We start from the raw sequence: 108,585 nt of genomic DNA on the forward strand, positions 1-108,585 counted from the left end.
GCTTTGACCGATGTGGAGGTCTTGCAGGCCTCTTTGGCGACCTGCAGTTTGAAACGTGCGTCATATCTGTTCATGTATCCCTCGGGGTTGGATCTGACGTCCAACTCCCGGGGGTCACTTCATGGACGGGTTTACGGCGTCTCCCGCCACCGGACCCACCCCGCCTCCCCACAGGAAACCAGCTTCTGCTTCGGCTGTTGCTGTTGCTTTGACCTCGGCAGGTGCAGGGCTGCAAGCCCTGCAATCCCAAACCACTCAGTACAGCGTGCGCTCCGGCGCACCGGCCGGCGGCGGGGTGTACTGGTACAGCCAGGTCTCGGTCAGGGTCTTGCCGCCACTGCGCAGGAACAGGCGGATGTCGATCTGCTCGGTACTGCCCTCCGGCGGCACCAGGTCGAACATCGCGCGGTAGCCGTTGATCTCGCGCAGCGGACGCGCCGACACGATCTCGACCCGGCCGCGGCTGGCTTCCACCACCGCCTCGACCTCGCCCTTGTCGATCAGCCTGGCCAGTTCGCCACCTTCGAAGTCCACCGCGAAGCGCCAGCTGAAGTACTCGCGCTTCTTGCCGACCACGCCACCCAGGCCGGTGCGGCTGGCCACGCAGTGCGCCAGCGGCGGCCGTGCCGGCGGTTCGGCACCCCAGTACAGGCGGTAGCCGACCAGCAGTTCCTGGCCCGGCTGCGGTTTTTCCTTCGGGTTCCAGAACGCCACGATGTTGTCGAAGGTCTCGTCCACGGTGGGGATCTCCACCAGCTGCACCGAGCCCTCGCCCCATTCGCCCTTCGGCTCCACCCACAGGCACGGGCGCTTCTCGTAGAACACGCCGTCGTCCTGGTAATGGTCGAAGTTGCGGTCGCGCTGCAGCAGGCCGAAGCCGCGCGGGTTGCGGTCCACGAACATGTTGAAGCGCAGGTTGCGCGGGTTCAGCAGCGGCCTCCAGATCCATTCGCCGGCACCGGTCCACAGCGACAGGCCGTCGGTGTCGTGGATCTCCGGGCGCCAGTCCCAGGCCATGCGGCGGTCGTTCTCACCCACCTGGTACATGCTGGTGCACGGGGCGATGCCCAACCGCTCGATCGCCTTGCGCGGGTACAGCGCGCTGTCGATGTCCATCAGCAGCACGTCGCCATTGGTGATCGCGAAGCGATAGGCGCCCGCCACGCTGGGCGAATCCAGCAGGCCGTAGACCACAATCGTGTCCGAATCAGCCGAGGGTTGTTCCAGGTAATAGGCGATGAAGTCCGGGAATTCCTCCGGCTTGCCCATGCCGGTATCGATTGCCAGGCCACGCGCGGACTGGCCGTACTGGCCTTCCTTGCCGACGGCGCGGAAGTAGCTGGCGCCGAGGAAGGCGGCGAAATCGCGATCGGTGTCCTTGCGGGTGTTCAGGCGGAAACCGGCGAAGCCGAGATCGGCCGGCAGCTCGCCGTCCTTGATGCCGCTCTTGCCGTAGTTGAACGCCGCGCCGTCATAGGCCAGCTCCTGCGCCTTGCCGTCGACCACGTCGAACATGCGTACCGGCGAGTGGAAGTACAGGCCCAGGTGGAAGAACTTGGCCTGGAACTTGCCCGGCTGGTCAGCCCACAGCGCATGGTCCTGGCGGTAACCGATCGACTGGTACTGGTCCCAGTCCAGGCCTTCCAGGCGGCCCGGCAGCACCCGCTTGTGGCTCTTGTAGGGCGCCTGTGCCAGCGCGCGCGCCTGGCCCTTCAGGGTGGCGAAGTCGAACGGCTGCGGTTGGCCGAGGCGGCGCAGGCCCATCTGGCCACTCCTGCTGGCCGCGCACGCGGGCAGGGACGGCAGGCCGAATGCAGCCAGGGCGAGGGAGGCATTGCGGATGAAGTCGCGTCGTTGCATGCAGGCGCGTCAGGCACAGAGGGGAAGGTCGGCCATCATAGGCAGACAAACGTTAACGGGCAGCGGAGACGTGCCCTGCCCGTTCAGCTGCCGCTGGCCGCCTGCCTCAGCGCTGGCAGTGGCTGCACCAGACGCTGGCGCGCTGGCCGATGGTGGCGTGCTTCAGCGCGCGGCCACAGTTCGGGCAGGGCAGCCCGTCACGGCCGTACACCAGCAGTTCCTGCTCGAAGTAACCCGGCGCGCCATCGGGGCTGATGAAGTCACGCAGGGTGGTGCCACCACGGGTGATGGCGTAGCCGAGGATCTCCTTCACCGCATCGGCCAGCCGCTGGTAGCGCTCGCGCGAGATTTTCCCGGCCTCGCGCAGCGGACTGATGCCGGCCTTGAACAGGCTCTCGGCGGCGTAGATGTTGCCCACGCCCACCACCACCGCCTGGTCCATCAGGAAGGTCTTCACCGGCGCGCTGCGGCCACGGCTGCGGGCGAACAGGTAGTCCCCGTCGAAGGCATCGTCCAGCGGCTCCGGGCCCAGCCCCTGCAGCAGCGGGTGGACTTCGCCGGCCGGCTGCCACAGCAGGCTGCCGAAGCGGCGCGGGTCGTTGAAGCGCAACAGGCGGCCGTTGTCCAGGCTGATATCCACATGGTCGTGCGCGCGCAGCGGGGTGTCGCCGGGCAGCACGCGCAGGCTGCCGGACATGCCCAGGTGCAGCACGGCGCTGCCGATGGCGGTGTCCAGCAGCAGGTACTTGGCGCGACGGCGGATGTCCTCGATGCGCTGCCCCGGCAGCAGCTCGGCCACTTCCGGCGGAATCGGCCAGCGCAGGTCGGCGCGGCGCAGGATCACGCCATGCACGCGGCGGCCCTGCAGGTGCGGCGCCAGGCCGCGGCGGGTGGTTTCGACTTCGGGCAGTTCAGGCATGAACCGATTCTACGCCCGCTCAGCGTGGCGGCGCCGCCAGTTCACGGGCATCCAGGACACCATCACCGTTGGCATCCTGCTTATGGAAGCGCTGCACGATCACCTGCCGCTGCTGCTCGCGGCGGATCGCCCTGCCCTTGCCACCGGGTAGCTCGTCGGCGCTCAGCACGCCATCGCCATTGCGGTCCATGCGGTCGAAGGCATACAGCATCCACTGCACGTACTCGGATTCACTCACCCGGCCGTCGCCATCGCTGTCCATCCGCTGCAGGTAGCTGGTGGTATCGGTGACCTGGGCCAGCGCCGCACCCGGCAGCAGCACCGCCAGCAGAACTCCGTACCCTGCCCTCACGCGCCCACCAGGCTGTAGCCCTTCAATCGCGCAGCGTAGGCCTGCAGCGCCGCGATTCCGCTTTCCTCGGCCTCGCGGCACCAGGCCTGCAGCTGGTGCAGGCGCTCGGCGGCATCGTGGCCGCGGGCCTCGAGCAACGCGGCCAATCGCGCGCGGTACTCGACCAGGGTGCGGATGCGCGGGCGCTGTGCCACCCATTCGCTGAGCTGGGCACGACTGTCCGGCTTCAGCCAGCGGCCATCGTTGACCAGGCCACGGCGCAGCCGGCGCGGCAGCCGGCGCCGCAGCTTGGCCCCAGCGTGGGCGGCTTCCTCGCGCAGGGCCGGCATGAACACGTTGCGCTGATAGTCGGTCATCGCCTGGAAGCGGTGCGAGAGCAGCGCCTTCAGGGTCTCGGCATCGGGCACGGCGATGTTCGGGCGTACGTCCATGGCCGGTGCAACGCGAAGCACCTTGGCCAGGCGCAGCGCCTGCAGCAGGCGGATCGCACTCCAGCCGATGTCGAATTCCCAGCGCCGCATCGCAAAGCGCGCCGAACTGGGGAAGGCATGATGGTTGTTGTGCAGCTCCTCACCACCGATCCAGAACCCCCACGGCGTCAGGTTCGTGGAGGTATCGGCCGATTCGTAGTTGCGGTAGCCCCACCAGTGGCCCAGGCCATTGACCACGCCCGCGGCCCAGAACGGGATCCACGCCATCTGGATCGCCCACAGGGCCACGCCGGGCAGGCCGAACAGCACGCTGTTGATCGCCAGCAGCAGCACCGGGCCCAGCGTGGCGTGCGGGGTATACAAATGGCGCTCGATCGCATCATCCGGGGTACCGCGCCCGTACTGATCGATGTCCGCGCGCATGCCGCGTGCCTCCCGGTACAGCTCCACGCCGTGCCAGAACACCTTGCCGATGCCGCGGGTGACCGGGCTGTGCGGGTCGTCCTCGGTCTCCACCTTGGCATGGTGCTTGCGGTGGATGGCCACCCACTCGCGGGTGATCATCGAGGTGGTCAGCCACAGCCAGAAACGGAACACGTGGGCCAGCGCCGGGTGGAAATCGACGCCGCGATGGGCCTGGCTGCGGTGCAGGTACAGGGTCACCGAGAAGATGGTGATCTGGGTGAAGACCAGCAGCACGCCCAGCATGGCCCACCAGCCGAGGCCGAGCACACCACCGGTCAACAGGGACATCAGGGCATCGGGCATGGCGGCTCTCCGTATCGACGCGGGGATGGCAGACATCATGGGCGCTTGCGTTGCAAACTGCATCCCTGCGGCGGTGATTGCCACCGTCATCCGTGGCACCGTTCACAGTTGGGGACCTGAGTTGTCGAGCCTTGATCCACGCGCCAGCACCATGACCGCCGCCCCGCCCCTGGCGGAGCCGCCCCCCTTGATCGAACTGGACCGCGCCACCGTGGTGCGCGGCCAGGTGAAGGTGCTGCACGGGCTCAGCCTGCGCATTGCGCAGGGCCAGCACACCGCCCTGCTCGGCCCCAACGGCTGCGGCAAGTCGACCTTCATCAAGCTGATCACCCGCGAACTGTATCCCCTTGCACAGGGAGACGGCTCGGTGGCGGTGAAGGTGCTGGGCCAGAACCGCTGGCAGGTGGACCGGCTGCGTTCGCAGCTGGGCATCGTCACCGGCGACCTCAGCAGCAATCTGGCCGACATGCCCGGGCTGACCGTGGAACAGGCGGTGCTGTCCGGCTTCTTCGCCAGCTACGTGGTGCCGGCCTTCCGCGAAGTGACCGCCGACATGCGCACGCGCGTCGGCGAGACACTGGCGATGACCGGCGCCCTGTCCCTGCGCGAACGCGCCTATGCCGAGCTGTCGGCCGGCGAGACCCGCCGCGTGCTGATCGCCCGCGCGCTGGTCAATCGGCCGCAGGCACTGCTGCTGGACGAACCCTCCACCGGGCTGGACCTGGTCGCCCGCGAGCAGCTGGTGGCGACCATGCGGGTGCTCGCCCAACAGGGCATCACCCTGGTGCTGGTGACCCACCACATCGAAGAGATCATTCCCGAGATCGAACGCGTGGTGCTGCTGCGCGACGGCCGTGTGCTGGCTGATGGCACCCGCGCCGAACTGCTGCGCAGCGCGCCGCTGTCGGCGGTGTTCGGTGGCGCGATCACCGTGTGCGAGCAGGAAGGCCGGCTGACCGCGTACGCGGGGTGAGGCGGAGCCCTCGGGGGAAACAAGGAGCCTGGAAACCGACAGGCTCGGAAACCGACAGGCCTGGGAGACCGACGGCGGTAGAGTCGACTGTTGGTCGACTATCGCGCGCAGCGCGGGACCTTTGCGATCCAGGCGAAAGGCAGTCGACTAACAGTCGACTCTACCCCGTCGTGGTGTCATTCCCGTCGCGATGCCATTCCGTCGCCATGCCGGTGCAGCGGGCCGGATGTTCCGGCCCGCCACCGCCTTGCTCAGAACCGCAACGCCAGTGCGCGTGACTCGATCGGTGCCATCCGGCTCTGGTCCTGCAGCTGCAGGTCGCGCAACTCGTACGGCGCGCCGAAGCCAGCCGGCAACGCGGCCTGGTCGAACGGCAGCACCAGCTGGCCACGCCCCGGTCCATCGAACCACGCGGCCGCGTGCGCCTGCGCCACCGGCTTCAGCTGGCCATCGCGGCCGGTGGCATACAAGGTGCCACGCGCCTCGTAACGACCGGCGGCGGCCACCTGCAGCGGCAGCGCTACCTGGCGGCTGGCCGGGTCCGGTGCCGCCTGGCCACTGAAGCGCGCAGTGGGCCGCGCCACCGCGAAGGCCACCTTGCCATCGCGCAGCACGCCATCGGCCTGGGCGAACACCTGCAGTTCCCACAGCCCCTGCACGCTGCCGACATCAGCCGGAATCCGCACCTGCGCACGCAGGGCACCATCGGTGGTGCGCAGCAACCGCTGCGGCCAGCTGCGGCCATCGGGCGCGACCAGCAGGGCTTCACCGCCCAGGCCGCCACGACGCGAGGCCAGCTGCGCGGTGGTGGCGCCGTCTTCCAGCAGGCGTGCCTGCAACTGCACGTTGCCACCGGCCAGCACCTGCGCCTGGTTGGCCTGCACTTCCAGCCGCAGCGGGCTGTTCGGCTCCAGCACCTGCACCACGTAGCGGCCCTGTGCCTGCGCGCTCTGCAGCGTGTACGCACCGGCGGCACTGGTCGCGCCGGTGCGCAGCATGCTGCTGCCATCCCTCACCGGCATGCCGGCCTGCTGCAGCGCGCGCGCGTCGACACTGCGGGCCACGCTGCTGCGGCCCGCCGGGTCGCGCACTTGCAACGCATTTGCCGGCACTGCCCGCGCGCCTTCGGCCGGGCTCAGCTGGATCACCGCGTCGGGCGCCGTCAGCGGCAACTCCAGGCCGCGTTGCAGCTGCGCGCCATCGACCTGCTGCCAGTAGCTGCGGCTGACCGAGGCGTACGGCGTGGCCGCCTGCAGCGATTGCGCCGGGTCCAAGGCCCAGGCGAAGGACAGCGGTGCGCGTTCGCTGTCATCGGCGGGCAGCGGCGCGCCCACCAGTGCCGCAGGCACCTGATCGCCCGCGCGGGCGGCCTGCAGCGGCTGCGCGGCCTGCGCTGCGGAAAGGGACAGTACTGCCAGCACGGCGCCGGCCAGCAGGGTGGATTGAATCGTCATGGTCGTCTCCCTCACTGGATCAGGTCGTTGCGCAGCAGGGTGCCCAGGCCGAAGCACTCGCGGCGGCTCTGGTTGTGGCTGAGCGGTTCTGCGCCCTGGGTACGCGCCTTGTCGGTGAACCAGGTGGTGCCGGCGGCCATCTGGCTGCTGCACTCCAGGAAGCCATCGGAGCAGGACGACAGCCAGTTCTGGGTGAACTCCAGGCCGACGTTGGCGGCATAGCCGCCGCAGTAACTGTTGCTGTCCCACACCGCCGATTCCACGTCGCTGCCGACCACCGCGCGGAACGGCTTGGGCAGCGCTGGGCGACCGGCCGTGCCATACAGGTTCTGCGCGTTGTAGGTGGCCATGCTCGCCACCTGCTGCTGGCGCACCGCGTCGTTCTTGTAGCCCAGCAGCCAGCCCAGCGAGGTTTCAAAGGTGTTGCCGTTGAGTACCGCATCGGCCAACGGCGTACCCGCCGAGGAAGGTGCCAGCGCGGTGACCTTGCGCACCGTGCGGATGATCTTCGGATAGCGGCTGTCGTAGGTCGGGTTGGACAGGATCCAGCGCACCACATTGCCGCCGTTGGAATGGGTGATCACCACCAGCTGGGTGATGCCACGGCTGTCGATGAAGCTGGTCAGCTGGTTGGCCAGGCAACCGGCAGCTTCGGGCTTCCACATGTACTGGGTGAAGTCACAGTTGATGACCACGTAGTTGCTGCTGTTCGGCAGGCCCTGGCGCACGGTGTCGATGATCGCCGGCTGCCAGTAGTCCTGGGTGGCGTTGGTCTGCGCGCCGGTGCCATGCACGAAGGCCACGCCGACCACGTCGGCGGCCTGCGCCGGCGCTGTTGCAAGCCCGAGGAGCAGGGCCAGGACGGTACTTCCTGTTGCGGTGCTGCGCATCGCTTCTCTCCCTCTGTCTTCGGATCCCCCCGACCCGGCTGGAACTGGACGGCCCTGGCGCTTGCCGTTGTGCCGATGCTCGCGGTGCAGCGGCGTGAAAGTCCGTGCGCTGCGCCCGGAATCAGGAGACTGACGTCAAACGATGACGCTTTTCATATCGCGACAATGACCATGCCGGGTCTGGCCGTATGACCGATGGCCACTGCAGTGTCGTATGGGGGCTGCGATCATGGCGCGTTGTTTTCTCTCCCGGAGCCTGTCCATGTCGCTGATTTCCCACCCTGCCCGCCCGCTGCTCGGCCTTGCCGTCGTCGCGGCCCTGGCCGGTTGTGCCGCCACCGCCACCAAGCCGACCGCCGTCGAAGCCAACATCACCACCAAGGCGGTGGGCTATCTGGACAAGAGCGCGGTTCCGGCCAGCCTCGACCTGGTACCGGCACCCCCGGTGGCCGGTTCGGCCGCGCTCGCCCTGGACGAGCAGGTCAGCCGTGAAGCCCGCGCGCTGCGTGGCAGCCCGCGCTTCGCCCAGGCCGGTGTCGATGCGGAACTCGGTTTCCCCGAAGGCGCCAACCACTTCTCCTGCGCCGCCGACATCGACGTCGATGCGGTGAAGACCCCGGCGCTGTATCGCCTGCTGGAGCGCAGCCGGATCGACGCCAGTGCGGCGACCAAGGCGGCCAAGAACCACTACCAGCGCCCGCGCCCGTTCATGGTCAACGGTGAACCGACCTGCTCGCCGAAGGACGAGGAAGGCCTGCGCAAGAACGGTTCCTACCCGTCCGGCCACACCTCGATCGGTTGGGCCTGGGCACTGATCCTGTCCGAGATCGCGCCGGACCGCGCCGATGCCATCCAGGCCCGTGGGCGCAACTACGGCGAGAGCCGCCTGGTCTGCAACGTGCACTGGCAGAGCGACATCCTCGAAGGCCGCTTCATGGGCGCCGCCGCCGTGGCCCGCCTGCACGACAACGCCGCGTTCAACAAGGACCTGCTGGCCGCGCGCAAGGAGATCGCTGCCGCGCGCAAGGCCGGCCTGCATTCCAGCCGCGACTGCGCGACCGAGAACGCGGTGCTGAAGGTGCGCCCGCAGAGCGCGCTGTAAGCGCGCGCCGGATCACTCGTTGCCGGCCAGCGGCCGGCACTACCAATGGGCGTAAGGAAGAAGGGCCGGCATTGCGCCGGCCCTTCTTCATTGCATCAACGCAGCCACCGCATCAGAACTTCGCGGTGAACTCCACGCCCCAGGTACGCGGCTCGTTGAGGAAGCCGGTCAGGTTGTTGAAGTCGATCGCGCCGACCACGCGGGTCTGGTTGGTCAGGTTGCGGCCGAACACGGCTACGTCGTACTGGCCGTAATCCCAGTTGTAGCCCAGGCGCAGGCCGCCTTCGAGCGAACTACGGCCGCGGAATTCCGGCGACTCGTAGATGAAGAAGTTCACCGCGCTGCGGTAGGCCCAGTCCGTGTAGGCGTACAGCTCGCTGCCATCGCTGAGCGGGAAGCCCACGCGCAGGGTCGCGTTGTGGATCCACTTCGGCGCCTGCGGCAGCGGGTTGCCGTTCACCAGCGCATAGGTCTGGCCGTTGATCACCGTGGTCGGGTCGTTGATGGTGCAGCCACCGCCGCAGATCGCCACCGCCAGATCCTTGTCCTTGATCTCGGTGTCGTTGTAGCTGCTGCCGAAGGTCAGCAGGACGTTATCGGCCAGGTAGGCTTCCAGGTCCAGTTCCACGCCCTGGCCGATGGTCTTGTCGGCGTTGAGCAGGGTGGCGGTGTTGTTGCTGCCACCCACCGCGATCAGCTGCTGGCCGTCGACGTTGTAGCGGAACACGCTCAGGCCCAGGCGCGCGCGGCGCTCGAACAGGTCGGCCTTGATGCCGGCTTCATACGAGATGACCTTCTCCGAATCGGCCTGCGACAGGCCCGGCGCGAAGGCCAGGCGGCCCTGGATCGACGGTGCGCGGAAACCCTTGGCCACGCGGGCGTAGGCGTTGATGTCGTCGGTCAGCTTGTAGACGCCGCTGACATCCCAGCTGACGTCGTTGACGTCGGTGTTGGCCAGGTACGGGCCGCTGACCGGGGTGCCGAACGGAACGGCCTGCAGCACGCTGGCGCTGAAGTCCTTCTTGTCCTGGGTGTAGCGCACGCCGGCGCGCAGCTTGAAGCGATCGGTGACATCGAAGTCGCCCGAAGCGAACACCGCCCAGGCCTTGTTGCGCTGGTTCTGCACCACGTGGCCGGTCTGCGGATTGCCCGGGGCCAGCGAGTCGTAGTTGAAGTTGTTGATGGTCACGTCTTCATCGAAGTAGAAAACGCCGGCCTGCCAATCGAAGCGGCCCCACTCGTTGGACTCGACGCGGAATTCCTGCGTCCACTGGCGATGGTGTGGCAGGCCATCAGCCGACTCCGAGGAGAACGGAATCAGGCCCGGGCCGTAGTTGCCAGCACCGAGGAAGGCCGCACCGTAGCCGCCGTCGATGTCGCCACGGTTGAGCGATTCGGCGGTCTCGTAGCCGGTGATCGAATGCAACGTCACCGAGCCGAGGTTCCACTGCAGGCGCGCGCTGCCGCCCCAGGTTTCCAGGTCGGAGAAGTTGACGCCGTCGTTGGCCACCTTGTCGCGGTCGAAGTTCTCGACCAGCGAATTGCCACCCTTCTGGATGATGTTGGCGCGGAACAGGCGGGCGGTGCCGTTGAGCTTGCGCTTGTGCAGGTTGAACAGCGCTTCGAAGTCGTCGCCTTCGTACAGGAACTGCACGCGGCCGGCGGCTTCGTCATAGCCTTCGAAACCACTGTTGGGGGCACCGGCGCGGGTGTTGTCGACCCAGTCATCGCGGCGCTGGTAGATCGCCGAGACACGTGCCGACCAGCGGTCGGTCAGCGGGCCGCCGTAGGCGCCCTGCACGTTCCAGCTGTTGTAGCTGCCGTAGCCCACGCGCACGTAGCCGTCGGCATCCTGCGACGGTCGCGCCGAATCGAACTTGACCACGCCGGCCGGGGTGTTGCGGCCGAACAGCGTGCCCTGCGGGCCACGCAGCACTTCCACGTTGGCCAGGTCGAACAGCGGGAAGCCCTTCAGCAGCGGGCTTTCCTGCACCACGTCGTCATACACCAGCGACACCGGCTGCGAAGCATTGAGGTCGAAATCGGTGTTGCCCAGGCCACGGATGTAGAAGCGCGGGAAGGCACGGCCGTAGGACGACTCGATGTTGAGGCTGGGCACGCGCGCGGCCAGGAAGCGGATGTCATCGCCGGCCGAGCCGAGCACATCCAGCTTCTCGCCCTGGATCGCGCTCAGCGCGACCGGTACGTCCTTGGCGTTCTCGACGCGGCGCTGCGCGGTCACCTGCAGGGCATCGAGGGCAACCGGATCCTTGGCGGCGGGGGTTTCCTGAGCGGCTGCTACCAGCGGCAGCAGGGCGGAAAGAGCGGCAACGAGGGGGCGCGCGACCGGAAGGCGGCCACGGGAAGTACGGGTCGGGGACATGGCGGTAGGCTGTGTTTGGAGGGGTGGTAAAACGGCGCTACCAGATAATTGTTGCAATACAGCACCTACGCCGCAAATGCCCGCCGTTCATGGCCCCGTCGCCGGCGCCCCCGGGCGCTCGCTAGACTCGGGGTTTCCAACGCGACGGACCCGCCACCATGACCCAGTGGTACTTCCATGCCTCCGCCCAGGCCGAGCGCATCGGCCCGCTTGATGACGAGGCCGCGCGCCGCTACGCGCAGGCCAATCCGCGCGCGCTGGCCTGGTGCCAGGGCATGAGCGGGTGGACGCCGATCGCCGAGGTGGCCGAGCTGCAGGCGCCGGCCCCGGGCATGCCCAACACCCCACCGCCGGTCCCCGCCGGCGTCAGCGGCCGCGCCGACGACATCGAGTTCCGCATCGTCGGCCATGAAATGCAGTTCGTGGAGATCGAGCTCGACCCCGGCGAGAGCGCCATCGCCGAGGCCGGCGCATTGATGTTCAAGGACGCCACGGTACAGATGGACACGGTGTTCGGCGCCGCCAACGGCGACCAGGGCGGCGGCTTCATGGGCAAGGTGATGGCCGCCGGCAAGCGCGTGCTGACCGGCGAGAGCCTGTTCGCCACCGTCTACACGCAGAGCGGGCACGGCAAGGGCAAGGTCGCCTTCGCTGCGCCCTACCCGGGCACGGTGCTGGCGATGAAACTGGACCAGCACGGCGGCCGCCTGATCTGCCAGAAGGACAGCTTCCTGGCCGGTGCGCGCGGCGTGCAGATCGGCGTGCAGTTCCAGCGCAAGATCATGACCGGCCTGTTCGGTGGTGAGGGTTTCATCATGCAGAAGCTGGAAGGCGACGGCTGGGTGTTCATCCACGCCGGCGGCTGCGTGGTGGAACGCGAGCTGGCTGCCGGCGAGCGCCTGGACGTGGATACCGGCTGCGTGGTGGCCTACCACCCGACCGTGGACATGGACGTGCGCCGTGTTGCGGGCATCAAGAGCATGCTGTTCGGCGGCGAGGGCGTGTTCCTGGCCACGCTGACCGGCCCAGGCAAAGTCTGGCTGCAGTCGCTGCCGTTCTCGCGCCTGGCCGGCCGCATGTGGATGGCCGCGCCGCAGGGCGGTGGCCAGAACCGCGGCGAGGGTTCGGTACTGGGCGGCCTGGGCCGGATGCTGGACGGCGACAACCGCTTCTGACCGCCTCCGGTCGTGCCGGCCGCTGGCCGGCAACCCCATGGACCTTGGCACGCATCCCGGTAGTGCCGGCCGCTGGCCGGCAACCCCATGGACCTTGGCACGCATCCCGGTAGTGCCGGCCGCTGGCCGGCAGCCCCATGGACCTTGGCGCGCATCCCGGTAGTGCCGGCCGCTGGCCGGCAGCCCCATGGACCTTGGCACGCATCCCGGTAGTGCCGGCCGCTGGCCGGCAACCCCATGGACCTTGGCACGCATCCCGGTAGTGCCGGCCGCTGGCCGGCAACCCCATGGACCTTGGCGCGCATCCCGGTAGTGCCGGCCGCTGGCCGGCAACCCCATGGACCTTGGCGCGCATCCCGGTAGTGCCGGCCGCTGGCCGGCAACCCCATGGACCTTGGCACGCATCCCGGTAGTGCCGGCCGCTGGCCGGCAACCCCATGGACCTTGGCGCGCATCCCGGTAGCGTCGGGCGCTGGCCGGCAACCCCATGGACCGTTGCCAGTTTCCCTATGGTTGCCGGCCAGCGGCCGGCACTACCTTTATGAATGGGCGATATTTCCCACCCTGCCCGCCCCGCCACGGCTTCGGTATGCTGGCGCCCTTTCCTGAATCCGGCGCCGCGAGCGCACTGCCGATGAGCCTGTTCCGCCCCCGCATGCTGCTGTCCGTCGCCCTGATCGGCCTGCTGGCCGGCTGCGGTGGCGATCCGGTCCGCCCTACGCCGCCGCCGGCGCCGACCGTGGTGCCACAGGCCAAGCCGGTGAAGATCGGCATCGCCCTCGGCGGTGGCGCGGCCAAGGGCTTTGCCCACATCGGCGTGATCAAGATGCTGGAGGCCAATGGCTTCGAACCGGCGGTGGTGTCCGGCACCAGTGCCGGCAGCGTGGTCGGCGCGCTGTACGCCAGCGGCATGGACGCGTTCCAGATGCAGAGCAAGGCGGTGGCGCTGGATGAAGCCAGCATCCGCGACGTGCGGCTGTTCTCCGGTGGCCTGGTGCAGGGCCAGAAGCTGCAGGACTACGTCAACGAACAGGTTGCCAACCGTCCGGCCGAACGCCTGAAGAAGCCGTTCGCCGCCGTCGCCACCCAGCTGGAAACCGGCGAGCGCGCGATCTTCGTGCGCGGCAACGTCGGCCAGGCGGTGCGTGCGTCGAGCAGCATTCCCGGCGTGTTCGAACCGGTGAAGATCGGTGGTCGCAACTACATCGATGGCGGCGTGGTCAGCCCGGTACCGGTGGATGCCGCGCGCCAGCTCGGCGCCGACTTCGTGATCGCCGTGGACATCTCCAGCAAGGCCAGCGGCAAGGCGCCGACCGACATGCTGGGCATCGTCAACCAGTCCATCTCGATCATGGGCCAGCGCCTGGGCGAGCAGGAACTGGCGCGGGCCGACATCGTCATCCGGCCGAAGGTGCTGGACATCGGCGCTGCCGATTTCAGCCAGCGCGGCACGGCGATCCTGGAAGGCGAAAAGGCCGCGATGGCCGCGATGCCGCAGATCCGCGCCAGGATCCAGCAGCTGCAGCGCGCGCGTGCCGCCGCCGCTGCACCGGCGCCGGTGGCTGCCCCCAAGTGCGAGGAAGCCTCGCGCCTGGGCAAGCTGATGGGCCGCAAGGACAAGTGCTGATCCCTTGATGCCTGGCCACCGGGCATGCCCGGTGGCCGCTCAGGACTCCAGCTGCGAAAGCGGCAGTGCCTGGAAACCCTTCACCGTGCGCAGCACGAAGCTGGAATTGGCATCAGCCACGCCACCGGCGTTGAGCAACCGGTCCAGCAGGAAGCGCGAGAAGTGCTCCAGGTCGCGCACGTAGACGTGCAGCAGGTAGTCCATGTCGCCGGTCAGCGCATGGCAGGCCACCACCTCGTCCCACGCTTGCACGCTGTCCACGAAGTGGCCGATGGCGGCCTGGTCGTGCTTTTCCAGCTGCACGCGCACGAAGGCCTGCAGGCCCAGCCGCAGCTGCCGCGGCTCCAGCCGCGCGCCATAGCCGACGATCACACCCTCGCTTTCCAGCCGCTGCAACCGCCGCAGGCAGGCCGAAGGAGAAAGATTCACCCGCGCCGCCAGTTCGGCGTTGGTGGCGCGCCCATCCCGCTGGATTTCAGCCAGCAGGCGTATATCCGTGCGATCAAACTGGACTTCTCCGGCCATTGTTGCCCCGCAACATGGTGAGTACGCAAGGATATTGCGCCAACAGGGCCAACGGGCGCAACTTTTGCAACCCTGTTGCGCGTGCTCTGCCCTAGCATCGTAGGCATCCCGTCAAGGAGTGCCCCATGGACCTCGCCCAGCCCCGCCGCGTCGAACACCAGCAGACCGACAAGGGCTACGTGCCGGTGTACACCACCGCGCTCGTCGAGCAGCCGTGGGACACCTATACCGCCGACGACCACGCCACCTGGAGCACGCTGTACCAGCGCCAGCGTGAGCTGCTGGTCGGCCGCGCCTGCCAGGAGTTCCTGGATGCACAGGACGAGATGGGCATGAGCGCGCACATGATTCCGCGCTTCGACCAGCTCAACGAAGTACTGGGCGCCGCCACCGGCTGGACCCTGGTCGGCGTTGAAGGCCTGCTGCCGGAACTGGATTTCTTCGACCACCTGGCCAATCGCCGTTTTCCGGTGACCTGGTGGATCCGTCGCCCGGACCAGATTGATTACATCGCCGAGCCGGACCTGTTCCACGATCTGTTCGGCCACGTGCCGCTGCTGATGAACCCGGTGTTCGCCGACTACATGGAGGCGTACGGCCGTGGCGGCGTCAAAGCCCATGCGATCGGCCCGGACGCGCTGCAGAACCTCACGCGCCTGTACTGGTACACGGTGGAATTCGGCCTGATCGATACGCCCGAAGGCCTGCGCATCTACGGCGCCGGCATCGTGTCGTCGAAGGGCGAGTCGCTGTACTCGCTGGAATCGGCCGCGCCCAACCGCATCGGCTTCGACCTGCAGCGGATCATGCGCACGAAGTACCGCATCGACACCTTCCAGAAGACCTACTTCGTCATCGACAGCTTCGAACAGCTGATGCAGGCGACGTCGCCGGACTTCACCCCGATCTACGCGGCACTGGCCGACCAGGCGCACCTGCCTGCCGGTGACGTGCAGGGCGATGACCGCGTGTTCCAGAAGGGCACCGGCGAAGGCTGGGCCGACGGCGGCGACGTGTAAGCGCACGGCGTACAGCGCTTCGCATTGAAAGGAAAACGGCGCACCTGGATGCGCCGTTTTCGTTGTTGCCTGCCTGCGCCATTGCAGCGGCGCAGGCGAGGGCAGGGCACTCAGGCGTCCACGGCGCGGCAGGAACCACGCACCATCAACTGCGGATGCACGCTGGCTGCGGTCGGCGCATCCGGCAGATCGGTCTGCACCAGCATCGCTGCGGCCATGCGGCCGATGTCGGACACGTGGCGGCGCACCGAGGTCAGCGGCGGCCACAGCCGCGAGGCCAGCGGGCTGTCGTCGTAGCTGACGATCGACAGCTGCTGTGGCACGGCAATACCCGCACGCAGCGCGACCTGGTAGACACCGGCCGCCATCTCGTCGTTGCCGGCGAAGATCGCACTGGGGCGGCGTTCCCCCAGCAGCAACCGTTCGGCGGCATGCACGCCGGATTCGAAGGTGTCGCCCGCTTCCAGCACGCGCTCGCCCGGCAAGGTCAGCCCCACCTGGGCCAACCGGTCAAGGAAGCCATGGGTACGCTCACGCGCCGCGCGCCGGTCACCCGGTCCGGCGATCACCGCGATGTCGCGGTGGCCGAGCGAGAGCAGGTAGCCCGCTGCTGCTGCCGCGCCATCGCGATCGTGGGTGACCACCGCCTGCACGTCTTCTTCCGACGCATGCGCGTTGATCCGCACGTAGCGGCAGTCGATGTCGTCCAGCATCTGCGCGAGTGCAACCGATTCGGATGCACGCGGGCCGAGGATCACCCCATGCAGCTTCTGCTGCTGCACGAAGCGGCGCACGCCCTGCGCGCACTCCGGGTCCTGGCTGTCGCAGGGATGCACCACCAGCTCATAGCCGGTGCCGCGCAGCGCTTCCAGCGCGCCGTGCTGCAGGTCGACAATGCATTGGGCGCCGGGGTCGTCGTACACCAGCCCGATCAGGAAGGAGCGGCGGAACGCGAGTCCGCGCGCCAGGGGGTCGGGCACGTAACCGACCTCGCGCATCAACGCCTCGACCTTGTCGCGGGTGTCTTTGCGCACCAGCGGCGAGTTGTTGATGATTCTTGAAACCGTTTTCTTGGAAACTCCCGACAGTCGTGCGATGTCGTTGATCGTGGCAGCCTTGCCTTTCGATGCCGGCAACGCGGCATCGCTCATATTTCGCACTGACATGTATAGAACCAGGTAAGTCGGAGAATTCTAGCCTTGCGCCCGTCGGGCGCGAAGTTGCGGAATGTCGCAGCTGGAGCGGCACAGATCGTGTTCGACACGTTCCACCGCGTGGGGTTCCATTGTGATCGCTCTACTGCGTTTGCATCTGAACCGTTTTTCACGCGTGCTTGCCATGAATGCGGGTGCCACGCGCGCGAACACCAACATTCCCTTAACCATGCTCCGCTACAGTCGGGGCATGGACCTGCAGACTTCTCCGTTTCCGGCGTTCCGTGGCCGCGACCGGTTGATCGCCGCAGTCGACGCGGCGATGACCTCCGGTGATGCCGGGCGCATCACCGCCGACCTGCAGCTGGCGCTGCAGGAAGCCATTGCGGACAGCCGCATCGAGCTACCCGAATGCGTGCACCGTCCGGTCAGTGATCATTACGCGCGACGCCCGCTGTACCACAGCCAGGAACACGGCTACAGCGTGATTGCCATGAGCTGGGGCCCAGGGCAGGGCACGCCGCTGCACGACCACGATGCCATGTGGTGTGTGGAGGGCGTGTGGTTGGGGGAACTGGAGATCACCCGTTACGAGCTGCTGGAATGCGCCGGCGAACGCTGGCGCTTCCGACGCCACGCCGCGCTGCGCGGGGGCTGCGGCAGCGCCGGCAGCCTCATTCCACCTCACGAATACCACACCCTGCGCAATGCCAGCGATGAAGCCCTGGCCATTTCGGTGCATGTATACGAAGCGCCGATGGAACGTTCCGCGGTGTTCGACCCGCTTGGGGGTGACTGGTACCAGCGCCGCATCCAGGCACTGCAGGCCGACGCAGTCTGAATCCGCCGCAGGGCAGGGTACCAGCACCTTTGCAGCGCGCATGGCATCATGCGCCGCTGCGCTGCCGGACCCGGCGGCGATCCGCGATGCCCCATCGGGCAAGGAGCAAGACCATGTCCAGCGCTGATCCGCGCCTGCGCGCGCTGTTGAAGCTGGCACCGGTGATTCCGGTGTACACCCCCGAAGATGTGAATGAGGCGGTCGAAGTGGCCCAGGCGCTGTTCCGCGGCGGCCTGCCGGTGATCGAAGTGACGCTGCGCACGCCGCAGGCGCTGGATGCGATCAAGGCCATGGTCGAGGCCGTGCCCGATGCTGTCATCGGCGCCGGCACCGTGCTCAACGCCACGCAGATGCAGGCGGCGAAGCAGGCCGGCGCGCGCTTCGCGGTGTCGCCCGGTGCAACGCCGGCGCTGTATGCCGCCGCGCGCGATGCCGACCTGCCGTACCTGCCCGGTGCCGCCACCGCCTCGGACCTGATCCTGGGCCTGGAGCACGGCACGGACACCTTCAAGTTCTTCCCGGCGGTGCAGGCCGGTGGTGCTGCGCTGCTGGCGGCCTGGCATGGCCCGTTTGCCGACGTGCGGTTCTGCCCGACCGGTGGCATCAGCGCGCAGACCGCGCCGCAGTTCCTGCACCTGCCCAACGTGCTGTGCGTGGGCGGCTCGTGGCTGACCACCCCGGCGCTGCTGCAGACCCGTGACTGGGACGCCATCGAACGACTGGCGCGCGAAGCATCGGTACTGGCCAGCTGAACCTGCTGCACGGATCTTCAAAGGTTTGATCGTGATCAAAGCGCCGGCCTCGAGCCGGCGTCATTCTGTGGGCAAGCGCACTGCGGAGATCCGAACATGCAATCCACCATGAAGGCCGCCGTCGTACGCGAGTTCGGCAAGCCGCTGGTCATCGAGGAAGTCTCGGTACCGCGCCCGGGGGCGGGCGAGGTGCTGGTCAGGATCGAGGCCTGTGGCGTCTGCCACACCGACCTGCACGCCGCCGAGGGCGACTGGCCGGTGAAACCGAACCCGCCATTCATCCCCGGCCACGAGGGCGTGGGGCACGTCGTGGCCGTGGGAGGCGGGGTAGGGCACGTCAAGGAAGGCGACAGGGTCGGCATCCCCTGGTTGTACTCGGCGTGTGGCCATTGCGAACACTGCCTGGGTGGCTGGGAAACGCTGTGCGAGACGCAGCGCAACACCGGTTACTCGGTCAACGGCGGCTTCGCCGAGTACGCACTGGCCGATGCCAACTATGTCGGCCTGCTTCCGAAGGAAGTGGGCTTCGTCGAGATCGCGCCGGTGTTGTGCGCCGGCGTGACCGTATACAAGGGCCTGAAGGTGACCGACACCAAGCCCGGGGACTGGGTGGTGATTTCCGGCATCGGTGGCCTAGGCCACATGGCGGTGCAGTACGCCCGTGCGATGGGCCTGAATGTGGCTGCGGTGGACGTGGACGACAACAAGCTGGCATTGGCCCGGCAGCTCGGCGCGCAGATCACCGTGAACGCGCGTACCACCGATCCGGCCGCATTCCTGAAGAAGGAGATCGGCGGTGCGCACGGCGCCCTGGTCACGGCGGTTTCGCCGAAGGCGTTCGAACAGGCTCTGGGCATGGTCCGCCGCGGTGGCACCGTGTCGCTCAATGGCCTGCCGCCCGGCAACTTCCCGCTGGACATCTTCGGCATGGTCCTCAACGGCATCACCGTGCGCGGCTCGATCGTCGGCACCCGGCTGGATCTGCAGGAGTCACTGCAGTTCGCCGCCGAAGGCAAGGTCGCAGCCACGGTCAGCACCGACCGCCTGGAAAACATCAACGACGTGTTCGCGCGCATGCACGCGGGCACCATCGAAGGCCGCGTGGTGCTCGACTTCGCCGCCTGACTGCCTGTGCATGGCCGCCGCTGCTCCGTACCCCTCTCCCACGGGCACGGCGGCCATGCCGATCCATCGGTAGTGCCGGCCGCTGGCCGGCAACGCGGGCACTCTGTGGCAGCCGTACAATACGCGCATGCCTGGCCTGCTCAAGACCCTGTTCCTGTCCATCGTCGCCCTGATCGGCGGCGTGCTGTCGCTTGCGCTGGTCAGCAGCGTCGCCGGCTGGCTGCCGCCGTTGCTGGGCCTGTCGCCGGACAGCAACAGCGTGCAGTTGGGGTGGGACCTGGCCTTCAGCGTACTCGGTGGCGTCGCCGGCATTTCCTTCGCCACCTATTACGCACCGTGCTGGCCGCGTTCACATGGCTTCTCGATCTGGTCGCTGATCGCGCTGGGCTGTGGCTACGCGATGTGGACGGCGGGTGCGGACTTCCCGTTCTGGTTCGTCATTTCGCTGTTGGCATCGCTGCCGTTGCAACTGCTGGTCGGTTGGTGGTTCGGGCGCCGCCCCTCGCGCGATCTGCGCTGAGCGCATGCAGGTAGTGCCGGCCGCGGGCCGGCAACTGCAGGATGGCCGAGGTTGCCGGCCAGCGGCCGGCACTACCGCTTCAGCGACGGCAGCCTCTGCTTCAACCGCGCGATGCCCTGCCATGGGTCACCCTTCAGCCGCTTGGCGCGCGCCAGCGCCTTGGCCATCGGAAACGCGTCGGCCGCGCTCACCCGGGCCAGTTCTTCCCAGCGCAGCGGCACCGCCACGCCGGCAGCATCGCGCGCGCGCAGCGACCACGAACACACGCTGGTGGCACCGCGTGTGTTGCGCAGCCAATCGATGAAGATCACGCCGCCGCGCTTGGCCTTGCTCATCGTCGCCACGTAGCGATCAGGCTGCTCCAGCGCCATTGCCTGCGCGAACGCCTCGCAGAACGCCTTGGCCTCGTCCCAGCCAGCCTTGGGCTGCAGCGGCACCACCACGTGCACGCCCTTGCCACCGGACAGCCGCACGAAGCTCTGCAGGCCCACCTCCTGCAGGCGGTCACGGACATCGCGCGCAGCGGCCTTCACCTGTGCCCAGCTCACCCCTTCGCCGGGGTCGAGATCGAACACCAGACGATCCGGGTGCTCGGGATCGGCCACGGTCGCGCCCCACGGATGCAGTTCCAGGGTGTTCATCTGCACCAGCTGCAGCAGGCCCCGCGCATCGTCGACGTAGACGTAATCCTCGCGGCCGCTCTTCTGCTGCAGGGGTACCGCATGTACCGCGTCCCCCAGACCGGGGCCATGGTGCTTCTGGAAGAAGCAGGCCTTGCCCACGCCGTCCGGGCAGCGCAGCAGTGACAGCGGACGTCCGGCAATCTCGGGCAGGATCCAGCGCGCCATGCGCTGGTAGTAGTCGGCCACGTCACCCTTGCGCAGTTTCTGCCTTGGAAACACCACCCGCTCCGGATGAGTGATCTCGACCTCGCCTCCGGTCTCGGTATCTGCGGTGCTCATTCCCAGGTCCTCCTTCTGCTTGTCGCTGCGCAGTCGCTTGAAACTGGCCTGGCGCAGCAGGCCTTCCTTGCCCCAGCCACGGAAGGCCACCTCGGCCACCGCCACCGGCTTCACCCAGCGTACGCTGGCAGCGCGGAACGGCACATGCGCCGGCAGCTGCAGCACGGGCGTCTTCACCGCCAATGGCTGCAGTGCCTTGAGCAGCGCGCGCAGGCTTTGGTCGTCGAAACCGGTGCCAACGCGGCCCACATAGCGCAAGCCGCCCTTGTCCGGCGTCGCCAGCAGCAGCGAGCCGAACCCCACCCGTGAACCCTTGGGTGCCGTGTAGCCGACGATCAGGAACTCGTCGGTGTCTTCGTGCTTCACCTTCACCCAGCTGCGCGCGCGGGTATTCACGTACGGGGCATCCACCTGCTTGCTGACGGTGCCTTCGAATCCGGCCTTGCCACTGGCATCGAACACCTGCGGGCCATGGTCGATCACGTGCTCGCTGAAGGCCAGGGTGCCAGGGGCCGGCCCAATGAGCTCTTTCAGGAGTGCTTTGCGCTCCAGCAACGGCGCACGACTGATATCCGCTCCAGCCACGCCCGGAAGATCGAACACGATGTAGCGCAGCGGTTGCTTCGAACTGCCGTCGATCACCCGCTGCAACGCTGCGAAGTCACTGCGTCCTTCCTTGTCCAGCACCACCAGTTCGCCGTCCAGGCGTGCATCGCGCACCGGCAGCGCCTGCACGGCCTGCACCACTTCGGGAAAATCATCGGTCCAATCCAGACCATTGCGGGAGCGCAGCTTGACCTCGCCATTGTGCAGATCCGCCAGCAGGCGATAGCCATCCCACTTGATCTCGTGAAGCCAGCGGTCGCCGTCCGGCGCACTGTCGCGATGATCGGTCAACTGCGGTTTGAATGCATGCGGGTAGGGTGCGTCACGTGCGCCGTGCAGTTGCAGCGCGCGTGTATGCCAGCGCACATCGGCCTTGCGTGTGGTCGTGCGTGCGACGAGTGCAGCTCGCGCCGTCTTGTCCGCGGAACGCTTCTTCGCCGCAGGTGTTCGTTTCGGCATCGGTGCCGTCAGCAGGTCATCCGCCTCCGCGTCGCGCGCTTCCCCGTCACCGCGCTTGATCAACAGCCACTGCACCTGGCGTCCTTTCATCGCGGTCCGCACCAGCTTCCAGCCACCGGCCAGGCGTTGTCCATGCAGCACGAAGTCGATCTTGCCCGCCGCCAGTGCCTGCAGTGGATCGCCTTCACAGGCCCAGGTGCCGTGATCGAAGACTTCCACGTGGCCCGCACCATAGTGACCTTCAGGAATGTCTCCCTCGAAACCGGCGTAGGACAACGGATGGTCTTCCACTTCCACGGCCAGCCGCTTTTCACCGACGCGCAGGGAAGGCCCCTTGGGCACCGCCCAGCTCTTCAGTACGCCGTCCATTTCCAGGCGGAAGTCATAGTGACGCGAGCTGGCATGGTGCAGCTGGATGACAAAGGTCGGCCGCTGCTTCGGGTCGCCCGGTGCGGGCGTGTCGTCGGGCTCCGTTGTCTGCCCGGCGCCACCGCCAAGCCGGCGTTTGCGCCGATACTGGTGCAACGACATGGCTCACCCCGCCTTGCGTCGGGGTGCGGTCTTCTTTGCAGCCTTCTTCGTTGTCTTCTTTGCGGCCTTCTTCACTGGCGACTTGGCGGCTGCTTTGCGCGTTGCGGCCTTCTTCGCTGGCGTTCGCTTGTTCGCATCCAGGCTCTTCTGCAGCAGCGCCATGAAGTCGACCACATTGGTACTGGCGTCCTCGCGCGGTGCCGGCTCATCGTCCACCCGCGTGGTGCCGCCCTTGGACTTGATGCGCTTGTTCAACACCTGCTGCAGGCGCTCGCGGAATTCATCGTGGTACTGCGACGGATCCCAATCGCCGGCCATCGACTCGATCAACTGCTCGGCCATCGCCGTTTCCTTGCTGGTGATGCGATAGTCGGACAGCTTGCCGGTGGGCAGCTTGTAGTCCTCGGGATCCACCAGTTCCTGCGGATAGCGCAGGATCATCAGCACCAGCGCGTCCTCATGCGGCATCACCGCACACAGGTATTCGCGCGTACGCACCACCACCCGCGCGATGCCCACTTTGCCGGTGCTGCGCAACGTTTCGCGCAGCAGCACATAGCCCTTCTCGGCCTTCTTGCCGGGCACCAGCAGATACGGTTTCTCGTAATAGCGCGGGTCGATCTGCGCCGCATCCACGAATGATTCCACCTCCACCGCTTCGTGGCTTTCAGGCGCGGCCGAGCGGATATCACCTTCCTCCAGCACGACATAGCTTCCCTTGTCGTACTCATAGGCTTTGACGATGTCCTTCCAGGGCACCTCCTCGCCGGTGTCGGCGTTGACCCGTTCGAAACGGATCGGCTTGCGGTCGCGGGAATCGAGCATGCGGAACTGCAGGTCGACCTTGCGTTCGCCGGACATCAGCGACACCGGCACGTTGAGCAGGCCAAACGACAGCGTGCCGGTCCAGATCGGGCGGGCCATGGGCGTACCTTTGGCGGAACAGGGCATCCAGCTTCGGATGGGCGGTGTAAACCACCCGTGTCGATACCGTGCACGTGGGTTCTACGCAGATGCGGTAGTGCCGGCCGCTGGCCGGCAGAGCTCGCGGCCTGAAGTTTCCTGGGGTTGCCGGCCAGCGGCCGGCACTACTGCAGCAACGGCCTCACCGCCGCCGCCGGAATATGGTCCAGCGCGCGCCAGGCGTCTTCCACCACCGGCCGCGCCTGCGACCAGCCCAAGCGTGACTGCCCGCGCATCTGTTCCCAGTGCTCGGCCAGTTCCTCGCAGGTATCGGCGGCATCACCGCGTGGCCAATCCGCAGCATGCGTGGTCAACGCGAAGGCATACACCGGGCACAGGTCGCGCCAGTTCCGGTGGCTCTGCCCGCGGCGCTCCTCGTAGTCGCTGAGCATGTACTGCAGGTAGTCCTGCGCCACCGCCTGGGGGTCTTCATGGCGACGCGTACGGCGCTGCGCGCTGCGCTGGCCGAGCGGATCGAGCAGGGCGTTGAACACGGACGGTGCGGGTCGTTCAAGACGGGGCATGGCCGGCTCCTGCAGCGGGGGCGGGTGGGCAGGAATACGCGCGGTGCCGTTACCGGGGGGTGAGCGAGATGTTCATGACGCCAGGTTCGCAACGGCTTTACCTGCGGGGCGGTGTAGTGGAATCCCCCAAGGGCAGGTACCAGACCATGAGCCGAGAGACCTCGCGAGACCCGCTGCGGGAGAACCACCCGCCCATTCCCGGCGAGCAGCGCGGCAAGCGCGATGCCGACAACGCCGACTACCGCGGCACCGGCGCGCCGTTCTTCGATGCCGAGCACGACCACCTGCCGGTGAAGCACGAGGCTGAACAGGCGGCCCAGGACCGCAAGGATGGTGGCGACCGCCATCGCGGTGGCCAGGAGAGCCCGCTCAAGCGCCGTGAACGCAAGCAGCGCGCCAGCGACAACCAGGACGAGGCGCTGGAGGAGACCTTCCCGGCCAGCGACCCGACCTCGCCGTTCGTGCCAGCCAAGGCCCCCGACTGACCGGTAGTGCCGGCCGCTGGCCGGCAACCCCCTGACGCCCTGCGCGGCGCGATGCCGGCCAGCGGCCGGCACAACCAACTCAACGCCACGACCATTGCAGGCCGACGTTGGCTCGCCGTCCCGGTCCTGGCTCGTAGAAGCGACCATTGCCGTCATTGACGATCACCGAGCCGATGTAGGCCTGGTCCAGCACGTTCTCCAGCCGGGCGAAGGCGCGCAGCTCGCCGCCCGGCAGCGTCCATCGACGGCCGGCTTCCAGGTGCAGCAGGGCGTAGCCCGGCGCGCGCTCGGTGGCCACGTCATTGACCACGGTATCGCTGCTGGCCGTTGCCTCCAGCGCCCACTGCCAATCGGCAGGGCTCCACTGCAGCCGGGCGAAGGCCTGCTGGCGCGGCACGCCGGGCAGACGGCTGCCTGCAGCGACCAGGGTGTTCGAGGTCAGGTACGGCGAGCGCACCTGCGCCTGCAGCCAGGTCCACGCCAGCTGCAGTTCCAGGTGCTCGGCCAGCGGCTGTCGGTACTGCAGCTCCAGCCCCTGGCGGCGGGTGCGGCCAATGTTGCGGTAGGTGCTGCGTCCGCCGATATTGCTGGCAACGGCCAGCTCGTCGTCGGTATCTGCACGGAACAGGCTGATATCGAGTTGGTTGCCATCCTGTGCGTGCCACTTGCTGCCAACCTCGATGGAGCGGCTGCGCGCGGCGGCCAGATCCAGTGCCAGCCCGGCTTGGCCGTCGGCGCGATAGCCCAGTTCGTTGAAGGTGGGGGTCTCGAAACCACGCCCCACGGCCGCGTGCAGCCGCCACTGCGGGCTGGCCTCGAAGCTGACGCCTGCCACCGGCGTGGTCGCCTGGTAGCGGCGGTGGCCACTGTCGTCGGGGTTGGCGCCGACGATGTAGCGGTCATTCGATTCGAATCGCACGGCGCTGTGGCGCAGCCCGGCCAGCAGCGACCAACGCGGGCTCCATTGCCACCAGGCCTGGGTGAACTGATCCACGTTCTGCACGACGTCGATCTGGTCACGACGCAGCCGCCCACGCACGCCCAAGGCGCTGCCGATGAAGTTCTCGAAGCCGGTGCGGTGCTGGCGCTGGCGGTCGGCGCTGAGCCCGGCTACCAGGTCCAGCGGTCGCCCGGCCAGATCACCGTGCCAGCCCCAGCGCGCGTCCAGCCCGCCATAGCCGCCCTGCAGATCGATCACGCCGCCGGCATGCAGCGGGCTGTTGGTCTGGGGTGCCGGCGGAATCGGCAGGTACTGGCGTACCGCGCGCTGGCCGGCATAGCCCATCAATTGCCAGCGCTGCGCTCCCGTTTCACGGGTCCAGCGCAGGCCGGCCTGCTGCTGGCGCACGGTTTTGCGGGTGTTGTACTGGTGCGCGACTGCCGTGGCCTGGCGCGGATCAGCCGCCACCTGGGCACGGGTCAGGCCCAGCGGATCCTGCGCATCGGGGGCGTCAAGCGCATTGAGCAGCAGCTCCAGCCGCCCGCCGCCCAGCTCTCCACCGATGCGTGCGTTGAGCGATTCACGGCGCGCGCGGCTATGGTCCCGCCAGCCATCGGTGCGGAAGTGATTGGCGGCGATGTTGTAGTCCAGCACTTGACCGGCACCCTTCAGCTGCGCACCGACACTGAGCGTGTTGTCGGCGCCGGCATTCACGCGCAACCGCCAAGGGTCGCCGGCCTGGCCCTGCGCGCTCCAGACCTGCAGCACGCCGCCGGAGGAATTGCCGTACAACGCCGAGAACGGCCCGCGCAGCACCTCGATGCGCTCGGCGCCCAACAGGCTGGCATGCGACAGCTGACCCTGGCCGTCAGGCATGGTCGCCGGCACCCCGTCGATCAGCACCCGCACCCCGCGCACGCCAAAGGTCGAGCGTGCGCCGAAGCCACGAATCGACAGCTGCGTGTCCTGGGCGAAGTTCTGCCGGTCACGTGCCAGCAGTCCGGGGACCCCGGCCAAGGCCTCAGACAGCTGCGCGCCGGTGCCCGCGCGGCTGGCGTCGATCCAGACCGTGTCCTGGCTGGCCGGCAGCGCAAACGGATCGATGCCCGGCACCCGGGCGGCCTGTACCTGCACCGCAGGCAGGGCGGTGGGCGCAGGCTCGGCCACCGCCGTCCAGGGCGACAGCAGCAGGGCGGACAGCGGCAGGCAACGGTGTCGTGCGGCGGGATTCATGATTCAGGTTGATGGATCGGGCGGCAACGCACGCCATGGTACGGGGCCGCGGATGACGATGGCGGCGGCCAGCCCCGGCAGGCTTTGTTACGATGGGCTGTTTCCGGCCGAAAAGCCGCGGACCGCGTAGCGCACTTCCTCCCCCTTTCCGTCTACCGAACGAGTACCGCCGTGTCCTTCTTTGCAAACGTGGAACTGGTCCCAGGCGACCCGATCCTGGGCCTGACCGAGGCGTACAACGCCGACAGCCGCCCGACCAAGGTCAACCTGGGTGTGGGCATCTACTACGACGAGAGCGGCCGCATTCCGCTGCTGCGCGCCGTCAAGCAGATCGAGCAGCAGCTCGCCGCCGAGGCCAAACCGCGCGGCTACCTGCCGATCGATGGCCTGCCGGCGTACACGCAGGCGACACGTGAGCTGGTGTTCGGCAAGGACTCGCCGCTGCTGGCCGCCGGCCGCGTCACCACCGCACAGACCGTCGGCGGCAGCGGTGCGCTGCGCGTCGGCGCCGACGTGCTGAAGAAGCTGCTGCCGCACGCCACCGTTGCGCTGAGCAACCCGAGCTGGGAAAACCACCGTGCGGTGTTCAGCGCCGCTGGTTTCGACGTGCTGGATTACACCTACTTCGACCCGAGCACCCATGGCGTCGATTTCGACGGCATGCTGGCCGACCTGGGCAAGCTGGACGCCGGCACCGTGGTGCTGCTGCACGCCTGCTGCCACAACCCCACCGGTGCCGACCTGACGGTCACCCAGTGGAAGCAGGTCGCGCAGCTGCTGAAGGACAAGCAGCTGTTCCCCTTCATCGACATGGCCTACCAGGGCTTCGACAAGGGCATCGAGCAGGACGGCGCCGCCGTGCGCATCATCGCCGAAGCCGGCATCGACAGCTTCATCGTCGCCAACTCGTACTCCAAGTCGTTCTCGCTGTACGGCGAGCGCGTGGGTGCGCTGTCGATGGTGGCACCGACCGCCGCTGACGCCAAGGCGGTGCAGTCGCAGGTCAAGCGCGTGATCCGCACCATCTACTCCAGCCCATCCACCCACGGTGCTGCGCTGGTGGCCGGCGTGCTGACCAACCCGGAACTGCGTGCGATGTGGGAGCAGGAGCTGACCGAGATGCGCGAGCGCATCCACGCCCTGCGCCAGGGCCTGGTCGAGAAGCTGGCTGCCGCTGGCGCGCCGCAGTTCGGTTTCATCAACGAACAGGCCGGCATGTTCTCCTACTCCGGCCTGAGCCGCGAGCAGGTCGAGCGTCTGCGCGACGAGTTCGGCATCTACGCCGTCGGCACCGGCCGCATCTGCGTGGCGGCGTTGAACCAGAACAACCTGGAATACGTCGCCAAGGCCGTGGCCACCGTCGCCAAGGGCTGAAACAACGCTCCAGTAGCTTGAAGACAAAGGCGCCGAAAGGCGCCTTTGTTTTTTTGCTTTTGCTCTTGCCTTTGCCATCCCCACCGCGCTCGCGGCGAACCCTGAAGCGCGTGGGAGGGGGAGGCGCCACGAGTGCAACGCATCTGGAAACGATTACGCCTTCCCGCGCTCACGCACGGCCCCGCCATACGGGCGACAATAGGCGTTTTCCCGCTGCCGAGACCTGCCCGCTCATGTCCCGTACTTCGTTGACCCGCTTCCTGATCCAGGAACAGCACGCCGGCCGCATCAACGCCGACCTGCGCCAGCTGATCGCGGTCGTCGCCCGCGCCTGCACCAGCATCTCCATCGCCGTCAGCAAGGGCGCCCTCGGTGGCGTGCTGGGCGATGCCGGTACCGGTAACGTGCAGGGCGAGGCGCAGAAGAAGCTGGACGTCATCAGCAACGAGATCCTGCTTGAAGCGAACGCCTGGGGTGGCCACCTCGCCGCGTGCGCCTCGGAGGAAATGGACCACAGCCAGCCGGTGCCGGACATCTACCCGCGCGGTGATTTCCTGCTGCTGTTCGATCCCCTCGACGGCAGCTCCAACATCGACGTCAACGTCTCCGTCGGCACCATCTTCTCGGTGCTGCGCTGCCCGACCAATGTCGAACTGCCGGGCGACGACGCCTTCCTGCAGCCGGGCAGCAAGCAGATCGCCGCCGGCTACTGCATCTACGGGCCCAGCACCCAGCTGGTGCTGACCGTCGGCCATGGCACCCACGCCTTCACCCTGGACCGTGAGAAGGGCGAGTTCGTGCTGACCACCGAGAACATGCAGATTCCGGCGGCTACCCAGGAGTTCGCGATCAACATGTCCAACCAGCGCCACTGGGAAGCACCGATGCAGGCCTATGTCGGCGATCTGCTGGCGGGCAAGGAAGGCACCCGCGGCAAGAACTTCAACATGCGCTGGATCGCCAGCATGGTCGCCGACGTGCACCGCATCCTGACCCGCGGCGGCATCTTCATCTACCCGTGGGACAAGAAGGATCCGTCCAAGGCCGGCAAGCTGCGCCTGATGTACGAGGCCAACCCGATGGGCCTGCTGGTCGAACAGGCCGGCGGCGCCGCCTGGACCGGCCGCGAGCGCATCCTCGACATCCAGCCCGACCAGCTGCACCAGCGCGTGCCGGTGTTCCTGGGTTCGCGCGAGGAAGTGGCCGAAGCCGTGCGCTACCACCACGCACACGACAACGCACAGGGCTGACGGCCTATCGCCTGACAGCGGTCATGGCAGAACGATGACATGACCGTGGGGTGACACCGAGGGCGGCAAACGGCACCATCAAGCCGTTGCCGCCTAAGGAATGCACGCATGCACGAGCAGGGCCCGGTCGATTTCATCGAGGTCATCCACAACGCGGTCCCCAGCGAGGTCTGCGCGGCGATCGTCGAGCGCATGCGTGCTGCACAGGGTCTGCGGCCAGGCGCGGTAGGCAGTGGTGTGTTCCCGGAACTCAAGCACAGCAAGGATCTGCGCATCAGCGGCCTTGATGGCTGGCAGGATGTGGACCATCAGCTGCAGCATGCGGTGTTCAATGGCCTGCTGACTTATCTACGCCGTTATCCACAGGCATTGATTGCACCACTGATGTTGCAGATCCAGGACAGCAATGGCCAACCGCGTCGCCTGTCTGCCGAGGACTTCCCTGACATGCCGCAGCAGCAGCTGGCCGACCTGGCCCGCACCTGCCTGCGCCCGGGCGCCATCAACCTGCAGTGGTATGCGGCGGGCGAGGGCGGTTACCCGTACTGGCACTGCGAGCTGTACCCCAAGGATGCGCAGGCCGAGACCCTGCACCGGCACGTGCTGTGGACGCTGTACCTCAACGAGGAATTCGAAGAGGGCGAGACCGAGTTCCTGTTCCAGGGACGGAAGATCGCACCACGCACCGGCAGCCTGCTGATTGCGCCGACGGCGTTTACCCATACCCATCGCGGTAACAGGCCGCAGGGGGGGGACAAGTTCATCGCGACGAGTTGGATCCTGTTCCAGAGCGCGCAGAAGTTATTTGGGGGACGGTGAGGTCATCGTACTCCTCCCGATTGGAGCCGATATCCAGGCAAGTTCGGTATGCCGTCGGTGGTTTACCGGGCCTCAGGAGAGCAGTAGTAGTCGCCGCCCCTGTCCGAGTCCCAGTAGGTTCCTCCATAGAGCTTCACCGTACTGCCTCTTGTCGTCAGCTCTACCGAGCGCGCCAGGCGATCCTCGCAGAAGACCATCAATCTGTAATGGCGCTGCCGTTTGTCTTTCTGCAGTCGCCACCGCTTCTCTGCGGCTTGTTTGATGAAGAAAGCGGCGATCTGCTCTGGATCAGATTCGAGTTCGGCGTCGAAGACGGCCCCCAGGAACGTGACCTTCGGTAAGAACTTAACGTTCGTGGGATGGCTCCCTGAAGGAAGTTCAAAGGTCTCGGTAGCAGCGCGCAGTTCTGATTCTGTTGGCTTTCCGGTCCAATCGCCACCTCCGATGGATCCAAACATTGAAAGATAGGTACCGCCTATCAGGGCCGCAATCACAGCGCATAGAAGCAAATGAGCCAATAATTTCTTCTTCACCAACCATTCCCCCAATCGCCATCCTTCTTAGACAGCTCACCCGGTGATGCACCGCCGCCAATTCCAATACCAATTTCAGTGGAAGTTCCACCGCCGGCGGAATAGTTGATACCTCCACCAACTCCAGCTCTACATTAGGGCTTCGGCTTCCTCCACGGTCTGATCAAGGTTTTGTACATGACCCAGGCAATCCAGCCGCAGACCAACCCAACCCCAGCGACAGTGATTTCCTCTTCCCCGAAAGGAGATCCACTTACCCCTTGATAGACGACGAAGACAGTTGCTCTCAACGACAACAGGGCAAATATGACTACAGCTGCCCAAAGTATGAACTTCATCATTCCCCCGTGTGCAATGCATGGACCCATGCTCGACAACTGGCCGTCTGGACTCTCTGTCCCGACATCTGCGGCATCATGATCTTCTTGCATGTACGGATTACCGGCATGAGGTTCCTCTTTCCGTTCTTGCCTCCGCGGTACTACCGCCGAGAATCGATGTCAGAAGAGGCAGCATTTTCCCTCAGAACGCGGTGCCAGTACGCGTAACTCCAAGCTTTCCATGCTAGCTGTTGCAGCTTCCAGAACCCGAAAGCCATCACCCTCAGATTGGCTGTTGCAAGCGGCCGTGGCAAATAGAGTCCAGCTTGCTCGACTTCGCTCCAGATAGAGTCGGGCGGGCTCGACGCTACCGCGGGCGACGGCGATAGAGAATCCCGCCTGCCACAGCGCCGAATACCGCCACACCGAAACCAACGTGCTCTTCTTCTCCAAGCGCGTCGCTGGAGATCAGCTTGCCGCCCGTCAGCAGCAGAACGTTCAACGGAAGCATCCACAGGAACGCGATGCCCAGCCAGGAGATGATCTTCATGTCATGTGCTCACGGGTCCGGATACATCGACTTGAACCAGTAGGCGGATCTGTTCCGCATCCATGAGCTGAATTCTCCCGTCTCCAGTTTCCGCAGCTGGCGCATGTCTATTCCATAGCGCTGGAACAGCGAAATCAACTCTCTCATACCTTCGTCATCCACAGCCGACGGATCAACACAGACGTTGATCGTCCTGAGGAACCTTTCGACAGACACCACGCCCGGAATCTGGTTCAACCTGGAGAAGAACGCATCCTCGTCCAGTCGTGAGTAGAACCTCAGGGAATAAATTTCTATTTTCAGCATTGCCAGTCGTCGCAGAAGTGATTGCATGCAGGCAGTTCCACCCGGCTATCGGGTGGGACCAAAGGATCCCCAGAGATCGTCGTTTCCTCCTTGCCAGGCACTGAGCTTCTCGACAGGGATTTCCTTCAGTTGACAGGTGAACTGGAGATAGAAGGAACGGTCTTCTTTTCGATAACTGTTCCACCCGACAGCCGTCACTTTGACTTCCATCCGACTATCGCGCTCATGCGGCTGATGTAGTTCTACGTCGACTGAATCGGACAGCCAGTTGTCTCCCTTGTGCACAAAGCCCGCGCCGCCACTGGTGAGGCGTGCATCCACTACCTCCGGCGTCCCTTCCGACGAGGGCGCGTATCGCTTCAAGCTGCCTGTGATCTTGATGTACTGCTGGGAGTCGATCACGCCTGGCGACTCCGAGAAGAGGCGCAGCAGAAGGAGGGTATCGGTGCCCTTGCGCACCCTCTGACCTGTATCTGCCACCCACAGACGCTGTTCGAACTCGTCCAGGCCAGCCGGCATGTCAGTGACGATCGCGGCCTGCGGAACGATGATGCATTCGTGAATGGAGCGAGCTTCCACCTGCACACTCGCAAGGTAGAGAAGGAGACCACTGGCGTGGAAGCAGTGAGTGCGTTTCATCATGTACAGCACGTTCGTGCGGATTCAGTTGCGCGAACGTCTGGAGGGGTGTGCCTGTTCGAAGGGGGATGCCTCCGGATCATGCACTCCCGTCCATGCATCAAGCTGCTCCAGAGACAATGGCTGGGCTCTCAGATGCTCTGACACCGTGGTCGGTGCCTCGCACTCTCCCGGCCATTGCAGTGGGCTTGCAGAGCGAAACGTTGCATCGACCTGGACCTCGATGCCGGAGTCTCCTGCGGAAACCACGGTAATCTGCCCTGCGACCGGCACTGCGCAGCAGCCCGTCTTTCCGGCAAACGCGCTGGACCCTCTGCTATGGAACATCCGTACTCGATCATTTGGGACAGAGAACCGGTCGCCTGCTTTCGCATCAGCGGGGAGCTGGATCGTGAGCTTGCTGAAGGTGGAACGGTCGGTCCTCCACGACGAGCGGAATCGTCTCAGCCCGATCACTCGGCTGTCCCCGGCAACGATCTGGTGACAAGCGAAGAGCCGCTGGCGCGGCTCGACCGTAAGGCAGGTGGGGTCGCGCATGGCAGCGTCTTCAACCACAAACGCGCGGGCAGCCTCTGCATCGGTACCACAGAAAAGCAGAAACGCACCACAGCTGAAGGCATGTGAGCGCTTCATGTGCGAACCGATTCGTCGTCAAGCGAACGGCATCGCACTGTCACGGATCCTGGGTCATCCATCTGCATCCCTCCCTGGCTTGCAGGCCATCCGGCCGAGCGCAGATTGTTGCCGGTAAGCCGGGCAGCGGTCCAGCGTTCTAGAACAGACTTCCCTGTGGCGAATCCTTCTTCGGCGGCAACGGCTTCTGGAACCGGCTGCAATCCAGCTTCGGCCAATGGCTGTTCTGCGCATTGAAGCCGAGACGCTTTCGCGCCAGCTTGAAGCGGTTGTTCAACAGATCGGCATACACGCCCTGGCCACGCATGCGGGTGCCGAACTGGCTGTCGTAATCCTTGCCGCCGCGCAGCTGCTGGATGGTGCTCATCACGTGCGCGGCGCGATCGGGATGATGGGTATCCAACCAATCGCGGAACAGCGGGGCCACTTCCAGCGGCAGGCGCAGCAGCACGTAGCCTGCGGTGCTGGCGCCAGCATCGTGCGCGGCCTCCAGCACGGCTTCCAGTTCGCTGTCGTTGATCCACGGGATCACCGGCGCCACCATCACACCCACCGGAATGCCCGCTTCATGCAGGCGCTTCATCGCACGCAGCCGTGCATGCGGCGCCGACGCGCGTGGCTCCAGCTTTGCGGAGAGATGCGGGTCCAGCGAGGTCACCGAGAAATGCACGCTGACCAGGTTCTCCGCCGCCAGCGGTGCGAGCAGATCGATGTCACGTTCGACCAGTGCGTTCTTGGTGATCAGCGAGAACGGATGCTTGGTTTCCAGCATCACTTCGATCAGCTGGCGGGTGAGCTTGAACTTGCGTTCGATCGGCTGGTACGCATCGGTGTTGATGCCCAGCGCGATCGGTTGCGGAACGTAGCCCGGCTTCGACAACTCCTTGCGCAGCAGCTGCGGCGCATTGGTCTTGGCGAACAGCTTGGTCTCGAAGTCCAGGCCTGGCGACAGGTTCAGATAGGCGTGCGAGGGGCGCGCGAAGCAGTAGGAGCAGCCATGCTCACAACCGCGGTACGGATTCACCGATTGGCTGAAGCCGACGTCCGGTGAGGTGTTGCGGCTGATGATGCTGCGTGCGGTCTCGGCACGTACTTCAGTGCGCAGACGTGGGGCGAGGAATTCCTCGCTCTCATCGACTGCCCAGCCGTCGTCCACCGCCTCGCTGACGGTGCTTTCAAAGCGCCCGGCAAGGTGGGACGTGGAACCTCGGCCCTTGATCGCGATACCCATTGCGGCAGGTTACGCCGCAGCCGTCTCAATGGCTGCGACGGCTGCCTGAAGGGTTCAGCGCGGTGCTGCGTCGAGCATGGCTCAACGCTACAGGGGAGCGGTCAGAGCAACGCCAGGTACCCGCGCACGGTGGCATCCAGCCCGTCGTACAGCGCCTCACCGATCAGCGCGTGACCGATCGACACCTCCAGCACGTCCGGCACGTGGGCCAGGAAATCGCGTAGGTTGTCCTGTGACAGGTCGTGCCCGGCATTGACGCCCAGGCCCACCGCCTGCGCCCGCCGCGCCGCAGTGGCGAACAGTTCCAGCATCGCCGCAGCGTCTGCGGCCGCGTGTGCTTCGGCGTAGGGGCCGGTATACAGCTCGACACGATCTGCACCGACGTCGGCCGCCTGCTCCAGCAGTGGGTTGCCAGCATCGACGAACAGGCTGACCCGGCAGCCCATCGCCTTCAGTTCGGCGATCAGTGGTCGCAGCCGCTCGGCATCCCGCTCGAAGTCGAAGCCATGGTCGGAGGTGATCTGTCCATCGCCATCCGGCACCAGCGTCGCCTGCGCCGGGCGGGTCTGCGCGCACAGCGGCAGCAGGCCTGGGTAGCCCTCGCGCGGCGGCGCGAATGGATTGCCTTCGATGTTGAATTCCACGCCACGCGCGCGGGTCAGCGTGGACAGCGCCAGCACGTCCTCGGCGGTGATATGGCGGCGGTCCGGCCGCGGGTGCACGGTGATGCCATGTGCACCGGCATCCAGGCAGGCCTGGGCGGCGCGCACCACGTCCGGTTCGGCGCCGCCGCGCGAATTGCGCAGGACGGCGATCTTGTTGACGTTGACGCTGAGCTGGGTCATGGAACGGAACTACTTGGAAAGAGGGGACGGATCGTGGTCGTTGGCGTCGACATTGCGGCGGGCCTGGGCCTGCTCGCGCAGGCGGCGCAGCTCCTCGGCATCGACAAGGGTGGCAGGGTCCCGCTGAAGGTCGCCGAAGCGGGCTACATAGCGACCGCGCACCCAGGCCAGCAGGAAGGCGAGGGCGGCCAGCAGGCACAGGGTCATCAATGCGGCGCTGGGGGTCTTCAAGGCGAAGGCGAAACAGCCCAGCGCCAGCAGCAGGTACAACCAGTACATAGTCGGGCTCCCCGGATGATCGCCGCAGTGTAGCGCTGCGTCAGAGCAGCGGCGAGGCCAGCCGGGCGAAAGCCTCGGGCAGGCGGTGCAGCCACAGCGAACGGCCGGCCTGGTCGTGCACGCGGGCGGCGCGGTCGAACTCTCCCTGCAGCAGCCCGGCCAGAGCGGCGACACGGTCACGGTCGCTGATCATCATCGACAGCTCGAAGTTCAGGCGGAAGCTGCGGTGGTCGAAGTTGGCGCTGCCGACGATGCAGACATCGTCGTCGGCGATGAAAGCCTTGGTATGCAGCATGCGCGGGCCGTACTCGTAGATCTTCACCCCGGCGTGCAGCAGTTCGTCGAAATAGGAGCGCGCGGCCTGGGTGACAAACCAGGAGTCGCTCATCTTCGGCACCAGCAGGCGCACGTCCAGTCCACCCAGTGCCGCCGAAGTCAGCGCCATCCGCGCCGCTTCGCCCGGCACGAAGTAGGGCGTTACCAGCCACACGCGCTCGTGTGCTTCCTGGATGGCCGCCACGTGCAGGCGGTGGATCGTTTCCCAGCCCGAGTCCGGGCCGGAGACCAGCACCTGGGCGTTGATCGCACCATCGCCGCGCAGCGGCATGTCGGCCGGCCACAGACGGGCAATGTCCATGCGCGAGGGATCCTGGCCACTGGCGTAGAGCCAGTCCTCGGCGAACACCAGCTGCAGGCTGCGCACGACGTGGCCGCGGATGCGCATGTGCAGGTCGCGGTAGGCGTTCGGCTTGCGGCTCTCGTCTTCATCGTCGGTGATATTGATGCCACCGGTGAAGGCCAGCCGGCCATCGACGATCACCAGCTTGCGGTGCGTACGCAGGTTCAACCACGGCCGCTTGAACGGCTTCAGCAACTGCCGGGGATGGAACCAGACCGCCTCGCCACCGGCATCGATCAGGGGCTGCAGGAAGCGGCGAGGCAGGGCGGAAGAACCCACTGCATCCAGCAGCAGGCGCACCTGCACGCCGGCATGGGCGCGCTCGACCAGGGCGTCGCGCAGGGCGGTGCCGGCATGGTCCGGATTGAAGATGTAGTACTCCAGGTGCACGTGATCGCGAGCCTGCGCCACCGCTTCCAACAGAGCGGCGTAGGTAGCGGCACCATCCACCAGCCAGGTCACTTCGGTCGCGCTGCTCGGCGCCAGGCCCGTGGTGGCCTGCGCGATCTTGGCCAGCTCGGTGCAGTCGGCATCCGGTGGGCAGACATCGCTGTAGTGCTCCATGCCCGAACGGGCGCGTCCGCGGCGCAGCCGTTGCCGCTTCACCTTCTGCGGGCCCAGCAGGTAGTAGATGAAGAGGCCCAAGTAGGGCAGCAGCGCCAGTGACAGGATCCAGCTCAGCGTGGCGACCGGCTCACGCTTCTGCAGCATGATCCAGCCCGCCAGCGCGAACAGATACAGCAGGTAGGCCACCGCCAGGATCGAGCCAAGGTGGGCGATGCCGTCGAGCCAATGACGCAGGGAGTCGAAGAGGGCGAGCATCCGCCGATCATAGCGGTCCAGGCCGGCAGGCATAAAAAAAAACGCCCCTGTCTCCAGGGGCGTCTGCAGTCGCGTCATGACTGTTGTGTTGCGGTGTAGCGATTACTGCTGCACAAAACCGATCTTCTTCATCTGAGCATTCTTCGCGGCGGCCAGAACCTTGGCCATCACGTCGTACTCGGAATCCGGGCTGGCGTCGATGCGCAGTTCCGGCTGGTTGGTCGGGTCACGCTGGACCTCCTGCTCCATCCGCTGCTGCAGCTCGCTGGTATTGATCGGGCTGTTGTTCCACGAGACCTGGTTGCTGGCGTCGATCTTCAGTTCGATCGGCGGCGGCGGCTCGACCAGCTGCGGCGGTGGGTTGAGCACGCGCTGCGGCAGGTCGACGGCGATCGGGTACGTCATGATCGGCGCGGTCACGATGAAGATGATCAGCAGAACCAGCATCACGTCCACGAGGGGCGTGACGTTGATGTCTGCCATGGGGCCCTTGCCACCACCACTACTGAATGCCATGGCTTATTGCCCCTTTTCTTTGGTCGCGACGAAGCCGACGTCCAGCATGCCCTGCTCCTGCGCGACCTTGGTCAGGTCGTTGATGACGCGCATCTTGGTGGTGCGGTCACCACGCAGGTTCAGCGGCGGCTGCGGGGTCTGCTGGGCGGCGGTCGCCAAGCGCGACTCGAGAGTCTGCTTGTTGATTTCTTCGTCGTTCCAGTAGATCGAGCCGTCTTCCTTGACTGCCAGGGTGATCGGTCCGGAACGCTTTTCAGCGTCTTCCGGCTTCTGGATCAGGTTGGCTTCCGGCAGATCCACCTTGACCTTGTGGGACATCAGGGGCGCCGTGATGATGAAGATGATCAGCAGCACCAGCATCACGTCCACAAGGGGCGTAACGTTGATGTCGGCCATGGGGCCGCCGCTGTTACCACTACTGAAAGCCATAACGGGCTCCGTCTAGATCTTGGTGACTACTTACGTTCGTCGCTGGGTGACGCGCGCCGCAATTAGCGGACGCGCGAGCCGGTGGCGAAGAAGTCGTGCAGGTCGTGCGCGAAGGTATCGAACTTGCTGATGGTCGCGCTGTTGATCTTGCTGAAGAAGTTGAAGGCGAACACGGCCGGGATCGCAACGAACAGACCGATCGCGGTCATGATCAGCGCTTCACCCACCGGGCCGGCAACGGCGTCGATCGAAGCGGAGCCGGTGGCACCGATCTTGATCAGGGCGCCGTAGATGCCCCACACGGTACCCAGCAGACCGACGAACGGAGCGGTCGCGCCGACGGTGGCCAGCAGGGTCATGCCCGACTGCAGCTTGTTGCTTTCGCGGGTGACGGCCTGACGCAGGGCGCGGTCGACGAACTCCGAACGGCTCAGGTTCTCACCCACGCCGCCGGTGGCGCCGCCTTCAGCGCGCTGGTGGTGCGCAGCAGCCTGGGCAGCGTCCAGGGCGATCTTCGAGAACGGCTCCGAAGCCGGCTGCTCTTCCATGGCACGGATGGCGTCCTGCGCGTTCGGGGTATCCCAGAACAGGCTGACGACGCGATCAGCAGCGCTCTTCAGACGGGTCGCACGGAAGATGTTGATGACGGTCCAGTACCAGGACATGGCCGACATGGCGATCAGGGTCAGCAGCACGACCCAGGAAACCGCGAAATCACCCGGCTTGGTGGTCATTTCGTGGATCAGGTGCTCGAAGCCCATCTGCGACAGGGCGTTGGACGGATTGCCCCCGGCAGCAGCGGCGATGAAAATTTCCTGCAGCATGACGCTTACCTTTGTTGTGTGTGGTGATAAAGGGTGTAGCTAAGCTAAACAATCGAACCGGGAGCGGGGGTGGCCATGCGGCCACCCGGGCGCATCAGTTCAGCGCAAAGTTGACCGGGACGCGAACGCGACCTGCCGCCTTCTTACCGCCAGATTCAGCGGCGTTGAAGCGCCACTTGCGAGCCGCTTCCATCGCGGCACGGTCCAGGTCGCGGTTACGGCTGGACTTTTCCACCGTGACATTGGTGACGTTGCCGTTGGCATCGACATCAATGATCAGGATCACTTCGCCCTGGATACCCGCGCGGAAGGCGGCCGGCGGGTAGCGCGGCGGATTCATGGCCTTCGACGAGATGTCCACGCTGGCCTCGATCGAGGTCGCAGGTGCCGGCGGCGCGGGGGGCGACGGCGGGGTGACGATATCGCTCGGGCGCGGCTCCGGCACATCCACGACCGGCGCCTGCGGCGGCGGCGGGACCGGCGACGGCTTCGGCGGCGACAGATTCTTCACCGGCGGCGGCGGAGTATCGGTCGGCGGCGGCGGCGGCGGCGGCGGGGGCGGCGGCGGCGGCGCATCGACGATGGTCACCATGACGTTGCGCTCCTTCTCAGCCACGGCCTTGGGAGCCACGGCGGGAATGAGGAGCATCATGAAGGCGGCCAGATGCAGGGCAATTACAAACGCGATGCCGACGATGCGAGGCCAGCTCAGCCCCTTGTCATCGGGTTGTTCGTACCGGTGAACGACTAGTTGTTCCGTCATGCGCCAAGAGCTCAATAGTGGGGCCGGGATGCCGGGGGCGGAATCCCTGATCAGCGGTGCATGACACCGCAGGAACCTCCAAGCTTATACCAATCCTGAGCGCCTGCGCATCAACTGGGCAGGCATTCAGGCGTTATTCCTACTTACTTCAGGTTGATGATTTTCTTGGCATCAGCCTGGTTCTTCACACCCTTCGCCAGCGCCTGCTGGGCGGCCTGCTTGGCCTCCGGGATGCGACCTTCGGCATGCAGGACGCGTGCCAGGTTCAGGTAGGTCTCACCGTCCTTGGACAGCGGGGCAGCCTTCTGCCACGCATCGATCGCCTGCGGCACCTGGTCGGAGTAGTAGTAGGACTGGGCCAGCGCCAGGTAAACCTGGTAGTCCGGCTTCAGGATGCCCTTCTGCAACCCTTCGTTGATGACCGCGATGACGTCCTTTTCCTTTTTGTCGGTGTTGGCATAGATGGAGTACAGCTGCTTGTACTCGCGCTCTTCGGTGAGCTGGCCGCTGCTGCGCAGCTTGTCCATCACCGCGGCCGCCTTGTCCATCTGGTCGGCCTGCATGTACATGCTGGCCAGGTTCAGCTGGGCCTTCTTGTCGTTCGGGTTCTTGGCGGCCAGCGCCTCGGCTTCCTTGACCGCTTCGCCGGACTGGCCGGCTTCGGACAGGGCCGCCATCAGCAGCTGGTTCCAGTTGTCCTTCGGTTCGGCGGAGCCGGCGATGGCCTGCTTCAGCACCGGAATCGCTTCCTGGTAGCGCTCCAGCTGGTACAGCGCCTGGCCCTTGGCGATCAGTTCTTCCGGCTTGGTCGACTTGCTCTCGGCGAAGTACTTGTCGAGGGTTGCCAGGCCTTCGGCTGTCTGGTCTTCCTGCAGCTGCAACTGGCCCAGCATCAGCATCGACTGGAAGTGGCCGTTGTTGTCCAGGCCGTTGAACTGCAGGACCTGCTTCAGGTAGGCGATGGCAGCCGGGGCGTCATCGGTCTGGTAGGCAGCCTGCGAGGCCAGCTGCGCGGCCAGCGACTTGTCGTACTCGTTCGCGGCGCTGTCAGCCAGGATGGCGTCGGCCTGGGTGCGGGTTTCCGGGAACTTTTCCTTGTTGTAGCTGTCGATCATTTTCTGCAGCTTGCTGCCCATCTTGGCCGAAGCCTTGACCGTCGGCTCCTGGCGGGTCGCGTTCGGGTACAGCGCCTCGGCCTTGGCCTGCTTGCCGCCACGGTTGCCGCGCTCGGAGGAACGCGAGGACTGCGCGAAGGCATCGGTGACCACGGCGCCGGTCAGGGCGGTCGCGACGAGGACGGAAAGCACAGCTTTGTGGTTACGGAAAATCATCGTTCACCTCGATCGAACCGCCGGTTAGCGGCAAAGTCGGACTGTCAGAAAAATCTGAGCCGCCAAACGTATCAGAAACAGATGGCGTGAGAAATCGTTTTATGTGCTGCAATACAGCATAGAACTGCGCACTCATCCGCACTTTGGCCGTAGCCCGGCCGCCTGCGCCTGCTGATAGACCGGCGTCAGGCCCGGGGCATCACGTCGCAGTTCCTGGATCCGGTTGGCCGGATCCGGGTGGGTGGACAGCCATTGCGGGCTGCGACCGCCGCTGGCGGCCATCATGTTCTGCCACAGGTCGACCGCCTGCGCCGGATTGAATCCGGCCTGGGCCATCAGTCGCTGGCCGATCACGTCAGCCTCGCTTTCCTGCGTCCGCGAGCCCGGCAGCAGGAAGGCAGTCTGCGCGCCCATGCCACCGAGCTGGTTGACGGTGCTGGCAGCACCTTCGCCGTAGGCTGCGCCAGCCAGCGCGCCGAGCACGGCCAGCCCGGTCTGCGCACCCATCTGGCGGGTGATGCGCTCTTCGTGGTGGCGGGCGATGACATGGCCGATTTCATGGCCGATCACGGCAGCCAGCTGATCCTGGTTCTTGGCCACGGTGAAGATGCCGGTGTTCACGCCGACCTTGCCGCCGGGCAGGGCGAAGGCGTTGGGCTCCTTGTCGACGAATACCGCCGTCTCCCACCGTACGCCACGGTATTGAGCTGGCAGCTGCGCGACCAGGGCGTTGACCACGCACTGCACGTAACCGTTCTGGCGGCCGTCGGTGCTGATCTTTTCCTTCTGCTTGGTTTCGGCGAACGCCTGTGCGCCGAGCTGGTCCAGCTGCGCCTGCGAGACGCCGCCCACCATCTGCCGGCGACCGGTAGGGGAGGTGGTGGTCGCGCAGGCGCTGACCAGGGTGGTGATGACAAGGGCCAGCAGCAGTTGTTTCATGGAAACTCCCCCGTGTTCATATGCGGAGTGTGTAGCGTAGCGGCTTAATCTTTCGTCAAGCGGACGCGGCGTTACGTTGACCCCAGGAACACCATCGCGGCAAGGGCGACCGCATTGTTCAGCGCGTGGGCGGTGATCGCCGCCCACAACGTGCCGGTGCGCCGGTAGAGCCAGCAGAACGCGGCTCCCATGCCACCATAGACCAGCCACAGCTGTGCGATTTCGGCCGGGCCATTGGCACTGGTGCCAGGGATCTCATGGATCAGGGCAAACGCGAGGCTGCTCAGTACCACGCCCAACCCTGGTCGCCCGGCCTGCCACAGGCGGCCAAACAGCACGCGGCGGAACAGCAGTTCCTCGTAGGCCGGCGCCAGGACCACCGCGAACAGCACCAGGAACAGCGGGAAACGTGCGATCGCGCTCTGCATCAGCGCCAGATTGGTGGGGACCGGCTCGACGCCGAACTGCTTGGCCAGGAAGGCGATGCCGTTGCTGCCGAGCACGATCAGGGTCGCCACCAGCAGGGTCCAGCCCCAGGTGGAGGGGCGGCGCAGCGCCTGGCGCGAGGCGTGGCGCTCGGCGGCGTTGGCCGGCCGTCGCCAGAAGTACAGCAGCAACGCGGCACCACCGGTGGCGAACAGTGCCATGAGAATCTGCGCAAGCGCGCCGGGCTGGCCCAGTGACGCCGCGACCGAACTGGCGTCGGGTGCGCCAGCGCCAGCCTGCGCGTTCGCGTAACCAACCACCACGCCACGGTACAGGCCCCACAGCAGGCCGCTGACCAGGCTCAGGCCGAACAGGGTGACAGCGGCGATGCCCAGGTCGATGAAGAACCCCGCCAACGGCGAAACGGCACGCGGCGCGGCAGAAGCCGGCGGAACCGGGGGCGGAGCGGAGACCGGGGCGGATGCTGACATCAGGTACCTGTGTTCAAGAGTCGAAGGCCGGCGCGCCTCCCCGCGCGCCGGCCGTGTCCCGATTGTGTCAGATATCCAGGTTTGCGACCTTCAGCGCGTTGTCTTCGATGAAATCGCGACGCGGTTCGACGACATCGCCCATCAGGGTGCTGAAGATCTGGTCGGCTGCGACAGCGTCCTCGATACGCACCTGCAGCAGTCGGCGGGTTTCCGGGTTCACCGTGGTGTCCCACAGCTGCTCCGGATTCATTTCACCCAGACCCTTGAATCGCTGGATCTGGCGGCCGCGCTTGGCCTCCTCGAGCAGCCAGTTCTGTGCCTTGGCAAAGCTGTCGACTTCGATCGACTTGGCACCGCGGGAAATGGTCGCGCCCTCGCGGACCAGACCGTGCAGCAGCTTCGATGCCTGGTGGATCGCGCGCAGTTCGCCGCTTTCGAAGGCCGACATCGGCAGCACCTGGATGTGCTGTTCGCCCATGTGGCGACGGGTCACCAGCACAGCGGCCGGGCGCTCGTCGTTGGCTTCCTGCAGTTCCAGCGTGAAACGCGGGCTGCCCAGGCTGCCCTGGTTGAGGCGCTTGGCCAGTGCATCCAAGCCCTCGCCTTCGCCGGCAGCGCGCAGGCTTTCCAGGTCCATCGGCACGAAATCGACCAGCGCTTCAAGCAGGTTGCGGTCGTAGCGATGTGCGTTGCGCTCGATCGAATCCAGCGCTGCTGCATAGGCCAGCAGCAGCTTCTCCAGCGCAAGGCCTTCGATGCCGGGCTCGCCGGTGGCGGGCACCAGCGCAGCGTTTTCCACCGCGCTGCTGGCCAGGTAGCTGTCCAGCGCCGGGTCGTCCTTCAGGTACAGCTCCTGCTTGCCCTGCTTGATCTTGTACAGCGGCGGCAGGCCGATGTAGACGTAACCGCGCTCGATCAGCTCCGGCATCTGACGGTAGAAGAACGTCAGCAGCAGGGTGCGGATGTGGGCGCCGTCGACGTCGGCGTCGGTCATGATGATGATCTTGTGGTAACGCAGCTTGTCCGGGTTGTACTCGTCTCGGCCGATGCCGGTGCCCAGCGCCGTGATCAGCGTGCCGACCTGGTCGGAGGACAGCATGCGGTCGAAGCGCGCGCGTTCCACGTTGAGGATCTTGCCGCGCAGCGGCAGCACCGCCTGGTTCTTGCGGTTGCGGCCCTGCTTGGCCGAGCCACCTGCCGAGTCACCCTCGACGATGAACAGTTCGGACAGCGCCGGATCCTTTTCCTGGCAGTCGGCCAGCTTGCCCGGCAGGCCGGCGATATCCAGCGCGCCCTTGCGGCGGGTCAGGTCGCGGGCCTTTCGCGCCGCTTCACGTGCGCGCGCGGCGTCGACGATCTTGCCGGCGATCGCCTTGGCTTCGTTCGGGTTCTCCTGCAGGAACTCTTCCAGGCGCGCACCGAAGGCGTTTTCCACCGCCGGACGCACGTCGGAGCTGACCAGCTTTTCCTTGGTCTGGCTGGAGAAGCTCGGGTCCGGAACCTTCACCGACAGCACCGCGATCATGCCTTCTCGCATGTCGTCGCCGGTCAGGTTGATCTTGGCCTGCTTGGCGATGCCGTTCTGCTCGATGTAGTTGTTGAGCACACGGGTCAGCGCACCGCGGAAACCGGCCAGGTGGGTACCGCCGTCCTTCTGCGGAATGTTGTTGGTGAAGCAGTACATCGTCTCCTGATAGGAGTCGGTCCACTGCAGCGCCACATCCACGACGATGCCGTTGTGCTCGCCGGTGACTGAAATGACGTTCGGGTGCAGCGGCGTCTTCAGCTGGGCCAGATGCTCCACGAAGCTGCGGATGCCACCCTCGTAGTGGAAGTCATCGCGACGGCCGTCGCCACGCTCGTCGGCAAGGACGATCTTGACGCCGGAGTTCAGGAACGACAGTTCGCGCAGGCGGCGGGCCAGGATGTCGTAGTGGAACTCCACGTTGTCGTGGAAGGCGACGGTGGACGGCCAGAAGCGCACGGTAGTGCCACGCTTGGTGGTGGTTTCCAGCTTGGCCAGCGCGGTCACTGCGGCGCCGTTGCTGAATTCCTGCTGGTAGTGGAAGCCGTTCTGGAACACGTCCACCAGCAGCTTCTGCGACAGCGCGTTGACCACACTGACGCCGACGCCATGCAGGCCGCCCGAAACCTTGTAGCTGTTGTCGTCGAACTTGCCGCCTGCGTGCAGGACGGTCATGACGACTTCGGCTGCAGACACTTCGCGACCGAGCTTGGCACTCATCTGCTCGTGCTTGCCAGTCGGGATACCACGGCCGTTGTCGGACACCGAGACCGAACCGTCGGCGTGGATCGTCACCGCAACGTGGTCGGCGTGGCCGGCCAGCGCTTCGTCGATCGAGTTGTCGACGACCTCGAACACCATGTGGTGCAGACCGGTGCCGTCATGCACGTCACCGATGTACATGCCGGGACGCTTGCGGACAGCCTCCAGGCCTTCCAGGGCGGTAATGCTGTTGGCGTCGTAATTGCCGTTGTTTGCCGGGGTGTTCTGTTCGTCGCTCATTGCGCTTGCCGTAGGCTCCGCAGGTCGGCCACCGCTTGGAGCGATGTGCCGAGAATGAAAGGATTCCAACCCGAATTATACCAGCCGGGGTCGAGCGGCCCTGGTGTGCCCACTATGGCACAGCCACGATCTGTGCATGTTCCACGTGGAACCGGGCGATGTGGGTCAGGTCCAGCAGCGCCGCCGGGGTTTCGGTAGCGGTGATGAAGATCTGTGCCGGCCCATTGAGCAGGCGCTCCAGCACCCGCGCCTGATGGGTGCGATCCAGCTCCGAGGCCAGATCGTCCAGCGCGATCACCGGCCATTCGCCGCGCTGTTCCGCATAGTCCTCGGCCTGCGCCATCAGGCAGGCCAATGCCGTCAGCTTGGCCTGGCCACGGGACAACGCATCACGCCCCGGAATGCTGTGGAAATCCACACTCCAGTCTGCCCGGTGTGGGCCGACCGAGGTATAGCCGGCCTGCCGGTCACGTTCCCGGGCCAGAAGCAGGGCATCGGCCAAGGGAAGCTCATGCCGCCGCCAACCGGGACTCAGTTCCAGCCCCTGGATGCCGAGTTGCGGAGCCAGGCTGGCGGCCAAGGCCACCGTGCGCTGCTGCAGACGCTCCAGGTAGTGCTGACGGCGGCTGGTCAGCGGTTCCCCGGCCTCGGCCAGCTCGTGATCCCAGGTATCGAGCATCCGCGACGGCCCGCCCTGCTTGAGCAGAGCATTGCGCTGCTTCAGCGCCCGGGAATAGCGGCGCCACAGGGAGAGAAAATCCGGTTCCACGTGGAACAAGCCCCAATCGAGGAAGCGACGGCGAGGTTCGCCACCCCCACTGACCAGTGCATGGCTCCCCGGCTCGAACGTCACCACGGCCAGCGCTGCGCAGAGATTGCCCAGCTGCGCGACGTCTTCACCGTCCAATCGTCCCTTCCAGTCCTGGCCACTGTGGCGCAGCCCGGCCTTTCGGCGGTGGGGCGGGTGATCGGCACGCTGTTCGTCCCATTCCACGAAGATCTCCAACGCTTCCTGGCCCTGGCGCACCAATCCGTCGCGGACCCGGCCACGGAAGCTTCGTCCGTAGGCCATCAGGTGCAACGCTTCGAGCACGCTGGTCTTTCCGGCACCGTTGTCGCCAGTCAGCAGGTTCAATCCCGGCTGGGGCGACAGGTCCACCGCACTGAAGCGACGCAGTTGGTGGAGGGCGAGGCGGCGGATAAGCATGGGGCGCGAAAGACCATCCGCACGAGGCGGTAGTGGGGCAGGGAATCCATCAGCTTACTGCATCGGTCAAGCCAGCCGTGGCGCGCCAGACATCGCCACTGTGCTGAAGCCTCCGCCTGGCAACCCTACGCGTGTTCCACGTGGTGGCGCTCCCTCACCTGGGCTCGCCTGGGTCTGGATATGCCCGGGAATCCTTGAATTCTGAGCGGCGGCGCAGGGTACGGGCCTTCAGATTTCAGCGATTTCAGCCTCATTCCGCGAGCATCGCCAGGTGCCCCCGACGGTGGGTTGCGCGAACACCGCGCGGATTTCTTGAAATCTACGATGCGATGCCGTGGAGGGTTCCACAGATTTCAAAGAATTCAGCCCATTCGTTTCACGCTGTCCACAGCGGGTCTGTATGACTTATACACAAGGTATGGGCAAACTGTGGATAAAAAAGCCCTTTTGCCCGACCTGCGAAACTATCCACAGGTTCCCCCCCAGCCTGAGGGGCCTCTATACAGGGGGTTTCAGCCGCACAAATCTCTTTAAAATCAATTGGATAGTGCATTTTCCCACGAAATCTGGGCCTACCATCACCACCATGCTTTAGATTTATACCCAGATTTAGAAGCTAGGCCAGCTCTGATCCGGCCCCAACCAGGCCTGTGGACAGTGACGTCTGCAGATGAAGCAACCACTGCGATAGCGGATGCGATCCGCTTCATCCATCCGACCAGATCGAGTCACCTGCAATCAGGCTGAGGACCCGGAACTGCGTACTCGATCGAAGTTGGCTGGGCAGCGCCCAAGTCAGCAATCTGGATTCCTGCCGCGCAGGGCCGATTGCATCGGAGGCGCAACCAGGAACAATCGGCAAGCAACAATCTCGAGCAAGACATTCGCCCAGACCTGGAGATTCCGCGATCCCCGATGCTCCACGTGGAACCTGCAAAAAAAAAACGCCCGGGGAGATCCCGGGCGTCCTTCGGTTCCACGTGGAACAGGCTGCTGTCAGAGACGCAGCGGCATCACCACGTGACGCGACTTCTCGCTGCTGGATTCACGAACCAGCGCAGAAGAGTTGGAATCGCGCAGCTGGATGATGACCTCCTCATCGCGCAGCGCGGAGAGGGCATCCAGCAGGTAGTTCACGTTGAAGCCAATGGCCAGATCACTGACCGTGGTGTCGGCTTCGATCTCTTCCTGGGCTTCTTCCTGTTCCGGATTGTGCGCGCTGATCTTCAGGTTGCCCGGCGAGACTTCCACGCGGATGCCGCGGTACTTCTCGTTGGACAAGATCGCGGCGCGCTGCAGCGAGGCACGCAGTGCTTCACGATCAACCTTCACTTCGCGGTCGGCACCGATCGGAATCACCGCTTCGTAATCCGGGAAACGACCGTCGATCAGCTTCGAGGTGAAGGTGACATCGTCGCGCTTGACGCGCACGTGGCTGCGGCCGACTTCCAGTTCGATCTCGCGATCGCCGCTCTCCAGCAGGCGCTGCAGTTCGGTCACGCCCTTGCGCGGCACGATGATCTGGCGCTTGGAACCGCTGGGCTTGGCCAGATCGGTTTCACACAGCGCCAGGCGATGGCCGTCGGTGGCGACCGTGCGCAGCGCATCGCCGCGCAGGTCGAACAGCAGGCCGTTGAGGTAGTAGCGCACGTCCTGCTGGGCCATCGCGAACGCAGTGCGCTCGATCAGTTCCTTCAGGGTTGCTTCGCCGATGGCCACGCGCTCGGTGGCTTCCACTTCGTCCACCGACGGGAAGTCGTTGGAGGGCAGGGTGGCCAGGGTGAAGCGGCTGCGGCCGGCCTGCACGGTGATCTTGTCACCGGTCTGCGAGACGGTAATCCGGCTGCCGTCGGGCAGGGCGCGGATGATCTCGAACAGCTTGCGGGCGGGAATGGTGGTTTCGCCGTCCTGGGCATCTTCAACCGCGATCCGCGACACCATCTCCACTTCCAGGTCGGTACCGGTCAGCGACAGCTGGCCGTTCTGCACCTGGACCAGGAAATTGGCCAGAACCGGAAGGGTCTGGCGGCGTTCGACCACGTTGACGACCTGTGCCAACGGCTTGAGAAAGGCTTCGCGCTGCAGTGTGAAACGCATGTGGTTCCGTGCCCCTATGCTTTAAAAAATGTGGAATAAATCAAAAGCTTGGTGGTGCTGGTAGAGACAGAATCGCTGGAAAACAACGCTAAGTCTTTGTAAATAAAAGGATTTCAGGCATCGAAACCCTCTGTATTACCGACCCCCAGGGGGTGGGGAAAGCTGTGGATAAAACCGACGCGATTTCAAACGCCATTTTTATCCACAACGTGTCCCGCGCTTGCTACCGGATTCTGCACCGTTTTGTGCGATGACGCCTCATCGGCATCCGTGCATCATTCGCTCAGCTTCCGGATCAGCTTGTCCCAGTCCTCGCGGAGCTTGCCGTCGGTTTCCATCAGGGTCCGGATCTGGCGGCAGGCATGCAGCACCGTGGTGTGATCGCGACCGGCAAAGGCATCGCCGATCTCGGGCAGGCTGTGCTCGGTCAGTTCCTTGGTCAGGGCCATGGCGACCTGGCGCGGGCGTGCCAGCGAGCGGGTCCGACGCTTCGACAGCAGATCCTTGATCTGCAGGCCGTAGTAGTCGGCAACGGTTTTCTGGATGTTGGGAATGCTGATCGCCTGCTGCTGGGCGCGCAGCAGGTCGCGCAGGGTTTCCTGGGCGAATTCGGTGGTGATCGCGCGGCCGGTGAAATTGGCGCGGGCGGTCAGGGTATTGAGCGCGCCTTCGAGGTCGCGCACGTTGGAGCGCATCTTCTTGGCGATCAGGAACGCAACATCATCGGGAATCTCGGCACCGCGTTCGCGTGCCTTGGCCAGCACGATCGCGGCGCGGGTCTCGAAGTCCGGCGGTTCGATCGCGACCGACAGGCCCCAAGCAAGCCGCGACTTCAGGCGCGCTTCCAGGCCCTCGACTTCGCGCGGATAGCGGTCGCAGGTCAGGATGATCTGCTGCTTGCCATCGAACAACGCGTTGAAGGTGTGGAAGAACTCTTCCTGGGTGCGGTCCTTACCGGCGAAGAACTGGATGTCATCGATCAGCAGCGCGTCCACCTGCTGGAACTGGCGCTTGAACTGATCCATGGTCTTTTCCTGCAGGGCCCGGATCATCGCGCTGAAGAACTGTTCCGAACGCAGGTACAGCACCTTCGCGCCCGGATTGGCCTGGCGCATGGCGTTGCCGGCGGCGAACATCAGGTGGGTCTTGCCCAGGCCGGTGCCCCCGTACAGCAGCAGCGGGTTGTGCGCGCGGTCGCCCGGCTTCTGCGCCGCCTGGAAGGCGGCGGCCAGGCCCAGCTGGTTGCTGCGGCCTTCGACGAAGTTGGCGAACGTGTAGTGGTTGTCCAGGTTGCCGGCGAACGGCACCTGCGGTTCGCTGGACACATGCGCCGACGGCGTGGAAACCGGCGCGTTCTGCGCCTCCACAGGGCGCGGGCGCGAGCCGATTTCAAGAAAAACGTCGCTGAAACCGGCGAAGTGCGCCAGCAGTTCGCGGATCCGGGCCAGGTACAGCTCGCGGACCTGGTCGACGATGAAGGCATTCGGTGCATACAGCACCAGGCTGTCCACGCGCAGATCGGCCTGCAGTGGCTTCAGCCAGGTATGAACGTCTTCCGGCGGGAACTCCGCTTCGAGGCGCTCGAGACTACGGGACCAAGCATCCATCAGCAATAATCGTCCGGTGGCCGGGGCATGGACGCGACAAGGCGCCCAAACACAGGCCTGAAAGGGGGGAAATGGATGGCTCAGACTACCACCGAGCGCCCGCCTTCGGAATGCTTGTCCCCTACTTATTCACAAAAACATCCACAGCTATTGCACAGCCCGGTGAATTCGCGTAGCTGCCAGGGGTTGACTTGGGGCAGGGTACCTCTCTAGAATTTCCGGTTCTTTCCGTCCCATTCATACGAGAGGCCCCCAATGGCCACGAAGCGCACCTACCAGCCCAGCAACCTCAAGCGTAAGCGCGACCACGGCTTCCGTGCCCGTATGAAGACCGCTGACGGCCGCAAGATCCTGTCGCGTCGCCGCGCCAAGGGCCGCAAAGTCCTGAGCGCCTGATTGCCATGCCGCACCCCGCGGCAGACGCAATCCCTTCGACAGTGAATACTGCAGACCCGCGCAAGCGATTCCCTCGCTCTGCGCGGGTTCGCACGCGTGCCGAATACTCAACGGTCTTCAACGGCGCCCGCCGTGTGTCCGATCCGCTGATGACCCTGCACTGGCTGCCGGCTGACCGGCCGGCCAGGCTGGGTCTGGCGGTTTCCCGCAAGGTTGATCCGAACGCCGTCGGGCGTAACCGGATCAAGCGCGTCCTGCGCGACATCCTGCGTCAGACACGTACCGACATCCAGCCAGGCGACTTTGTCGTCGTGGCTCGTAGTGCTGCGCGTTCCGCCAGCAACGACGAGATCCGCCAGGCCTTCCTGCGCCTGCTGCGTCGCCTGCGTGCATTGCCCACGCCGGGCGTGGACGGCACAATGCCGCCGCCTGATGGCATCGCAACTCCTTCTTTGACCGAGCCGGCATCGCGTCCCGGCCCCGCCGAGCCTGTCCGCTGATGAACCAGACCCGCGTATTCCTCATTTTTGCCTGGCTGATGGTGGCCGTGCTGCTGTGGATGGAGTGGAGCCGTGAAAAGGCTGCTCCGACCCCGGCACCAACCACCACGTCGGCCCCGGCCGCCGCACAGAGTGTTCCGGGCGCGAACCCCGGCGCCATCCCCAGCGCCCAGGTGCCGGGCGCCCCCGGCCAGGCCGCCGCACAGGCCCAGGCCAGCGCTACCCCGGCCAGCCAGCGCGTGACCGTCACCACCGACGTGCTGCGCCTGGTGCTCGACGGCGGCCGCGTGCTCGACGCCGAGCTGCTGCAGTTCCCGCAGACCAAGGACGAAGGCAGCCCGCCGGTCCGCCTGCTGACCGAAGACCCCGCGCACCCGTACAGCGCGATCAGTGGCTGGGCCAGCGAAGACAAGAACACCCCGGTCCCCGGCGCCGACGGCTTCAAGCTGGTGGGTGACACCAAGGACTTCGTGCTGGCCAAGGGCCAGAACGAGCTGCAGATCCCGTTCGTGTGGACTGCCGACAGCGGCGTGACCATCAAGCGCACCCTGACCGTCTCGCGCAACGAGTACGCCGTGCGCTTCAAGGACGAAGTCAGCAACGCTGGCGCCGCGCCGTGGAACGGCTATGTCTACCGCACCCTGGACCGCACCCCGACCATCCTGTCGCGGAGCATGACCAACCCGGATTCCTTCAGCTTCAACGGTGCCACCTGGTACGACAACGACAAGAAGTACCAGCGTCGTGCGTTCAAGGACTACCTGGAAGACGGCACGCTGAACCAGAACATCACCGGCGGCTGGCTGGCGATGCTGCAGCACCACTTCTTCACCGCCTGGATCCCGCAGAAGGACCAGACCGCACACTACGTGCTGTCGCAGGTGGCCGGTCGTGACCTGATCGAAGCGCGTGGCCCGGCCTTCACCGTGGCCCCGGGCCAGTCCACCAGCACCGAAGCCCGCCTGTGGGTCGGCCCGAAGCTGGTCAACCTGATCGCCAAGGAAGACGTGCCGGGCCTGGACCGCGTGGTCGACTACAGCCGCTTCTCGATGATGGCGGTGATCGGCCAGGGCCTGTTCTGGGTGCTGAACCAGGTGCACAAGCTGGTCGGCAACTGGGGCTGGGCGATCGTCGGCCTGGTGGTGCTGCTGAAGCTGGTGCTGTACCCGCTGTCGGCAACCCAGTACAAGAGCGGCGCCAAGATGCGTCGTTTCCAGCCGCGCATCGCGCAGCTGAAGGAACGCTATGGCGATGACCGCCAGAAGTTCCAGACCGCGATGATGGAGCTGTACAAGAAGGAAAAGATCAATCCGATGGGGGGCTGCCTGCCGATCCTCATCCAGATGCCGATCTTCTTCGCCCTGTACTGGGTGCTGGTCGAATCGGTCGAACTGCGCCAGGCGCCCTGGTTCGGCTGGATCCAGGACCTGACCGCACGCGACCCGTACTTCATCCTGCCGGTCATCAACGTGGCAGTGATGTGGTTCACCCAGAAGCTGACCCCGGCACCGGGCATGGACCCGATGCAGCAGAAGATGATGCAGTTCATGCCGCTGGTGTTCGGCGTCATGATGGCCTTCATGCCGTCCGGCCTGGTCCTGTACTGGGTGGTCAACGGCGGCCTGGGCTTGCTGCAGCAGTGGTGGATGACCAAGCGCCATGGCGGCGAGCCGGTCCCGGCCACCACCGCGCCGGCCCCGGTCAAAAAGAAGTAATCCCGACCTGTAGAGTCGACTGTTGGTCGACTGGCAGTAGAGCAGTCGACTAACAGTCGACTCTACTACCGCCCCGGTCGATGAGAAGCCCGCCGCAAGGCGGGCTTTTCGCATGCGGCGTTAGAATCGCCGGCACACCGTTCCTCCCACCTTCGAGTCCACCATGCAGCGTGCGTCGTCGTTCCGCCTGTTCCTGCCGTCGCTGTTGTTGACCCTGGTCGTTGCCGGCTGTGGCGACAAGGACGCGAAGGCGCCGGCGACCACGGTCACCCAGCCCAGCGCGCAGGCCGCGGCCGCCGCCGATCCCGCCGCTGCACCGTTGCTGGCCGCGCTGCAGAAGCAGCTCGACGGCTACCGCCGCATCATCGTGCTGCTGGCCGACGAGGAACAGCAGTCGGCTGCCGACCGCAGTACCTCCACGCGCGTGGGCCAGCAGCTGTTCCACGATGGCCTGGAACAGCGCACGGCCATCGCCGCGCAGTTCGACACGCTGTTGCGCGGCTCCAGTCCGCAGCGCTTCGCCACCCTCGGCACCGTGCTGGACTACATCGAGTCGGCGCCGGAACTGTTCGACGCCGACCGCCTGGCCTTCCGCGAAGTGCTGCGTGATCTGCATGAACGGGTCGGCATCGATTCGTCGCTGCCGGCGGTGAAGCTGCACCAGCGCATCGGTGAGGACCTGGAGGCGCTTGATGAGATCGAGCGCAACTACAACCAGGAACTGACCCGCATCTTCAGCCGTTTCGAGCGCACCCGCGCCATCGAACTGAAGCGTGAGAAGTGGGACGACTACATCGCCCACCTGCACAAGGACTACAGCCGCGAAGCGATCCTGCGCGACTATGGCGTAATCGAGCCGTACCCGATGTCGATGAAGGACAGCGACCGCGAGATCTTCGGCCGCGACCTGCCGGCCAAGACCGTTGTGCTCACCTTCGACGATGGCCCGCACAAGGCCTACACCGATGAAGTGGTGGCCATCCTCAAGCGCTACGACGTGCCGGGCGTGTTCTTCGAAGTGGGCCGCAACCTGGGCAAGGTCGAGGCCGACGGCAAGGTCAGCCTCGGCCCGATGGCGAAGATCAGCCGCAACCTGATGGAAGAGGGCTATGCGGTCGGCAATCACAGCCTGACCCACGCCCAGCTGTCGCGCACCACCGGTGACGCGCTGCGCCAGCAGGTGCTGGACACCGACACGCTGCTGAAGGATGTCGACAGCAAGCGCGCGCCGCTGTTCCGCTTCCCCTATGGCGCACGCAATGCCGAAGGCCTGCAGCTGCTCAACGAAGCCGGGCTGAAGTCGATCATGTGGAACATCGACTCGATGGACTGGGCCGACCCGGTGCCGGAATCGATCGTGCAGCGCGTGCTCGACCAGGTGAACAAGGAACAGCGCGGCATCATCCTGTTCCACGACATTCACGATCGTGCGGTGAAGGCGCTGCCGCAGATCCTCGACCGGCTGATCGCCGATGGCTACCAGTTCGCTGGCTGGAACGGCCGCGACTTCACGGTCGCCCGTGCGCGCAAGGGCGCGACCAACGATGCCACCGTCACCACCGGCTACGAGAAGTCCTGGGCGATCGTGGTCGGCATCGACAACTACGCCAAGTGGCCGAAGCTGGAGTACGCCAGCCACGATGCGCAGGCGGTGGCCGATACCCTGACCGGGCAGTTCGGCTTCCCGTCCTCGCAGGTGATCGTGCTGAAGAACGAGCAGGCCACGCGCAACAACATCCTGGCTGCCTTCCACGACCGCCTGGCCGATGACCGCACTGGCAAGAACGATCGCGTGTTCGTGTTCTTCGCCGGCCATGGCGCGACCCGCCAGCTCGCCTCCGGGCGCGACCTCGGCTACATCATCCCGGTCGATTCGGACCCGAAGGAATTCGCTACCGACGCCATCGCGATGACCGACATCCAGAACATCGCCGAGAGCATGCAGGCCAAGCACGTGATGTTCGTGATGGATGCCTGCTACAGCGGCCTGGGCCTGACCCGTGGCGGTCCATCGTCGTCGTCGTTCCTGCGCGAGAACGCGCGGCGCAGCGCGCGGCAGATGCTGACCGCCGGCGGTGCCGACCAGCAGGTGGCCGACGCCGGTCCGAACGGCCACTCGGTGTTCACCTGGGTGCTGCTGCAGGCATTGGCCGGCAAGGGCGACCTCAACGGCGATGGGCTGATCACCGGTACCGAACTGGCCGCCTACGTTGCGCCGGCCGTCTCAGCCGTTTCACACCAGACCCCGGCCTTCGGCAGCCTGCCCGGTTCGCAGGGCGGCGAGTTCGTGTTCCAGGTGCCGGACAGCCAGGAGTTCCTCAATGCCGATACGCGCCAGTTGACCGCCGATGCGATCGCACTGAACAACAAGGTTGAAGCCGCCAGCGAAGCCAAGGGCAGCCACGCGCCGGTGACGGTGGCCGACCTGCAGGGCGGCAAGGCCAAGCTGGTGGTGCCCACTGCGGGCCCGGCGTCGGATCGCCAGCGCGCGCAGCAGGCCAATGACCGCGGCCTGCAGCTGTACCGCGAGAAGCAGTACGACGAGGCGGTGGCGCAGTTCACCGAAGCACTGAAGCTGCGTCCGGACTTCGCCCAGGCCGCCAACAACCTCGGCTTCGTCTACTACCGCCAGCAGCGCTATGCCGAAGCGGCGCGCTGGCTGGAGAACACGCTGAAGATCGACCCCTCGCGTGCAGTGGCCTATCTCAACCTGGGTGATGCCTACTTCAACGCCGGCGACAAGGCCAAGGCCAAGCAGGCCTACACCACCTACTTGGCCTTGCAGCCGCAGGGCAGTGGCGCGGCACAGGCGCGCGCACAGCTGGAGAAGCTCTGAGCCATGAACGACGCGATCCGCACCGACACCATCGTCGCCATCGCCAGTGCCCCTGGCGCCGGCGGTGTCGGCCTGCTGCGCCTGTCCGGCCCGCGTGCTGCGGCCATCGCCAATGCACTGGGTGCACCTGCACTGCGTCCGCGCCACGCGCACTACGCGCGCCTGCGTGATGCCGACGGCGAGGTCATCGACGATGGCATCGTGCTGTGGTTCCCGGCACCGAACAGCTTCACCGGCGAGGAAGTGGTGGAACTGCAGGGCCACGGCAGCCCGGTGCTGCTGCAGCAGCTGGTCGCGCGCTGCATCGCGCTCGGCGCGCGCCAGGCGCGGCCGGGTGAGTTCAGTGAACGGGCATTCCTCAACGGCAAGCTCGACCTGGCCCAGGCCGAGGCCATCGCCGACCTGATCGCCGCGGGCGACAATCGCGCCGCGCGCGCGGCACGCCGTTCGCTGGATGGCGTGTTCTCGCGCCGCATCGACGCCGTGGTCGAGCAGCTGGTGCTGCTGCGCATCCACGTGGAAGCGGCCATCGATTTTGCCGACGAACCGCTGGATACGCTCGGTGGCGCGCAGGTGCGGCGTGGGCTGGAACAGGCGCGCAGCGATCTGGCCATTCTGCGCCGCGATGCCGAACGCGGCCGTCGCCTGCGCGATGGCCTGCACGCGGTGCTGATCGGTCCGCCGAATGCCGGCAAGAGCTCACTGCTCAACGCCCTGGCCGGCAGCGAACGCGCCATCGTCACCGACATCGCCGGTACCACCCGCGACACCCTGCGCGAGACCATCCGCCTGGACGGCCTGGAGCTGACCCTGGTCGACACCGCCGGCCTGCGCGACGGCGGTGACGCCATCGAACGCGAAGGCATGCGCCGCGCCCACGTGGAAATCGAGCGCACCGACCTGGCGCTGATCGTGCTGGATGCGCGCGATCCGGCGGCCGGCGAAGCGGCGCTGGGCGAGGCCGTGGCGGCGGTGCCGCACAAGGTCTACATCCACAACAAGTCGGACCTGCTGGAGGCGTTGCCGTCGCTGGACGATCCGGACCGCGTGTTCGTTTCGGCCGCCACCGGCGCCGGGCTCGACGATCTGCACGCGCGTCTGCGTTCGATCGCTTCGGCCGGGGCAGGGGAGCAGGTGGATGGCGAGTTCTCCGCGCGCACGCGCCATGTGGATGCAATCGAACGTGCGCAGGAACATGCGCAGCGCGCCGATGGCGAGCTGGCGCACGAGCACCTGGAGCTGGCCGCCGAGGAACTGCGGCTGGCGCATGACGCGCTGGGTGAGATCACCGGGCAGATGAGTGCCGATGATCTGCTGGGAAGGATCTTCTCCAGTTTCTGCATCGGCAAGTAAGCCTTGGTAGTGCCGGCCGCTGGCCGGCAACCCAGCCGAACGAGCTCCCCGGGATCGCTACGGGGTCGGAGCCCCTGCGGGGATCCGACCCCAGGTCCCCCACCTGTCACATTGCCGCCGCATACTGACGCCCATCACATACCGCTTGGGGAAGTCGCAGTGAAGTCGTGGGGTTGTGCGTTGCTGTTGTCGCTGGCCGTGGCACCATCGGTGGCCATGAGTGCTGAATCCTCCACCCCGGCCGCGCACAAGGTGTCGGTCTATGGCCATCGCGGGGCGAGCGCGTTGCTGCCCGAGCACACCCTGGCCGCCTATGCGCAGGCGATCGCCGATGGCGCCGACTACATCGAGCCGGACCTGGTGATGACCAGGGACGGAGTGATGGTCGCCCGCCACGAGAACGAGATCAGCGGCACCACTGATGTGGCCTCGCATCCCGAATTCGCCAGCCGCCGCACCAGCAAGGTCATCGACGGGCAGAAGGTGGACGGCTGGTTCACCGAAGACTTCACCCTGGCCGAGCTGAAGACGCTGTACGCGCGCGAGCGCCTGCCGGAACTGCGCAGCACCGCCTATGACGGCCAGTTCCGCATCGCCAGCCTGGACGAGATCCTCGCATTCCTTGTCCAGCAGGCCGGGCGTGCCAACCGTGGCATCGGCCTGGTGCCGGAGATCAAGCACCCGACCTACTTCCAGTCGATCGGCCTGCCGATGGAAGACAAGCTCCTGACCGCGCTGCGTGGCAATGCCTATACCAACGTCGGCCCGGTCACCATCCAGTCGTTCGAGACCGCCAACCTGCGCTACCTGCGCGGCAAGATCCCGCGCGGCAGCAACATCCGCCTGCTGCAACTGCTGTGGAAGGGCGACACCCAGCCGGCCGACATCGCCAAGGCCGGTGGCAAGCTGACCTACGCCCAGATGATGACGCCGGCAGGACTGAAGGACATCGCCAGCTACGCCGACAGCATCGGCCCGGAACTGCGCTCGATCATTCCGCTGGACGCCAAGGGCGCGCTGAGCACTCCGACCACGCTGGTACAGGACGCACATGCAGTGGGCCTGATGGTGATTCCGTACACCTTCCGTCCGGAGAACCACTTCCAGGCCAGCAACCTGCGCAAGGGCGCCGACAACGCGCGCAATGCCGAGGGTTCGATTGCCGAGATGCGTGCCTATCTGGCCACCGGCATCGATGCCTTCTTCACCGATGACCCGGCACTGGGCCGGCAGGCGGTGGATGGCATGGGCGCGGCGGGGAATGCGGCGAACTGACGGACTCTGGTAGGTGCCAACCTTGGTTGGCACACAACAACCGCGCCGACCAAGGTCGGCCACTACCGGTTCATGAGGGTGCCGGCCAGCGGCCGGCACTACCGGGGCATTTTCAGTCGCGCGGCTCGTCCGGCCGGCGGAACGGGATCACCACGTAGTCCTGGCCTTCGCGCGGCTGCCACAGCACCGGCACGCGCTGCGGTGACGGCGGTTCCAGCTCGTCGTCGGGTAAAGGTTCGACGTCTTCTTCTTCGTCTTCCCAACTGTAACGCGGGCGCGGCGGCAGCGGGTCGGCATTGCGGAACAGCAGCGCGGCGATGATGCCGGCGAAGGCGCCGCCCATGTGCGACTGCCAGGACACGCCGTCGGCGTGCGGCAGGATGGTCATCAGCATGCCGCCGTAGAACAGCATGCCGATCAGACCGGTGGCAATCGCTGCACGATCGCGGCGCAGCAGGCCCAGGCTGGCCAGCAGGAACATCAGGCCATGGGTGACGCCGCTGGCGCCCAGGTGCACGCTGCCCGGATTGCCCAGCATCCACGCACCGATGCCCGAGCCCAGCCACAGCAGGGGCAGGGCGCGCACGGTGGCTTTCGGGTAGACGCTGCCGGCCAGCGTGCCCAGGATCAGGATCGCGATGCTGTTGGCGGCGATGTGCTCGACCGAGGCATGCAGCATCGGGCCGCCGATCAGGCCAAGCAGGCCCTTGGCTTCCAGCGGCGCGACCGCCCAGGGCCGCCAGTCGAAGGTGCCCTGCAGGGCGAACACGGCCACCAGCACCAGCACGGCGGCCAGGCTGACATTGAACGCCCGCAGGATGCGCGAGCGGTCATTGCGGGAGGCCGGCAGGTCGCCAGCGGGCAGGGGCGCGTTGTTGTCCATACCTCAGCAATGGCGGTGACTGGCGCGAAACCAAGGCCACCGCAACGGGAGAGTGGGTGAGGCCGGCGGGACAATCCCGCCGGCCGGCCATGATCAGGCGTGGCCGGAGCCTTCCTTCGGCGGGTACTTCAGGCTCAGTACCACGGTGGCGGCGATGATCACCGCGACCACGCCCAGCGACACCGGGGTCGGGATCTTGAACAGGTCGATGATCATCATCTTGATGCCGATGAAGCCCAGCACCAGCGCCAGGCCATACGGCAGCAGGTGGAAGCGGTCGGCCATGCCGGCCAGCAGGAAGAACATCGCGCGCAGGCCCAGCACCGCGAATACGTTGGAGGTGAGCACGATGAACGGGTCGGTGGTGATCGCGAAAATCGCCGGGATGCTGTCCACGGCGAAGATAACGTCGGTGACCGCGATCAGGATCAGCACCGCGAACAGCGGGGTGAACCAGCGCACGCCGTCGCGCTTCACGCTCAGTGCGTTGCCGGCATAGTCCGGCAGCAGGCGCAGGTGCTTGCGCATCCAGCGCAGGGCGGGATTGGTTTCCAGGTCCGGCTCCTGGCCGGCGGCGAACCACATCTTCCAGCCGGTGAACAGCAGGAAGGCGCCGAACACGTAGAGCAGCCAATGGAACTGGCTGATCAGCACGCTGCCGGCGAAGATCATGATCGTACGCAGCACGATCGCGCCCAGGATGCCGATGATCAGCACCTTCTGGCGCTGCTCCTCCGGCACCGCGAAGTAGCTCATGATCATCAGGAACACAAAGATGTTGTCGACCGCCAGCGCCTTCTCGACCAGGTAGCCGGTCAGGAATTCGAGGCCGACCTTGTTGGCCACCACCTGGCCGGCGGTTTCATTCAGGTAGTACCAGAGGCCCGCATTGAACAGCAGGGCCAGCGCTACCCAGCCGATGGACCACCACAGGGCCTCCTTGAAGGTGACCTTGTGCGGTCCACCATGGCGCATCAACACGAGGTCGACCAGCAGGGCGATGACCACCACCGCTGCGAAGCCGCCCCACAACCACACGTTACCGATCGTCTGCATTGGGAATGTCCGTTGGAAAGATGAATGCCAGGCCGGACGGCGAGGATCTGCAACGGAGGATCGGGAGGGGGATCCAGGGACAGAGCTTCGCCAGTACGGCGAAGGTCTCGCTCGCAGTTCCAGTCGGCTGGAACTGCCGTTGCACCGGAGCCTGCGGGCTCGAAATGACGGCGACAACGTCTGGGAGCTACTCCCCTTCTGGCGCCGATTCTGCCGTCTGGCCCCGCCGCCGTCAAATGGGGGAGGCCAGGGGTCGGATCCTCAAAGGGGCTCTGACCCCATTGTCGCCACACTGGGGTCAGAGCCCCTGCGGGGATCCGACCCCCGGCGCCCGGTTTACAATGGGTGGATGAATACCCCCCTTCCGATTGTCCGCCTCAAGAATGCGTGGCGTTCCAGCCACCCGTGGATCTTCCAGAAACTGGTCGAGAAACCGACCGTCCGGCCCAAGCCCGGTTCCATCGTCGACGTGGTCGGCATCGATGGCGAGTTCATTGGCCGCGGGTTCTACAACGGGCACTCGCGCATCGCCGTGCGCATCCTCGAAACCGACCAGAACGTGCCGGTCGATGCCGGCTGGTTCTCGCGCAAGATCGCCCAGGCGGTGTCGCTGCGCCGTGAGGTGCTGAAGCTCGACGCGGTCTCCGACGCCTGGCGCGTGGTGCACAGCGAAGGCGACGGCCTGTCCGGCCTGGTGGTGGATCGCTACGGCGACCTGGTGGTGGTCGAGTTCTTCGCCGCCGGCATGTTCCGCCACCGCGAATGGATCTACGACGCCCTGCGCGAGCAGTTCCCGGGCTGCCGTTTCCACAGCTTCGCCGACGAACACGTACAGAAGCAGGAGAGCTTCGACTTCCACGGCAACACCACCACCGAAGCGTCGGTGATCACCGAGTACGGCATCAAGTTCCGCGCCGACCCGGCCGGCGCGCACAAGACCGGTTTCTTCGCCGACCAGCGCGAGAACCGCGAGTGGCTGAGCCAGCAGGTGGAAGGCAAGAGCGTGCTGGACCTGTGCTGCAACACCGGCGGTTTCGCCGTGTATGCCGCTGCGCGTGGCGCTTCGGAAGTGGTCGGCATCGACATCGATGAGGACGTCATCCAGATCGCCAAGGGCAATTCGCGCCTGAACAACGTGCGCCCGAAGTTCATCCAGTCCGACATCTTCCCGTGGCTGCGCGACGCCGCCAACCGCGGCGAGCAGTACGACGTGGTGATCCTGGATCCGGCGAAGATGACCCGCGACCGCGACCAGGTCATCACTGCGCTGAAGAAGTACCTGGACATGAACAAGCTGGCGCTGGGCGTGGTCAAGCCGGGCGGCCTGTTCGCCACGTTCTCCTGCACCGGCCTGGTGGCCGAGGACCAGTTCCTCGACATGCTGCGCCGCGCGGCCTATTTCTCGGGCCGCACGATCCAGATCCTGAAGGTCGCTGGTGCGGGTCCGGACCATCCGTTCATGGCCCACGTGCAGGAATCGCGTTACCTGAAGGCCGTGTTCTGCCGCGTGGTCGACTGACCGCGGGACGATGTAGAGGCGAGCCGCGCCACCTGATCCTGGGGGCGCCATTGTTTCGAACGCATCGCAATGCGCGGGAAGCTGGCCGCCGGGCCGTGAATACGATTCATGCTCGACTCGCGGTGCCTGGCAGCCGAGCGTGAGCCCGACCCTACAAATCTGCCGGCTGCAGCGCTATGGTCGGGCTCTTCCCATTGCCGGTGAGAGCCCATGCCATCGTTGCGCCACCTGTCCGTCGTGCTTGCCCTGGCGCTGTGTGCGCCGCTGTCGGCTCATGCCATCGAGTTCAGCGCACAGGAACTGGCCCGCGCCAAGGCGCTGCAGCAGCGCCTGGTCACGCTCGACAGCCACCTGGATACGCCGGCCAATTTCGGCCGGACCGGCTTCGACATCGAGCAGCGCCACGACCGCAACGCACTCTCGCAAGTGGACTACCCGCGCATGGTCGAGGGCGCGCTGGACGGTGGCTTCTGGGCGATCTACACCGATCAGGGCGACCGCAGCCCAGCCGCGCACCTTGCCGAGCGTGACCATGGCCTGCAGCGGCTGCTGGAGATCCGCGAAATGCTGGCCGCCAATCCCGAGCGTTTCGCGCTGGCATTGAGCGCCGATGACGCGGCACGGATCAAGGCCGCCGGCAAGCGCGTGGTCTACATCAGCATGGAAAACGCCAGCCCGCTGGTGGAAGACCCCAGCCTGCTCTCGTTCTACCACCGTGCCGGCCTGCGCCTGCTCAGTACCGTGCACTTCGCCAACAACGAGTTCGCCGATTCGGCCACCGACCCCAAGGGAGCGGAATGGAAAGGCCTGAGCCCGGCCGGCAAGGGCCTGGTGCAGCAGGCGGTGAAGCTGGGCATCGTGATCGACCAGTCGCATGCGTCCGACGCGGTGTTCGATGACCTGCTGGCAATGATGCCGGTGCCGTTCGTGCTGTCGCACAGCTCAGCCAAGGCGGTCTACGACCACCCGCGCAATCTTGATGACGCGCGCCTGCGCAAGCTGGCCAAGGCCGGCGGCGTGATCCAGGTGAACGCCTATGGCGGCTACCTGATCGACACCGCAAAGACGCCCGAGCGCAAGCAGGCCGAGGAAGCGCTGAGCAAGCAGCTGGGTGGCTGGGAAGGCATGGGCATCGAGCAGGGTGTTGCCCTGCTGAAGGCCGAACAGGCGCTGGACCACGAGCACCCGGTGCGCCATGCCAGCCTCGACGACTTCTTCGCCCACTTCGAGCACATCCTCAAGGTGGTCGGCCCCGAGCACGTGGGCATCGGCCTGGACTGGGATGGCGGCGGCGGCCTGAGCGACCTGCCCGATGTCAGCCAGCTGCCGAAGATCACCGCGTGGCTGCTGCGCAAGGGTTACACCGAGCAGCAGATTGCCGGCATCTGGGGCGGCAACCTGCTGCGGGTGATGCGCCAGGCGCAGGACTACGCGGCAAAGCAGGGCGGTTGACCGCCCTGTGGTAGTGCCGGCCGCTGGCCGGCATTGCCCGTATCAACAGGATGAGAGGTGCCGGCCAGCGGCCGGCACTACCGGTGATCCGGTTATTTCGCGATCAGCGCGTGGCGACGGCTGTACAGGAAGTACAGCACCAGGCCGGCCACGTTCCACAGCAGGAAATACAACTGGGTGGTGTGCGGCAGGCTGAGGAACAGGTAGATGCAGCCCAGTGCGGCCAGCGGGCCGACCACGAAGGCCAGCGGCGTGCGGAACGTGCGCTCGCGGTTCGGCTCGCGCAGGCGCAGCACCACCAGGCAGATGCCGACGGCGGTGAACGCGGCCAGGGTACCGGCGTTGGCCAGCGCGGCAATCTCGTCCAGGCGCGCCACACCGGCCAGCGCCGACACCACCACTGCGGTGAACAGCGTGGTCGCCACCGGCGTGCCGGTGCGCGCGTTGACCTTGGACAGGCCACGCGGCAGCAGGCCATCACGGCTCATCACGAAGAAGATGCGGCTCTGGCCGTACAGGAAGGCCAGCAGCACGGTCGGCAGGGCGATGATCGCGATCACGCCGATCACCATCGCCGCGGTCGGATGGCCCAGCTGGCGCATGATCAGCGCCAGCGGCTCGGCGCTGTGGCCAAACACGGCGTAGCTCATCGCACCCACGGCGGCCAGCGCCACCAGCACGTAGACGATGGTGCAGCCGATCATCGAACCGATGATGCCGATCGACAGGTCGCGGCCCGGGTTCTTGGTTTCCTCGGCGGCGGTGGAGATCGCATCGAAGCCGTAGAAGGCGAAGAAGATGATCGCCGCCGCTGCCATTACGCCGTGCTCGACGCCATCGGGGCCCATCGACTTGGCGAAGCCATACGGCATGAACGGCTGCAGGTTGGCGCTGTCGAAGGCGGGCAGGGCCACGGCCACGAAGATAGCCAGCGCGATCAGCTTGAACACCACCAGGATGGCGTTGAGGGTGGCGCTTTCCTTGGTGCCGGCCATCAGCATGCCGGCCACCAGCCAGGTGATGATGATCGCCGGCAGGTTGATCATGCCGCCTTCCACGTGCGGGCCGGCCGCCAGCCAGGCCGGCAGGTGCACGTTCCAGCCGAACTGGGTGTGGACCCATTCGAGGAAGCCGACGAAGTAGCCGGACCAGCCCACCGCCACCGTACTCACCACCAGCGAGTACTCCAGGATCAGACCCCAGCCCACCACCCAGGCAAACACCTCGCCCAGCGCACTGTAGCTGTAGGTGTAGGCACTGCCGGCGGCCGGCATCATCGTCGACAGCTCGGCGTAGGACAGCGCCGCACAGGCGCAGACCGCACCGGCGATGGCGAAGGAGATCAGTACGGCCGGGCCGGCCAGGTTGGCACCGACGCCGATCAGTGTGTAGATGCCGGTACCGACGATGGCGCCAATACCCAGCGCGATCAGGTGCGGCCAGCTGAGCGTCGGGATCAGACGCCTGCCGGCTTCGTGGACGGTGACGGAATCTAGGGACTTGCGCCGGAACAGGGACATGCAGGCCTCGGAAGGGGTGACTAAGAACGACAAGTTCCCGAGTGTGACCGAACGCAGCGCAGCATTACCACTGACGGGGGTCATGCATGGCGGCGCGCGCGCTGCCCCCCGGCCAGGCTGCCGGAATCGGCACAAACGCTGGCAGGATTCGAAATGATTCGATCCCTCAAGGCGAGCCCGGAGGCGATTGAAGTACGAGAGCAGGGGCCAGATCGATGCTGACCCGCTGCGGATCGACCACCGGCGCCGCACCTTGGGTTCTCAACTGGGCCACCAGCACTTCGAAGCCATGCGCGCGGCCGAACGCATGCTCGTCCAGGGTCAACGGCAGCAGCTGCAGGAAGTCGAATCGTCCCGATGGCAGTTGCTGGGGTCCCGGAAAATGCAATGACGGCACGAAGACGGCCGCCTGCAGCATGCTCCCTGCGTGATCCACCGGCCCCCCCAGCTTCAGCCGGTCCCATGGCGCCAACGGATTGCCGGGCATGCGTGAGTGGCACAGCAGCAGGTGGTACGCGGTGAACCAGCGCAAGGTGGTCAGCGCCCACGTCGCTTCATCCTGCGTCTCAAGCATCAGTTCGATGCCCCACCCCGAATCTCCATCTTCGTGCCGCCCTTCCCAGGGGTTGGACAGGCCGGTGCTGACATAGATCCAGTGCCGTCGATCACCGTGCGGAGGGCACGCATTGACGCCGACATGCAGCCAGCGCGGGTCGATCTGCTCCTGCTTGAAGACGTTGCGCAGCAGATCCATGTCGAGGGGGTAGATCCCCGGTCCGGTATCGCCGAACAACCGCCGGTACAGCGTCTCCTCCCGATACTCCCAGCTGCGCTCCAGCAGGGTGTCGTCGTCGATGGTGCTCACTCAGCCACCCTGCCGGGCCAGCGGCAGCCGTCTTCCTGCCAGGCTTCGGGGTCGTCGTGGAAGGTGGTGCTGCGGCCATCGCGGGCGCGTTCGTAACGCAGATCCAGCACCAGGGCACCCTGCGTGCTCAGCAGGTAGCGGCCGTTGAGGCGTCCGTCGATGCGTTCTTCCCAGACGCTGTCGAACTGGTACGGGCGATCTTCGGCCAGCACCGTGGTCTCCATCGAGATCCGGTGCAGGGGCAGGCGCTCGCGCTGCCCGGCGTAGCGCACATCGGCCCGGCCGTCTTTCAGCCAGCGCCATTCCAGGTGGATGCTGTCATTGCGACCGCCGCTCAGGCAGCGATGGTCCTGCACGGTGGTGCCAGAGGCGGTGCCGGCGAGCAGTAGTGCGACCGCGGTTGCCAGCCAGGCCTTCATCCGTTCAACCCCAACCGGATGCCGAACCCGACAAGGAACAGGCCGGCCACCCGGCGCAGCGCATCGCTGATGCGCGGATGCTGGATCAACCGGCGGCGGGCCAGGTTGCCCACACCGATCAGCATCGAGCAGTAGGCGATGCTGACCACCAGGATGATGCCGGCCAGGGCCGCGAAGGTGGCGATGCCCTGGTGCGCCTTCGGATCGATGAACAGCGGCAGGAAGGCCATGTAGAACAGGATCGCCTTCGGGTTGAGCAGGCTGACCAGGATCGCCTGCTGGAAGTAGCGGCCCGGCTGCATGCGGATCGGGCCGGCGTCACCGCCCTCGTGCTTCGGCGTGCGCAGCAGGCTGATGCCCACCCATACCAGGTAGGCCGCACCCAGGTACTGCACAGCGTGGAAGACCAAGGGGTTGGCCTTCAGCAGTGCGGCGACACCGGCCAGCGCCAGCCACATCAGGATCTGGTCACCGACCAGCAGGCCGGCCAGTGCGGTGTAGCCGCCGCGCACGCCGCTACGGCCGGTGGCGGTCAGCAGGGTGAAGGTGCCGGGGCCGGGCAGGGCGAGAAACACCAGCACAGCGACCAGAAACGTCCACAGGTCCTGGATGCCCATCCACGGCATGGCGGTGTTCTCTCTTACGGGGGGCTGCCATTGTCGGCCAGCACCGGGGTGGGCGACAGGGGGTGGGGGAGTCCATCGGGCATGCCAGACAGCAGCGGTTGCAGGTGCTGGCGCAGCTGCGCATGCAGCTGCCGCACCGCCGGCGAGAACTGCTTGCGGTGCGGGCACACCAGCTGCAGCGGAATGTGGCTGCCGACGCCGTCGAGCAGCAGCTGCAGGCGTCCGGCCAGCACGTCTTCGCGCAGGTCCAGCCAGGATTTGTAGGTGATGCCTTCGCCGGCCACCGCCCAGCGCCGCACCACGTCGGCGTCGTCGCAGACCAGCGGGCCGCGCACCGGGATCACGGTGCGGCGCCCTTCGACCTCGAACGACCAGCGATCGTAGGCGCGGCCACTGAGCTGGTAGACCAGGCAATCGTGCTCGCGCAGTTCGTCCAGGCGCACCGGCGTGCCCCGTCGCTGCAGGTAATCGGGCGAAGCCGCGAGCACACGACGGTTGCCTTCGAGCAGGGGCAGGGCCACGTAGCTGGCGTCGTCGAAGTGGCCGATGCGGATCGCCACATCGACCGGATCGCGGAACACGTCGGCCACTTCATCGGACAGCCGCAGGTGCAGGCGCAGCCGTGGATGCGCGGCTCGGAACGCGGTCAGCCACGGCAGCAGCAGGTTGCGACCAAAGTCCGACGGCGCCGACAGCTGCAGCGTGCCATGCAGTTCGGCGTCCTCGCCCTGCACGCGGGCCCGCCCTTCGCGCAGGGTAGCCAGCACCTCCTGCGCATACGGCAGGTACAGCGCGCCCTCGCCGGTCAGGCGCAGGCTGCGGGTGGTACGCACGAACAGGCGCAGGTCCAGTTCGCGTTCCAGCCGCGCCACGGCTGCAGCGACCTGTCCGGGTAACAGATCGGCCTCGCGGGCCGCCTGGGAGAAGCTGCCCAGTGCGGCCGTGCGGACGAACAACTGCAGGTCGTCGAAGCGGATCATCTTCATTGCCGGAGTGAAAGTGCTGCCCGATTCTGCGCCTTTCTGAGCGACCGTGCGCGGCGCAACCTGTGCACTCCTTCCCCACTGGACCGCTGCCATGCGCGCCATTGCCTACACCCACGCCGGCCTGCCGATCGACGACACCCGGGCCCTGATCGATATCGAACTGGAACTGCCGCAGCCCGGCCCACGCGACCTGCGGGTGGCGGTGCGCGCGGTGGCGGTGAACCCGGTCGACACCAAGGTCCGCCGCGGCGTGGCCACCGACGGCCCGCGCGTGCTGGGCTGGGACGCGGTCGGCATCGTCGACGCGGTGGGCAGCGAGGTCACCCTGTTCCAGCCTGGCGACGCGGTCTACTACGCCGGCGTGATCGACCGCCCGGGCAGCAATGCCGAGTACCAGCTGGTGGACGAGCGCAGCGTCGGCCGCAAGCCGGCCAGTCTCGACGATGCGGCCGCCGCCGCGCTGCCACTGACCGCGATCACGGCCTGGGAGCTGCTGTTCGACCGCCTGCGCATTCCGGAGGGCGGCGGTGAAGGCCAGACCCTGCTGGTGATCGGTGCTGCTGGCGGTGTCGGTTCGATCCTGGTGCAGCTGGCGCGGAAGCTGACGAAACTGACGGTGATCGGCACCGCATCGCGCCCGGACACCCAGGACTGGGTGTATGCGATGGGCGCACACCACGTGATCGACCACCGCCTGCCGCTGGCCGAGGGACTGGCACGGCTGGGCATCAGCGAGGTGCAGCACGTGGCCAGCCTGACCCACTCCGACCAGCACTACGCGCAGATCGTGGAGCTGCTGGCGCCGCAGGGCCAGTTCGGCCTGATCGACGATCCGGGCCAGGTGGACGTGATGGCGCTCAAGCGCAAGGCACTGTCGCTGCACTGGGAGTCGATGTTCACCCGCCCGCTGTACAAGACCGCGGACATGCAGCGCCAGCACGACCTGCTGAACCGGGTGGCCGAGCTGATCGATGCCGGCGTGCTGCAGACAACGCTGGGCGAGCATTTCGGGCGCATCGACGCGGCCAACCTGCGGCGCGCGCATGCGCTGCTGGAGAGTCACCGCGCCAAGGGCAAGATCGTGCTGGAAGGCTGGTAACGCTGGTTGTTCCCGCGTCCTCGGGGTCAGATCCCTTTCCCGTTGGGAAAGGGATCTGACCCCTGCCTCAGGCCACGCCGTTGTCGACGTGTTCGGCGAAACCGGGCTGCTGGCGCAGGCGTTCGAACCACGCCGCGAGGTGTGGCAGTGCGGGCTTGTGGCCGGGTGTGCTGCGCCAGCGCTGGGTCGACAGCCCCAGCACGATATCGGCGAGGGTAAAGGTGTCGCCCGCCACGTAGGCATCGGTGGCGGCCAGCTGGGCTTCAAGCACACCCATCAGCCGGTTCCACTGCGCCAGGCTGGCCTCGGCACGGGCATCGTCCGGGTAGTCCGGATGCTGGCGCACGCGCGCCATGAACACATGGCGCCAGGCGCTGTTGAGGTCGCTGGCCTGCCAGTCCATCCACTGCTCCACCCGGGCCCGGGCCTGCGCTGCTGCGGGCAGCAGGTCGTCACGGCCGGCGCGGGCGGCCAGGTAGCGGCAGATGCTGTTGGACTCCCACAGCACGAAGTCGCCATCGCGCAGCACCGGTACCTGCCGGTTCGGATTCAGTGCGGCCAGCAGGTCCGCGGGTGGCGCAGGCTCGTGGCGCAGGGGCAGATCCAGCCCCGCGCACAGCCACAGCACCTTGCGCACGTTGATGGAGGTGGGCTTTCCGTACAGAGCGAGCATGGTTCTGGCGCAGCAGCTGAGACTCCGCCAGCCTACACTTGCCCCATGCAAACCGAATATCTGCTCATTGGCGGCCTTCTATTGGCCGTGCTCATCCTGCAGCTTGTCGCCCTGCTGCGCCGCCCGCCGCACGACCGCCTCGAACAGGCGGTGCGTGAGGAGGCGCGCGCCGGGCGCAGCGAGCTGCGCGAACAGCTCGATGGCTTTGCCCGCGCGCTGACCGATCTGTCCACCCGCACCGACCAGCGCCTGGACCTGCTGCGCGAGGCGCTGGGCGAGGACGCCCGCAAGGCGCGTGCCGAGGCGGCGGAGAGCCAGCAGCGTGGCGCCGCACTCATGGGGCAGCGCCTGCAGGAACTGCGCGGCCAGCTGGAAACCTTCGGGCAGCAGCAGGAAGCGCGCATCCACGCCTTCGGCCAGCAGCTGCAGGAACTCACCGGGCGGACCGATACCCAGCTGGGCGCGCTGCGCCAGACCCTGGTGGACGATGCGCGCAAGGGTCGTGAGGAAGGTGCGCAGTCGCAGCAGCGCCTGACCGAAAGCCTTGGCCTGCGCCTGCAGGAACTGACCCAGCGCAACGAACAGCGCATCGCCGAGATGCGCGCCACGCTGGAAGAGCAGCTGCGCGCGCTGCAGAACGACAATGCGCAGAAGCTGGAGCAGATGCGCCACACCGTGGACGAAAAGCTGCAGTCGACGCTGGAAACACGCCTGGGCAACTCCTTCAAGCTGGTTTCCGAGCGCCTGGAACAGGTGCAGCGCGGTCTTGGCGAGATGCAGCAGCTGGCCACCGGCGTTGGCGATCTCAAGCGTGTGCTGACCAACGTCAAGAACCGTGGCAGCTGGGGCGAAGTACAGCTGGAGAACATCCTCGAACAGACGCTCACCCAGGAACAGTACGCGCGGGCAGTGAAGGTACGCCCGGACAGTGGCGAGATGGTCGATATCGCGGTGCGCCTGCCGGGCCGCAGCAGTGACGACACGCCGGTGTGGCTGCCGATCGACTCCAAGTTCCCGCGCGAGGACTACGAGCGCCTGCTCGACGCGCAGGAACAGGGTGACGCCGAGGGCGTGCGCCTGCAGGGCATCCAGCTTGAACGCGCGGTGCGCGTGCAGGCCAAGTCGATCTGCGACAAGTACATCGCGCCGCCGCACACCACCGACTTCGCGGTGATGTTCCTGCCCACCGAAGGCCTGTATGCCGAAGTGATCCGGCGCCCGGGCCTGGTCGACCTGTTGCAGCGCGAGCACCGCGTGGTGGTGGCTGGACCGACCACGGTCACCGCGCTGCTCAACAGCCTGCAGATGGGCTTCCGCACGCTGGCCATCGAGCAGCGTTCCAGCGAGGTGTGGAGCCTGCTGGGTGCGGTGAAGAGCGAGTTCGGCAAGTTCGCCGGCATTCTCGAGAAGGCCGAGAAGCAGATCACCACGGTCGGCCGCAGCATCGGCGAAGCCAGCCGCAAGACGCGCACCATCGAACGGCGCCTGCGCGGCGTGGAGTCGCTGGCGTCAGAGCAGGCGCAATCCCTGCTGGGCGGCTTGGCCGATGCTGATGCCACGGCCGAGGACGAAGGCAACGAAGGCGACGACGGCGACGAAGCCTGAGCTACGTCGACACGCCGCCTGCATGGTCGATGCGTATGCTGGCGGCCTGTCCTACTGGATCAGGTAACGCCATGCGCCTGCGCCTCTGCACCAGTCTCATCCTGACCGCGCTGCTTGTCGCCTGCAGCAGCGCACCGCCGGCTGCCAATCCGGCGGCGGCACCCGCCGCAGCCACCAGTCCCGAAGCGGCCGAGGCCTACCGCGAAGCGCGCGATGTGGACTGCCAGGCCGCTGGCGGCACCCTGCAGCGGCTGGGCCGGCTGCAGCGCGAACAGTGCGTGATTCCCTACGCCGATGCCGGCAAGGCCTGCAGCCGCAAGAGCGACTGCACGGGCCAGTGCCTTGCCGGCGGCGAAGTGGCGGTTGGCAGCCCCGCCACCGGCACCTGCCAGCGCGATGCCCGCCAGAACTTCGGCTGCCGCCAGCGCATTGATGAGGGCAAGGCGCAGGGCATGATCTGCGTGGACTGATCGTAGTGCCGGCCGCTGGCCGGCAGCCTCATGAACCCTTGCGAACGATCGCACGATTGCCGGCCAGCGGCCGGCACGACCGACATCGCGCGGCGCTATGCTGGTGGGCCATTCCCCGCTGTTGCCGGAGCCCCCGCGTGAGCACTTCGATCCAGGACATTTCCCTCACCACCATCGACGGCCAGCCGTCCTCGCTTGCCGACTACCAGGGCAAGGTACTGCTGCTGGTCAACGTCGCCTCCAAGTGCGGCTTGACCCCGCAGTACGAAGGCCTGCAGGCGCTGTATGCGGAAAAGCACGCACAGGGCCTGGAAGTGCTGGGCTTCCCGGCCAACAACTTCCTCGGCCAGGAGCCGGGCAGCGAAGCGGAGATCCAGCAGTTCTGCCAGCTCACCTACGATGTCAGTTTCCCGATGTTCTCCAAGATCAGCGTGGCCGGTGACGACACCCACCCGCTGTACCAGCAGCTGACCGCTGCGCAGCCGCAGTCGATCGGCGAAGGCCCGCTGCGCGAGCGCCTGGCCAGCAAGGAGATTCCGATCCACGCCGCGCCGGCGGTGCTGTGGAACTTCGAGAAGTTCCTGGTCGGCCGCGACGGCAAGGTCATCGCCCGCTTCGCCCCGGACGTGGCGGCTGACGACGCGCGCCTGCGCGAAGCCATCGAAGCCGCGCTGGCTGCCTGATCGGCCGGGGTCGGATCCCTTTCCACGGGAAAGGGCTCCGACCCCACCCACGGCGCCAAAGAAAAACCCCGCCGAGGCGGGGTTTTTCATGCGTCGCTGAAAGGACTCAGTGCGTCCACTGCGGCATCGGCATCGCATCGACCGGGATCGGCGAATTGGCGTCGTCGTGGCCACGCTCGCGCTTGCTGCGCAGATCGTTCTCGATCTGGTAGTTGCGACGCTGCATCCATGCATCGCGCACCAGCGAGTACTCGTCCACGGCAGTGTCACGCAGGTCGTCGATCGCCAGCAGCTGCGCGCGGGTATCGACCAGCTGCAGGCCCTGCAGGCCGATGCGGACCTTGTCCTCTTCGATACGGCGGATCGGCGACAACGGAATGTCGCCGGCCAGGCCGAACACGTCGCGCACGGTACGCGGGCCGAAGAACGGCAGTTCCACGTAGCGCGAACGACGCCAGCCCCAGGCACCCAGGGTCTGGCCGAAGTCCTCATTGCGGCGCGGCACCATCGCCTTGCTGGCCGGATCGAACAGGCCACCGATGCCCAGCGTGCTGTTCATCAGGAAGCGGCCGAGGCTGTCCCATGCATCGGCACCGCGGCCCTGCAGCAGCTGGTTGGTGATGGTCACCGGCGCGCGCAGGTTGCTGAAGAAGTTGCTGACGCCGGTGCGGGCGAAGCGCGGCACCACGTGGGTATAGGCGGTGGCCAGCGGACGCGCGACGCCGCGGTCGACCGCGTTGTTGAACTTGTGCACCTTGCGGTTGAACGGTTCCCACGGATCGTAGGCCGCTGCGTTGGTGGTGTTGCCGGCACCGCCATAGAGGGCATCGAAGTCGTCATCGCCACCGGGCGCGGTGGCGGCTGAGGTCTTCGCCGCGCTGCCGTCGCCGCTGTCGGTGGGCGCAGCCGGCGACGATGCGGCAGCCGCCGGCGGATTGGCCACCGGCGCGACCGAAGCAGCGTCAGCCATGCCGGCATCGGTGGCCGCGGCGGCGGGCGAGGTGGAAGAACTGGCCGGGACCACGGTGCTGGCTGCCGGTGCATCGATGCGCGCGGGCTTGCCGGCACAGGCGGTGAGGGCGGTGGCCAGGACGATCAGGGGGAGAGTGCGCACGACGTTCATGTCAGCTCGCAGCAGAAGTAGCGTTGAAATCCAGGTTGGGCGACAGCCGGTAGGCCGCGCTCAGTTCGTTGTAGCCAGCCGGCGCGCCGGTGATCACCAGCGGATGGCCGGCCTTGCGCGCACGTGCCGCCAGCTCGGCCAGCAGGGCCAGGCCGGCGCTGTCCACGCGTTCGACCTCAGCCAGATCCAGCCGTGCCAGCTTTGCCGGCAGGGCCTGCAGCTGCGGCCATAGCGCGATCACCGCAGCGCGGTCGAGCACCCCGCGCAGGCGCAGGGTGTCGCCTTCCAGCAGCGCCAGTGCGTTACTTGCCATTGCCCGCGGGCCCGGCCTGCATGCTGCCGCTGTGCAGCTCGCTGGCCACCTGCTTGATGCCCTTCTGGCGCAGCGGGGTGTCGAACTGGTTGCGGAACGTCTGCACGTAGGAGATGCCTTCGATGTTGACGTCGAAGATCTTCCACTGGCCGTTCACGTTGCGCATCCAGTACTCGACAGGGGTCGGCTCGCTGCCGGCACGCACCAGCTCGGTGCTCACGCGCACGCCGCGGTTGCCCGGCAGCGGGCTTTCACCCTTCAGGCGGAAGCTCGGCTTGCCCTGGATGTTGAGCAGGGTCGAACCGTAGCGCTGCATGAGGCTGTCGGCCATGGCATCGGCGAACAGCTTGATGTCGGCATCCGAGGCACCACGGGCGTGCGGGCCCAGCACCAGGCGCGCGGCATAGTCGCGGTCGAAGGTGCGGTTCAGTTCGCTGTCGATGTAGTTGCGCAGGCTGGCCGGGTTGCTGCCGAATTCGCTCCTGCGCTGCTGCAGGGTGGTGAGGATGCGCGTGCTGGCATCGATCACCACCTTGCCGGCCTGGCCCTGCGCCGCGGCAGCGGCGGGGGCGGCGGCCTGGGCCTGGGCGAGGAACGGAGTGGCCGCCAGCAGCGCCGAGGCGAGCAGGGCCGGGATCAGTTTCATCTTCATGGTTGCGGTTCCGTTGCAGGCGCCTGCGCGCCATCGTTGGGCTTCTGAGCAGCGCCGCCACCGGCGCCGCCACTGAACATGTACTTGCCGACCAGCTGGATCAGGTCAACCGCCGGCTGGGTGAAGACAATTTCGTCGCCGGCCTTCAGCACGTCCGGATCACCGCCCGGCTGCAGTCCGATATAGCTCTCGCCGAGCAAACCACTGGTGAAGATGCCGGCCGAGGTGTCCGCCGGCAGGTCCTTGACCTTGCTGTCCATGCGCAGGGTCACGATCGATTCGAACTTCACCGGGTCCAGGTCGATGGAGGCGACCTGGCCGACGGTGACGCCGCCGATCTTCACCGGCGCCTGCTTGCGCAGCTGGCCGACCTGGGAGAAGCGCGCCTTCAGCTCGTAGCCCTGGCTGCCCCAGCTCCAGCGCTGGTTGGTCGAGGCCACCGCCAGCACCATCAGCGAGGCCAGGGCCAGCAGCAGGAAAGCGCCGACGGAGAATTCGAGTCTGGGACCGCGGATGGCCATGTGGATTACCTGATCGAGTCGTGGTGGCCGCGCGCGCCTGCGCACCGCCGGTGGAGGGGTTAGGTGAACAACATTGCCGACAGAACGAAGTTGAACATCAGCACCAGCAGCGAAGCGTTGACCACTGCACGGGTGGTCGCCACCGACGTGCCTTCAATGGTCGGCTCGGCATGGAAACCAACATAGGCGGCGACCAGCGCGGCGGTGCCGCCGAAGATCGCCGACTTCAGCATCGCCACCCCGAAGTCATCCCAGAAATCGACGCTGTTGCGCAGCGCCGACCAGAACACGCCATTGTCCAGGCCCAGCACGTGCACGGCCTCGAAGTAGCTGGCACTGATCGCCAGCGAGCAGAAGATGCCGGTCAGCAGCGGCACGGTCAGCACCGCCGCCCAGAAGCGTGGCGCCACGGACTTGGCCACCGGGTCGATCGCCATCAGCTCCAGCGCCTTGATCTGGTCGGTGGCGCGCATCAGGCCCAGCTCGGCGGCGATCGAACTGCCGGCGCGGCCGATGAACAGCAGCGCGGTCAGCACCGGTGCCAGTTCGCGGTACAGCGACAGGCCAAGCAGGGTCGACAACGCGTCGGCCGCGCCGAAGGTGGTCAGCGTGCGGTAGCCCTGCAGGGTCAGCACCAGGCCGACGAAGGCGCCACCGACGGCGATGATCGGCAGCGAGCGCGCGCCGATCTTGTAGATCTCGCGGGTCAGCTCGGACAGGAAATCACGGGTCGGCAGGGAACCGCGCAGCACGGTCAGCGAGAACAGCCCGGCGCGGCCCAGCGAGCGGGTGGCTTGGACGAACGGCATCAGGCAACCCTCGCGCGTGGCGCGGCATCGAACGGAATCGGGCCATCCGGCTGGCCATGCAGGAACTGCCGCAGCAGCGGATCCTGGCTGGACTGCAGTGCCTCGGGCGTCCCCTGGAACACGACGCCGCCATTGGCGATGGCGATCACCTGGTCGCAGATCGGCAGGGTCTCGTGCACGTGGTGGCTGACGATGATGCTGGTCAGGCCCAGGCTGTGGTTGAGGCGCTGTATCAGGCTCATGATCACCCCGGAGGCGATCGGGTCCAGCCCGGTCAGCGGCTCGTCGTAGATCATCAGTGGTGGGTCCAGCGCCAGCGCACGGGCCAGCGCCACGCGGCGCGCCATGCCGCCGGACAGTTCGCGCGGCCAGGCGTCGGCGGCGGCCAGCAGGCCCACCGCATGCAGCTTCATCTCCACCAGCCGGCGCAGCACGGCGGCCGGCAAGCGGGTATGCGTACGCAGCGGCAGTGCGACGTTTTCGGCCACGGTGAGATCGGTCAGCAGGCCATTGCCCTGCAGCAGCACGCCCACGCTCTTGCGCATCTCCAGCAGCGCGCTGCTGTCATGCGGGATCGGCTTGCCGAACAGGGTGACGTCGCCGGCCACCGGTCGCAGTTCGCCGGTCAGCGCCGCCAGCAGGGTCGACTTGCCGCTGCCGGAGGGTCCGAGCACGGCGGTGATGCTGCCCTGCGGCACCTGCAGCGACACGTCACGCAGGATCGTGCGTCCGCTCCGGTCGATGCGGACGTTGGACAACTGCACCAGACTGGAGGTGGAAGCCGACATGGGCACCATTAACGTTTTTTAGACATCGAAGGATCGGGCCAGCCGGCTGAACATAAGCAGACTGGACGGTGCAGTATTGTTGCACGGCAGGGCGTGGCGCAGGCCGGGACAATCGGCCGGCAGCCCGGAACAATCCGTACCGTCGATGGGCCGACCATTGAATACTGCCTGCCGTCCTGCACACTGTGCATGATGAGTGACCCAGGCAGCGATTTCCGCCTCTACCATTCCAACTCGCTGGACGTGCTGGCCGCGCTGCTGGCGCGCAACGTGCGTGCGCCGGTGCCAGGCCAGCCGTTGCTGGCGCCGGAAGTGGTGTTGATCCCGCAGGTGGCGATGCGCCGCTGGCTGCAAGCGACACTGGCCGCCGAATTCGGTGTCGCCGCCAACCTCGAATTCCTCACCCCGGGCGAGTTCGTGGCCCGCGCGCTGAAGGCCAACGTCAGCGGCGAGCAGGACGATCTGGACGCGGCCGGCCTGCACTGGAAGCTGTACCAGGCCCTGCGCGACCCGACATTGCTGGCGCAGCCACCGATGCGTGCGCTGCAGTCCTATCTTGCCGGCGGTGACGCATTGAAACCCTGGGCGCTGGCCGGCGAGCTGGCCTCGGTATTTGAAAAGTACCAGGCGTGGCGCCGTGACTGGCTGCTGCGCTGGGCAGCCGGTGCCGATCCTGCCGACCCGCAGGCGATCCTGTGGCGCACCATCACCCAGGGCCACGACTACCGCGCGCGCCGCATCCAGGAGTACCTTGACCGTTTCGAAGGTGCCGGCCAACCGCTGCCGAAGGGCTTGCCACCGCGCATGTCTGCGTTCGCAACGCTCAACATCTCGCCCGACGTGCTGCGGGTGATGGCCACCCAGGCGCGGGTGGGCGAGCTGCATTTCTATATGCCTACCCCGGTGCAGTCGTACTGGGGTGACCTGCACACGCTGGCCGAGCGCCTGCGCAGCGGCGCACCGGACCCCTTCGGCGAAGCGGCCGGCGAGAACCGCCTGCTGGAAGCCTGGGGTGCGGCCGGGCGCGACTTCATGGCGGTGCTGGGCAGTTACGAGGTGGTGCATCCGGCCGGCGAAATCGCTGCCTATTCCGATCCGGAGGAGGACACCCGCCCGACCCTGGACGAAGGCGGCCTGTCCGACAGCCTGCTGCATCGCCTGCAGCGTGACCTGTTCCACCGCCGCGCGCTGCCCTCGGGCGAGCTGCGCGACGGCCTGCGCAGCGACGACCCCAGCCTGCAGGTGCATGCCTGCCATACCCGCCTGCGCGAGCTGCAGGTGCTGCACGACCAGCTGCGCAGCCTGCTGCAGGACCCGCGCTTCGACCCGCCGCTGCAGGCGCGCGAGATCGCGGTGCTGGCGCCGGACATCGATCCCTATGTGCCGTACCTGGAAGCGGTGTTCGGCGGTCGCGGCGGCGAGGAGGAACACATTCCGTATGCGCTGGCCGACAGCAGTCCGCTGGCCGGCGAGCCGTTGGCCGATGTGTTCGTGCACCTGCTGGGCCTGCCGGTCTCGCGCTTTGGCTTGAACGAAGTGCTGGACCTGCTGGCCAGCGCGCCGCTGGCCGAGGCGGCCGGGCTGGAGGCGGTGGACTTCGACCGCCTGCATGGCTGGCTGCAACAGGCCGGTGCACGCTGGGGCCTGGATGCGAAACACCGCAACCAGCACCAGGCACCGGCCGACGACGCCTACACCTGGCAGTTCGCGCTGGATCGCCTGGTACTCGGCCACGCCACCGGCAGCGAGGCCGACCTGGCCGGCGTGGCGCCGTGGATCGAACTGGAAGGCGGTGCGCTGGACGCGCTGGACCGGCTGCTGCGCCTGCTGCGCGTGCTGGCCATCTACCAGCGCCGACTGGGCGAGCTGCTGACCCCGGCGCAGTGGCGGCAACGCCTGCTGTCGCTGCTGGATGCACTGCTGCCCACCGCGCCCAGTTCCCCCAACAGCCAGCGCGCGCTGGAGCGCCTGCGCAAGCTGCTCAACCAGTTCGCCGAAGATGCCGCCAAGGCCGGCTTCGAGGAAGGCGTGCCGCCGGAGGTGGTGCGCGCGCACTTCGCCGGCGCGCTGGGCGAGGCCGATACGCGCGCACCGCTGCTGACCGGTGGCATCAGTTTCGGCCGCATGGTGCCGATGCGCCTGCTGCCGTTCCGGGTGATCTGCGTGCTCGGCCTCAATGATGGCGATTTCCCGCGCCGTGACCCCGCTGCCGGTCTCAACCAACTCACTGCCGAGCTGGATACGCCGCGCCGCCGTCCGGGCGACCGCTCCACCCGCGAGGATGACCGCTTCCTGTTCCTGCAGCTGTTCGCCGCGGCGCAGGAGGTGTTCTATCTCAGCTATCTCGGCGCCGATCCGCGCGATGGCAGCGTGCGCGAGCCGTCGGTGCTGGTCAGCGAACTGATCGATGCCGCCGCCGCGTATCACCTTGATCCGCCTGCGGCGGTCCGCGACTTCACCGTGCGCCACGCACTGCAGCCGTTCTCACCGGCGGCGTTCGGCGATGGCGATCCGCGTCGCTTCAGCTATCGCCGCCAGTGGCATCCGGCCGCCGGTCGCCTCACCGGCCAGCGCGGTGGCCTGCAGCCGTGGTTCGATGCACCGTTGCCGCCGCCGGCCGACGATGCGGTGGAAAACGAGGTCGCGCTCGATACCCTGCGCCGCTTCCTGTGCGACCCGGCCGGGCAGTTCCTCGCACAGTCGCTGGGCCTGCGCCTGGCCGACGAGGTCGAGGAGGTGGATGACCTGGAACCGCTGGTGCTGTCCTCGCGCGGGCCGGAAAAGCGCAGCGTGCAGGCGGCGGTAGTGCGCGCCACGCTCAGCGGCGATACCGAGCCGTTGTACCCACGCCTGCGCGCGCGTGGCCTGCTGCCGTCGGGTCCATTGGGCGAGCGTCAGTTCGAGGTGGAGCAGTTGAAGACACGCCCATATGCCAGTGCGCTGCTGGGCTGGATGCAGGGCGAACCACTGGAAAGCCGTCGCTACGAAGTGGACATCGATGGCGTGCGCCTGCATGGCCGCGTGGCCGATCGGCATCCCGAAGGGCTGGTGCGCCTGCGTGCCGGCACACTCAATGGCAATGCAGTGATCCGCCACGGCCTGGACTGGCTGCTGGCGAACGCTGCGGGCGATGCGCTGCCGCTTGTGCAGTTCCATGATGGTGGCGACGCCGGTCCCGGCCCGCATGTACTGCCGGCACTGAGCGTTCCCGCTGCACGTGCGGCGCTGCGTGCGCTGCTGCAGCTGCGCACGCGTGGCCTGCGCGAGCCGCTGCGCTTTGCCCCGTACACCGGCTGGGTGCTGTACAACGCGCCGGCAGAAAAGCAGCGCAGCGAAGGCTGGAAGCAGTGGCACGGCAGCGACCGCACCTGGGGTGAATCCAGCAGCGACGCCTGGCAGCTGCTGCTGCGGGGTGCCGACCCGTTCGCTACCGAGGCCAGCTACGCCGACCTGCTGCGCAACAGCCAGGTGGTCTTCAGCGCGGTGCGCGAAGGCCGCGCTCTCGGCACCGAAGCACGCCAGGAGGGCAGCGCATGAACACCGCCATCACCGAAGACGGCAGCGAATCCTTCAGCCGCGATCCCTACCTGGCGCTGTCGCTGGAGGGCATCCGGCTGATCGAAGCCAGCGCCGGCACCGGCAAGACCTTCACCCTGGCCACGTTGTTCACCCGCCTGGTGGTGGAGCAGGGCCTGCGCATCGGCCAGATCCTGGCGGTGACCTTCACCGATGCCGCCACCCAGGAACTGCGCAAGCGCATCCGCGAGCGCCTGGCGCTGGCCGCGCGCCTGGTCGACCTGGAAGCGGCCGACGATGAAGCACCGGAGGTACGATTGACGCGCGACGTGCTGCAGCGCCATCTGCAGGGCGGCACCGAGAGCGCCGCCGCACTGAAACGCCGCCTGCAGGTGGCCGCAGACGAGATCGACCTGGCGTCCATCTTCACCATTCATGGTTTCTGTACCCGCGTGCTGCGCGAGCATGCGCTGGAAAGCGGCCACACCTTTGATCCGCAGGAACTGCTGGCCAGCGACCGTGAACTGCTGGAGGAGCTCGCGGCCGATCTGTGGCGCGTGCATGCCAACGACCCGGCCACGCTGGAGCCGCTGACCTGGCTGTGGTCGAGCCCCGACGCGCTGGCCGCCGATCTGCGCGCGCTGCTGGGCACACCGCCGCTGCATCCGCTGCCACGGCCGGCGGCGCTGGCCGATCCACGCCCGGCATTGCAGAGCGCGGCGGAAGCACTGTCCGCAAGCGTGCGCGAGCATGGCGAGCAGTTCTTCATCGACCTCTGCGATGCCGTCGACAACAAGTGGCTCAACGGCGTGTCATACAAGCTGGGCTGGCTGCACCCGCTGGGCCGGCAGCTGCTGGCCTGGGCCGAGCGCGCCGACCCGCGCGAGCTGCTGGCCAGCGATCGCCTGCCGGCACTGCTGCCGGAGGTGCTGGCCGACAAGACCAACAAGAAATTCCCTGATCGCACGCCGTCGTCGCCATTGCAGGCGCCGTTGGCGCGCTATGTTGCGCTGCTGGCCGAACGCGATGCCTGGCTGCGTGGTACCGCGCTGGATTTCCTGCACACGCTTCGCGCCGAAGCCACGCAGCGCCTGCAGGCGCTGAAGCGTACGCGCCGGGTACAGACCTACGACGATCTGATTGATGGCGTAGCGCTCGCCCTGGAAGGTCCGCAGCGGCTGACGCTGGTCAGGCAACTGCGTGCGCAGTACCGCATCGCGCTGGTCGATGAGTTCCAGGACACCGACGATCGCCAGTGGGGCATCTTTCACACCGTGTTCGGCGATTCGCCGGAGGTGCGCGAACTCGGCCTGGCGCCGGCGCTGTTCCTGATCGGCGACCCCAAGCAGGCGATCTACGGTTTCCGCGGTGGCGACATCCACACCTACCTGAAGGCCAAGCAGGTGGCGCAGCAGGCGCCGGTGCTGGACCAGAACTTCCGCTCGCGACCGTCTGTGTTGCGCGCGTTGCAGGCGCTGTACGACAACGGTGGCGAAGACGCCTTCCTCGAACGCGACATCCGGTTCGAGCCGGTGCGGCCCGGTGGCGTGCGCAGCGATGCGGACTACCTGCGCGCCGGCCAGGCCGCCAAGGCACTCACCCTGCGTGTGCTGCGCAGTGGCGGCGACAAAGCGTTGAGTGCCGACGCCTCGCGTGATGCGGCGACCCAGGCCTGCGTCGCCGCGATTCACCAGATCCTGGTCGATGCGCGCGCGGGCAATGCCGTGTTGCGTGGGCGACCGGTGCAGCCCGGTGATATCGCGGTGCTGGTGCGCTCGCATCGCGAGGCCACCCTGGTACAGCGTGCGCTGGCCGCGGTCGGCATTCCCGCGGTGGCGGCCGGCAAGCAGAGCCTGTTCGCCACTGCTGAAGCCCGCGATCTTCGTGCGCTGCTGCTGGCACTGCTGCAACCGGCCGACGAAGGCCGCCTGCGTGCAGCGCTGGCCACCGTGCTGCTTGGCCAGCGGGCCAGCGCGATCGCGGCAATGGAACGCGAAGGTGACCTGCAACGCGGGTTCCAGGCACAGCTGCTGCATTGGCGCGAGCGCTGGCAACGCGGCGGACCGTTCGCAGTGATTGCCGATGTCTGTGCCGCACAGGGTGAACGCCTGCTGGCGCTGATCGATGGCGAGCGCCGCCTGACCAATTACCTGCAGCTGGGTGAACTGCTGCAGGAGGCTTCGGCGCAGGCGCTGGGCATGCATGGCCTGCTGGACTGGCTGCAGGGGCAGATGGCCAGTGCCGACCAGGATGACGAGCAGCAGCTCCTGCGCCTGGAGTCGGATGCGCGCCGCGTGCAGATCATCACCCTGCACAAGAGCAAGGGCCTGGAGTATCCGCTGGTGTTCCTGCCCTTCGTCGGCATCGACGGCGGCGCGCCGAACACCGCCTCGCACTGCACCGTGCACTTTGGCGGCCAGCGCCAGCTGCACTGGAAGCTGGACAAGGACGAGGCCTGGGAAGCGGCCAACGCGCAGCGTGAGCGCGAGCAGCGGGCCGAGGATGCGCGCCTGCTCTATGTGGGACTGACCCGCGCCGAGCATGCGCTGTGGATCGCCGTGGGTGATCTGGCCGGGTTCGGCAGGACGCGTCTGGCGCCACTGCTGGGTGACCTGCAGGCGCTGCGCGCGCATGCCGATGTGCATATTGATGACAGCGAGGCACCGGCCGCGCTGCCGCAGCTGGCGGCCGAAGTGGAAGGTGACCTGCCGGCGGTACGTGCACTGACCCGGCGCGTGCCGCATGACTGGTGGGTGTACAGCTTCACCCAGCTGGCGCATGCCGATGCGGGCGCTGGCAGTGATATTGAAGCCGCCGCCACCGAGCTGCCGGCACCGGCCGCCGATGAACCGGCCGGCCCGGAACTGCCGCTGGAACCGGCGCTGCCCGAACCCACCGCCGTCGTCGAAGACAGCGCGCCGATCGACCCGCGCTTCATGGGCAGCCGCTTCGGCAACGTGCTGCACGAGGCGATGGAGAACGTCGACTTCGCTGCCTGGGGTGACTGGCAGCCGGGCCGGGAAGCGCCCGAGGGACAGGCCGAGGTGCTACGCAAGGCGCTGCATGACGAAGGCTATGCCGACGTCGACCTGGACGATGGCGTGGCCGTGCTGGTGCCGCTGGTCGGCCACACGCTCACCGTGCCGCTGCCCGAAGGCGGCGCCCTTTACAGCCTGGGCGAAGGCGAGCGGCGCGCGGAAATCGACTTCCATTTCGCCATCGAGCCGACCACGGTGCCGGCGCTGCTGCAGGTGCTGCATGCCCACGGTGTTTCCAGTGGTCGTCGAGGCTTCGGCCAGCGCCGCCGCCTGGAAGGGCTGATGACCGGCATGATCGACCTGACCTACGTGCGCGACGGTCGCTGGTACGTGCTCGACTACAAATCCAATCGTCTGCCCGGCTACAGCCCGGACCTGCTGGCCATTGCCATGCGCCATAGCGAGTACGACCTGCAGGCGCTGATCTATACCGTGGCCCTGCATCGCTGGCTGCGCTTCCGCCTGGGCGCGGCCTACGACTACGAGCGTGACATGGGCGGCATCCGCTACCTGTTCTGCCGCGGCCTCGATGGCACCGGCAACGGTGTGCATGTGGACCGCTTCCCGCTGGCGCTGGTGGATGCACTGGATGCGTTGTTCGCCGGTGGCGAACAGGCCCAGGCCGAACTGGCCGCACGTGCCCGTGGGGCCAGCGCATGAGCCTGCTGAAGGAACTGCACCAGAAGGGCCTGCTGCGCACCCTCGACCACGCGTTGGCGACCAGCCTGATGCGGCTGCGCGGCGACACGCCGGAGAGCGTGGCGCTGGCGGCGGCGCTGGCCTCGCTGGCGGTGGCGCAGGGCCACGCCGGCTTCGATCCGGCGCAGCCGCAGCGCCTGCTGGAAGGGGTGCCCGAGTGGCCCGCCGCGCAGGACTGGCTGGCACAACTGCGCGCATCGCCTTGGGTGGCTATACCCGAGCAGGCCGACGCCATCGCCGAGGATGCGCCGCTGGTGCTGGAGAACGGCCTGCTCTACCTGCGCCGCTACCGCGAGTACGAACGGCAGCTGGCCGCCGGGCTGCAGCGCATCGGCCGGCATCCGCTGCCGGCACCGGACATGGCAGCGCTGGCACCGTTGTTCGCGCAGCTGTTCCCGCAGGCATCGGGCAGCGAGGATCACCAGGCCCGTGCCGCCGGCGTGACCCTGCGCCATCCGCTGGCGCTGGTGACTGGCGGCCCCGGCACCGGCAAGACCACCACCATCGCGCGCCTGTTGCTGCTGCTGGCGGCGCAGGCCCGGCACGCCGGCCAGCCGCTGCCCGAAGTGGCGCTGGCCGCGCCTACCGGACGCGCCGCCGAGCGCATGGCCGAGAGCCTGCGTCTGGCCGTGCAGCGCCTGCAGGAGAACGGCGTGGACCCGGCGCTGTGCGCGGCATTGCCCAGTACCGGCACCACCCTGCATCGCCTGCTCGGCGTGATCCCGGATTCGCCGCGCTTCCGCCACCACGCCGACAACCCGCTGCCGGTGGACGTGGTGGTGGTCGACGAAGCCTCGATGATCGATCTGCCGATGATGGCCAAGCTGGTCGACGCGATCGCCAGCGGCACCCGCCTGATCCTGCTTGGCGACCCCGATCAGTTGCCCTCGGTCGAAGCCGGTGATGTGCTCAGCGCGATCCTGCGCGCCAGCGGTGATGGCATCGGCACCCGCGCCGATGATGCGCAGGCACTGCAGGGTCTGTTGGCACCGGCCACGTTGCAGCCGCAGGCCACGCCGCGCGCCTTCGCCGGCCGCCGCGTGCAGCTGCAACGTGGTTACCGGCAGAGCGATGCGCTGGACCTGGCACCGCTGGCGCATGCCGTGCGCGAGGGCGACAGCGGTACCGCGCTGCAGCTGCTGCGCAGTGGTGAACTGGCCGGCGTGCATTTCCACGAAGGCGAAGCCGATCCACTGCGCGGCCAGCGCGAGCACCTGCTGGGCCATTGGCGTGCGTTGGCCGACGCCGCCGATCCGGTGCTTGCCCTGCAGCAGGCCGGGCGACTGCGCCTGCTGACCGCGCTGCGCGAAGGCCCGCAGGGTGCGCGCGGGCTCAACAGCCGCATCGAACAGCTGCTGGCTGGCAACACCCCGGGATACTTCCAGGGCCGCCTGCTGCTGGTCACCGAGAACAGCTACCGGCACCGCCTGTTCAACGGCGATATCGGCATCTGCCTGCGCGATGGCAGTGGCGCGATGGTGGCCTGGTTCCCCGGCGACACGGTCGAGCAGCCGCGCGCCTTCCACCCGGCCGCACTGCCCGCGCACGAAAGCGCCTTCGCGATGACCGTGCACAAGGCGCAGGGCTCGGAGTTCGATGAAGTGTGGCTGCAGCTGCCGCGCCAGGACAGCCGCGTGCTGTCGCGCGAACTGGTCTACACCGGCCTGACCCGCGCCCGCCAAGTGCTGCATGTGGCGGGCAGCGCAGAGGTGCTGCAGGCCGCATTGAAACGCCACGCCAGCCGATTGGGTGGCCTGGCCTGGCGGCTGGGTACGGAAGCGGTGGCCGAAGCACCGGTGCGCATCGAACAGCCCACGATGCAGGGCCAGTTGTTCTGAATCGGGGTCGGATCCCGTTCCCATCGGGAACGGGCTCTGACCCCTTCACCTGATCGCCAGGCAGAAGCAGTCGAGCATGGCTCGACTTTACAACAGCGTACTTCGATCATTCCGACGTTCATCCACGCATGCCGGGATCTACCGTGTCGACCAAGGTCGACACCCACCAGAGCAGAACGCCGTGCCGGCAGATCGCAGGAAACTGTCGAAGGCGGGGTGGGTCCGGGTGCGGGGGCGTGAGCCGCATTGGCCCGAGGCATGCCTCGGGCGGGTTGGGCAGGACGCCCAACCCCGGTCTTGCCGTGTGCGCAGGACAGCGCACACGAGCAAGCGGCGACCAAGCCCCCATGGATGGGTTGACGGCGTCCCCCTCAACCGGACCTACCCCGCCATCCCAAGGAATACCCGCTTTTGACGTTGACGTTGCCTCGGCAGGTGCAGGGCGCAGCCCTGCCGCCACACCTATTCCGCGATCAGTACCAGCCCATCCGGGAACACGATCGCCGCTTCATCAGCACTCACGTCGAAGAAGCCCACGCCGTGCTTCTCGGCCAGGTCCTGCACGCGGCCGTGCGCGCGCTCGGCCACCGAGTACGCGAAGGCGCCATAGATCACCTGCCGGCCGATGCTGTACTCGGTCACTTCGGCACGATCGTCATCGTCGTTGCTCAATGGGCCGTCCATCGGCGGGAATTCCTGCGCCATCTCCGCGAACCACGCTCGCAGCGCGGGGCTGCTGACTACCGGGTCGTCGTACTCGTGGCGTTCGTTCCACTGCGTCTGCTTTTCGAACCAGGCGATGAATGCCGTTGCCTCACGTGGGGCGGCACTGGCCTCGAACACCATCATGTCGTAACTCATTGAACCATCCTGTTGCAGCGCCAGGGTCGGATCCCTCTCCGCAGGCGAGGGCTCTGACCCCTGCGCGGGGTCTGTGGCTGCACAGGGTATCGCGCTACGGCTGTCCGGCTGCACTCATCGCCAGGCCCGGCGCCAGCGCCTTCGCCTCCGGGAACAGCGCGAAGCGCAGGCCGATCAGGCCCATCAGGGCTTCATCGCGGGCCTTGCAGGCGGCCACGCTACCGACCCGTCCCAGCGAGGTATCCAGCCGCTCGCGCAACGCGTCGGCCGCCACAATCGGCTTGCGCGCGGCGATCTGCCGCCGGTAGTGCACGGCGACCTCTTCCAGAATGTGCTCGACCGCCTCGCGACTGCGCTCGGGCAGTTCCAGCCGGGCGCGGCGCAGCTGCAGGATGTTCAGGCCGATGCGTGCTTCATTGAGCATGTCCACCGAGGCGATGTCGCTGCCCTCCGGCGTTGCCGCCAGGCGCGGCGCGAGCAGGCCGAGCAGGTCAAGCATGCGCGCGGCGAAGCGCTGGCGGTCCTGCTGGCCACGACCTTCGGCGGCTTCGGCCAGCGTGGTCCAGCCCTGCCGCACCAGCCGGCGCGCGGTCCACTCGGCGCCCACCGAACGGAACAGGCGGGTCATCACCACTGCAAAGCCAATGCCGATGAACATCGCGATGGACGAGTTGAGGAAGGTCTGGATGTTGGCGCTGTAGGTGTTCTGCAGGCTCAGCAGCGCGGCCAGGTTGACCGTCAGCGGCAGCGCGAACAGCGCGCTCTTGGGGTGGTGCAGCATCAGCCCCAGCGGCAGGAACGCCACCGCCAGCACCAGCGCCAGCAGGCCGAAGTCGTGCACAGCCGGGAACACGCCGAACAGGTACACGCCGGCCACCACCGAGGCGACCATCGCCCACACCAGGAACGACACCATGCTCGGTGCCGGATCGTCCTGCGCGGCGAAAAATGCGGCGGTCACCGCGGCCATCATCGCGCCGTTGCCGCCGCCTTCCCACCCCAGCGCGATCCACAGCACGCAGTAGCTCATCAGCGCCACGCCGGCACTGAGCGCTGAGAACAGCGCCATGCCGTAGTCGACGTGCTTGTCGGCGGCTACGCGCTCAGTGCGGATGCGGTAGTGCGCACGGTCCAGCGGCGCGGTGCCCTGGTCGATCGCGTGCTGCAGGGTGCGGCAGTCCTGCCACAGGTCCACCAGTTCCTCCAGGCGCAGCAGCAGGCTGGCCAGCTGCAGGTGCTGCAGGTCGCGGTCCACCTGCGGCTTCAATGCACTGATGCGCGCGCGCAGGCGCGCGTATTCGCTGGCGTTGGTCGGGCCATCCAGCCAGTCGTGGATGTCATCGACCAGTGCCGGCAGCCCCTCGGGCAGGTCCTGGCCGTCGCTGCGCAGCGCACTCAGGCGGTCGGCAATCGAGGACAGCACCGGCAACAGCAGCAGCATGCGCTCGCGCAGCCGCTCCATCGACACGGCCGAACCGGCATGGCGCGGGTCGTCGCGGCGCAGGAACTCGATCAGCGCCTCGAACTGCACCAGGTCGGCGGCGAGCCGGTTGCGCGGCGCGTGCGCGCGGCCGCGTTCAAGGATCTGCCGGCACCACTGCGCCGCGTCCTCCATCCAGTTGCCGATGCGGGCGCGCAGCATCGGGCGTACCGAGGCCGGGAACAGCAGCGAAGCAAACAGCACTGCCACCACGGTGCCGAGGATGATCTCCTCGCTGCGGGCCACCACGGTGTCGAAGATGGTCTCCGGCGAGGTCACGGCCGGGAAGCCGATGAAGGCGGTGGTGTAGCCGGCTAGCAGGAACGCGTAACCGCGCGGGCCGCGGTTGAGCAGGGCCATGAACAGGCACCCGGCCAGCCAGATCGACATCGCCGCGCTCAGCACCAGCGGCGTTTCCACCAGCGCCGGCAGCACCAGCAGGGTAGCCAGGCCGGCCACCAGGGTGCCAACGATGCGGTACACGCCCTTGGCGCGGGTTGGGCCCAGCAGCGGCTGGCTGACGATGTACACCGTGCCCATCGCCCAGTACGGGCGCGACAGGTTGCCGGCCATGGCGATGTACAGCGCGGCCACCGCGGCCAGGTAGGTCTTGATCGAGAACAGCCAGGCCTGGCGATCGGTCAGCGCGTTCATGGCTTACTTCGCCGAGGCCTGTGCGGTGGACGGCGCGGGCGGGGCAACCGATGCCTGCCAGCCGCCACCCAGCACCAGGAACAGATGGATCTGGTCGCGCGAGACCTGCGCTTCGGCGGCGGCCAGGGTGGCGTCGCTGGTGGCCAGGCTGCGGTCGGCATCCAGGCTGGACAGGTACGGCGTACGGCCACCCTGGTACAGCCGGCGGTTCTGCTCGGCGGCCAGTGCGGCCTGCTCCTGCGCGATGCGCAGCGACTGCAGCCGGCGCAGGTCCTGCGCATAGCGGTCCAGCGCGGTCTGGGTCTCGCGCAGCGCCTGCAGCACGGTGTGGTCGAACTCGGCCAGCGCGGCATCGGCACCCGCCTCGGCGGCGTGGATGCGTGCGTGCGTGCCGGACGACGGCAGCGTCCACGAGATCAGCGGGCCGATCGACCACTGCTGGGTCATCGGCGTGCCGAAGTCTTCCAGCAGGCCGGCGGCACCCACCGAGGCACCCAGGCGGATGTCCGGGTACAGCTCGGCGGTGGCGACCCCAATCCGCGCCGTGGCCGAGGCCAGCTTGCGCTCGGCCTGGCGCACGTCCGGGCGGCGCTGCAGCAGCGCCCGGCCATCACCGACCGGCAGCGGCTGCGCCAGGCCGGGGGCGTGCGCACAGTCGATCACGCCGGCTGGCAGCTGGCCCGGGGTTTTCCCAAGCAGCGCGGCCAGCGAATAGGCGGCCGCCGAACGCTGCGCGCGTAGCGGCGGCAGTGCCGCCTCCAGCAACGCTACCTGCGCATTGGCGCGGGCCAGTTCCGGCGGCGTGCCGCGGCCGGCCGCGATCAGGCGCTCGGTGACCGTGCGGCTGCGCTGCTGCAGCTGCAGCGAATGCTCGGCCACGTGCAGTTCGTGGTTGGCGTGGCAGATTTCCAGGTAGCTGTCGGCGACCTGCGCGACCACGCTGACCTGGGCCAGGTCGCGCGCCGCAGCGACCGACTGCTCGTCGGCACGCGCTGCCTCGGCGCCGCGCTTGAGCTTGCCGAACAGGTCGAACTGGTAGCTGACCGCGAACTTGCCATCGGCCAGGTTGATCACCGGCAGCTCGTGCTCCTGCAGGAACGATTCGGCCGACAGCTGCGCGCGGCTGACACCGGCCTCGGCCTCGTACTCGAAGCCACCGGCGTCCAGCGCCTGTTCGTACATCGCCGCGGCACGACGCAGGTGTGCATCGGCGGCCTTCAGTTCCACGTTGTCACGCAGCGCCTGGGTGATCAGGCCGTCCAGCACCGGGTCGTTGTACAGCGACCACCAGCGGTCGGGCAGCGCCTGGTTGGCGGCCACCTGCGGGTTCTGCGTATCGATGAAGGCTGCATTGGCCTCCGGACGCTTGAAGGCCGACCCTTCCGGCAGGGCGTAATCCGGGCCGACGGTCCTGCAGGCCGCCAGGCTGGCCAGCGCAACGATCAGACCGAGACGGGGCAGGGCGGCGTTCACAGGCCCGCCTGTGTCGGCGCAGTGCCGGCCTTGTCGTTGTGCGGATGGCGGCCGGTGTCCACGGTCACCGTGGCGGTGCGGCCGGCGATCAGTTCCACGCCCTGGGGTACTTCGTCGATGGTGATGCGCACCGGAATGCGCTGTGCCAGCCGCACCCAGTCGAAGGCCGGGGTCACGTTCGGCAGCAGGGTGCTGCCGTTGCTGCGGTAGCGGTCCTCGATGCCGGCGGCGATGCTTTCCACGTGGCCACGCAGCGGGGCCGACTCGCCCATCAGGCGGATGTCCACGCTCTGCCCCGGAGCTACGCCGCGCAGGCGGGTTTCCTCGAAGTAGCCATCGACGCGGAACGAGCCGGTATCCAGCAGCGCCAGCACCGGCTTGCCGGCCACCACGTAGTCGCCCACGCGCAGGGTGCGGTCGTTGACCCGGCCATCGGCCGGCGCGCGCACCTCGGTGCGGTCCAGGTTGAGCTCGGCCAGGTCGACCGCCGCCTGTGCGGTGGCCAGCGCAGCCTGTGCGGCCTGCAGCTTGGCGCGGCGCACTTCGGCGTCCTCGGCGGCGACCAGGTCCTGCAGGCTGCGGTCACGGCCGATCTCGCGGCGCAGCTGCGCCACCGATGCCTGGCGCTCGGCCAGGTTGGCGCGGGCCTGCTCCAGCGCGATGCGGTAGCGGGCGCGATCGACCACGAACAGCAGGTCACCCTTCTTCACCGCCTGGTTGTCGGCTACCTGCACCGTTTCCACCAGCCCGGACACGTCCGGCGCCACCTGCACCACGTCGGCACCGACATGGGCATCGCGGGTCCATGGCTCATCCATGTAGTAGACCCACAGCTGGCGCAGCACCAGCAGGGCGATGATCACGGCTGCGCTGGTGAGCAGCACCGGCAGGGTCTTCTTCACGATCTTGTTCACGATTGCATCCAACGCAGGAGGTGGAACAGCAGGCCAAGCACGATCCCGTACAGGGCCAGGTTGAACAGCGCCGGGTGCCATACGTGGCGATAGGCGCCGGCACGCTGCAGCAGCGCGTGCAGGCCGCTGTTGACCAGGTAGGCCAACAACATCAACCCGAGCAGGGTCGGGACGAACACTCCGTGGAGACTGAATTCACCGGGCATCGGTAGGGGCGGGGGCGAGGTGGGGGGAGGGGAGGAACAACGAAACAACGGCAACGGGCAAAAGCCGCTGGCGTGTGCACGGCAGCGGCGGTGTTCAGGGGCAGCGGTCTTACGTGATGCGGTCGGCGGCCTCGGCCAGCAGGCGCCATGCCTTCAGCACGGCGTGCAGTTCATCCATGGAAAGCTCGCCGAACACGTCCTGGCGCAGGCCGATCAACTGGTCTTCCAGCTCGCTGACCAGCGCGTGGCCCGCGTCGGTCAGCCACAGCAGGTTGGCGCGGCGGTCGCTGGCGTCGCTCTCGCGGCGGACCAGGTCGCTGGCGCACAACTTGTCCAGCAGGCGCACCAGGGAGGGTCCTTCCATGCCCAGCTGCTGCGCCAGCGCCACCTGACGGATGCCACCGCCGGAGCGGCCGATCATCAGCAGCGGCATGGTGCAGGCGGTGGAGATGCCGTAGCTGCCGAGCCGGCTGTCGGCCAGGCGCTGCCACTGCCGCCCTGCGTACAGCAGGCCGGAGCTGAGCTGCATCTGCAGCACGGTGCGCTCGTCGAGGGGTCGGTCCATAAGAGATAGATAGGATACTACTAATTTCATTCCTATCAATAGGTTTTTCTGAATGGGTGGGTGTAGTGAGGAAAGCGTTGCGCCTGCCTGGTGTCGGGTGGGGCAGCGGGCGCCGGACGGTGCAGGACACGCCGTGAACCCCCCTCCGGGGTCCGGCCCAGCCGCTGGCGGCTGTGCGTTCGGGCGCTTGCGAGGCATGCCTCGCAAGCAAGCGCCCTCACCCTTGGGGGCTCGGCCGCGGCATCCATGCCGCGGACGGTCCTGCCCCGCCCGGCCCCCGCTGCCTTCCCATCCCCCCGCGAGCGCGGTGGGTTGGCTCTTGGAAGCAAGAGCAGAAGCAGTGCGGACCAACGGTCCGCACCCACCAAAGCACAAGACACCACAGCAGCGGCGCGCCGATTCCGAAGCCATGAACCCCCGCTTTTGCCCCCGCTTTCGGGCGGTCCGGCCGCGCCCGCGGGAAACTGTCAGGGATGGGGAAGGGCGGCAGGGCAGGACCGTGAGGCGCATGGATGCGCCGACCGAGCCCCCATGGATGGGTTTACGGCGTGTCCTGCCCTGCGCCCTTCCCCATCCAGACCCGTAACAGGCAGGCGCCGCCAGACCCCCGATGAACCCGACCAACAGGACGACCCACCCCCCGGTCGGGTACGATGCTCGCCCCCCGTTCGGGACGCTGTACGCAATGAGCAAGAACAACGAAAAGGCCGCCCCGCAGGGCGACGTGACCCAGGACCAGGCCGAGGATGCCGTGCGCACCCTGCTGCGCTGGGCCGGTGAGGACCCGTCCCGTGAAGGCCTGCTGGATACCCCCCGCCGTGTCGCCGAAGCCTATGGCGACTGGTTCAGCGGTTACCGCGACGACCCGCGCGCCTACATGGAGCGGACCTTCGAGGAAGTGGCCGGCTACGACGAGCTGATCGTCCTGCGCGACATCGAGTACGAAAGCCACTGCGAGCACCACATGGCCCCGATCATCGGCCGCGTGCACGTCGGCTACCTGCCGGCCGGCAAGGTGGTGGGCATCAGCAAGCTGGCCCGTGTCGTCGAAGCCTACGCCCGCCGTTTCCAGGTGCAGGAGAAGATGACCGCGCAGATCGCCCAGTGCATCCAGGATGTGCTGCAGCCGATCGGCGTCGGCGTGGTCGTCGAAGGCGCCCACGAGTGCATGACCACCCGCGGCATCCACAAGCGCGGCGTCAGCATGGTCACCTCCAAGATGCTGGGCAGCTTCCGCGACGACGCGCGCACCCGCGCCGAGTTCCTGCGCTTCATCGAAGTGGGCGGCAAGCGCTGAGCCGCTTGCCCGCACCACGCCGGCTCCTGCAGGCCGGCATGCCCACGGCTGTCCACGCGGCAGCTGTGCATGGCGGTTTGTCCCTGTCAGCCCTACAGACTTCTTTCGCTGCATGAAGCATCGCGAACGCATTGCCCGTTACCGCCACCTGCGCGAACAGCCCCAGTGGAAGCTGCTTGCCGCCGACCACGCTCCGGAAATCATCGGCCTGCTGCAGGGCCTGCTGATGGACGGCGAGCGCACGTTGCCGTCCTCGGTACTGAACGAGCGACTGCAGCGCGCGCTGGACCAGCTGGCCGGCGATGAACTCTCGCGCGAGCTGCCGCGCACCGCGCAGGCCTACATCGCGCACTGGCTGGCCCAGGGCTGGCTGGAACGCCGTCTGCCCGAAGGCGCCGACCAGGAGCAGTACGAGCTGGCGACCGCGGCACTGCAGGCGATCCGCTTCGCCGACGGCCTCGAGCAGGCCCGCGTGGCCGCCACCGAAAGCCGCCTGGCGCTGGTCATTGAGCAGCTCTCGGCGCTGGCTGCGCAGACCGAAGCCGATCCCGATGCGCGCCTGTCCGCGCTGCACGACGAGCGCGACCGCATCGATGCCGAAATCGCCCGGGTCGGCACCGGCCGCGTGGTTGCGCTGGACGGCAAGCGCGCGCTGGAACGCACCCGCCAGATCATCGGCCTGGCCGACGAGCTGACCGAGGACTTCCGCCGCGTGCGCGATGACTTCGAGCAGCTCAACCGCGATTTCCGCGAACGCATCATCGACGACGAGGGCGAGCGCGGCGATGTGCTGTCGCAGCTGTTCGAAGGTGTGGATGTCATTGGCGAAAGTGACGCCGGGCGCAGTTTCCAGGCCTTCTGGCGGCTGCTCAACGACGCCGAACAGAGTGCCCAGCTCGATGCCGCGCTGGAAGCAGTGCTGGCGCGCGGCTTCGCGCGCCGCCTGGACCGCAACGAACGCAACTTCCTGCGCAGCTTCACCAGCACCATGCTCGAGCGCGGTGGCCAGGTACACGACGTGCTGCAGAACTTCGCGCGCAGCCTGCGCGGCTTCGTGCAGAGCCGTGGCTACCTGGAACAGCGCCGCCTCAACCAGTTGTTGAAGCAGGCGCAGTCCGAAGCCCTGGCCCTGCGCGACGAATTCCCCGCACAACGCGGCATCGGCCGCGACCTGCAGCTGACCACCAGCCGACTGCGCTCGTGGTCGCAGTGGAAGCTGCATGATCCGCGCAGCGCCCAGGTCGACGGCAATGTCGAGTACAACGACGCGGCCGCGATCAGCCTGGAGAGCGTCGGCGACCTGGTCGCTTCGTCCGAAATCGACTTCCGCACCCTGCGCCGCGACCTGCACGACCTGCTCGATGCACAGCCGCGGCTCAGCATCGCCCAGGCCCTGTCGCAGCGCGAGGCGCCGCAGGGTCTTGGCAGCGTCATCGGCTATCTGTCGCTGGGCACGCGCTTCGGCAACGTGGTCGCCGGCGAGCAGGAGCTTGCGCAATGGCGTGGTGGCGACGGCCAGGTCCGTCGCGCCCGCATCCCGCTGGTTTGGTTCACCCAGGAGAGACGCCATGAGCTGGCATGAAGATCCCATCGACGCAGCGCAGGCCGACGTGGCGGAAGACGCCTACGAGGCCGAACCGGTGGCGGCCGTGGCGCAGCCCCGCCGTGGCAACGACGTCTATTACCTCGGCGACACCGGGCGCCTGCCGCTGGATGCGCGCCGCGCGCTGTGCCAGCTGCTGATCGGCCCCAGCATCGACCAGCTGCGCCACGCCAAGCTGTGGCCGGCACTGATCCGCAGCGAAGCGGCCATCCGCTCGTCGCTGGCGGACCTGTTCCTGGAACTGGTGCTCGACCGTGACAGCGGCGTGGCGTTCACCCGCCAGGCCGATACCGAAGACGTCGATGCGCCGGTGCTGCTGCGCACCTCGCCGCTGACCTTCATCGACTCGGTGCTGCTGCTGTACCTGCGCCAGCAGCTGGCCGAAGCCGATGCGCGCGGCAACCGCGCGGTGGTCGCCGATGCCGAAATGGCCGAAGCACTGGCCATCTACGAAAAGAACCTGTCCACCGACCGCGCCGGCTTCAACCGCCGCGTCGCCTCGGCGGTGCAGAAGATGAAGGACAACCACATCCTGACCCGCCTCAGCGGCCAGGAAGACCGTCACGAAGTCTCGCCGGCGCTGAAGCTGCTGTTCTCCGCCGAAGACGTGTCCCAGCTCTCGGCGGTCTACCGCCAGCTGCGCGAAACCCCGGCCGCCGAGGCCTGAGAGACCCGACCATCGCATGGCTATCTCCAAGCACACTCCCGCCCTGTTCAACGAAGGCCTGCCGGACCCGCGCCTGCAGCAGTTCCGCATGCGCCGCCTGCAGGTGCACAACTGGGGCACCTTTAACGGCCTGACCGAAGTACCGATCGCCGAGCGCGGCTTCCTGTTCGTCGGACGTTCCGGCTCGGGCAAGTCGACACTGCTCGATGCCATGTCCGCGCTGCTGACGCCGCCGGCCATCGTCGACTTCAACGCTGCTGCGCGTGAAGCCGAGCGCAGTGGCCGCGACCGCAACCTGGTGTCCTACGTGCGTGGCGCGTGGGCTGACCAGCAGGACAGCGGCACCGGCGAAATCGCCACCCAGTACCTGCGCAAGGGCGCCACCTGGACCGCACTGGTGCTGGAATACCGCGCCGGCGATGGCCGCGTGGTCAGCCTGGTGCGCCTGCTGTGGATCTCCGGCAACGGCACCTCGGCCGGTGACGTGCGCAAGCACTACATGATTGCCGAGCGCCCGTTCGACATCGCCAAGGATCTTGGTGGGTTCGACCTGGACCTGCGCAAGCTCAAGCAGAAGCTGTCCGACCTGCACCACTTCGACACCTTCTCCGGCTACGCCGAGCGCTTCCGCGACCTGCTCGGCATCGACAACGAGATGGCGCTGCGCCTGCTGCACAAGACGCAGTCGGCGAAGAACCTGGGCGACCTCAACGTCTTCCTGCGCGACTTCATGCTCGACACGCCGAAGACCTTCGACGCCGCCGAGCGCCTGGTCAGCGACTTCGCCGAGCTCGATGGCGCGCACCAGGCGGTGGTCACCGCCCGTCGCCAGGTGGAGACTCTGCTGCCGGCACGCGCCTACTACAACGACCTGAAGGAAATGCACCGCCGGCGCGGCGACGACGAAGCCCTCAAGCTCGGCGTCGACAGCTTCCGTGAAAGCCGCCGCCAGGCGCTGATCGAAGCGCGCCTGCGCGAGATGGACGTGCGTGACCGTGGCCTGCTCGGCGAAGAAGCCCAGCGCCGTGCCGCACTGGACAATCACACCGAGCGCCTGGCCGAACTGGAACTGCAGCGCCGCCAGCAGGGCGGTGAGCGCATCGAAGAACTGGAACGCGAGCAGGGCCGCGCCGAAGCCGAGCGCGACCGCCGCCAGGCCAAGCGCGAGCAGGCAAGCCTGGCCGCGCAGCAGCTGGGGGCCGAACTGCCGGACGACGCACACGGCTTCGCCGAACTGGTCGAGCGCGCACAGAACGAGCTGCAGGACCGCCAGCGCGCCTCTTCGGCGCTGGACGATGCGATCAGCGATCGCCTGGGTGGCAAGCGCGATGACGAGCGCCGCTTCGGGGAAGTCCGTGCGGAACTCGAAGCGATGCAGCGCACGCCCTCCAACATCCCGGCGCCGATGCAGAAGCTGCGCGCGCGCCTGGCCGAGGAAACCGGCATCGCTGAAGCGGCGCTGCCGTTCGTCGGTGAACTGATCCAGGTCCGCTCGGAAGAGCAGGGCTGGCAGGGTGCCATCGAGCGCGTGCTGGGTGGCTTCGCGCTGTCGCTGCTGGTCGACGACAAGCATTACAACGACGTCGCCGAGTGGGTGAACCGTACCCACCTGGGCATGCGCTTCACCTACTACCGCGTGCGCCGCAACGATGATGCGTTCGCCCGTGAGCCGTCGGCGAAGTCGCTGCTGCACAAGCTGGAACTGCGCGAACACGTGTTCGAAAGCTGGCTGCGCCGCGAGCTCGGCAAGCGATTCGACTACGAGTGCGTGGATGCCAAGCAGCTGCGCAACGTCGACCGCGGCATCACCCGCGAAGGCCAGGTCAAGCATCCGGGCGACCGTTTCGAGAAGGATGACCGCAGTGCGGTGGGCGACCGCCGTCGCTGGATCCTCGGCTTCAACAACCACGACAAGGTGGGCGCCTTCGAGCGCGAAGCTCAGGAACTGGCGAAGCGCATCGCCAGCTGCGAGACCGACATCGCGCGCCTGCGTGGGCAGCGTGACCGCGACAACGAACGCCGCCTGGCCTGCCACGAGCTGGTCAGCATCAGCTGGAACGAGATCGACATCGCCGCCCCGCAGCAGCGCCTGAGCGACATCGAGGCCACGCTGCGCGACCTGCGCGAAGGCAATGCCGACCTCGCCAAGCTGGCCAAGCAGATTGACGCCGTGCGCGCCGACATCGAGCAGGCCCGCCGCACCTATGAAGACGTCCGCGTCGAGCGCGGGCAGCTGGTCAAGGAACGCGACCGCCTGGACCGCGCGCGCCAGCAGAGCCGTGCGCTGGTGCTGCCGAGCCTGGCCCAGGAGCAGGAAGCCGGCCTTGCCGAGCGCCTGCAGGAGCAGGGTCCGCTCAGCCTGGAAACGCTGGAAGCGCACATGCGCCAGGTCAGCAACGCGCTGAACGAGCAGCTGTCGTCCTCGCAGCAGGACCTCAACCGCATCGAGAACCAGCTGATCGGCTGCTTCCGTCGCTTCATCCAGCAATGGCCGGAGGAATCGGGCGACTTCACCGTGTCGGTGGCCTCGGCCGAGGACTTCCTCGCACGCCTCGAACGACTGGAGCGCGATGGCCTGCCGCAGCACGAAGAGCGCTTCTTCGATCTGCTGCAGAACCAGAGCAAGAACAACCTGCTGGCCCTGCAGCGCCACAGCGCCGAGGCCCGCAAGTCGATCGGCCAGCGCCTGGACGAAGTGAACGCCAGCCTGGAACAGGTGCCGTTCAACCGCGGTACGTTGCTGACCATCGAACTGAGCGACCGTCGTCTGCCGGAAGTGGGCGAGTTCCAGCTGCAGCTGCGCGAAGTGCTGTCGCAGCAGCAGACCGAGCAGCGCGAGCTGGCCGAATCGCAGTTCACCGTGCTGCGCCAGCTGGTCAACCGCCTGGGCTCGCAGGAAGGCGAGGACAAGCGTTGGCGGGAGCTGGTGCTGGACGTGCGCATGCACGTGGAGTTCATCGGCGTCGAGCTGGATGCGGAAACGCGCCAGCAGGTCGAGATCTATCGCAGCGGCGCCGGCAAGTCCGGTGGTCAGCGCCAGAAACTGGCTACCACCTGCCTGGCGGCCGCGCTGCGCTACCAGCTCGGCGGTGCTGACAGCCAGCTGCCCAGCTACGCCGCAGTGGTGCTCGACGAAGCCTTCGACAAGGCCGACAACGAGTTCACCGCCCTGGCGATGAACATCTTCGACAACTTCGGCTTCCAGATGGTGGTTGCCACCCCGCTGAAGTCGGTGATGACACTGGAACCGTTCATCGGCGGCGCCTGCTTCGTCGAAATCAGCGGCCGCCACGACTCCGGCGTGCTGCTGATCGAGTATGACGAGGAAGGCAAGCGCCTGAAGCTGCCCGAGCGCAGCCGCCAGCAGGCCAACGAACCGGAAGAAGCCGACGCCTGACCTGGCCGATTGAAGGGGAATGCCGGCCAGCGGCCGGCACTACCCATGGGCGGGGTTCATGACCTGATCGGATGGGGATGCCGGCCAGCGGCCGGCACTACCCATGGGCGGGGTTCATGACCCGATCGGATGGGAATGCCGGCCAGCGGCCGGCACTGCCCATGGGCGGGGTTCATGACCTGATCGGATGGGGATGCCGGCCAGCGGCCGGCACTGCCCATGGGCGGGGTTCATGGCCCGATCGGATGGGAATGCCGGCCAGCGGCCGGCACTGCCCATGGGCGGGGTTCATGACCTGATCGGATGGGGATGCCGGCCAGCGGCCGGCACTACCCATGGGCGGGGTTCATGGCCCGGTAGTGCCGGCCGCTGGCCGGCAACCGCGTTCACGCAGCGCGGAACGTATCCCACGCCATCCGCGCGATCAGCACCACCACCAGCCCCACGAACAGCTTGCGGATGAACGGCGTGCCGCCCTTCAGCGCCAGGCGCGTGCCCACCACCGAGCCGATGATGTTGGCCGCCGCCATCGGCAGCGCGAACAGCCACAGGATGTTGCCGGTCGGCACGAAGAACGAGATCGCCGCCACATTCGTCGCCAGGTTCACCACCTTTGATGCCGCCGAGGCGCGCAGGAAATCCAGCCCGAAGAAGCGCACGAACAGGAAGATCAGGAAGCTGCCGGTGCCCGGCCCGAAGAAGCCGTCGTAGAAGCCGATCGCCGCACCGATCGCCAGCGCGATCACCAGTTCGCGGCGACCGATCTCCTGCGGACGGTGCAGCGCGCCGAAGTCCTTCTTCCACAGTGTGTAGGCCAGCATCGCGACCAGCAGCACCAGCACCAGTGGGCGCACCGCGTCCTTGGGCAGCAGGCTTACCGCGGTGGCGCCGGCGAAGGAGAAGATGAAGGCCGTGCCGGCCGCGAACAACACCGGCTTCCACGGGAAGCGCACGTTGCGCGCATAGCGCCAGGCGGCCGCACCGGTACCGAACATCGAACTGAACTTGTTGGTACCAAACAGCATCGCCGGCGTCTGCTGCGGCAGCACCGTGAACAGGCCAGGCAGCTGCACCAGCCCACCACCACCGACGGCGGCATCGACCAGCCCGGCGATGAAGGCGATGACCACCAGCCACCACAACTCAGGGGGAACCAGTTCCAGCACGGCGATCAATCGATATGGGGGCGCGACAGCATACGCCTGTCCTGCACTGGTTGACCGGTGCCCCGCGTGGATCCATCCGCACAACCCGGCGACAATGTCCGCATGAGCCGAAAACCCACCGATCCCTGCCCCTGCGGCCTTCCCGCCGAGTACGCCGCCTGCTGTGGCCGTTTCCATGCCGGTGAGGCCGCCCCCGATGCCGAGCGCCTGATGCGATCGCGTTACAGCGCCTATGTGCGGGGGCTGGCGGACTATCTGCGCCAGAGCTGGCATCCGGATACCCGTCCGGCCGAGTTGTCGCTGGATGATGCGCCCGGCCAGCGTACGCATTGGCTGGGCCTGACCGTGCACGAGCACACTGTCACCGGCGCCGACAGCGCCGAAGTGCGCTTCACCGCCCGCTACCGCGTGGGCGGCGGCAGCGCGGTGAAGATGGCCGAGCACAGCCGCTTCCTGCGCGTCGACGGCCGCTGGTACTACCTCGACGCGGTGTGAGCCTCAGCCGCCGCGTGCCGCCAGCACGCGCTGGCCGGCATGCGCGCGGACCTGGTTGCGGCCACCGTCCTTGGCTGCGTACAGCGCCTGGTCGGCGGCCTTGATCACTGCCGCTGGCCGCTCATCCACGCGGCTGTCTGCCAGCCCGATGCTCACCGTCACCTGCACCGTCTGCCCGCTTCCGCCGCGTCCGCGCTGCCGGCGCCCGGTTTCATCGTCGCGGCTGCGCGTGCTCCGGTCGCGCAGCTGCATGCGGGTGTCCTCGATGGTCTGCCGCAGCGCCTCGACTGCATCCACGCAGGCCGCTGCGGGACGATCCAGGAACACCACCGCGAACTCCTCGCCGCCATAGCGGAATGCCCGGCCACCATCGCCCACCCGGTCCAGGCGCGAGGCCACCAGGCGCAGCACATCGTCGCCGGTGTCGTGGCCGTGGGTGTCGTTGAACGACTTGAAGTGGTCCACGTCCACCATCGCGATGCTGTAGGTGCCGCGCGCCCGCTGCAGGGTCTCATTGAAGGCGCGGCGCCCCGGCAGGCCGGTCAGCTCATCGCGGAAGGCCATATGGAAGGACTCCTGCAGCATCGCGCCCAGCATCAGCAGCAGGGCCGCGCTGGCCAGTGCCGGCAGCAGCACCGGCTGCAGGAACACCCGTGGCAGCATCCACCACAGGCACAGCAGGGCCAGCAGCATCGCCGTGTGCAATGGGCGCGGATGCCGCCAGGCCTGCCAGCCCAGCGCGGCGGTTGCCAGAAGGAACAGCAGCGCTGGCAGCTGTGCCAGCGCGTTCCAGTCGGCCGGAATCCAGCTCCAGTGGCGGTTGGACAGCAGATCGTGCATGCCGCGCGGCTGCTGCGTGGCCAGCAGCAGGAAGATCAGCAGTGCCGTGCCGCTGGCGACGGAGCGCAACAGCAGGTCGTGGCGGCGCCGCCCGCGCTCGGGCCACAATGCCAGGCCCGCGAACAGCAAGGGCAACCAGGCCGAAATGGCATGGAAGCGCAGCGGTGTCAGCGACGTGACGTGGCCGCTGTGCAGGTAGCCGCCCACGTCCTGGTGCAGCAGCGCGAACATGACCGCCACCACCAGCAGCAGGCAGAGCGTACGCACCTGGTGGTAGAGCAGGGCAAGGCCGGCGCCGAGGCAGGCCAGCAGCCAGGGCAGGATGCGTTGGGCCGGGCTGGCAACGTCTTCGTTGCCCAGTGCTGCCCACAGCACCACGGCAACCAGCACGGCGGGCAGCACGAACAGGTAATGCGCAGGCTGGCGGAGCGGATGCAGGGGCAAGCAGGAATTCCAGCGCGGTGACGACGCGGCCGCAGCATTGCCGTTAGCGGCGTTCGCACCGGCTTCTTGAATGCGGGATGGTCACGCATGTGAACGCGTTGACGTCGAACGATGACATGGCACTCACCCTGTTGCGCAGATGCTGCCCGGATGGACAGCGTAGCCACCGCCGTCGCTGCCCCGCAGCGCGATCTCGCCCGCCAGTACGCATGTGTGCGGAACCGCAGCATGCAGCTGGCAGCCCCCCTCAGCGCCGAAGATGCCATGCTGCAGAGCATGGCCGATGCCAGCCCGAGCAAATGGCACCTGGCCCACACCACCTGGTTCTTCGAACGCTTCGTGCTGGCCGGCTTCCCACCTGCACCGGCGCATGACCCTGCCTGGGACTACCTGTTCAACAGCTACTACAAGAGCCTCGGCCCGGCGCATGCCCGGCCGCAGCGTGGGCTGCTGTCGCGGCCATCGCTGCAGCAGGTGCGCGACTACCGCCAGCAGGTCGATGCACAGGTGCAATCGCGGCTGGCGGCAGGCGACCTTGATGAGCAGGCACTGCAGCACCTGCAGTTGGGCCTGCAGCACGAACAGCAGCACCAGGAACTGCTGCTCACCGACATCAAGCACGCGTTCTGGTGCAATCCGTTGCAGCCGGCCTACCGCGAGGACCTGCAGCCTGCAACCAGCGCTGCCAGTGCGCAGGGCTGGATCGAGTCGCCCGAGCGCATCGTCACCATCGGCGCCGCAGCATGGCCGCAGCACACCGCCTTCGCCTACGACAACGAATCGCCGGCGCATCGCGTGCTGCTCCCCGCGCACGCACTGGCCGAGCGCCCCGTCAGCAATGCCGAGTACCGCGCCTTCATCGACGCCGGCGGCTACCGCGAACCGCGCTGGTGGCTCAGCGAAGGCTGGGCGCTGCGCGAAGCCGAGGGCTGGCAGCACCCGCTGTACTGGGATGACGCCCTGCAGCGCGAGTACACCCTGGGCGGTTGGCGCGAACTGGATCCGCATGCGCCGGTCTGCCACCTCAGCTACTACGAGGCCGATGCCTGCGCCCGCTGGGCCGGTGCGCGCCTGCCCAGCGAGTTCGAGTGGGAGGCTGCCGCCGCAACGCTGCCGCCTCGCGGTCATTTTGCCGATGACGATCGGCTGCACCCGCAGGCTGCAGGGGGCAGTGGACTGCGTCAGCTGTTCGGCGATGTATGGGAATGGACCCACAGCGCGTATGGCGCCTACCCGGGCTTCCGCCCTTTCGCCGGCAACCTCGGTGAATACAACGGCAAGTTCATGTGCGGGCAATGGGTGCTGCGCGGTGGCAGCTGCGCCACGCCGCCTGGCCACGTGCGTGCCAGCTACCGCAACTTCTTCATGCCCCCGGCGCGTTGGCAGTTCTCCGGGCTGCGCCTGGCCAGGGACCTCGCATGAGTACGGTGCACGACGCACTGCAGGCGCTGACCGATCTCACCCCCAGCCGCCAGCAGATCCTCACCGACGTGGTGGCCGGGTTGTCGCGCACGCCGCGCCAGCTGCCGTCCAAGTACTTCTACGATGCGCGCGGCTCGCGCCTGTTCGAGCAGATCACGCAGACCCCCGAGTACTACCCCACGCGCACCGAGCTGGCCCTGCTTTCACGGGTACTGCCGGACATCGCCCGAAGCGTCGGGCCGCACCTGCACGTGGTGGAACTGGGCAGCGGCAGTGGCCGCAAGACCGCGTTGCTGCTGGCCGCCCTGCACGACCCGGTGGCCTACACGCCGATTGAAATCTCGCGTGCCGCGCTGCTGTCCAGCATCGACCATCTGGCCCCGGCGCTGCCCGAGGTGGAGATGCTGCCGGTCTGTGCCGACTTTACCCGTCCCGTCGCCGTACCCATGCCCGAACGCGAACCCGCGCGACGGCTGCTGTTCTTCCCCGGTTCCACGCTGGGCAACTTTGAAGGCGAGGACGCGGTCGCGCTGCTGCGCGCGATGCGCCAGACCATGGGGCGTGATGGCCTGGCCCTGGTCGGCATCGACCTGCACAAGGACCCGGCGCTGATCAAGGCGGCCTACAACGATGCGCAGGGCGTCACCGCCGCATTCACCCTCAACCTGCTGGCCCGCCTCAACCGCGAGGTCGGCAGCGACTTCGATCTGCAGGGCTTCCGTCATCGTGCCCGCTACAGCGTCGCGCGGCTGCGCATCGAGACCGATCTGGTCAGCCAGCGGGCACAGGACGTCCATCTAGATGGCCGGACCTTCCATTTCGAGGCCGACGAACCGATCCGCGTCGAATACAGCCACAAGTACACCGACGAGAGCTTCGAAGCGCTGCTGCAGCCGGCTGGCCTGCAGGTCATGCAGCGCTGGGATGCTGAAGGCCCGGCCTATGGCCTGCGCCTGTTGCGTGCCATCTAGGGCGGACGGCCAGCCGGTACCGCTTCAGGTTCAGCAGCACCGCTACCCCTAAGATGGCCGTGCAACGGCAACACGGAGGACGCCATGCCCATTCTGACCACGCTCGGCCTGGCGGCCGCTCTTGCCTCGGCGCCGACAGCGCCCGCCGCTCCTGCCGGCGACATCGATCCGGCGTTCAGCCGCTGCCTGTCGGGCCTGCAGGCCACCGCTGCGACACAAGGCATCAGTGCCGACCGTTTCAACGCGATCACCGCCGGCCTCACCCCGGACCCCACCGTGCTCGGCCTGCTCGATGCACAGCCCGAATTCACCACGCCGATCTGGGACTACCTGGCCGCGCTGGTCGATCGCCAGCGCGTGGCTGATGGCCGCGCCCTGCTGCAGCAGCACCGCGACCTGCTCGATCGCGTGTCGGCGCAGTACGGCGTCGATCCGGCTACCATCGTCGCGGTCTGGGGCGTGGAGAGCGACTACGGCCGCGTGTTCGGCAAGCGCCCGCTGCTGCAGTCATTGGCCACGCTGTCCTGCGCCGGCCGTCGCCAACCCTTCTTCCGCGGTGAACTGCTGGCGCTGCTCAAGCTGATCGATCGCGGCGACCTGCAGGCCCAGGGGCTCACCGGCTCCTGGGCCGGTGCCTTCGGGCATACGCAGTTCATGCCCAGCACCTATGCACGCATCGCCGTGGACGGTGATGGCGATGGCCGCCGCGATCTGGTCGGCAGCATTCCCGATGCACTGGCTTCCACCGCCAACTACCTCAAGCGCGCCGGCTGGCGCAGCGGCGAGCCGTGGGGCATGGAAGTCCGCGTTCCTGCGGGCTTCAACGCAAGCCAGGCCGGCCGCACCCAGCGTCGCGCCCTGGCCGACTGGCGTGCGCAGGGCGTGACCGCGCTGGATGGCAGCGTGTTGGCTCCGGCCAACCTGCCGGCGGATGCGCGCGCCGCGCTGCTGCTGCCGGCCGGCAACAGGGGCCCGGCATTGCTGGTGTTCCGCAACTACGACGCGATCTACAGCTACAACGCCGCCGAAAGCTATGCGCTGGCGATCGCGACGCTGGCTGACCAATTGCGTGGCGGCAACGGGTTGGCCACCGCCTGGCCGACCGATGACCCGGGCCTGGGCCGCGATGAGCGCCGCCAGCTGCAGACCCTGCTGCTGGCCCGCGGCCACGATATCGGTGCCGCCGACGGCATGATCGGTACCGCCACGCGCCGCGCGATCCAGGCCGAGCAGCAGCGCCTGGGCTGGAGCGAGGTGGACGGCCGCGCAGGCCAGCGCATCCTGCGCACGCTGCAGGAAGAGGCGACCGCCATCGCACCCGCTGGGCAGAAAGCCTTGCCGGCGGCACGTTGACCGCGACATCATCGCCGCGGTCTTCAAGGAGCGTCATCGCATGCAGTCGAATCCGGACATCAGCACCGGCCTGTATCACGGCCTGGAGGCCTGGCAGGTGCGAACCGCCAACGCCACGGCGGTCGTCAGCGTGTTCGGCGGCCAGCTGCTGTCGTTCATTCCTGATGGGCAGCCCGATCTGCTGTGGCTTTCGCCCACGCGCGCCGAGCTGCCCACGCCCATCCGCGGTGGCGTCCCGGTGTGCTGGCCGTGGTTCGGTCGCCAGGGCCAGAGCGCCGATGTACCGGCGCATGGCCTGGTACGTACCGCGCGCTGGGAGCTTCTGCAGGCCAGCCAGCGCGATGATGGCGAGGTCGAGCTGCAGTTGGCGCCTGCGCCCAGCGCCGATCGCGGCCTGCGCCTGCAGATGCAGTTGCGCATTGGCCGCCAGCTGCGCCAGCAGCTGGTCACCGAGAACACCGGAACCTCGCCGGTGACATTCACCCAGGCCCTGCACAGCTATTTCCGGGTGGGCGATGCCAAGCGGGTCGAGGTCGAGGGCCTTGACGGCCTGCAGTACCTGGACAAGTACGAGGACTATGCACAGCTGCGCCTGCAACAGGGACCGTGGTCATTGCGCGATCCGCGTGATCCCGGTCGCAGCGATCGCATCTATACCCGTGCCGGGGGCCATTACGTGCTGCATGATCCCGTACTGCAGCGGCGGATCGAGATCCGCAGCGAAGGCAGCCAGACGCTGGTGGTCTGGAATCCGGGCGCCGAGGCGGCAGCCAGGATGGCCGATGTCGGCGAGGGCTGGCGCGATTACGTATGCCTGGAAGTGGCCAACGCAGGCCCGGAGCAGATTACGCTTGCGGCGGGTGCGCGCCATCAACTGGTGCAGACCCTGGGCAGTACCGCGCTGTAGGCGCGGGCAGCGATTTCAGTTTGTCGATGCAGGTAGCAAGGACGGAAAAACATGCAGGAAGCACAATGGTGGTACGCCAATGGCAGGCAGAGCAGTGGGCCGGTGGATCTGGCCGGTCTTCGCCAGCTGCAGCAGGAAGGGACGGTTACGGCGCGCACCCTGCTCTGGTGCGAAGGCATGCCCTCATGGCGGCCGTTGGCGGAACTGGAGCAGGCTTCCACCCCCGTCGAGGTGGCTCCGGCCCTGGATATCGACGCAGCCCCTGCGGTTGAGGGCATCGCGCCGGATGTCGGCGATCCGTCCGATCCCTATCGTGCGCCGGCCGCCGCACCGGACAGGGCTGCGGCTGCCGGGCTGGAGGGCGAGATGGCCTTGTACGCCAGCGTGGTCGGCGGCAACTTCCCGATCTATCGCCAGCGCTGGCGGCTGGATCAGGGCGTTGCCACGGGCAGTGGCACCTGGCATTGGCCGGCCTTCCTGCTCGGGCTGATCTGGATGATGTACCGCAGGATGTACCGCCTGGCGGCGATGTGGGCTGGCCTGCTGCTGCTGATCAGCGTGGTGGAGACCTGGCTGGATGTGCCGGATGGCCTGTCGCTGGTCATCACCTTCGCGCTGAGCATCACCACCGGCATCTTTGGCAACAGCTGGTACCTGGCACACTGCCAGCGCCTGATCGCCCAGGCCCGTGCCGTCACCGGCGACGATGATGCACGGCTGCGCAGCGAGCTGACCGCGCGTGGCGGCACCAGCGTGGTCGCCACACTGATCGCCATCGTCATCGCGGTGGCGCTGAGCATCGTCGGCGCAGCATTGGCCGGGTAGGGTGGGTCAGCGGTCCTGACGGGGCCGCAGCACCAGCAGGCACAGCGCACCGGCCACCAGGCCCCAGAACGCCGAGCCGATGCCGGCCAGTGAGACGCCCGAGGCGGTGACCAGGAAGGTGACCAGTGCCGCCTCGCGGTCCCGCTCTACCGCCAGCGCACTGGCCAGGCTGTTGGCGATGGTGCCGAACAGCGCGATACCGGCCACGCAGGCCACCAGCTCCTTGGGGAAGGCAGCGAACAGTGCGGCTACGGTGGCACCGAACAGCCCGATGACGATGTAGAAGGCACCTGCCGCCATGGCGGCGGTATAGCGTCGTGCCGGGTCCTCATGGGCATCACGGCCCATGCAGATCGCGGCGGTGATTGCCGCCAGGTTCAGCGCGTACGCACCGAACGGCGCCAGTAGTGTATTGACCACACCGATCCAGCCGATCAGCGGCGACACCGGGGCGTCGTAGCCGGATGCCCGCATCACCGCCACGCCCGGAATGTTCTGCGAGGCCATGGTGACCACGAACAGGGGCAGGGCGATGCCGGCCACCGCGGTCCAGGACAGGGATGGGGTCACCCATTGCGGTACCGCCAGTTGCAGCTGCACCTGCTGTGCGTGCAGCAGGCCACGGCTGGCCGCAATCGCGATGCCGACCAGCAGGGTGGCGATGACCGCATAGCGCGGGAACAGGCGGCGTCCGGCCAGCCACGTGGCGAACATGGCCAGCGCCAGTACCAGCTGGGTGTTCATGGCCACGAACACGTCCAGACCGAAGCGCAGCAGCACCCCGGCCAGCATGCCGGCGGCCAGCGCCATCGGTACCCGTTGCATCAACCGGGCGAAGATGCCGGAGAAGCCAGCCAGCATGCCCAGAACCGCAGCGAGCAGGAATGCGCCGGTGGCCTCGGAAAGAGATGCGCCGCCGGCACCGACCACCAGCATCGCCGCGCCCGGTGTCGACCATGCGGTCACCACCGGTACCCGATAGCGTAGTGACAGCCCGATGCAGGTGACACCCATGCCCAGTCCCAGTGCCCACATCCATGAGGCGATCTGCGCCTGATTGGCACCGACAGCTTGTGCAGCCTGGAACACGATGACGGCCGAACTGGCGAAGCCGACCAGCACAGTAATGAAGCCGGCAACGAGGGCCGGTACTGAAAGGTCGCGCCACCACGCTTGCCGCACCTGCATGTTCATTGCCGTCTCTCCACTGTGCATCCGTGCATTGATAGCCCTTGTGGCGTTGACCGCGCAACGCGCGGTCAACGCCACAGTGATCTTCGAGCGTATGCCATGCGTGACGTTGCCTTGGTTCTGTCATCACCCTGCAAAAAAATGCTTGACGAAATCTGCAGGATCTCTAGAATTCGCTCCCTTGCTGCAGGGCACCGCTTCTTCGGAAACGGCACGCAAACAGCAACGCCACCACCGACGAACGAGATGATCGAACGAAGGTGTTGACGGACTCGAAAAGTCCGGCATAATAGGCGGCTCGCAACGACGAAAGGCCTTCGGGTCCAACGCCGAAGCAGCATCGGCAACAACGTCCACCCCGGTGAGACGGCCTTGAAAAAAGGTGTTGACGAAGCGGAAAAGCCGGCTATAATGGGCGGCTCGCTACGAAGGAAACTTCGTAGCACACGGGAACGGCGCTGAGGCCACTTCCCTCGATCTTTGAAAGTATGCGCAGGTATCTTGTGAAGGCGCCTGCAGGAAGGATGATTGTCCATCTTGCAGACGTTTGATCAAGCAACTATTAATTGTTTTAAAGCAAGCGATACGTTGCCAGAATCAATCATCTGCAGCTTTA

At 66.9% G+C, this 108,585-nt stretch carries 94 protein-coding genes; 39 read left to right on the top strand and 55 right to left on the bottom strand.

Annotation, left to right across the window (positions count from 1 at the left end):
* Positions 1-255: 255 nt before the first annotated feature.
* The 4 genes from AC5P67_RS16440 to AC5P67_RS16455 all read right to left on the bottom strand — a co-directional run bounded on the left by AC5P67_RS16440 (position 256) and on the right by AC5P67_RS16455 (position 4,330).
* Positions 256-1,860: an OpgD/OpgG family glucan biosynthesis protein gene (locus AC5P67_RS16440; RefSeq protein ID WP_012478684.1), complete on the bottom strand. Its 1,605-nt coding sequence runs from the start codon at positions 1,858-1,860 to the stop codon at positions 256-258.
* A 106-nt stretch (positions 1,861-1,966) separates the two neighbouring features.
* Complete coding sequence (gene mutM / locus AC5P67_RS16445; RefSeq protein ID WP_005407488.1) at positions 1,967-2,779, bottom strand: bifunctional DNA-formamidopyrimidine glycosylase/DNA-(apurinic or apyrimidinic site) lyase; 813 nt, start codon at positions 2,777-2,779, stop codon at positions 1,967-1,969.
* 19 nt (positions 2,780-2,798) lie between these two features.
* Positions 2,799-3,131: an EF-hand domain-containing protein gene (locus AC5P67_RS16450; protein WP_111118447.1), complete on the bottom strand. Its 333-nt coding sequence runs from the start codon at positions 3,129-3,131 to the stop codon at positions 2,799-2,801.
* Positions 3,128-4,330 carry a DesA family fatty acid desaturase gene (locus AC5P67_RS16455; RefSeq protein WP_111118446.1) on the bottom strand — a complete coding sequence of 401 codons (1,203 nt, stop codon included), beginning with the start codon at positions 4,328-4,330 and terminating at the stop codon, positions 3,128-3,130. The genes AC5P67_RS16450 and AC5P67_RS16455 overlap by 4 nt, the downstream gene beginning before the upstream one ends.
* 151 nt (positions 4,331-4,481) lie before the next feature.
* On the opposite strand from AC5P67_RS16455, the gene AC5P67_RS16460 reads away from it, so the two are divergent.
* Positions 4,482-5,303: an ABC transporter ATP-binding protein gene (locus tag AC5P67_RS16460; RefSeq protein ID WP_088435950.1), complete on the top strand. Its 822-nt coding sequence runs from the start codon at positions 4,482-4,484 to the stop codon at positions 5,301-5,303.
* Between the two features lie 251 nt (positions 5,304-5,554).
* Here the strand turns inward: AC5P67_RS16460 and AC5P67_RS16465 are convergent, their stop codons facing one another.
* Together AC5P67_RS16465 and AC5P67_RS16470 are read right to left on the bottom strand one after the other, a co-directional pair.
* On the bottom strand, positions 5,555-6,757 hold the full coding sequence (locus AC5P67_RS16465; RefSeq protein ID WP_111118445.1) for a DUF4785 domain-containing protein: 1,203 nt from the start codon (positions 6,755-6,757) through the stop codon (positions 5,555-5,557).
* Between the two features lie 11 nt (positions 6,758-6,768).
* Positions 6,769-7,647 carry a lipase family protein gene (locus tag AC5P67_RS16470; protein ID WP_099490817.1) on the bottom strand — a complete coding sequence of 293 codons (879 nt, stop codon included), beginning with the start codon at positions 7,645-7,647 and terminating at the stop codon, positions 6,769-6,771.
* Between the two features lie 262 nt (positions 7,648-7,909).
* Between AC5P67_RS16470 and AC5P67_RS16475 the strand changes: the two genes are divergently transcribed.
* Positions 7,910-8,749 carry an acid phosphatase gene (locus tag AC5P67_RS16475; RefSeq protein WP_111118444.1) on the top strand — a complete coding sequence of 280 codons (840 nt, stop codon included), beginning with the start codon at positions 7,910-7,912 and terminating at the stop codon, positions 8,747-8,749.
* Positions 8,750-8,861: 112 nt separating this feature from the next.
* Here AC5P67_RS16475 and AC5P67_RS16480 read toward each other — a convergent pair whose 3' ends face one another.
* Complete coding sequence (locus AC5P67_RS16480) at positions 8,862-11,132, bottom strand: TonB-dependent receptor (RefSeq protein WP_005411806.1); 2,271 nt, start codon at positions 11,130-11,132, stop codon at positions 8,862-8,864.
* 158 nt (positions 11,133-11,290) lie between these two features.
* Between AC5P67_RS16480 and AC5P67_RS16485 the strand changes: the two genes are divergently transcribed.
* A complete protein-coding gene (locus AC5P67_RS16485; protein ID WP_043035291.1) occupies positions 11,291-12,307 on the top strand; it encodes a TIGR00266 family protein in 1,017 nt (338 codons plus the stop codon).
* A gap of 634 nt (positions 12,308-12,941) precedes the next feature.
* Complete coding sequence (locus AC5P67_RS16490) at positions 12,942-13,934, top strand: patatin-like phospholipase family protein (RefSeq protein WP_005411784.1); 993 nt, start codon at positions 12,942-12,944, stop codon at positions 13,932-13,934.
* A gap of 39 nt (positions 13,935-13,973) precedes the next feature.
* On the opposite strand, the gene AC5P67_RS16495 is transcribed toward AC5P67_RS16490, so the two are convergent.
* Positions 13,974-14,459: an Lrp/AsnC family transcriptional regulator gene (locus tag AC5P67_RS16495; RefSeq protein WP_005411782.1), complete on the bottom strand. Its 486-nt coding sequence runs from the start codon at positions 14,457-14,459 to the stop codon at positions 13,974-13,976.
* Between the two features lie 125 nt (positions 14,460-14,584).
* Between AC5P67_RS16495 and phhA the strand changes: the two genes are divergently transcribed.
* The gene (gene phhA, locus AC5P67_RS16500) at positions 14,585-15,478 is read left to right on the top strand and encodes a phenylalanine 4-monooxygenase (RefSeq protein WP_005411781.1); all 894 of its coding nucleotides are present in this window, start codon (positions 14,585-14,587) and stop codon (positions 15,476-15,478) included.
* Between the two features lie 110 nt (positions 15,479-15,588).
* On the opposite strand, the gene AC5P67_RS16505 is transcribed toward phhA, so the two are convergent.
* Positions 15,589-16,644, bottom strand: a complete 1,056-nt coding sequence (locus tag AC5P67_RS16505) for a LacI family DNA-binding transcriptional regulator (protein WP_032966127.1) — start codon at positions 16,642-16,644, stop codon at positions 15,589-15,591.
* A gap of 238 nt (positions 16,645-16,882) precedes the next feature.
* Here AC5P67_RS16505 and AC5P67_RS16510 point away from each other — a divergent pair, with 238 nt between their 5' ends.
* The 4 genes from AC5P67_RS16510 (at position 16,883) to AC5P67_RS16525 (ending at position 19,870) form a co-directional block, all read left to right on the top strand.
* Positions 16,883-17,473, top strand: a complete 591-nt coding sequence (locus AC5P67_RS16510; protein WP_005411799.1) for a cysteine dioxygenase family protein — start codon at positions 16,883-16,885, stop codon at positions 17,471-17,473.
* Between the two features lie 113 nt (positions 17,474-17,586).
* Positions 17,587-18,225, top strand: a complete 639-nt coding sequence (gene eda / locus AC5P67_RS16515; protein WP_005411778.1) for a bifunctional 4-hydroxy-2-oxoglutarate aldolase/2-dehydro-3-deoxy-phosphogluconate aldolase — start codon at positions 17,587-17,589, stop codon at positions 18,223-18,225.
* Positions 18,226-18,321: 96 nt separating this feature from the next.
* Positions 18,322-19,350 carry an alcohol dehydrogenase AdhP gene (adhP, locus tag AC5P67_RS16520; protein ID WP_043035289.1) on the top strand — a complete coding sequence of 343 codons (1,029 nt, stop codon included), beginning with the start codon at positions 18,322-18,324 and terminating at the stop codon, positions 19,348-19,350.
* A 127-nt stretch (positions 19,351-19,477) separates the two neighbouring features.
* Positions 19,478-19,870 (top strand): hypothetical protein, encoded by a 393-nt coding sequence (locus tag AC5P67_RS16525; RefSeq protein WP_005411776.1) that lies wholly within the window; start codon positions 19,478-19,480, stop codon positions 19,868-19,870.
* Between the two features lie 71 nt (positions 19,871-19,941).
* Here the strand turns inward: AC5P67_RS16525 and ligD are convergent, their stop codons facing one another.
* The 3 genes from ligD to AC5P67_RS16540 all read right to left on the bottom strand — a co-directional run bounded on the left by ligD (position 19,942) and on the right by AC5P67_RS16540 (position 23,915).
* Complete coding sequence (ligD, locus tag AC5P67_RS16530; RefSeq protein ID WP_111118473.1) at positions 19,942-22,428, bottom strand: DNA ligase D; 2,487 nt, start codon at positions 22,426-22,428, stop codon at positions 19,942-19,944.
* A gap of 3 nt (positions 22,429-22,431) precedes the next feature.
* Positions 22,432-23,352 carry a non-homologous end joining protein Ku gene (ku, locus tag AC5P67_RS16535; RefSeq protein WP_005411774.1) on the bottom strand — a complete coding sequence of 307 codons (921 nt, stop codon included), beginning with the start codon at positions 23,350-23,352 and terminating at the stop codon, positions 22,432-22,434.
* A gap of 164 nt (positions 23,353-23,516) precedes the next feature.
* Complete coding sequence (locus tag AC5P67_RS16540; RefSeq protein ID WP_012478657.1) at positions 23,517-23,915, bottom strand: hypothetical protein; 399 nt, start codon at positions 23,913-23,915, stop codon at positions 23,517-23,519.
* 146 nt (positions 23,916-24,061) lie between these two features.
* Between AC5P67_RS16540 and AC5P67_RS16545 the strand changes: the two genes are divergently transcribed.
* Positions 24,062-24,400, top strand: a complete 339-nt coding sequence (locus AC5P67_RS16545) for a hypothetical protein (RefSeq protein ID WP_005411772.1) — start codon at positions 24,062-24,064, stop codon at positions 24,398-24,400.
* A gap of 79 nt (positions 24,401-24,479) precedes the next feature.
* Here AC5P67_RS16545 and AC5P67_RS16550 read toward each other — a convergent pair whose 3' ends face one another.
* Complete coding sequence (locus AC5P67_RS16550; protein WP_049395278.1) at positions 24,480-26,573, bottom strand: TonB-dependent receptor family protein; 2,094 nt, start codon at positions 26,571-26,573, stop codon at positions 24,480-24,482.
* A gap of 171 nt (positions 26,574-26,744) precedes the next feature.
* Here AC5P67_RS16550 and AC5P67_RS16555 point away from each other — a divergent pair, with 171 nt between their 5' ends.
* The 3 genes from AC5P67_RS16555 (at position 26,745) to AC5P67_RS16565 (ending at position 30,016) form a co-directional block, all read left to right on the top strand.
* Positions 26,745-27,947, top strand: a complete 1,203-nt coding sequence (locus AC5P67_RS16555; RefSeq protein WP_005411770.1) for an amino acid aminotransferase — start codon at positions 26,745-26,747, stop codon at positions 27,945-27,947.
* Between the two features lie 233 nt (positions 27,948-28,180).
* A complete protein-coding gene (locus tag AC5P67_RS16560; RefSeq protein ID WP_012478654.1) occupies positions 28,181-29,197 on the top strand; it encodes a class 1 fructose-bisphosphatase in 1,017 nt (338 codons plus the stop codon).
* Between the two features lie 108 nt (positions 29,198-29,305).
* A complete protein-coding gene (locus AC5P67_RS16565) occupies positions 29,306-30,016 on the top strand; it encodes a 2OG-Fe(II) oxygenase (RefSeq protein WP_495214940.1) in 711 nt (236 codons plus the stop codon).
* Positions 30,017-30,078: 62 nt separating this feature from the next.
* On the opposite strand, the gene AC5P67_RS16570 is transcribed toward AC5P67_RS16565, so the two are convergent.
* From AC5P67_RS16570 to AC5P67_RS16585, 4 genes are all read right to left on the bottom strand, one after another.
* Positions 30,079-30,549, bottom strand: a complete 471-nt coding sequence (locus AC5P67_RS16570; protein ID WP_227832928.1) for a hypothetical protein — start codon at positions 30,547-30,549, stop codon at positions 30,079-30,081.
* A 687-nt stretch (positions 30,550-31,236) separates the two neighbouring features.
* Positions 31,237-31,419, bottom strand: coding sequence for a hypothetical protein (locus AC5P67_RS16575; protein ID WP_262095231.1), 183 nt, complete (start codon positions 31,417-31,419; stop codon positions 31,237-31,239).
* 9 nt (positions 31,420-31,428) lie between these two features.
* The gene (locus tag AC5P67_RS16580; protein WP_149908947.1) at positions 31,429-31,752 is read right to left on the bottom strand and encodes a hypothetical protein; all 324 of its coding nucleotides are present in this window, start codon (positions 31,750-31,752) and stop codon (positions 31,429-31,431) included.
* An 18-nt stretch (positions 31,753-31,770) separates the two neighbouring features.
* Positions 31,771-32,367 carry a hypothetical protein gene (locus AC5P67_RS16585; protein ID WP_233489892.1) on the bottom strand — a complete coding sequence of 199 codons (597 nt, stop codon included), beginning with the start codon at positions 32,365-32,367 and terminating at the stop codon, positions 31,771-31,773.
* Positions 32,368-32,682: 315 nt separating this feature from the next.
* Between AC5P67_RS16585 and AC5P67_RS16590 the strand changes: the two genes are divergently transcribed.
* The gene (locus tag AC5P67_RS16590; protein ID WP_148505166.1) at positions 32,683-32,988 is read left to right on the top strand and encodes a hypothetical protein; all 306 of its coding nucleotides are present in this window, start codon (positions 32,683-32,685) and stop codon (positions 32,986-32,988) included.
* Between the two features lie 148 nt (positions 32,989-33,136).
* Here AC5P67_RS16590 and AC5P67_RS16595 read toward each other — a convergent pair whose 3' ends face one another.
* The 15 genes from AC5P67_RS16595 to dnaA all read right to left on the bottom strand — a co-directional run bounded on the left by AC5P67_RS16595 (position 33,137) and on the right by dnaA (position 50,010).
* Positions 33,137-34,228 carry a PA0069 family radical SAM protein gene (locus tag AC5P67_RS16595; RefSeq protein WP_024958794.1) on the bottom strand — a complete coding sequence of 364 codons (1,092 nt, stop codon included), beginning with the start codon at positions 34,226-34,228 and terminating at the stop codon, positions 33,137-33,139.
* A gap of 101 nt (positions 34,229-34,329) precedes the next feature.
* Positions 34,330-35,073: a pyridoxine 5'-phosphate synthase gene (locus AC5P67_RS16600; protein WP_043035282.1), complete on the bottom strand. Its 744-nt coding sequence runs from the start codon at positions 35,071-35,073 to the stop codon at positions 34,330-34,332.
* Positions 35,074-35,082: 9 nt separating this feature from the next.
* Positions 35,083-35,352, bottom strand: coding sequence for a hypothetical protein (locus tag AC5P67_RS16605; RefSeq protein WP_005411742.1), 270 nt, complete (start codon positions 35,350-35,352; stop codon positions 35,083-35,085).
* A gap of 40 nt (positions 35,353-35,392) precedes the next feature.
* On the bottom strand, positions 35,393-36,853 hold the full coding sequence (gene cls, locus AC5P67_RS16610) for a cardiolipin synthase (protein ID WP_279702746.1): 1,461 nt from the start codon (positions 36,851-36,853) through the stop codon (positions 35,393-35,395).
* Positions 36,854-36,955: 102 nt separating this feature from the next.
* Positions 36,956-37,369, bottom strand: a complete 414-nt coding sequence (locus AC5P67_RS16615; RefSeq protein ID WP_005411740.1) for an ExbD/TolR family protein — start codon at positions 37,367-37,369, stop codon at positions 36,956-36,958.
* A gap of 3 nt (positions 37,370-37,372) precedes the next feature.
* Entirely contained in the window at positions 37,373-37,798 is a 426-nt protein-coding gene (locus AC5P67_RS16620; protein ID WP_005411739.1) for an ExbD/TolR family protein, read from the bottom strand.
* Positions 37,799-37,860: 62 nt separating this feature from the next.
* Entirely contained in the window at positions 37,861-38,622 is a 762-nt protein-coding gene (gene exbB / locus AC5P67_RS16625; protein ID WP_005411738.1) for a TonB-system energizer ExbB, read from the bottom strand.
* A 94-nt stretch (positions 38,623-38,716) separates the two neighbouring features.
* Complete coding sequence (locus AC5P67_RS16630; protein ID WP_005411737.1) at positions 38,717-39,385, bottom strand: energy transducer TonB; 669 nt, start codon at positions 39,383-39,385, stop codon at positions 38,717-38,719.
* A 143-nt stretch (positions 39,386-39,528) separates the two neighbouring features.
* Positions 39,529-40,716: a tetratricopeptide repeat protein gene (locus AC5P67_RS16635; protein WP_005411736.1), complete on the bottom strand. Its 1,188-nt coding sequence runs from the start codon at positions 40,714-40,716 to the stop codon at positions 39,529-39,531.
* 132 nt (positions 40,717-40,848) lie between these two features.
* Complete coding sequence (locus tag AC5P67_RS16640) at positions 40,849-41,655, bottom strand: M48 family metallopeptidase (protein ID WP_005411735.1); 807 nt, start codon at positions 41,653-41,655, stop codon at positions 40,849-40,851.
* A gap of 71 nt (positions 41,656-41,726) precedes the next feature.
* Complete coding sequence (locus AC5P67_RS16645; protein ID WP_005411734.1) at positions 41,727-42,572, bottom strand: CPBP family intramembrane glutamic endopeptidase; 846 nt, start codon at positions 42,570-42,572, stop codon at positions 41,727-41,729.
* A 67-nt stretch (positions 42,573-42,639) separates the two neighbouring features.
* Entirely contained in the window at positions 42,640-45,099 is a 2,460-nt protein-coding gene (gene gyrB, locus AC5P67_RS16650) for a DNA topoisomerase (ATP-hydrolyzing) subunit B (protein ID WP_005411733.1), read from the bottom strand.
* A gap of 112 nt (positions 45,100-45,211) precedes the next feature.
* A complete protein-coding gene (gene recF / locus AC5P67_RS16655) occupies positions 45,212-46,306 on the bottom strand; it encodes a DNA replication/repair protein RecF (RefSeq protein ID WP_024958547.1) in 1,095 nt (364 codons plus the stop codon).
* Between the two features lie 996 nt (positions 46,307-47,302).
* Positions 47,303-48,403 (bottom strand): DNA polymerase III subunit beta, encoded by a 1,101-nt coding sequence (gene dnaN / locus AC5P67_RS16660; RefSeq protein WP_005411731.1) that lies wholly within the window; start codon positions 48,401-48,403, stop codon positions 47,303-47,305.
* Positions 48,404-48,678: 275 nt separating this feature from the next.
* Positions 48,679-50,010 carry a chromosomal replication initiator protein DnaA gene (gene dnaA / locus AC5P67_RS16665; RefSeq protein ID WP_005411730.1) on the bottom strand — a complete coding sequence of 444 codons (1,332 nt, stop codon included), beginning with the start codon at positions 50,008-50,010 and terminating at the stop codon, positions 48,679-48,681.
* 255 nt (positions 50,011-50,265) lie between these two features.
* On the opposite strand from dnaA, the gene rpmH reads away from it, so the two are divergent.
* The 6 genes from rpmH (at position 50,266) to AC5P67_RS16695 (ending at position 58,085) form a co-directional block, all read left to right on the top strand.
* Positions 50,266-50,406 carry a 50S ribosomal protein L34 gene (rpmH, locus tag AC5P67_RS16670; protein ID WP_005411729.1) on the top strand — a complete coding sequence of 47 codons (141 nt, stop codon included), beginning with the start codon at positions 50,266-50,268 and terminating at the stop codon, positions 50,404-50,406.
* A gap of 5 nt (positions 50,407-50,411) precedes the next feature.
* Positions 50,412-50,906 carry a ribonuclease P protein component gene (rnpA, locus tag AC5P67_RS16675; protein ID WP_005411728.1) on the top strand — a complete coding sequence of 165 codons (495 nt, stop codon included), beginning with the start codon at positions 50,412-50,414 and terminating at the stop codon, positions 50,904-50,906.
* Entirely contained in the window at positions 50,906-52,621 is a 1,716-nt protein-coding gene (gene yidC, locus AC5P67_RS16680) for a membrane protein insertase YidC (protein ID WP_049420921.1), read from the top strand. Before rnpA ends, yidC begins: the two co-directional genes overlap by 1 nt.
* A gap of 163 nt (positions 52,622-52,784) precedes the next feature.
* Positions 52,785-55,457 (top strand): polysaccharide deacetylase family protein, encoded by a 2,673-nt coding sequence (locus AC5P67_RS16685; RefSeq protein WP_111118528.1) that lies wholly within the window; start codon positions 52,785-52,787, stop codon positions 55,455-55,457.
* A gap of 3 nt (positions 55,458-55,460) precedes the next feature.
* Positions 55,461-56,810, top strand: coding sequence for a tRNA uridine-5-carboxymethylaminomethyl(34) synthesis GTPase MnmE (mnmE, locus tag AC5P67_RS16690; RefSeq protein WP_049453515.1), 1,350 nt, complete (start codon positions 55,461-55,463; stop codon positions 56,808-56,810).
* A 159-nt stretch (positions 56,811-56,969) separates the two neighbouring features.
* On the top strand, positions 56,970-58,085 hold the full coding sequence (locus AC5P67_RS16695) for a glycerophosphodiester phosphodiesterase (RefSeq protein WP_005411724.1): 1,116 nt from the start codon (positions 56,970-56,972) through the stop codon (positions 58,083-58,085).
* A gap of 112 nt (positions 58,086-58,197) precedes the next feature.
* Here the strand turns inward: AC5P67_RS16695 and AC5P67_RS16700 are convergent, their stop codons facing one another.
* Positions 58,198-58,968 carry a rhomboid family intramembrane serine protease gene (locus AC5P67_RS16700; protein WP_329754864.1) on the bottom strand — a complete coding sequence of 257 codons (771 nt, stop codon included), beginning with the start codon at positions 58,966-58,968 and terminating at the stop codon, positions 58,198-58,200.
* A gap of 93 nt (positions 58,969-59,061) precedes the next feature.
* A complete protein-coding gene (locus AC5P67_RS16705; protein WP_005411722.1) occupies positions 59,062-60,024 on the bottom strand; it encodes a TerC family protein in 963 nt (320 codons plus the stop codon).
* A gap of 349 nt (positions 60,025-60,373) precedes the next feature.
* On the opposite strand from AC5P67_RS16705, the gene AC5P67_RS16710 reads away from it, so the two are divergent.
* Positions 60,374-61,543 (top strand): class I SAM-dependent rRNA methyltransferase, encoded by a 1,170-nt coding sequence (locus AC5P67_RS16710; protein WP_005411721.1) that lies wholly within the window; start codon positions 60,374-60,376, stop codon positions 61,541-61,543.
* Between the two features lie 210 nt (positions 61,544-61,753).
* On the top strand, positions 61,754-62,995 hold the full coding sequence (locus tag AC5P67_RS16715; RefSeq protein WP_099490221.1) for a dipeptidase: 1,242 nt from the start codon (positions 61,754-61,756) through the stop codon (positions 62,993-62,995).
* Positions 62,996-63,087: 92 nt separating this feature from the next.
* On the opposite strand, the gene AC5P67_RS16720 is transcribed toward AC5P67_RS16715, so the two are convergent.
* From AC5P67_RS16720 to AC5P67_RS16740, 5 genes are all read right to left on the bottom strand, one after another.
* Complete coding sequence (locus tag AC5P67_RS16720) at positions 63,088-64,515, bottom strand: amino acid permease (protein ID WP_495214945.1); 1,428 nt, start codon at positions 64,513-64,515, stop codon at positions 63,088-63,090.
* A 166-nt stretch (positions 64,516-64,681) separates the two neighbouring features.
* Entirely contained in the window at positions 64,682-65,380 is a 699-nt protein-coding gene (locus AC5P67_RS16725) for a suppressor of fused domain protein (RefSeq protein ID WP_049450044.1), read from the bottom strand.
* Positions 65,377-65,799 (bottom strand): hypothetical protein, encoded by a 423-nt coding sequence (locus AC5P67_RS16730; protein ID WP_005411717.1) that lies wholly within the window; start codon positions 65,797-65,799, stop codon positions 65,377-65,379. The genes AC5P67_RS16725 and AC5P67_RS16730 overlap by 4 nt, the downstream gene beginning before the upstream one ends.
* The gene (gene leuE / locus AC5P67_RS16735; protein WP_495214947.1) at positions 65,796-66,425 is read right to left on the bottom strand and encodes a leucine efflux protein LeuE; all 630 of its coding nucleotides are present in this window, start codon (positions 66,423-66,425) and stop codon (positions 65,796-65,798) included. The genes AC5P67_RS16730 and leuE overlap by 4 nt, the downstream gene beginning before the upstream one ends.
* 14 nt (positions 66,426-66,439) lie before the next feature.
* Positions 66,440-67,411, bottom strand: a complete 972-nt coding sequence (locus tag AC5P67_RS16740) for a LysR family transcriptional regulator (RefSeq protein WP_049395268.1) — start codon at positions 67,409-67,411, stop codon at positions 66,440-66,442.
* 91 nt (positions 67,412-67,502) lie between these two features.
* Between AC5P67_RS16740 and AC5P67_RS16745 the strand changes: the two genes are divergently transcribed.
* On the top strand, positions 67,503-68,510 hold the full coding sequence (locus AC5P67_RS16745) for a zinc-binding alcohol dehydrogenase family protein (protein WP_049395267.1): 1,008 nt from the start codon (positions 67,503-67,505) through the stop codon (positions 68,508-68,510).
* 67 nt (positions 68,511-68,577) lie between these two features.
* Here AC5P67_RS16745 and AC5P67_RS16750 read toward each other — a convergent pair whose 3' ends face one another.
* Positions 68,578-69,183 carry a glutathione S-transferase family protein gene (locus AC5P67_RS16750; RefSeq protein WP_049395266.1) on the bottom strand — a complete coding sequence of 202 codons (606 nt, stop codon included), beginning with the start codon at positions 69,181-69,183 and terminating at the stop codon, positions 68,578-68,580.
* 45 nt (positions 69,184-69,228) lie between these two features.
* On the opposite strand from AC5P67_RS16750, the gene AC5P67_RS16755 reads away from it, so the two are divergent.
* From AC5P67_RS16755 to AC5P67_RS16765, 3 genes are all read left to right on the top strand, one after another.
* Positions 69,229-70,788, top strand: coding sequence for a DNA recombination protein RmuC (locus AC5P67_RS16755; protein ID WP_005411712.1), 1,560 nt, complete (start codon positions 69,229-69,231; stop codon positions 70,786-70,788).
* A gap of 71 nt (positions 70,789-70,859) precedes the next feature.
* The gene (locus AC5P67_RS16760) at positions 70,860-71,258 is read left to right on the top strand and encodes a hypothetical protein (RefSeq protein WP_005411711.1); all 399 of its coding nucleotides are present in this window, start codon (positions 70,860-70,862) and stop codon (positions 71,256-71,258) included.
* A 137-nt stretch (positions 71,259-71,395) separates the two neighbouring features.
* Positions 71,396-71,941 (top strand): glutathione peroxidase, encoded by a 546-nt coding sequence (locus tag AC5P67_RS16765; protein WP_005411710.1) that lies wholly within the window; start codon positions 71,396-71,398, stop codon positions 71,939-71,941.
* 106 nt (positions 71,942-72,047) lie between these two features.
* Here the strand turns inward: AC5P67_RS16765 and AC5P67_RS16770 are convergent, their stop codons facing one another.
* Genes AC5P67_RS16770 through AC5P67_RS16795 form a run of 6 tightly spaced genes read right to left on the bottom strand, consistent with a single transcriptional unit; the run spans position 72,048 to position 76,147 of the window.
* Positions 72,048-73,064: an MlaA family lipoprotein gene (locus tag AC5P67_RS16770; protein ID WP_012481677.1), complete on the bottom strand. Its 1,017-nt coding sequence runs from the start codon at positions 73,062-73,064 to the stop codon at positions 72,048-72,050.
* A 1-nt stretch (position 73,065) separates the two neighbouring features.
* Positions 73,066-73,377 (bottom strand): STAS domain-containing protein, encoded by a 312-nt coding sequence (locus AC5P67_RS16775; protein ID WP_005414956.1) that lies wholly within the window; start codon positions 73,375-73,377, stop codon positions 73,066-73,068.
* Entirely contained in the window at positions 73,367-74,029 is a 663-nt protein-coding gene (locus AC5P67_RS16780; RefSeq protein WP_005411707.1) for an MlaC/ttg2D family ABC transporter substrate-binding protein, read from the bottom strand. Before AC5P67_RS16780 ends, AC5P67_RS16775 begins: the two co-directional genes overlap by 11 nt.
* Entirely contained in the window at positions 74,026-74,550 is a 525-nt protein-coding gene (mlaD, locus tag AC5P67_RS16785; RefSeq protein ID WP_005411706.1) for an outer membrane lipid asymmetry maintenance protein MlaD, read from the bottom strand. Before mlaD ends, AC5P67_RS16780 begins: the two co-directional genes overlap by 4 nt.
* Positions 74,551-74,609: 59 nt before the next feature.
* Complete coding sequence (locus AC5P67_RS16790; RefSeq protein WP_279702933.1) at positions 74,610-75,359, bottom strand: MlaE family lipid ABC transporter permease subunit; 750 nt, start codon at positions 75,357-75,359, stop codon at positions 74,610-74,612.
* Positions 75,359-76,147 (bottom strand): ABC transporter ATP-binding protein, encoded by a 789-nt coding sequence (locus AC5P67_RS16795; RefSeq protein WP_005411704.1) that lies wholly within the window; start codon positions 76,145-76,147, stop codon positions 75,359-75,361. Before AC5P67_RS16795 ends, AC5P67_RS16790 begins: the two co-directional genes overlap by 1 nt.
* Before the next feature lie 189 nt (positions 76,148-76,336).
* Between AC5P67_RS16795 and recC the strand changes: the two genes are divergently transcribed.
* From recC to recD, 3 genes are read left to right on the top strand one after another with little or no spacing between them, the layout of a single operon-like run.
* A complete protein-coding gene (recC, locus tag AC5P67_RS16800; RefSeq protein ID WP_495214950.1) occupies positions 76,337-79,684 on the top strand; it encodes an exodeoxyribonuclease V subunit gamma in 3,348 nt (1,115 codons plus the stop codon).
* Positions 79,681-83,361: an exodeoxyribonuclease V subunit beta gene (recB, locus tag AC5P67_RS16805; RefSeq protein WP_495214951.1), complete on the top strand. Its 3,681-nt coding sequence runs from the start codon at positions 79,681-79,683 to the stop codon at positions 83,359-83,361. Before recC ends, recB begins: the two co-directional genes overlap by 4 nt.
* The gene (gene recD, locus AC5P67_RS16810) at positions 83,358-85,238 is read left to right on the top strand and encodes an exodeoxyribonuclease V subunit alpha (RefSeq protein ID WP_495214952.1); all 1,881 of its coding nucleotides are present in this window, start codon (positions 83,358-83,360) and stop codon (positions 85,236-85,238) included. The genes recB and recD overlap by 4 nt, the downstream gene beginning before the upstream one ends.
* A gap of 462 nt (positions 85,239-85,700) precedes the next feature.
* On the opposite strand, the gene AC5P67_RS16815 is transcribed toward recD, so the two are convergent.
* The 6 genes from AC5P67_RS16815 to AC5P67_RS16840 all read right to left on the bottom strand — a co-directional run bounded on the left by AC5P67_RS16815 (position 85,701) and on the right by AC5P67_RS16840 (position 91,391).
* Positions 85,701-86,099, bottom strand: coding sequence for a hypothetical protein (locus AC5P67_RS16815; protein WP_005411700.1), 399 nt, complete (start codon positions 86,097-86,099; stop codon positions 85,701-85,703).
* A 94-nt stretch (positions 86,100-86,193) separates the two neighbouring features.
* The gene (locus AC5P67_RS16820; protein WP_005411699.1) at positions 86,194-88,233 is read right to left on the bottom strand and encodes an FUSC family protein; all 2,040 of its coding nucleotides are present in this window, start codon (positions 88,231-88,233) and stop codon (positions 86,194-86,196) included.
* Between the two features lie 3 nt (positions 88,234-88,236).
* Positions 88,237-89,706 carry an efflux transporter outer membrane subunit gene (locus AC5P67_RS16825; RefSeq protein ID WP_062606428.1) on the bottom strand — a complete coding sequence of 490 codons (1,470 nt, stop codon included), beginning with the start codon at positions 89,704-89,706 and terminating at the stop codon, positions 88,237-88,239.
* Positions 89,703-90,620 carry an efflux RND transporter periplasmic adaptor subunit gene (locus tag AC5P67_RS16830; protein WP_062606426.1) on the bottom strand — a complete coding sequence of 306 codons (918 nt, stop codon included), beginning with the start codon at positions 90,618-90,620 and terminating at the stop codon, positions 89,703-89,705. The genes AC5P67_RS16825 and AC5P67_RS16830 overlap by 4 nt, the downstream gene beginning before the upstream one ends.
* Positions 90,617-90,826, bottom strand: a complete 210-nt coding sequence (locus AC5P67_RS16835) for a DUF1656 domain-containing protein (RefSeq protein ID WP_010487502.1) — start codon at positions 90,824-90,826, stop codon at positions 90,617-90,619. The genes AC5P67_RS16830 and AC5P67_RS16835 overlap by 4 nt, the downstream gene beginning before the upstream one ends.
* 109 nt (positions 90,827-90,935) lie before the next feature.
* Positions 90,936-91,391: a MarR family winged helix-turn-helix transcriptional regulator gene (locus AC5P67_RS16840; protein ID WP_012481667.1), complete on the bottom strand. Its 456-nt coding sequence runs from the start codon at positions 91,389-91,391 to the stop codon at positions 90,936-90,938.
* Positions 91,392-92,076: 685 nt separating this feature from the next.
* On the opposite strand from AC5P67_RS16840, the gene folE reads away from it, so the two are divergent.
* The 4 genes from folE to AC5P67_RS16860 all read left to right on the top strand — a co-directional run bounded on the left by folE (position 92,077) and on the right by AC5P67_RS16860 (position 98,355).
* On the top strand, positions 92,077-92,688 hold the full coding sequence (gene folE, locus AC5P67_RS16845) for a GTP cyclohydrolase I FolE (RefSeq protein ID WP_004141296.1): 612 nt from the start codon (positions 92,077-92,079) through the stop codon (positions 92,686-92,688).
* A gap of 112 nt (positions 92,689-92,800) precedes the next feature.
* Complete coding sequence (locus AC5P67_RS16850; RefSeq protein ID WP_005411693.1) at positions 92,801-94,270, top strand: DUF3375 domain-containing protein; 1,470 nt, start codon at positions 92,801-92,803, stop codon at positions 94,268-94,270.
* Complete coding sequence (locus AC5P67_RS16855) at positions 94,257-94,958, top strand: DUF4194 domain-containing protein (RefSeq protein WP_005411692.1); 702 nt, start codon at positions 94,257-94,259, stop codon at positions 94,956-94,958. Before AC5P67_RS16850 ends, AC5P67_RS16855 begins: the two co-directional genes overlap by 14 nt.
* A 16-nt stretch (positions 94,959-94,974) precedes the next feature.
* Entirely contained in the window at positions 94,975-98,355 is a 3,381-nt protein-coding gene (locus AC5P67_RS16860) for an ATP-binding protein (RefSeq protein WP_012481665.1), read from the top strand.
* Between the two features lie 386 nt (positions 98,356-98,741).
* On the opposite strand, the gene AC5P67_RS16865 is transcribed toward AC5P67_RS16860, so the two are convergent.
* Positions 98,742-99,521, bottom strand: coding sequence for a sulfite exporter TauE/SafE family protein (locus AC5P67_RS16865; RefSeq protein ID WP_005411690.1), 780 nt, complete (start codon positions 99,519-99,521; stop codon positions 98,742-98,744).
* A gap of 102 nt (positions 99,522-99,623) precedes the next feature.
* Here AC5P67_RS16865 and AC5P67_RS16870 point away from each other — a divergent pair, with 102 nt between their 5' ends.
* A complete protein-coding gene (locus tag AC5P67_RS16870; RefSeq protein WP_005414942.1) occupies positions 99,624-100,016 on the top strand; it encodes a YchJ family protein in 393 nt (130 codons plus the stop codon).
* A 3-nt stretch (positions 100,017-100,019) separates the two neighbouring features.
* Here the strand turns inward: AC5P67_RS16870 and AC5P67_RS16875 are convergent, their stop codons facing one another.
* Positions 100,020-101,300 carry a GGDEF domain-containing protein gene (locus AC5P67_RS16875; RefSeq protein ID WP_005411688.1) on the bottom strand — a complete coding sequence of 427 codons (1,281 nt, stop codon included), beginning with the start codon at positions 101,298-101,300 and terminating at the stop codon, positions 100,020-100,022.
* Between the two features lie 150 nt (positions 101,301-101,450).
* On the opposite strand from AC5P67_RS16875, the gene egtB reads away from it, so the two are divergent.
* The 5 genes from egtB to AC5P67_RS16900 all read left to right on the top strand — a co-directional run bounded on the left by egtB (position 101,451) and on the right by AC5P67_RS16900 (position 106,778).
* The gene (egtB, locus tag AC5P67_RS16880; RefSeq protein WP_049418110.1) at positions 101,451-102,722 is read left to right on the top strand and encodes an ergothioneine biosynthesis protein EgtB; all 1,272 of its coding nucleotides are present in this window, start codon (positions 101,451-101,453) and stop codon (positions 102,720-102,722) included.
* Entirely contained in the window at positions 102,719-103,693 is a 975-nt protein-coding gene (gene egtD, locus AC5P67_RS16885; protein WP_049418112.1) for an L-histidine N(alpha)-methyltransferase, read from the top strand. Before egtB ends, egtD begins: the two co-directional genes overlap by 4 nt.
* Before the next feature lie 84 nt (positions 103,694-103,777).
* Entirely contained in the window at positions 103,778-105,046 is a 1,269-nt protein-coding gene (locus AC5P67_RS16890; RefSeq protein ID WP_099527736.1) for a lytic murein transglycosylase, read from the top strand.
* 40 nt (positions 105,047-105,086) lie between these two features.
* Positions 105,087-105,953 (top strand): D-hexose-6-phosphate mutarotase, encoded by an 867-nt coding sequence (locus AC5P67_RS16895; RefSeq protein WP_111193801.1) that lies wholly within the window; start codon positions 105,087-105,089, stop codon positions 105,951-105,953.
* A gap of 51 nt (positions 105,954-106,004) precedes the next feature.
* On the top strand, positions 106,005-106,778 hold the full coding sequence (locus AC5P67_RS16900; RefSeq protein ID WP_005411683.1) for a DUF2628 domain-containing protein: 774 nt from the start codon (positions 106,005-106,007) through the stop codon (positions 106,776-106,778).
* Between the two features lie 6 nt (positions 106,779-106,784).
* On the opposite strand, the gene AC5P67_RS16905 is transcribed toward AC5P67_RS16900, so the two are convergent.
* Positions 106,785-107,972 (bottom strand): benzoate/H(+) symporter BenE family transporter, encoded by a 1,188-nt coding sequence (locus AC5P67_RS16905; protein ID WP_005411682.1) that lies wholly within the window; start codon positions 107,970-107,972, stop codon positions 106,785-106,787.
* Between the last annotated feature and the right edge of the window lie 613 nt (positions 107,973-108,585).

The sequence above is a fragment of the Stenotrophomonas sp. YJH_SMC_21 genome (genome assembly GCF_059369555.1).

Excerpts from the sequence above, each read along its gene's own strand:
- AC5P67_RS16440 (WP_012478684.1), bottom strand. The coding sequence starts at position 1,860 with ATGCAACGACGCGACTTCATCCGCAATGCCTCCCTCGCCCTGGCTGCA.
- mutM (WP_005407488.1), bottom strand. The coding sequence starts at position 2,779 with ATGCCTGAACTGCCCGAAGTCGAAACCACCCGCCGCGGCCTGGCGCCG.
- AC5P67_RS16455 (WP_111118446.1), bottom strand. The coding sequence starts at position 4,330 with ATGCCCGATGCCCTGATGTCCCTGTTGACCGGTGGTGTGCTCGGCCTC.
- AC5P67_RS16460 (WP_088435950.1), top strand. The coding sequence starts at position 4,482 with ATGACCGCCGCCCCGCCCCTGGCGGAGCCGCCCCCCTTGATCGAACTG.
- AC5P67_RS16465 (WP_111118445.1), bottom strand. The coding sequence starts at position 6,757 with ATGACGATTCAATCCACCCTGCTGGCCGGCGCCGTGCTGGCAGTACTG.
- AC5P67_RS16470 (WP_099490817.1), bottom strand. The coding sequence starts at position 7,647 with ATGCGCAGCACCGCAACAGGAAGTACCGTCCTGGCCCTGCTCCTCGGG.
- AC5P67_RS16475 (WP_111118444.1), top strand. The coding sequence starts at position 7,910 with ATGTCGCTGATTTCCCACCCTGCCCGCCCGCTGCTCGGCCTTGCCGTC.
- AC5P67_RS16480 (WP_005411806.1), bottom strand. The coding sequence starts at position 11,132 with ATGTCCCCGACCCGTACTTCCCGTGGCCGCCTTCCGGTCGCGCGCCCC.
- AC5P67_RS16485 (WP_043035291.1), top strand. The coding sequence starts at position 11,291 with ATGACCCAGTGGTACTTCCATGCCTCCGCCCAGGCCGAGCGCATCGGC.
- AC5P67_RS16490 (WP_005411784.1), top strand. The coding sequence starts at position 12,942 with ATGAGCCTGTTCCGCCCCCGCATGCTGCTGTCCGTCGCCCTGATCGGC.
- AC5P67_RS16495 (WP_005411782.1), bottom strand. The coding sequence starts at position 14,459 with ATGGCCGGAGAAGTCCAGTTTGATCGCACGGATATACGCCTGCTGGCT.
- phhA (WP_005411781.1), top strand. The coding sequence starts at position 14,585 with ATGGACCTCGCCCAGCCCCGCCGCGTCGAACACCAGCAGACCGACAAG.
- AC5P67_RS16505 (WP_032966127.1), bottom strand. The coding sequence starts at position 16,644 with ATGTCAGTGCGAAATATGAGCGATGCCGCGTTGCCGGCATCGAAAGGC.
- AC5P67_RS16510 (WP_005411799.1), top strand. The coding sequence starts at position 16,883 with ATGGACCTGCAGACTTCTCCGTTTCCGGCGTTCCGTGGCCGCGACCGG.
- eda (WP_005411778.1), top strand. The coding sequence starts at position 17,587 with ATGTCCAGCGCTGATCCGCGCCTGCGCGCGCTGTTGAAGCTGGCACCG.
- adhP (WP_043035289.1), top strand. The coding sequence starts at position 18,322 with ATGCAATCCACCATGAAGGCCGCCGTCGTACGCGAGTTCGGCAAGCCG.
- AC5P67_RS16525 (WP_005411776.1), top strand. The coding sequence starts at position 19,478 with ATGCCTGGCCTGCTCAAGACCCTGTTCCTGTCCATCGTCGCCCTGATC.
- ligD (WP_111118473.1), bottom strand. The coding sequence starts at position 22,428 with ATGTCGTTGCACCAGTATCGGCGCAAACGCCGGCTTGGCGGTGGCGCC.
- ku (WP_005411774.1), bottom strand. The coding sequence starts at position 23,352 with ATGGCCCGCCCGATCTGGACCGGCACGCTGTCGTTTGGCCTGCTCAAC.
- AC5P67_RS16540 (WP_012478657.1), bottom strand. The coding sequence starts at position 23,915 with ATGCCCCGTCTTGAACGACCCGCACCGTCCGTGTTCAACGCCCTGCTC.
- AC5P67_RS16545 (WP_005411772.1), top strand. The coding sequence starts at position 24,062 with ATGAGCCGAGAGACCTCGCGAGACCCGCTGCGGGAGAACCACCCGCCC.
- AC5P67_RS16550 (WP_049395278.1), bottom strand. The coding sequence starts at position 26,573 with ATGAATCCCGCCGCACGACACCGTTGCCTGCCGCTGTCCGCCCTGCTG.
- AC5P67_RS16560 (WP_012478654.1), top strand. The coding sequence starts at position 28,181 with ATGTCCCGTACTTCGTTGACCCGCTTCCTGATCCAGGAACAGCACGCC.
- AC5P67_RS16565 (WP_495214940.1), top strand. The coding sequence starts at position 29,306 with ATGCACGAGCAGGGCCCGGTCGATTTCATCGAGGTCATCCACAACGCG.
- AC5P67_RS16575 (WP_262095231.1), bottom strand. The coding sequence starts at position 31,419 with ATGAAGATCATCTCCTGGCTGGGCATCGCGTTCCTGTGGATGCTTCCG.
- AC5P67_RS16580 (WP_149908947.1), bottom strand. The coding sequence starts at position 31,752 with ATGCAATCACTTCTGCGACGACTGGCAATGCTGAAAATAGAAATTTAT.
- AC5P67_RS16585 (WP_233489892.1), bottom strand. The coding sequence starts at position 32,367 with ATGATGAAACGCACTCACTGCTTCCACGCCAGTGGTCTCCTTCTCTAC.
- AC5P67_RS16590 (WP_148505166.1), top strand. The coding sequence starts at position 32,683 with ATGGAACATCCGTACTCGATCATTTGGGACAGAGAACCGGTCGCCTGC.
- AC5P67_RS16595 (WP_024958794.1), bottom strand. The coding sequence starts at position 34,228 with ATGGGTATCGCGATCAAGGGCCGAGGTTCCACGTCCCACCTTGCCGGG.
- AC5P67_RS16600 (WP_043035282.1), bottom strand. The coding sequence starts at position 35,073 with ATGACCCAGCTCAGCGTCAACGTCAACAAGATCGCCGTCCTGCGCAAT.
- AC5P67_RS16605 (WP_005411742.1), bottom strand. The coding sequence starts at position 35,352 with ATGTACTGGTTGTACCTGCTGCTGGCGCTGGGCTGTTTCGCCTTCGCC.
- cls (WP_279702746.1), bottom strand. The coding sequence starts at position 36,853 with ATGCTCGCCCTCTTCGACTCCCTGCGTCATTGGCTCGACGGCATCGCC.
- AC5P67_RS16615 (WP_005411740.1), bottom strand. The coding sequence starts at position 37,369 with ATGGCATTCAGTAGTGGTGGTGGCAAGGGCCCCATGGCAGACATCAAC.
- AC5P67_RS16620 (WP_005411739.1), bottom strand. The coding sequence starts at position 37,798 with ATGGCTTTCAGTAGTGGTAACAGCGGCGGCCCCATGGCCGACATCAAC.
- exbB (WP_005411738.1), bottom strand. The coding sequence starts at position 38,622 with ATGCTGCAGGAAATTTTCATCGCCGCTGCTGCCGGGGGCAATCCGTCC.
- AC5P67_RS16630 (WP_005411737.1), bottom strand. The coding sequence starts at position 39,385 with ATGACGGAACAACTAGTCGTTCACCGGTACGAACAACCCGATGACAAG.
- AC5P67_RS16635 (WP_005411736.1), bottom strand. The coding sequence starts at position 40,716 with ATGATTTTCCGTAACCACAAAGCTGTGCTTTCCGTCCTCGTCGCGACC.
- AC5P67_RS16640 (WP_005411735.1), bottom strand. The coding sequence starts at position 41,655 with ATGAAACAACTGCTGCTGGCCCTTGTCATCACCACCCTGGTCAGCGCC.
- AC5P67_RS16645 (WP_005411734.1), bottom strand. The coding sequence starts at position 42,572 with ATGTCAGCATCCGCCCCGGTCTCCGCTCCGCCCCCGGTTCCGCCGGCT.
- gyrB (WP_005411733.1), bottom strand. The coding sequence starts at position 45,099 with ATGAGCGACGAACAGAACACCCCGGCAAACAACGGCAATTACGACGCC.
- recF (WP_024958547.1), bottom strand. The coding sequence starts at position 46,306 with ATGCTTATCCGCCGCCTCGCCCTCCACCAACTGCGTCGCTTCAGTGCG.
- dnaN (WP_005411731.1), bottom strand. The coding sequence starts at position 48,403 with ATGCGTTTCACACTGCAGCGCGAAGCCTTTCTCAAGCCGTTGGCACAG.
- dnaA (WP_005411730.1), bottom strand. The coding sequence starts at position 50,010 with ATGGATGCTTGGTCCCGTAGTCTCGAGCGCCTCGAAGCGGAGTTCCCG.
- rpmH (WP_005411729.1), top strand. The coding sequence starts at position 50,266 with ATGGCCACGAAGCGCACCTACCAGCCCAGCAACCTCAAGCGTAAGCGC.
- rnpA (WP_005411728.1), top strand. The coding sequence starts at position 50,412 with ATGCCGCACCCCGCGGCAGACGCAATCCCTTCGACAGTGAATACTGCA.
- yidC (WP_049420921.1), top strand. The coding sequence starts at position 50,906 with ATGAACCAGACCCGCGTATTCCTCATTTTTGCCTGGCTGATGGTGGCC.
- AC5P67_RS16685 (WP_111118528.1), top strand. The coding sequence starts at position 52,785 with ATGCAGCGTGCGTCGTCGTTCCGCCTGTTCCTGCCGTCGCTGTTGTTG.
- mnmE (WP_049453515.1), top strand. The coding sequence starts at position 55,461 with ATGAACGACGCGATCCGCACCGACACCATCGTCGCCATCGCCAGTGCC.
- AC5P67_RS16700 (WP_329754864.1), bottom strand. The coding sequence starts at position 58,968 with ATGGACAACAACGCGCCCCTGCCCGCTGGCGACCTGCCGGCCTCCCGC.
- AC5P67_RS16705 (WP_005411722.1), bottom strand. The coding sequence starts at position 60,024 with ATGCAGACGATCGGTAACGTGTGGTTGTGGGGCGGCTTCGCAGCGGTG.
- AC5P67_RS16710 (WP_005411721.1), top strand. The coding sequence starts at position 60,374 with ATGAATACCCCCCTTCCGATTGTCCGCCTCAAGAATGCGTGGCGTTCC.
- AC5P67_RS16715 (WP_099490221.1), top strand. The coding sequence starts at position 61,754 with ATGCCATCGTTGCGCCACCTGTCCGTCGTGCTTGCCCTGGCGCTGTGT.
- AC5P67_RS16720 (WP_495214945.1), bottom strand. The coding sequence starts at position 64,515 with ATGTCCCTGTTCCGGCGCAAGTCCCTAGATTCCGTCACCGTCCACGAA.
- AC5P67_RS16730 (WP_005411717.1), bottom strand. The coding sequence starts at position 65,799 with ATGAAGGCCTGGCTGGCAACCGCGGTCGCACTACTGCTCGCCGGCACC.
- leuE (WP_495214947.1), bottom strand. The coding sequence starts at position 66,425 with ATGCCGTGGATGGGCATCCAGGACCTGTGGACGTTTCTGGTCGCTGTG.
- AC5P67_RS16740 (WP_049395268.1), bottom strand. The coding sequence starts at position 67,411 with ATGAAGATGATCCGCTTCGACGACCTGCAGTTGTTCGTCCGCACGGCC.
- AC5P67_RS16745 (WP_049395267.1), top strand. The coding sequence starts at position 67,503 with ATGCGCGCCATTGCCTACACCCACGCCGGCCTGCCGATCGACGACACC.
- AC5P67_RS16750 (WP_049395266.1), bottom strand. The coding sequence starts at position 69,183 with ATGCTCGCTCTGTACGGAAAGCCCACCTCCATCAACGTGCGCAAGGTG.
- AC5P67_RS16755 (WP_005411712.1), top strand. The coding sequence starts at position 69,229 with ATGCAAACCGAATATCTGCTCATTGGCGGCCTTCTATTGGCCGTGCTC.
- AC5P67_RS16760 (WP_005411711.1), top strand. The coding sequence starts at position 70,860 with ATGCGCCTGCGCCTCTGCACCAGTCTCATCCTGACCGCGCTGCTTGTC.
- AC5P67_RS16770 (WP_012481677.1), bottom strand. The coding sequence starts at position 73,064 with ATGAACGTCGTGCGCACTCTCCCCCTGATCGTCCTGGCCACCGCCCTC.
- AC5P67_RS16775 (WP_005414956.1), bottom strand. The coding sequence starts at position 73,377 with ATGGCAAGTAACGCACTGGCGCTGCTGGAAGGCGACACCCTGCGCCTG.
- AC5P67_RS16780 (WP_005411707.1), bottom strand. The coding sequence starts at position 74,029 with ATGAAGATGAAACTGATCCCGGCCCTGCTCGCCTCGGCGCTGCTGGCG.
- mlaD (WP_005411706.1), bottom strand. The coding sequence starts at position 74,550 with ATGGCCATCCGCGGTCCCAGACTCGAATTCTCCGTCGGCGCTTTCCTG.
- AC5P67_RS16790 (WP_279702933.1), bottom strand. The coding sequence starts at position 75,359 with ATGCCGTTCGTCCAAGCCACCCGCTCGCTGGGCCGCGCCGGGCTGTTC.
- AC5P67_RS16795 (WP_005411704.1), bottom strand. The coding sequence starts at position 76,147 with ATGTCGGCTTCCACCTCCAGTCTGGTGCAGTTGTCCAACGTCCGCATC.
- recC (WP_495214950.1), top strand. The coding sequence starts at position 76,337 with ATGATGAGTGACCCAGGCAGCGATTTCCGCCTCTACCATTCCAACTCG.
- recB (WP_495214951.1), top strand. The coding sequence starts at position 79,681 with ATGAACACCGCCATCACCGAAGACGGCAGCGAATCCTTCAGCCGCGAT.
- recD (WP_495214952.1), top strand. The coding sequence starts at position 83,358 with ATGAGCCTGCTGAAGGAACTGCACCAGAAGGGCCTGCTGCGCACCCTC.
- AC5P67_RS16815 (WP_005411700.1), bottom strand. The coding sequence starts at position 86,099 with ATGAGTTACGACATGATGGTGTTCGAGGCCAGTGCCGCCCCACGTGAG.
- AC5P67_RS16820 (WP_005411699.1), bottom strand. The coding sequence starts at position 88,233 with ATGAACGCGCTGACCGATCGCCAGGCCTGGCTGTTCTCGATCAAGACC.
- AC5P67_RS16835 (WP_010487502.1), bottom strand. The coding sequence starts at position 90,826 with ATGCCCGGTGAATTCAGTCTCCACGGAGTGTTCGTCCCGACCCTGCTC.
- AC5P67_RS16840 (WP_012481667.1), bottom strand. The coding sequence starts at position 91,391 with ATGGACCGACCCCTCGACGAGCGCACCGTGCTGCAGATGCAGCTCAGC.
- folE (WP_004141296.1), top strand. The coding sequence starts at position 92,077 with ATGAGCAAGAACAACGAAAAGGCCGCCCCGCAGGGCGACGTGACCCAG.
- AC5P67_RS16850 (WP_005411693.1), top strand. The coding sequence starts at position 92,801 with ATGAAGCATCGCGAACGCATTGCCCGTTACCGCCACCTGCGCGAACAG.
- AC5P67_RS16855 (WP_005411692.1), top strand. The coding sequence starts at position 94,257 with ATGAGCTGGCATGAAGATCCCATCGACGCAGCGCAGGCCGACGTGGCG.
- AC5P67_RS16860 (WP_012481665.1), top strand. The coding sequence starts at position 94,975 with ATGGCTATCTCCAAGCACACTCCCGCCCTGTTCAACGAAGGCCTGCCG.
- AC5P67_RS16870 (WP_005414942.1), top strand. The coding sequence starts at position 99,624 with ATGAGCCGAAAACCCACCGATCCCTGCCCCTGCGGCCTTCCCGCCGAG.
- egtB (WP_049418110.1), top strand. The coding sequence starts at position 101,451 with ATGGACAGCGTAGCCACCGCCGTCGCTGCCCCGCAGCGCGATCTCGCC.
- egtD (WP_049418112.1), top strand. The coding sequence starts at position 102,719 with ATGAGTACGGTGCACGACGCACTGCAGGCGCTGACCGATCTCACCCCC.
- AC5P67_RS16890 (WP_099527736.1), top strand. The coding sequence starts at position 103,778 with ATGCCCATTCTGACCACGCTCGGCCTGGCGGCCGCTCTTGCCTCGGCG.
- AC5P67_RS16895 (WP_111193801.1), top strand. The coding sequence starts at position 105,087 with ATGCAGTCGAATCCGGACATCAGCACCGGCCTGTATCACGGCCTGGAG.
- AC5P67_RS16900 (WP_005411683.1), top strand. The coding sequence starts at position 106,005 with ATGCAGGAAGCACAATGGTGGTACGCCAATGGCAGGCAGAGCAGTGGG.
- AC5P67_RS16905 (WP_005411682.1), bottom strand. The coding sequence starts at position 107,972 with ATGAACATGCAGGTGCGGCAAGCGTGGTGGCGCGACCTTTCAGTACCG.